Genomic DNA, 115,343 nt, shown 5'->3' with positions numbered 1-115,343 from the left:
CTGAAGTCTTTTGGTGAATGGTCTGCAACCCTAATTCGACCCACAAATAAGTGCGTTGATTTAATTCTGCTAAATACTCTACAACGTCATCAGGTAAGCAATCTGGACGTGTTCCAATTGAGAGACCTACAACACCTGGCTGTTTTAATGCCGCTTCAAATTTTTCGCGCAAGACTGCGACAGGCGCATGTGTATTCGTAAATGCTTGAAAATAAGCAATGTATTGACCTTCTTGCCATTTTTCATGCATTTTTGTTTTTATTTCTTTAAATTGTACATCGATAGAATCTGCACGATTTCCAGCAAAATCGCCGCTCCCAGCTGCCGAACAAAACGTACATCCCCCATGAGCCACAGTACCATCTCTATTTGGACAATCAAACCCGCCATCTAATGCTACTTTGAAAATTTTACGACCAAATTTATTTTTCAGATGATAATTTAACGTGTGATATCGTTTTTCTTCAAAAGCGTATGGAAAATAACACCCCATCACAATCTTCCTTTCAACATTCTTAATTTTAACTGTATTAATCATAGCGTATTATACCGTGTTCTTAAACAGTATTTGAAGATTTTAACATATTTCATCAATATCGTGTTATAGTGTGTCCTAGAGAGAAAAAGGAGAGTGACATCAATGCGTATGCCGAAAGAAATACGGTGGCTAGTCATTGGAATGGCAATCAATATTACAGGTGCAAGCTTTTTATGGCCACTTAACACGATTTATATGAATGAAGTGTTGGGGAAATCATTGAGTACGGCGGGACTCGTTTTAATGGTCAATTCATTTGGTATGATTGCCGGGAATCTATTAGGCGGTTCATTATTCGATAAGCTTGGAGGGTATCGTACCATTCTGTTAGGCACGTTGATCAGCTTATGTGCAACAGTATTATTAAATATCCTCCACGGTTGGCCTTGGTATGCCATTTGGTTAATCGTGTTAGGATTTGGCGGGGGAATGATTGTCCCTGCTATTTATGCTATGGCAGGCGCAGTGTGGCCTCAAGGCGGTAGACAAACGTTCAATGCCATATATTTAGCCCAAAATATCGGAGTTGCAGTTGGAGCCGCTTTAGGTGGTTTTGTCGCAGAACTTAGTTTTAATTATATATTTATGGCTAATTTAGCAATGTATGTCGTTTTTTTCATTATTGCTATATTTCATTTTAACATGGATTATCATGCAACGGTTAAACAACAAGAAGTGCTTGAAAACGTAGGTCGTGTCCAAAACAAAACCCATTTTAATGCATTATTATTACTTTGTGTGATGTTCGCGTTATGTTGGGTTGCGTATGTTCAGTGGCAAACGACAATTGCTTCATTTACACAAAGCATTGGGATTTCGATGAGTCAATATAGTTTGCTTTGGACGGTGAATGGCGTGTTGATTTTAGTTGGACAACCTTTGATTTCTCCAATCATACAGCGCTTTAAAGGACAGCTAAAATTACAACTATATTTTGGACTTGTTGTTTTTATTTTGTCGTTTTTTGTAACGAGTTTTGCAACGTCGTTTTCAATTTTTGTTGTAGGAATGGTCATCATGACATTTGCAGAAATGTTTGTGTGGCCAGCTGTACCTACAATCGCCAATTTGTTAGCGCCTAAAGGAAGAGAAGGTGTTTACCAGGGGATTATCAACTCCGCTTCAACTGTAGGAAAAGCATTTGGACCTTTAGTGGGCGGGATATTAGTAGATTTATATGACATGCAAGTGATGTTTTTATCGATGATAGGGTTGCTTGTTATTGCAATGCTGTTTTTAACAATATACGATAAAAAGCTCGATCCCAAAACCCTGTATCATTAAATCTAATAAATGAGGCTTGCATCTTTGAATTAAATTGCATATTATAGTAAATGATTACGTATGAAACATGAATTCAAACGAAGCTGGAGTAGTAGTTTAGGACGTATTTCTACAGAGAGTTAGTGGTGGTGGAAACTAACGAAAGACACTAAGCGAACTTACCAAATTATGACAAAAATAAATGACATCTCTTACTATTTAGAATGAAGTGCACTTTTTGAGTGAATGAGGGTGGTACCGCGGCAATCGTCGTCCCTAGCCAAATACGAATAGTTAGAGATGTTTTTTTATGAGGTAGGAGGATGAAGTTGTGAATTATAAACATCAAGAAATCGAAAAGAAGTGGCAAACGTATTGGTTAGAAAATAAAACTTTTAAAACAGAGGATCATATTGGCCAAAAGAAATTTTATGCATTAGATATGTTCCCTTATCCCTCTGGTGCAGGGTTGCACGTGGGTCATCCAGAAGGATATACTGCAACGGACATCTTATCTCGTTATAAAAGAATGCAAGGATACAATGTTTTACATCCAATGGGCTGGGATGCCTTTGGTCTTCCAGCCGAGCAATATGCATTGGATACGGGGAACGACCCTGCTGAGTTTACAAAGCGTAATATTCAAACATTTAAGCGTCAAATACAAGAATTAGGTTTTAGTTACGATTGGGATCGCGAGGTCAGTACGACAGATCCAGATTATTATAAATGGACACAATGGATTTTTATCCAACTGTACAAAAAAGGATTAGCCTATATTGACGAAATTCCTGTCAATTGGTGTGAAGCATTAGGCACAGTTTTATCTAATGAAGAAGTCATCGATGGCGTATCAGAACGCGGGGGACATCCTGTTGTGCGCCGGCCTATGAAACAATGGGTACTTAAAATTACTGAATATGCCGATCGTTTGTTGGAAGATTTAGAGACTTTAGATTGGCCTGAATCTATTAAAGATATGCAACGGAATTGGATTGGTCGCTCGGAAGGGGCAAAAGTGACGTTTAACGTTGAAGGAATGGATGCGTCGATTGAAGTTTTTACGACACGTCCAGATACGATATATGGCGCAACTTTCCTCGTCGTCAGTCCTGAGCATGCATTGGTCGATCAATTTGTATCGGCTGAGCAAGCGGATATCGTGAAACAATACCAACAAGAAGCGGCTAAAAAATCAGACTTGGAACGTACAGATTTAGCGAAAGAAAAAACAGGTGTCTTTTCAGGGGCATATGCGATACATCCGTTTTCGGGTGAACAAGTGCCGATTTGGATTGCAGACTATGTGCTTTCTTCATACGGTACAGGTGCTGTTATGGCGGTACCGGGGCATGATGAAAGAGACTATGAATTTGCGAAGACATTCGATCTCCCAGTCGTATCAGTCATCGCTCATGATGATGATACACCTTATTTCACAGGTGATGGTCCACACATTCATTCAGGCGAACTCAATGGACTTCAAAATAAAGAAGCGGTTGTTAAAGCAATCGCGTTATTGGAAGAAAAAGGATTAGGGGAGAAACAAGTCAATTACAAATTACGAGATTGGCTCTTCAGCCGCCAACGTTATTGGGGTGAACCGATTCCTATTATTCATTGGGAAGATGGTTCAATGACGACAGTTCCTGAAAATGAATTGCCGTTATTATTACCTAAAACTGATGAAATCAAACCATCTGGAACTGGAGAATCTCCATTAGCGAACATTGATTCATTTGTCAACGTCGTCGATCCAGAAACCGGGATGAAAGGGCGTAGAGAAACGAATACGATGCCACAATGGGCTGGAAGCTGTTGGTATTATTTACGTTATATTGATCCTAAAAATGATCAAATGTTAGCAGATCCTGAAAAGCTTAAGCATTGGCTGCCCGTTGATCTTTATATCGGTGGCGTTGAACACGCGGTATTACATTTATTATATGCTCGTTTTTGGCATAAGGTCCTCTTTGATTTAGGGATTGTTCCCACACCAGAGCCTTTCCAAAAATTATTTAATCAAGGTATGATTTTAGGTGAAGGTAACGAGAAAATGAGTAAATCCAAAGGTAACGTTGTCAATCCTGATGATATTATTCGTTCTCATGGTGCGGATACATTACGTTTATATGAGATGTTCATGGGACCTTTGGATGCATCAATCGCTTGGAGTGAGAATGGTTTAGATGGTTCACGTCGTTTCTTGGATCGCGTTTGGCGACTATTTGTCAATGAGAACGGTGGTCTCGTGGACAAGGTGGTGGATGTTGACACACCAGCATTACAGACGGTGTATCATCAAACTGTAAAAAAAGTGACAGAGGATTTCGAATCGCTTAATTTTAATACGGCAATTAGTCAATTAATGGTCTTCATTAATGAAAGCTATAAAGCGAATCAAATTTCCAGAGCTTACGCAGAAGGTTTCGTGAAAATGTTGGCACCCATTGCGCCACATCTTGGCGAAGAACTGTGGTCTATTTTGGGTCACGACACAACGATTACATTTGAACCTTGGCCAAGCTTTGATCCAGCGCTATTAGAAGAAGATATTGTGGAAATTGTCATTCAAGTCAATGGTAAGCTTCGTGCCAAAATTGAGATTCCAAAAGAAACGACTCCGGCAGAAATGGAAACCATTGCATTGAAAAATGACAATATAAAATCTGCAATTGAGGGTAAAGAAATTAAGAAAGTGATTGCAGTACCTCAGAAATTAGTGAATATTGTTGCGAAATAAATCATACAGATAAAGGGGAGAGGACAATTGAAAGAGATCAGTGTAGATGAATTGAAGCAACGTGTTTTAAGCTCAGAGCCAACCCATATCATTGATGTACGTGAAGATGATGAAGTGGCGATGGGAATGATTCCTGATGCAGAACATATTCCAATGAATGAAATTCCTCAACGTGTAGATGATTTCAATCCAAACACGACGTATTATATTGTATGTGCAGGTGGAGTGAGAAGCGCTAAGGTCGTGACGTTTTTGAATGAAAATGGGATTGATGCAGTCAATGTAGAAGGTGGCATGCACGCCTGGGGTGACGAAGGTTTGGAATATAAGCGAATCTAGCAATTGAATGTAACGAATGACCCATGAATTTGCGAATATCGTAAACGGTGTCATGATAAGTAAGCCGTATGAAAGATTTGAGTTGATCTTTCATACGGCTTTTTAAGTGCGCCCGGCATGGGTAACAACTTGACGGTGAAAGTCCGTTACAGGCTTGGTAGTAGGAACTGTTAGCGAATGACAAGGGTGTCCATCGTGAGGTGGAATCTGAAGGAAGTCGGACGCAAACACTCGCACTGACGAACAGAAATATCATACTAAGGCGTTATAGAATGGATGAATCTGCTTAACAAGATAAAGTCCAATACTACCCGAGTTCTATAGCGTAAATGATACGGTGGCATGAGTGGAAAGTGGTTACACCTTACCCGGGGAGGTCTCATTAGCGTTTCCATAGAAACGTAGTAACAACGAATGATGAGAAGTCAGCAGAAGTCATAGTAGGGAAAATGTACCGAAGGACCGAACAATATTCAATACAAAGTAAAGATTGGAGGTTACAGATTTACGACGTACAGAATACGGGAAACCGGCAGCTTATGGAAGGATAAGTAGTGGAACGAAAAAGAATACATAAGTGTGTATAGTAAATCTTAGGTGAAATGAAAGAAATGTATCGTAAGTCTCCATCTTTGATGGCGCTTGTTGTAAGACCACACAACATAGAAAAAGCAATCAAGAAGGTTAAGAAGAATAATGGAGCTCCTGGAATTGACGGCATGAAAGTCAGTGAACTGAATGCTCACTTTGCGCAATACTTTTCACAGATAAAACAAAAACTGCTTGATGGGTCATACAAACCCCAAGCAGTCCGAAAAGTTGAGATTCCCAAACCAAATGGGAAAATGCGTGTGCTTGGTATTCCTGTCGCTAGAGACAGAGTGATACAACAAGCGATTAAACAAGTGATTGAACCTGGCATCGACCGAACATTCTCAAATCATAGCCACGGTTTCAGACCTAATCGTAGCACAGGAACAGCACTTAAGCAATGTGCTGCCTACTATGAAGAAGGTTATAAAATAGCCGTAGATTGTGACTTGAAACAGTGCTTTGACATGTTGAATCATGATAAGCTCATGTATTTGTTCGAACGTCATGTTCAAGATAAGTCAATTTCCACATTTATCCGTAGAAGCTTACAAGTCGGTGCCATTGACCTATCTGGCGAAGTCGCAGAAAGAAAGATAGGTGCACCACAAGGGGGCGTTATCTCTCCCTTACTCTGTAACATCTATCTACATGAACTGGATAAAGAACTCGAAAAGCGTGGACATCGTTTCGTACGATATGCAGATGACTTTGTCATCTTTGTACGTACAAAACGTGCAGGTGAACGCGTAATGTCGAGTGTCACGAAATTCATTGAAAAGCAACTGAAGTTGGTTGTCAATGAAGATAAAAGTAAAGTAGGAGCAGTTTCACGTTTAAAGTTCTTGAGTTGTCTAATCACCAAGGTAAATGGGGTTTGTCGTTTCAGACCGACTACGGAAGCAAAAAGAAATTTAATACGCGCCTTAAGGAAAATAACGAAACGAAATAGACCCGGTACTTTTAAAGAAATTATCGCTGAAATTAACCAAGTGACGAGAGGTTGGATCAATGACTTTGGTAGAGGTTTTATCAGAGGATTTATTGAAACCACGCAATCTTGGCTAAACCGCCGACTTAGACAACTCATTCTTAAACGGTGGAAAAGAGTAAGAACGAAATATAAGATGTTGCGCCAATATGGTCTTGACCATAGAAGTGCAATGAAAATCGCACAGTCTCGCAAGAAATATTGGCGGTTATCAAACACGTACGAGGTTCATCGTGCACTTACAACAAAACAACTCTACAAGTGGGGGTTAATACCATTAACCCAGCTTGCAGAGTTGGCTTACGCAAGATATTGAACCGCCGAGTACGGAACCGTACGCTCGGTGGTGTGAGAGGACGAATGGCCAATTAATGGCTATTCTCCTACTCGATTCGTGAAATCAGACTACATCGGTATCTGTAAAATCATTTTCATTATTTGAGCAATAGCCCAGCGTGTGAAATGGTATTTGTTGCGTTGTGTATTTCAACGATTTATTTGATATCCGTGCATAGGCGATTTGTAGTTGCGTGTGGCATTCTACTGTCGACATTATTGTTGTGATTGTGTTGAATTGGACAGACTTGCAGAATATCCTGCAACGTAACCTGTGACGAGTGCACTTGTGATATTATAGCCCCCAGTATAACCATGAATATCTAAAACTTCACCACATAGATAGAGCCCTGGTGTAATTTTCGATGCCATCGTTGTTGGGACGATTTCTTTTATTGACACACCGCCTCCAGTGACAAATGCTTTGTCTAACGGTAGTGTCCCATTCACTTCAAAAGTAAACGTTTTAAATAGATGTGCGAGTTGTGTCAATTGTTGTGTGCTTAAATGGTGATATGTCATTTCTAGAGGTATTGCGGCTTCTTCGATAATAAAGGTTAAATAACGTTCTTCAATCAGCCCTTTTAATGCATTTCTAATGTGCTTATCGGGTTCGGCTTTTAATCGTTGTAAAATTTGATGTTTAAGTGTTTCTTCATTGATTTCAGGAAAGGCATCAATTTGCATTTGAATGTTTTGTCGTTTTTGATTTTTCTGTTCATGGTGAATAAATTGACTGCACCTCAATGCTGCAGGTCCACTAATCCCAAAATGTGTAAAGATTATGTCCATTTGATGTGTGATTCTTTTTTTACCGTTTTTCTTCAATACAGATAAGCCGACATTTTTAAGACTCAATCCTTTGAGACGCTGATTTTTAATAAAAGGCGCCTGTGATGTAATTGGAACCTCTGTCGGGAAGAGTGTCGTGATTTCATGGCCGAATGCTTTGGCAAAACGATAGCCGTCACCTGTTGATCCGGTTTGTGGCACGCTCGCACCACCCGTTGCAATAATGACCGATTTGGCTTGTTCAATATGGCCGTTTTGTAAATGAACCTCAAAATGATGGGATGAGGGTTTGGTTACAGATATCACCGTTTGTTCTTCCTTAACGATGACTTGATTTTGCTTTAATTCGCGAATAAGTACATTGAGGACATCTTGAGATTGATCAGAGACAGGGAACATCCGTCCGTGATCCTCTTCTTTCAATGGTACGCCACGAGATTCAAAAAATTCTATAATGGATTGGTTGTCAAAAATTGTGAATGGGCTATACAAAAATTTACCGTTGCCAGGGATATGTTTAATGATTTCTGCATAAGGTAGATTATTTGTGACGTTACAGCGCCCACCACCGGAAATTTTGAGCTTTCGTCCGAGCCCCTTCTTTTTTTCGAGCAGTAAGACGGATTGTCCATTTTGACTTGCGGAAATAGCGGCCATTAATCCGCTGGGTCCACCACCGATAACAATAGTTTCATACATGATATAAAAACCCCTTAAAATTGATATTTTAATTTTAACATAGGATGAATCAGTGTATAATGACCATATTGTGTTATAATTTAAACTTGAATAAATTTAGAGTAGGTAGGTTGACTATGAGTGAAAATAAGGAATTAGTCAGGGGAACATTTTTGCTAACATTGAGTATTTTAATTACGAAGGTGTTAGGTATTATTTATATTATCCCATTTTATCGGATTATTGGAGGAGCGGGTAATCTTGCACCTTTTAACTATGCGTATGGACCATACAATATTGCCATCGCTGTCGCAACAGCAGGTGTACCACTTGCTGCGTCAAAGTATGTCGCAAAATATAATGCGCTAGGTGCTTATCGAGTGAGTCAGAAGTTATACCAATCCAGTTTTATTGTTATGAGTATCACAGGGATTTTGGGCTTTATTGCACTTTATTTATTATCACCAGCAATTGCTTCGGTGACGATTGCGAATAATACGGATCAAAATGCAGGTTGGACGGTTGACCAAATCACTGCGATTATCCGAACGATTAGTTTTGTAGTCATTTTCATCCCTGTTTTAGCCACGTGGAGAGGTGTGTTTCAAGGTTATAAGTCAATGGGTCCGACTGCATTGTCAGAAGTTACTGAACAAATTGCACGTATTATATTTATTTTGCTAGGCAGCTATCTTGTATTAAATGTATTTAACGGCTCAGTATTATTGGCGAATGGTATTGCGACATTTGGTGCTGCAATTGGTGCGATTGCAGGTATTTTAACGTTATGGTGGTATTGGATAAAACGTCGCAAAGGTATCCATGAAATGGTTGCTTCTGATCACACGGGGATTGATGTGAGTTATTCTAAAATGTATTTAGAAATCATTTCATATAGTATTCCCTTTGTCATTGTAAGTTTGAACTTTCCGCTGTTTATGATTGTGGATCAATTAACACATAATAATGCGTTAGAAATGGCAGGGGTTGGCGCCAATTTACAAGGCATTTATTTTACAATGTTGAACATGACAACGAATAAAATTGTGATGATTCCAACTTCTTTAGCTGCAGGTTTTGCGATTAGCTTAATCCCATTTATTACAAAGACCTATGAAAAAGGGGATTATCAGGAAATGCACCGCCAAATCAGAACATCTTTAGGTGTATTAATGTACATTACAGTGCCTGCGAGTTTAGGGATTATGGCATTGGCAGTTCCTCTATATACCGTTTTTTATGAGTATAGTATGGATGGGAGTCGTTTACTGTTTTACTATGCACCTGTCGCGATTTTAATTTCCTTATTAAGTGTTACGGCTTCTATGCTACAAGGTATTGATAAACAAAAATTAACCGTTTTTATTATTATAGGTTCAGTTGTGCTGAAATTGATTTTGAATATGCCGCTGATTATCGCTTTTGAAACGGCAGGTGCGATTTTAAGTACAGCCATTGCTTTAACATTTGCGATTATTTGCAATCTATTAGTGTTGAAGAAATATGCGTATTTTAAATTCCATACCACTCTATTAGATGTGTGTAAAATATTGTTATATGGTCTGATTATGATGATTATCGTTGAACTCATTTACTTCGGCCTTCAGTTTGTCATTTCACCAGCAAGCCATGTTGGTGCGCTCGTGATTACAGTAATTTGCGCGCTTGTCGGCATGATAATATATGGTGTCATCACTATGAAAACGCGCTTGGCAGATCGATTTTTAGGTGAAATTCCTAATAAAATCAGACGTAAGGTTGGCTTTTTATAATGCGCATTGATAAGTATTTAGCACAAATGGGTCAAGGGACGCGTTCTGAAGTGAAAGTTTCGATAAAAAAGGGTAAAGTGCTGTGTAACGGTCAAATCATCAAATCTCCTAAAGTACAGATTGAACCGGAACATGATGTCATAGAAGTGGATGGGATACACATTCCATACGAGCCTTTTGTTTATATAATGATGAATAAACCTCAAAATGTGGTGTCCGCGACTACAGATGACATCCATACAACAGTAATCGATTTAATTGATGGGTTCGACCATTTAGAATTATTTCCTGTTGGCCGATTAGACAAAGATACTGAGGGATTATTGTTAATCACCAATGATGGTCAATTTAGCCATAATCTGATGAGTCCGCATAAGCATGTATCGAAAAAGTATTGGGTGCAAACACAATTTCATATAAAGCCAAGCGATGTGAGACGTTTTGCTGAAGGAATCACTTTAAAAGAAGGTCAATTGCAACCTGCTCAACTGGAAATATTAGACCTATTGAATACGGCTTATGTCACAATAAAAGAAGGCAAATACCATCAAGTCAAAAGGATGTTTCATGCAGTCGAAAATGAAGTGATTGCATTGAAAAGAGTGGCAATCGGTAATTTAATTTTAGATGAAACGCTGAAGCCCGGGGAATACCGGAAATTGACTGACACGGAATGGCAATTATTACAATCCTAATGATTTTTAATGAGATCTGTTTAAAACGTTTAAATGAATGAAGAAACGGGTAACAGTATATTATTAATAGAAATTAGAGGTGATGATTATGGCAAAATCAGGCAAACTATTTAAAGCGATTCTAGGTATTGGAGGCGCCGTTGCAGCAGTGGTCCTCTCAAATAAGCAAAATCGCGAAAATTTAAAACAAGAGTATCAAAAATACAAAGAAAACCCAGATGACTATAAAAAAAGAGCCCAACAAAAAGCAGCACAAGTTGGTGAAACAGCTGCACAAGAATTTAATAAGGTGAAAGAAGATCCCAAAGCCTATTTAAACGAGGCTAAAGAAGATCCCAAAGCATTTTTTAGTAATAAAAAAGAGCAATTATTGAATGGCGAGCAACGTGATGACGAATTAGAGAAAAGAGAAGCGCAATTTGATGGCGAAGGTGGCGGAAACCCGTCTAACAATTTGCATGTCGAAACGAAAGAAACATTGAAAAATAAATAGAGGATTGTTTTTAATCGAACGAGTGAAATGTATGGCTGTTTTCACTTGTTCGATTTTTAGTATTTATTGGAGTAAAATGAGTAAATAATGGTGCGTGATCGCATATGAAATTCAAGTGACCAAGTGAGCATCAACGTCACATACAGTCTGATTTTTGTCAGAAAAATTAAAAAAATAGATTGTAATATGACTGTTGTTTCTCGCATAATTCATGTAAAATAGAGATACATTTTTAAAAAAGGAAGTTGATCAGCATGTGGAGAGAAAAAGTAAAAGAATATGAAACGCAAATGGTCGAAGATTTAAAGGGACTTTTATCTATTAAATCAGTGCGTGATGATGCAGCAGCTACCGAGGATGCACCTGTCGGACCGGGACCGAAAGCAGCACTTGAATATATGTATCGACTTGCTGAACGAGATGGTTTCAACACGTTTGATACGGATCATATTGCAGGACGCATTGAAATAGGAAAAGGTGAAGCATTGTTTGGTATTCTAGGTCATGTTGATGTCGTACCAGCCGGTGATGGTTGGGATACGGATCCATTCGAACCTGTCGAAACAGATGACCGCATCATTGCACGTGGGACGCTAGATGATAAAGGTCCAACAATTGCGGCATATTATGCAGTGAAAATTCTTAGCGACATGAATGTAGATTGGAAAAAGAGAATACATATTATTATAGGAACTGATGAAGAGTCTGATTGGCAATGTACAAATCGTTATTTCAAAACCGAAGAAATGCCAACGATTGGTATTGCACCAGACGCTGAGTTTCCGTTAATTCATGGTGAAAAAGGAATTACAACATTCAATATCACGCAACAAACATTAACGCTAGATGAAGATGAACCAGAAATTGAGTTAAAACGTTTTAATTCAGGAGAAAGATACAATATGGTTCCAGACGTGGCTGAAGCAGATATTTTAGTGAAGGAAAATATGACGGACACGATTCAACGTTTTGAAGCGTTTTTAAATACGCATGAATTAAATGGGGCGCATGAAGTGGATAGCGGTATTTTAAAATTAACCGTTTATGGTAAAGCCGTACACGGTATGGACCCGTCAATCGGTGTCAACGCAGGTTTGTATTTACTACATTTCTTGAACACTTTAAATCTCAACCAATCTGCGCAATCTTGGACGGCATTTGGTGAAAAGTATTTATTTGAATCTCACTTTGGTGAAAAAATGGGTATGAAGTTTCATTCGGAGGCTATGGGAGATTTAACGACAAATATCGGTATTGTCCGTTATAATGCAGAGCAAGGTGGTCGTTTTGGAATTAACTTACGTTACCCAGAAGGCTTTGATTTTGAAGCTGCGATTGCACAATTCACTACCGAAATTCAAGATCAAGGCTTTGATATTGAGCAATTAAAAGTACAAGCACCGCATTTTGTAGACCCAGAGGATCCGTTTGTCCAAAAACTACTGACAGCTTATCGCAACCAAACGGGTGATATGAGCCCTTCATATACCATTGGTGGTGGAACCTATGCACGTAATTTAGATAAGGGTGTTGCTTTTGGGGCGATGTTTGAGGATTCAGAAGATTTAATGCATCAAAAAAATGAATATATTACGAAAAAACAATTGTTTAATGCAACAAGTATTTACTTAGAGGCGATATATTCAGTTTGTGTGGAGGAGTAAAAAATGACAAAAGTATTGATTAATGAAAGTTTTATCGAGGAGAGCGAAGCAAAAGTCGCATATAATGATCGTGGTTACAATTTTGGCGATGGTATTTATGAATATATCCGGATTTATGACAACAAATTATTTACTGCAAAGGAACATTTTGAGCGCTTACTGAGAAGTGCAAGTGAAATTGGTTTGGATTTGAATCATACAGTTGAATCTTTAACGGCATTAGTCCGTGAACTTGCTGAAATAAACAATGTGACAAATGGGGGCGTTTATATTCAAGTGACACGTGGAACAGCGCCTCGTGATCATGCATTTCCAACGCCAGCTGTTGAACCTGTGCTGACAGGATTTGTCAAATCATACGATCGTCCTTTCAAAGCACTTGAAGAGGGGGTTTCAGTTGTAACGACCGAAGACATTCGTTGGTTGCGTTGTGACATTAAAAGTTTGAACTTGTTGGGCAATGTTCTGGCGAAAGAATATGCTACGAAATATAATGCAACAGAAGCGATACAACATCGGGACGGTATTGTTACAGAGGGTGCCTCTTCAAACGTTTATGCGATAAAAGACCAAGTTGTTTATTCACATCCTGCTAACAATTTGATTTTGAATGGGATTACAAGACAAGTGATTAAATGGGTATGTGAAGATGATCAAATTACATTTAAAGATGAAGCTTTTACTGTAGACTTTTTGAAAGGTGCGGATGAAGTCTTTATTTCTAGTACTTCTGTTGAAGTAATGCCAGTTGTTAAAATTGATGGCGAACCTGTAAAAGATGGACAAGTGGGTCCATTAACGCGTCAGTTGCAAAAAGGATTTGAAAAATATATTCGTTCCCATTCTCATTAGCCTTGTTGTAAAGGGATTTGAGACACTTTTGTATCAACACTGTGGCACGTAAAGGTAAAAAGTCACATTTTGTGTCTCATTTTTGGTTGAAAAAAAACTGTAATAATTATAAAATCTTATATGAGTGAAAAACTTGTTCGTGAATGAAAGATGATTAAAATCGATGATATAAATATGGCTCTTGAATTATTTTCATGAGCCCTTTTCTATTTGAAAGTGAGGTGAACGAGTTGTGGAGCAGTTTTATCAGTTAGGATGGACGCTTGATTCTGCTGGCGGGGCATCAGGTCAAGCTTATATGGCTGAACAAGATGGGCAAAAGCTATTTTTAAAACGGAATACGAATCCTTTTATTGCTGCATTATCAGCAGAAGGTATCGTGCCTAAATTAGTGTGGACCAAACGAATTGAGACAGGTGAAGTCGTCACTGCCCAACATTGGAAAAATGGTCGTGAATTAAAAGCACTAGAAATGGCTCAAGAACGTGTCGCACATCTGCTTAAAAAGATTCACCAGTCAAAGCCGTTACTAACGATGTTGAAGCGAATGGAAATGACGCCTATTACGCCTGAAATCATGTTGCATAAAATCAACGCCTCGTTATCTCGTGAAGTGTTGACGCATCATATTGTAAGGAAAGCTTTAACGTACTTGGAAGATCACATGCCAGAATTTGATTCACGTTTTTATACGGTCGTCCACGGGGATGTGGATCATAATAATTGGTTGTTATCAGATAAAGATGAACTTTTTCTTGTGGATTGGGAAGGGGCCATGATTGCGGATCCAGCAATAGATATTGGTATGCTGCTCTATAACTACGTTCCTGAACAACAATGGTCGAATTGGTTTGAAACATACGGCGTTAAGGAAACGATGAATTTAAAAAGACGTATGAAATGGTATACGGTGATTCAATCTATTGGTATGATTCAATGGAATGAAGAACATAAGCGTTATAAAGACATGAATACATGGCTTAAGTTTTTGAATGCAGTCATGAACAGTAATGTTTTTCTTTAAGGAGTTTAAACAATTATGAGAATGCGAAATAAACCATGGGCGGAGTCTTATTTAGCCGAGCATGACCATTTAGTTGATTTAGATGGTGCCCATGCCTATCAGGTGAAAGCATGGTTTGGAAATGAGCAACCTATCCACATTGAAGTCGGTTCTGGGATGGGGAAGTTCATTACAACGTTGGCACTACAAAATCCAGATATTAATTATGTTGCAATTGAACGTGATAAAAATGTAATGATTCGTGTGTTGGATAAAGTACGAGAGTCAAACTTAACCAACATTAAATTGTTATGCAATGATGCAGTCACACTTACAGACTATTTTTGCGATGGAGAAGTGGCACGAATTTACTTAAACTTTTCTGATCCTTGGCCTAAAAAACGACATGCCAAGCGTCGTTTAACGTACCATACATTTTTGGCACTGTATCAACAAATTTTAGATCCAATGGGTGCCATCCATTTTAAAACAGATAACCGTGGTTTGTTTGCCTATAGCCTTGAGAGTATGTCGCAATATGGGATGTATTTTACAAAAATTAATCTAAATCTCCATGAGGAAGACGATGGCGATAATATTCCCACGGAGTACGAACATAAATTTGCTGAGAAAGGGTCTCGAATTTATCGTATGGAGGCCAGATTTCATTCACAGCATACAAATACAGATCCATCATCCGATTGACGATGATGTTTCAATCAAAAAAGAAGTTAAATGACGTGATGTTGTTTAACTTTTTTTGTGCAAATGTGACACGTGCAACGATACCAATCGATACCTTAAATAGGATACAATCATTTCATACATCATCAGATTGGCGCTTTTTTGTATAATATAAGGGACATGTCATACAATTGGATTTAATCTTTCTATTTCATCAACAATGGAATAGCATAAAAATGAATAGAGGTGTTGGCAATGCAATTAGGTGAATTTAAAATTGATGCCCTGGATGGAGGCTATGTGCAAATGGATGGTGGTGCTATATTTGGCGTGGTCCCTAAGCCATTATGGCAACGACAGTACCCGGTGAATGCGAATAATCAGGTTCCATTAGTGACCCATCCTCTACTTGTTCGATCAAAAGATTGCCATATTCTTATTGATACAGGGATTGGAAATGGAAGATTAACTGATAAGCAATTAAATAATTACGGTGTATATAATGAGTCCAATATTGATGACGCATTAGCACAGTTTAATTTGACACGAGAAGATATTGATTTGGTATTAATGACACATATGCACTTTGACCATGCGACGGGTTTAGTGGATCAGAACGGAGAAGCACAATTTCCTAATGCTTGGCACTATATTCAACAAGATGAGTGGCATGAATTTGTTGCACCGAATTTACGGAGTCGAGCGACGTACTGGCCAACCAATAGAGGTTCTTATGAAGAAAAGTTGATTTTATTTGAGGATGAGATTGAACCCTATCCTGGAATTAAGATGAAACATACCGGTGGGCATAGTTTTGGTCATGTCATCATTGAATTAGAAAGTCAAAATGAAAAAGCCGTACATATGGCAGATATTTTGATTACCGCGGCACATCGTAATCCATTGTGGGTTTCGGCATACGATGATTATCCAATGCAGTCTATTCGAGAAAAAGAGAGACGCCTACGCTATTATGCAGCGCAACAATACTGGTTTTTATTTTATCATGATGTTCAAAATTTAGCGGTAAAGTTAAGTCCCGATTTAAAAACGATAGAACAACAAGTGCCACGTTCTCCTGAATGACACAAATCTAACTGAAAGGGACGAAGCTGAATGCGCTTTCAGCTTCGTCCCTTTGATGAGCAACGTTATATTTCTATAATATCAATGATTTGACCGTTATAGGCATCTGCAATAAATTCATAATTAAATGTTTTTCCTTGTCGCTCAGCACTAATGCCACCTTTATACACTTCATACTCAATACCAAATTTACGGTATGTGGTCGGCTCATACAAAATATATGATCCTGTCACATGTTTGAAATAGCCTTTAACATTCTCGATGACTTTATCCGCTGCAATATATTTTTGTTTGTTCTTATACAGCACATAAAAATAACTTGTTGTTAAAACGGCACCAATTAAAATCGGTATCAATAAAGGCCAGTTTTTTTTCAATCTCATTTTCCACATCTCCTTATTGAAGACTTAATAATAGTTTACCACAATAAAGATGATATACTAAGTAAAGAGATTAAATTTTTGAAGGAGTGTGTGACATGACATCCCAAACAATAGATAAAATAAAAACATTAACAGAATTACACGGGGCTCCTAATTTCGAATACGATGTTCGAGCATATATGAAAAAAATGATGACCCCATACGTTGATGAATTCGTTTTTGATCGTATGGGTGGCATCTATGGTGTGAAAAGAAGCGGAAAACCGAATGCTAAACGTGTTATGGTAGCTGCACATATGGATGAAATTGGATTTATGATTACTGAAGTGACCCCACAAGGCTTTATTAAATTTACCGCTTTGGGGGTGTAGCAAATGATATTTGGCAAGGACACCGTTTAAAAATTTTAACGCAACAAGGTGAAGAAGTTATCGGTGTCGTTGCTAACATCCCCAAACATTTTCGTACGGGGCAGGAGCAAGCGCCACGAATTGAAGATTTATTATTAGATATTGGTGAAGTAGATCGTGATGCTGTGATGCAACGGGGGATTCAAATTGGTGATCCAATCGTCCCTGATACGGAATTATTGCAGCTATCTGAATTTCGTTATGCCTCAAAGGCGTGGGATAATCGTTACGGTTGTGTCATTGCACTTGAATTGTTGGAGCAATTGCAAAACGAAACCCTGGATTTTGATTTATATGTCGGTGCAAATGTTCAAGAAGAAGTAGGATTACGAGGTGCGGAAGCGGCATCGCGTTTAATTGATCCTGATGTTGCGTTTGTCGTTGATTGTTCACCTGCAAATGATATGAAGGGACGACAAGGCCTTTCGGGTGTGTTAGGTGAGGGCGCGTTGCTTCGCATTAAAGATGGGACGATGTTGTTGAAACCGACCTTTAAATCCTATTTAAAAGATATTGCAGAGCGTCATCACATTAAATATCAACATTATATTTCACCAGGTGGAACAGATGGGGGCATGATTCATAAGTCCAATATTGGTGTTCCGACTGCTGTTATTGGTGTATGCGCACGCTATATCCACAGTACAAATGCAGTCTTTGATATTCGTGATTATGAAGCTGCAAAAGATTGGTTATCTACTGCCATTCATGAATTAGATGAACAAATGATTGAAAAGCTACAGTATCAATAGGAGGCGTAAAGATGATTCAGTTAGAAAGTGAGCAACAATTTAATACATTGACTCAGCAACAAACCGTGTTCTTATTTAGTGCGAACTGGTGTGTGGATTGTCGGGTGATTGAACCAGGTTTGCCAGAGTTGGAAGCAAAATACTCAAAATTTAATTTTGTTAAAGTGGATCGTGATGCATTTCTTGATTTAGCCATTGAACATGATATTATGGGCATTCCGAGCTTCCTTGTTTTTCAAAATGGTGAGCAAGTCGGCGCTTATATCGGGAAAGAAAGAAAAACAATTGAACAAATCGATCAATTTTTGAGTCAATTTTAATGATATTTACCCCTTGGGATGTGATTTTCTCTAGTCCTAGGGGTATATTTATTGTAAACTAATGGAAGGTATGAAATTAGGAGTGAGAATATGAATGTCTTCGAAATGAGAGACTTAATTAAATCACGATTAACAGACTTAGATGTGGGTTACCAATTTAATCGAGATGAGGAATCTTTGAGAATTTATCGGCAGGACAATCATAAAGGCATGACGATTAAACTAGCGCCTGTTGTTGCCAAATACAACGAAGGACAGGAAAGTAGAGTCGACGAAATCATCTATTATGTAAGAGAAACCATTCACCAAATGAAAGACGAAGCTTATGAAAGTTTGGATGAAATCCGGATTATGCCTGTGATTCGTGCAACGAGTTTTAATCAAAAATCGGCTGAGGGATTTGAATTGGTTACAGAACCACATACTGCTGAAACGCGTGTATACTATGCACTTGATTTAGGAAAGTCTTATCGTTTAATAGACACATCGTTAATGGCATCGCTCAAACTGACACAACAGCAAATGAAAGAAATGGCGATGTTTAATATTAGAAAACTTGATAATTCATATACAGTTGATGAGGTTAAAGGAAATATTTTTTATTTTATCAATAAAAATGATGGCTATGATGCCAGTCGAATTATGAACGCAAAGCTGCTCAGTGAATTTGAAGCACGCTGTAAAGGTGAAATGCTTGTCGCAGTTCCTCACCAAGATGTATTGCTGATCGCTGATATTCGAAATAAAACGGGATATGATGTAATGGCACATATGACAATGTCATTTTTTGCACAAGGGCTTGTTCCGATTACATCATTGTCTTTTGCGTATGAAGACGGTCATTTTGAACCTATTTTTATTTTAGGGAAAAATAATAAAGCGAAATCACCATCAAACCCGAATGTGGTCCATCATTTAAGGGCAACTAAAGATATAAACGAAGAGAAAGAGGAGTAATGAAAATGAATTTATTTTTTAATCCAACAGGTGTCGGTAATGTTGCATTTTTACAACTTAAACAAGCAGAAGCCCCATTTGATTATGAACGTTATGGGGATGTTGTTGTGATCAAAAGCCAAGGTCAAATCATTGGCTTTAACTTATTTAACGTCACTGATTATTTTAATATTGAAGGGAACGGTCATATAAAGTTAACGGAACCTTTATTATCAAGTATTCAACAGATGATTCATCAAGCAGGTGTAGATTTCCAAATTGAAGCGGATTTATCACCAAAATTTGTAGTTGGATACGTACAATCAAAAGTGAAACATCCAAATGCAGACAAACTCAGTATTGTTCAAGTGGATGTAGGTTCAGAAATATTACAGATTGTTTGTGGTGCACCGAACATCGACCAAGGGCAAAAGGTTGTGGTGGCAAAAGTGGGTGCTGTCATGCCGAGTGGTATGATAATAAAGGATGCAGAACTAAGAGGTGTGGCTTCAAGTGGTATGGTTTGTTCTATGAAGGAGTTGAATTTACCAAATGCCCCTCAAGAGAAAGGCATCATGGTATTGGATGAGGATTATCAAGTCGGTCAACCATTTTTTGACGAATAAAGGAAGGTTGTGAAAGAAATGAACTGGTTTGATCAGTTATTTGGCGAAGATGATAAAGATCAATCGTCACAACGTTCAAAACGTAGAAAAAAGAAACGACATGATCATACAATGGACGATACGGGTTTTGTTCAACAAAGTCCGGATGTTTATCAACGACCTCGTGGGAAATTCCGTTTTCCCATTGATATGCATGATGAAGTGACGACTGAGGATCATCAAGTCAACGCTTCGCATATGGGCAGAACGCATAATAAGATGCAAGATATACGTGCTACTCATGTTGTGGAGCGCCAACAAAGAAGACATCGAGGTGTACAACAAGCACATTATCATGCGAATCAAAGTGGAGAACGTTCTGAAAGTCAGTCATACATAAGTCATGAGGGGACTTCAACGTCAAAACGCCACACACAAGGCAAGCGGCAATGGGAGACGGCGTCACAACCGAATTATCATCAAAAACCATTTAAAGCGAGTGAAGTGCCTTCTGCTATATTTGGGACGCAACCACCGAAGCAGCTCGATTCAAACCGCTTTAATTCGACTCAAGGCGCCCGCAAAACAACAGCACATTCAGTGTCAAATGAAAGTGACGTCCGTTCAAGTGAATCACAAATGGATGCTGTGCCAAAAGATGAGAAGCGAGTAAGTGGTAAATCGAAAAATCCGACACGTCGTCGTAATACCATTAATCTTGAAAACTTTTATGCCTCACAAATTGTTGAAGAAATACGTCGTGAGCGTGAAAAGAAATTAATGAAAAAGAAAAATTTCAAGGAAGCGTTGAAAAAGAAAAGAGAATCACAAGCGTATCAACAGCAACCAGATATTCAAAAAGCAATTGACGATATGTATTCAGCTCAGGCGCGTCAACTGTTGGGAGAGACGTACGCGAAAGACACAAACGATACGATAGAAGACGAGCCGACGACACATGACTCAGAAACACCAGTAGTGTCACAAAGCGATACACAAGAAACAGAGCCAAACTTTGAATACGAAGAAATAGATTTAACACAGGTGGAGATGGCGAACGACGATGATGCGCAAAATCGTACAGCGCAGTCAACGGATGAGGAAGTTACACAACCTGTAGTGCTTCACACGGACCACCCAGCTGATACAGACGACGTTGAATATACTGAACATGATTACAATTCAGAGATGCGTGAGGATCAAGTTGAATCATTGAACGACAATGACACGGCTGTTGATATGGCCCCTTCTGTTGAATCTGAGCGTTTACAAGATGATGAGGAAGTGAATCAAGCTCAACGTGTGGAAATAACGAACGACATGCGGGCAAATCAAGAGGGTAAAGATGAAGAAGCAAACGATTCAGAGGTAGTTGTTGATGCTCGAGATACCTCTGAGCCAACCACACGCCAAACATCTGAAAATGTACCACAGTTGGAGCCAGAATTAAAACCAGTATTAGATAAGAAATCAACAGATAAGCAGTCAACGCTATCAACACAGCAATCGACTCATACAAAGAGAAATGAAGGCTCAAACATCCAACAAACGCCACAACAACGTCAACAGATACCTATTCGTAAAGGGAGTAAGCCTTTCAATGTGGTGATGACACCTTCAGATAAAAAAAGAATGATGGCACGCCAACAGCAGCGTAACAGTGCGAATCAAATGAAAGAGAGAGAAGCACCGAAACATTTCGATACAGTTCAAAATTTAGCTGAGCATACGGCACAACAAGGTCAACCTATTACTGGGGTAGCGACCAAGAGCGAGCCGTTATCAACGAATAAAGAAACGACGATGATTCGTCGCGGACCGAACATCAAACTGCCGAGTATTGATTTGTTAGATGCACCGGAACAACGTGAACAAGATGAGGCTTGGATTGCGAGTAAAAAAGATGAATTGAATAAAGCGTTTTATTATTTTAACGTTCCAGCTGAAGTGGTGAACGTTGTTGAAGGACCGAGTGTAACGCGGTTTGAATTATCGGTGGAACGAGGCGTGAAAGTTTCTCGAATTACTGCATTACAAGATGATATCAAAATGGCATTAGCAGCTAAAGATATTCGTATCGAAGCGCCTATACCTGGAACGAGTTTAGTCGGTATTGAAGTGCCGAATCCAACAACGACAAAAGTGAACATTCGCTCCATCATTGATTCTGTTGCGTTTAAACAAGCTGAGTCAAAACTGACGGTGGCGATGGGTAACCGTATTAATAATGAGCCTTTGTTGATGGATATTGCTAAAACACCTCATGCACTCATCGCTGGGGCGACAGGTTCTGGTAAATCTGTCTCAATTAACAGTATTTTACTGTCATTGTTATACCGTAATCATCCGGAAGAGTTAAGACTATTATTAATCGACCCGAAAATGGTGGAACTTGCGCCTTATAATGGTTTGCCACATCTTGTTGCCCCTGTTATCACGGATGTCAAGGCCGCAACGCAAAGTTTAAAATGGGCTGTGGATGAAATGGAGCGACGATTCAAATTGTTTGCGCATCACCATGTTCGAAATATTTCAGCATTTAATAACAAAGTCAGCTATGATCAACGCATTCCTAAAATCGTTATTGTTATTGATGAGCTCGCAGATTTGATGATGATGGCACCTCAAGATGTTGAACAGTCCATTGCACGTTTAGCTCAAAAGGCACGTGCTTGTGGGATACACATGCTCGTAGCGACGCAACGTCCATCGGTGAATGTCATTACAGGTTTAATTAAAGCAAATATCCCAACACGCATTGCATTTATGGTATCATCTAGTGTGGACTCTAGAACGATATTAGATAGTGGCGGTGCGGAACGTCTTCTTGGATATGGTGACATGCTTTATTTAGGCAGTGGGATGAATAAACCGATTAGAGTACAAGGGACGTTTGTATCGGATGAAGAGATTGATCAAGTTGTTGACTTCATTCGATCTCAACGTGAACCAGAATATTTATTCCAAGAAAAAGAATTATTGGAAAAAACGGAGACACCAGCGAAAGATGAACTGTTTGATGATGTTTGTGCCTTTATGGTGAGGGAGCAAAGTATATCAACATCATTGATTCAGCGTCATTTTCAAATCGGCTATAATCGTGCTGCACGAATCATTGATCAGCTCGAACAGTTAGGGTTTATTTCAGGTGCCAATGGTTCTAAACCGAGAGATGTCTTTCTCAGTGAGTCGGATTTAGATGAGCTTTAGGGAAATAGAGAAAGGAGCGATGAAACATGACACGATACCATTTTGTTGGTATTAAAGGTGCTGGCATGAGCTCATTAGCACAAATTATTTATGATTTAGGTTATGAAGTACAAGGTTCAGATATTGAGCAATATGTTTTTACTGAAATCGCGTTAAAAAATAAAGGGATAACGATTTTGCCATTTAGTGCGAGTAATATTACAGAGGGACTCACGATTATTCAAGGGAATGCCTTTAATGATACGCATGAAGAAATTGCGCGTGCGAAAGAACTCGGTTTGAAAGTGCTGCGTTACCATGACTTTTTAAGTGAAGTCATCAATGCCTATACATCCGTTGCAGTCACTGGTGCACACGGCAAAACATCAACTACGGGTTTACTTTCACATGTTATGAATGGGGATAAAAAAACATCATTTTTAATTGGTGATGGAACAGGGATGGGGCTACCACAAAGTGAGTATTTTGCATTCGAAGCTTGTGAATATCGTCGGCACTTTTTAAGTTATGCACCAGACTATGCCATCATTACGAATATTGATTTTGACCATCCTGACTATTTTAAAGATATTGATGATGTCATTAATGCGTTTCAAGGTATGGCCAGAAACGTAAAAAAAGCGATTATTGCTTGGGGTGATGATCCGTATGTAAGAAATATTGACGTGGATATTCCAGTGTATTACTATGGATTTGACGATTCGATGGACGTCTATGCTCAAAATGTTGAAGTGACCGATAAAGGTACAGCATTTGATGTTTATATTAATGGTGAATTTTATCAACATTTTATTTCTCCCCAATATGGAGATCACAATATTTTAAATGCATTAGCAGTTTTAACTGTGAGCTATTTAGAAAAATTGGATGTTGAAAATATTAAAGAAGCATTAATCACTTTCGGTGGGGTGAAACGTCGATTTAATGAAGAATTTGTGCAAAATCAAGTATTAGTTGACGATTATGCACACCATCCAAGGGAAATTAGTGCTACAATTGAAACAGCTAGAAAAAAATATCCGAATAAAGAAGTTGTCGCGATTTTTCAACCGCATACTTTTTCAAGAACGAAAGCATTTTTACAAGAATTTGCAACGGTGTTAAACCTTGCTGATCAAACGTATCTTTGTGACATATTTGGTTCAATTCGTGAAAATCAAGGTGAACTTACTGTTAAGGATTTACTATCACTCATTGATGGTGCGCATTTGATTGATGAAACAACGGTCGCTCAATTGCAAAAACATGATGATGCTGTCTTGCTATTTATGGGTGCTGGAGATATCCAAAAAATCCTTAAAGCCTATATGGCAGACATCGGTGCAAAAGCACTTTTCTAATGTTTGAGTTCTAACAGGTTGGGTATTTAATTAAAATAAATAGCATATTATTTAAAAGTCAATTAGGAGGCGTTTAGGAATGGAATGGATTTTACCAATCGCGGGGATCATCGCAGCAATTGCTTTTCTTATTTTATGTATTGGAATTGTTGTTGTATTGGTTTCAGTTAAAAAGAACTTGGATCATGTAGCCAAAACACTGGATGGTGTAGAAGGACAGATTCAAGGAATTACGCGTGAATCAACTGACTTGCTACACAAAGCAAATCGATTAACTGAAGATGTACAAGACAAAATTAATCGTTTGAATTCAGTTGTTGATGCGGTAAAAGGCATTGGCGATTCAGTACAAACGTTAAATGGTTCTGTTGATCGAGTGACACACTCAATCACACATAACATTTCGCAAAATGAAGATAAAATCTCTCAAGTTGTTCAATGGTCAAACGTTGCAATGGAAATTGCTGACAAGTGGCAAAACAGACAAAAACGTCGCGGTAGTGCAGCGTACAAAACAAACAATGTGACTGAGGACGTAAAAAAATAATAGCTTAATAACAAGGCATTATTTACGGATAAGTTGGACATTAACATGAGCATAAAGATTTAATCATGTTGCAGTCATTTTTTCTTGAAAGTAGAATGAAATATACAACATTGAATGACATAGATTCAAATCGTCAATAAGTGTTGGTCAGTTTAAATAAGCTTTGAACGAAATGCACTTAAATGAGTATCATACTTGATTTAAGTGCATTTATTATAGGAGGCTATGAAGAACGATGGAAAAATATAATCGAGATTTGTATACAAAAGGATTAGAAAGCTATGAAGTTCCTCAATATGAACCAGGTTATAAACCTTTAGACTTTGTATTCGGATTTGTGGCAGGGGCAATCTTGGGAAGTGCATTAGGATTCATCTTAAAACCGAATATTGCACAATCCAAACGTACGAAAAATCAATTTTATGGACGAGAACACGCTCAGAAATTAAGAGAAGATGCAATTCGTAAAGCGGAAGCATTGAAATCAGAAGCGAGACGCATTAAAGATGAAACAGCTCAAGCATCACCTGTTGACGAAGGAACTGTTTCCGAGCATGCTGCCCAATTACGTGCAATTCGTAGTGAAGTGGACTCAGATCGTCTACAAGCGCCTTCTGTTCCGAATCAGGCGTCAAAAAACGACGAAATCAAGCAAGAACCGAGCGAAAAACAAAAAGAGGCAAATCATATAGATACGGAGCAACAGGGACATCGTCAGGCGGTTTTTGAAAATGGTGTTATCACACATGATATTGAATCACAACAACAGACTGCTCAAAAAAAGACTGAAACGACAACGGTAGACAAACAAAAGTCAGAAGATGTAAAAAAATTGAACAAAAAAGTAGGCAAACATACATTTAACGATTAAGATGCACTGAGAGACGTATGAGTAATGACATTGAGGACTTATGAGGTGACTTCATCTCATAAGTCCCAATTTTTTTGACACTTTTTAAGTACATTTTAATAGTGAACAAATGAGCGGTGTGAATGATAGGAATCTTATATATTTGATTTGAATGATAGACTTACTTGTAATGATTCATCATTTGCCATATATTAACACATATACAGATTCAAATTTGTATGTTGCATACGCGAATGAATCGTGATTTAAATCCACTCGCGCCATATGACTTTTGATGAATCTGTTTCGTCTCGTATCATCAAATAACATTAACTTAAACATATCAATCAAGTTCTGTGTTATTTTAACTCGAAAAGGGTTGAAATAACTAAATTTTACTGTTAGTATACTCAGTATCAACCTTTAAAATTTTATCGCTTTAAAGCGAGTCAGAAATCGCTGGGGGGAAATTAAGATGGTAAGTAATTTAGAATTATACAGAAAACAAATTGAAGATATTAATGATCAAATTTTAGATTTATTATCAAAACGGGGAGAGTTAGCTCAAAAAATCGGTGAGGAAAAACGTAAACAAAGTACGGTGATTTATGACCCTCAACGAGAAAAAGAAATGCTAAACACACTTATCGATAAAAATAAAGGTCCGTTTAATGATAATGTCATCAAACAATTGTTCAAAGAGATTTTCAAAGCATCCACAGACTTACAAAAATCAGATAACGAAAAACATTTATATGTCTCACGTAAATTAAAACCAGAAGATACCATTGTTCAATTTGATAATGGGGGGATCATTGGTGAAGGTCAAAAAACATTTGTCTTCGGCCCATGCTCAGTAGAATCATATGAACAAATCGACGCTGTTGCGCGAGATTTAAAAGCGAAAGGTGAAAAATTCATTCGTGGGGGTGCATTTAAACCACGCACATCGCCTTATGATTTCCAAGGTCTCGGTGGAGAAGGTTTAAAAATATTAAAGCAAATTAAAGATCAATATGATTTGAATGTGGTGAGTGAAATTGTTCATCCAAATGACTTCGAACTGGCTGATCAATATTTAGATGTCTTCCAGATTGGTGCACGTAATATGCAGAACTTTGAATTGCTGAAAGAGGCGGGGCGCACACGTAAACCGATTTTACTAAAACGGGGCCTTTCTGCTACAATTGAAGAATTTGTATATGCAGCAGAATACATTGCTTCTGAAGGGAATCAAAATATCATTTTATGTGAGCGCGGTATTCGGACTTATGAAAAAGCCACACGTAACACACTTGATATTTCCGCAGTCCCTATTTTAAAACAAGGGACGCACTTACCTGTGATGGTCGATGTGACACATAGTACAGGTCGCAAAGATATCATGTTACCAGCGGCGAAAGCGGCATTGGCTGTCGGTGCAGATGGTGTAATGGCAGAAGTGCATCCAGAGCCTGCTGTGGCGTTAAGTGACAGTGGTCAGCAAATGGATTTAAATGAATTTGATACGTTCTATAATGAACTTAAGCCACTTTCAGAAATGTATAACCAAAAACAATTGAAGTAGTACACCGTGACAGTATAAGGATAAATTGTCGTAGCAATACGATTGTTTATCCTTTTTTACACGTTGAATGATAGGAAAATCATGGACGCGCAAGCAGGGATGCACGTATACTCGCGATACATTTGAAGAAGTAGAACTTTGCATTTCATTGAAAAGAAAAACGTGACTCAGCTGGAAAGAAACGATAACAAGATGTCAATCATATGTGATTAACGATAACCAATACATAAAAAAGGCTTAAATGTAAAATGGTAACTTTGTCATTTAGAGTGATATAAATATGACAAATCCATGACAAGAAAGCGTTTTAGATTACTTAACATGTCGAATTATGATACACTTTGAAAATGATATGAAAACTGATAACAATCATAAATAAAGTGTTTTCAAGGAGGAAGAATTATGACTGTAACCATTTATGATGTTGCTCGAGAAGCAAGAGTCTCTATGGCAACGGTATCACGGGTAGTGAATGGGAATCAAAACGTAAAACCTGAAACAAGAGATAAGGTAAATGAGGTCATCAAACGATTGAATTATCGTCCTAATGCAGTAGCTCGTGGTTTAGCAAGTAAAAAAACGACTACAGTAGGTGTAATTATTCCGGATATTTCTAATATTTATTACTCACAATTGGCGCGAGGGTTAGAAGACATCGCAACAATGTATAAATATCAAACAATTATTTCAAATTCTGACGATGATCCTGAGAAAGAAAAAGAGATTTTCAACAATTTATTAAGCAAACAAGTGGATGGGATTATTTTTCTCGGCGGTACATTAACAGATGATATTAAGGCGCAAATCAGCCGCGCATCAGTTCCAGTTGTTGTATCAGGAACGAATGGTAAAGATGATGGTATTGCGTCGGTGAATATCGATTTTGTGCAAGCAAGTAAAGAAGTAACACAACAATTAGTTGAATCAGGCGCAACGAAAATTGCTTTTGTAGGTGGTGGATACTCTAAAAAAGCACAGGAAGATGTATATGAAGGTTTGAAATCCGTGCTCGAGGCGCATCAACTACCTGTAGATGATCATTTGTTATATCTTGGAAATGAAACATATAAAGATGGTTTGCGTTCATTTGAAAAATTAAGTCAATATCAACCGGATGCTGTCCTATCAATCAGTGATGAGCAAGCGATTGGAATCGTCCATGCTGCATTAGACCACGGTTTGAAAATACCGGAAGATATACAAGTCGTAAGTTTTAATAATACACGGTTAGTTGAGATGGTTAGACCACAGTTATCAAGTGTCATTCAACCGTTATATGATATTGGTGCGGTAGGGATGCGTTTATTAACGAAATATATGAATAATGAAGACATCGAAGAACCGAATGTCATACTTCCGTATCAAATTCAATACCGAGGTACAACAAGACCTTCATAATCGAGGCGCAACCAACATGTACGGGTAGCGGTATGATGAATCTCAATGGATGTCCCCCACGTTTGCAGAGCTTTTTGTCAGCGCAAGTGGGGGATTTTTATGTTTTAATTGATTACATTTTAATACGAGTCATATTGATTCGTTTTGCCACGCTGAATTGATTAAAACCAGTTTAATATATTTGACGCGACTTGAAGGTTTTGTTGGCTGATTTCTGATCGCCGTGGAATGACCTGATAATCTTGAAATTGTTCTTCCCAGTATTCGGGAATAGGAACCGGGCTGTACTGTTTCCATTTGTTTAGCCATTTTTCAGGTAAACGACCTGTTAATCGTGGCTGATGTATCAAACTGAAATAAATGTGACTCCATGCTCTGGGAACAACACGCCAAATATTATAGCCGCCCCCGCCTAACATGATGACTTTTCCATTACAATATGTTTCAGCGATATCGGTTATGATATAAGGAATATCGTAAAGCGTATTTAAATTGCAACTCATATGTGTTAAAGGATCTAAGTAGTGTATATCTGAGCCAATCACACTGACAATAAAGTCTGGCTTGAAAGAATCAACGACTTGATAAAGTGTTTTAGTGAATACTTCTATAAAGGAATCATGTTCTGTATAAGGCTCAAGAGGGAGATTAATACAATAGCCAAATCCTTCTTCTGCCCCGCGTTCTGTATAGTGCCCGGATCCGGGGAAAAGAAATTTACCCGTTTCATGGATGGAATAATTCATGACTTGATTAGACGTGTAGAAAGACCATTGGACACCGTCTCCATGATGTGCATCCGTATCAATATATAACACACGTTGATGATATTTTTCGTTGAGATATTTGATATAAATCGCTGCATCGTTATAAACACAAAAACCACTGGCACGTCCTTCATGTGCATGATGGAGACCACCACCTAAATGACAGCCATTGCGGAATTTTCCAGACATGATGGCATCGATTAAATTTAATCCACCTCCAATGATCGTTGCTGTACTTCTGTGTATGCGTGAAAACACGTGGGTGTCCTCATCGCCTAAACCATATTTTTGTTGTTCATCAGGGCGTAAAAGGTTTTTTTCTCCTCTTATAACTGCTTGTATATAATCATATTTATGAATCGTAGCAATCTCGTCTACTGTTGCTTGCCTAGGGACGATAATTTGGTCCTTTGAGAGAAAGCCTGTAGATAACAATAATTCAGTCGTCAATTTTACACGCATTTGATTAAACGGATGCTTATTATGGAACCGATAGCGCAACAATGAATCCGCATAGACATAGCCTGTTTCTCGTTTTAACTGATTTTTCATATGACCTCCCCCCCCTTTAGAAAAAGAAACGATTCATAAATCTTATATTATCAAACGCTTCCATTTGTTCAACTGTGATGTTTTTACCGATACGTGCCATTAAACAATTTGCAGGGTGACTCGTAATTTCTGGATCGTCAGTGGCAAATACTTCTAACCCGCCACTGGCCATCATTCGTTGCATGAGTTTTTTATATTCAAATACATCGAGTTGAGAATTTTTCAAATCCCAATGCCAATAATATTCAGTCGTCATTATAATATAATCCTCTAACTCGGGACTTCTTGTGCTGACTTTGAGCAAAATGCGTCCTAATCCGAGGCCACGGTAAGCTAAACTAATTTCAATTGCCCCTAGTTCTAATAGGTAAGGGAGCTGTCCTTCAGACCATCGCTCAAGTGGGTCAGGGTATAAATATGTGACATAACCAACTATATGCTTCTCTTTTCTAATTATATAAATACGTCCTTCATCCAATGTACTAATTTCTTGTATCGCCTCGAATTGCTCAATAGGGATACGAAATGCGTCAAGACCATCATCAAAAGTCATTTCCTGTAAGTATGTTTTAGAAACAGGTCCCTCAATAACAAATGTTTGCCCGTCCACTGTATAACGTTCCTTTTCATATGTTTTAACGTGTTTCATACCGCCATCCCCTTTCTCATATGATTTCACTATTTTTATTATAATGTATGACTCATGTATTTTCATCTGAATTCTGAATAAGTACAATTTTTTGAAAACAGCATACTGATAAGGTATAATAACATTAGTTTTGAAAGCGATGACAATACAAAGGGGGATTCGTGATGAAAGTCGAAGTTTACAAAGGGGAACAAGGAAACTTTAACCTCAAAGATTATCAAACAACATATGACCAATTCGATTGGAAAGAAGTAGAAAAAGTCTTTTCTTGGTATGAAACTGGCAAAGTCAATATGGCCTATGAATGTATTGATCGCCACGTTAAAGATGGGAAAGCAGACAAAATCGCGTTAAATTATAAAGATCAACAACGTAAAGAAAGTTATACTTTTAAAGAGATGCAGGAAAAATCAAACCAAGCAGCCAATGTACTAAAAGATAAAGCCAACGTACAAAAAGGTGACCGTGTATTTATTTTTATGCCAAGAACACCGGAGCTCTATTTTGCATTATTTGGTGTTTTAAAATTGGGAGGCATCGTTGGTCCATTATTTGAAGCATTTATGGAAAAGGCGGTGAAAGACCGTTTAGAAAATAGTGAAGCCAAAGTCATCATTACAACGAATAGTTTGCTCTCACGGATTCCTCAAGATCAGTTGCCACATTTAGAAACCATTGTCGTAGTGGATGAGACTGTTGAAGATCAGTATGTTGATTTCAATCAAGCGATGCAAACAGCCGATACTGCGTTTGATATTGAATGGCTTGGACGTGAAGACGGCTTAATTCTTCACTATACTTCTGGTTCAACTGGACAACCGAAAGGCGTGTTACATGTACAAGAAGCCATGTTATTACACTATATTTCAGGGCGGTATGTATTAGATTTTCATGAAGATGATGTCTATTGGTGTACTGCGGATCCAGGTTGGGTGACAGGAACGTCCTATGGGATTTTTGCTCCGTGGTTAAACGGGGTCACAAACTGTATCGCAGGCGGCCGATTCTCACCGGAAAACTGGTATGCGATGATCGAAGACTTTAAAGTAACGATTTGGTATACAGCACCAACTGCTTTGAGAATGTTGATGAGTGCAGGCGATGATCTCGTTGAAAAATATGATTTGACTTCATTAAGAAGCATTTTATCCGTAGGTGAACCTTTGAACCCAGAAGTGATTAAATGGGCGAAAAAGGTGTATCATAAACGTGTACTCGATACATGGTGGATGACTGAAACAGGTGGACATATGATCGTCAATTATCCATCTGAAGACATTAAATTAGGATCAATGGGGAAACCACTTCCAGGTATTGAAGCGGCAATTATAGATAATGAAGGTCATCGTTTACCACCGAATCGTATGGGTAACTTAGCGATTAAAAAAGGTTGGCCTTCGATGATGCGTGAAGTATGGAAAAACCCCGAAAAATATGCCTCTTATTTCATCGGTGATTGGTATGTATCAGGAGATTCGGCGTACCAAGATGAAGATGGTTATTTCTGGTTCCAAGGACGTGTCGATGATGTTATTATGACTGCAGGTGAACGTGTGGGTCCATTTGAAGTGGAATCTAAATTAGTAGAACATAAAGCCGTTGCAGAAGCAGGGGTTATTGGTAAGCCAGATCCGGTTCGTGGTGAAATCATTAAAGCGTTTATTGCGTTACGTCAAGGTTATGAGCCGACTGACGCACTTAAAGAAGAGATACGATTATTTGTAAAAGAAGGTCTTGCAGCACATGCGGCACCAAGAGAAATTGAATTTAAAGAGAAATTACCTAAAACACGTTCAGGTAAGATTATGCGTCGCGTGTTAAAAGCTTGGGAGCTTGATTTGCCGACAGGTGATTTAAGCACAATGGAAGATTAATACGGCTGATAGTATACGATTTTAATCTTATCTGTTATCCCGTAACGATGCATTTACGATTGTTAATATCACAAACGAAAGGCTGAGACATTTGATGATACACGACTTTCGAAATTGTTGAAAGGTGTATCGGAGGATTGTCTCGGCCTTTTTTGTTGGATGTATACGATAATTGAGAATCAATACATAGGATAAAATGAAAGGATATAATGATTGAGCATGTTTTGTTCGACAACCTTGCACGAGTTCGTTATCATTAATAATGAGCAACGTGCTTTAACTCTAAATGTATGCGTTTACATCGCATGCGTATTATAAAACGATGAAGGGGTTGAATTTTGTGGGTCATTTAACAGATTTAGAAATTGCAAATCAAGCGACACTCAAACCAATTAAAGAAATTGCAAATAAGGCCGGTATTTCCGAAGATGCTTTAGAACCTTACGGACATTACAAGGCGAAAATTGATATTTCTAAAATTAAAACAAAAAATGGTAAGGGAAAAGTCGTCCTAGTCACTGCAATGAGTCCGACACCAGCTGGAGAAGGTAAATCAACTGTGACTGTGGGATTGGCGGATGCCTTTCAACAAATTAATAAAAATGTCATGGTGGCATTACGAGAACCTGCATTAGGTCCGACATTTGGTATAAAAGGTGGGGCTACGGGTGGCGGCTATGCCCAAGTCTTACCGATGGAGGATATTAATCTCCACTTTAACGGTGATTTCCATGCCATCACGACTGCAAATAATGCATTGTCTGCGTTCATAGACAACCATATTCATCAAGGTAATGCGCTTGGAATTGATCAACGTCGTATCGAATGGAAACGGGTATTAGATATGAACGACCGTGCATTACGTCAAGTTATCGTAGGTCTAGGTGGACCGACGCAAGGCGTGCCTCGAGAAGATGGCTTCAACATCACAGTGGCTTCAGAAATTATGGCTATTTTATGTTTGAGCACAGGCATCAAAGATTTAAAAGAAAGTATTGCGAAAATTACGATTGGTTATACGCGAGAACGTCAACCCGTTACTGTTAAAGACTTAGGCGTACAAGGTGCACTCGCAATGATTTTAAAAGATGCGATTAAACCAAATCTTGTCCAAACGATTGAAGGGACACCTGCACTTGTACATGGGGGACCTTTTGCGAATATTGCACATGGTTGTAATTCAATTATTGCTACAGAAACGGCACGTGATTTAGCCGATATTGTTGTGACAGAGGCAGGCTTTGGTTCTGATTTAGGTGCCGAAAAGTTCATCAATATTAAATCACGTAAAGCAGATTTCGAACCTGATGCCGTTGTGGTTGTAGCGACTATTCGTGCGCTAAAGATGCACGGAGGCGTTTCAAAAGACCATCTTAAAGAGGAAAATGTGGAAGCTTTAAAAAATGGTATAAAAAACTTAGAGCGTCACGTAAAAAATATTCGTAAGTTTGGTGTTGAACCTGTGGTCGCATTAAATGCATTCATCCACGATACAGAGGCTGAATTTGAATTTGTAAAACAGTGGGCAGAGCGCAATAATGTACGGCTATCACTGACTGAAGTTTGGGAAAAAGGTGGAAAAGGCGGAACGGATTTAGCAAAAAAAGTCCTTGAAGTGATCGAAACACCGCATCAATTTAAACGTTTATACGATTTGGAAATGCCACTTGAAGACAAAATCGAAAAAATAGTAAAAGAGATTTATGGTGGAAGCAAAGTCACGTTCACTACGAAAGCACAAAAACAATTAGCACAGTTTAAGGCAAACGGTTGGGATCACTATCCGGTATGTATGGCTAAAACGCAATACTCATTTACAGATGACCAAACGCGTTTAGGCGCACCGTCAGATTTTGAAATTACGATTCGTGAACTTGAAGCGAAAACAGGGGCGGGCTTCATCGTTGCATTAACAGGTGCGATTATGACCATGCCAGGATTACCTAAGCAACCTGCTGCATTAAAAATGGATGTCACTGATGATGGACACGCCATAGGTCTATTCTAGTTTATGTGATATAAAAGAATGACTGATGATTAAAAGTTATCCCATATTTTAGGGGGTTATCATCAATCGGAAGGGTGGAACGAATGCGTCGATTTCACTTTTCCGATTTTTTTATGAAAATTCAAATTTTAAGTTATTTTATATCTTGTATGTTAAAGGGTGCGATCTATAACGTGGTATCATTGCAGTTTATTCCCCATTCACCACGACTATTTTATTTGGATGGATGGTATAAATGTGAATAAATATCCTCATTCAGTGCATTGACATACGCTTGTTGACTAATCTGACCTTCTACACGCATTCGTTTTAGGACATAATGTTGTCGACGAATGGAAATTTGAACATCATCCTTACTTTTAAGTGTGCCATCTTGATTGAATGGCGTATAGACATATGGGCTTTGTAATAGACCAACGAGATACGCGGCTTCTGAAATGTTTAACGATTTGGGTGGTTTCCCAAACAGTCCATAGGAAGCAGAGGCAATACCGGTGATATTTTGACCATTCGTATCTAATCCAAAGGGGACAAGATTCAAATACGTATAGATAATTTCATCTTTTGTCAAAATATGTTCAATTCGAATCGCATACATGATTTCCTTTGCTTTACGATCATATGTGCGTTCTTGTGACAGGATTTGATTCTTTACCAGTTGCTGTGTGATGGTACTGCCACCTGTTGGAAATTGGGTGTCAAAAACATCTTGAAACATAGCTCTTAAAATGGCTTTGGGTAAAACGCCGTTATGGACGTAAAAGTCAGCGTCTTCTGAAGCAACGAGGGCTTTCGTTACATAGGGTGAGACTTCTGCTGGTCCAGCAATAAGGCTCGGTTCTTGCTCATTATAGATTGCAATTAAGTCCGCTTTTTCTGGATGAGCGACTTTCAGTTCAGGGAGGTGTGTGACCTGTTGTGTCAATGTTTCATCATCCAAAGTTTCGGATTTTGAAATAATACTCGCAAAATAGCCTAATAAAAGACCGCATAAAAACATACAGCCAATGAGAACAAAAAGAACAAATGAAGTTAATATTTGTTTAATTCTACGCATATAAAAGTCATAACGTTTAAAAAATGATGTATCATTGTTTTGAGATGATTCTTTCGATTTCATTGACCATAAACCTCCATTATTTAAACACAGTATATCACATTTCAATTTACTGAGTATGTCGGGCAAAAGAATGATTGATTTGACATTAATTTTATAAATCTATATAATGAATAGCAATTACATGATTTATTGAAATTGAGGACAAGTAGTTTGGGTGCAGATTTTAAGAGAGTCAGTGGTCGCTGTGAACTGATAATCGCGTCTTTATGAATACACCTCGTTACCATTTCAACGTTGGCGGTGAACGTATCATCGTAAAAGTCCCAAGTATGGTGGTACCGTGCAAATGATTGCGCCCTTACGTCTCATGATGTAAGTGGTGTTTTTTTATTTTTAGAGGAGGTTAAGTTATGACAAATGCATTATTAGAAGAGTTGAGTTGGAGAGGCCTAATTTATCAACAAACAGATGAAGAAGGAATAGAAGCACTCCTCAATAAAGAGGAAGTGAAAATTTACTGTGGTGCAGATCCTACAGCGGATAGTTTACACATTGGTCACTTGTTACCGTATTTAACATTACGTCGTTTCCAAAATGCGGGTCACCGTCCAATTGTTTTAATCGGTGGCGGCACAGGGATGATTGGGGATCCATCAGGTAAATCGGAAGAACGCGTATTGCAAACGGAATCGCAAATTCAAAAGAACGTGCAAGGGATTCAAAAACAAATGACGCAACTGTTTGATTTTGATGTAGAAAATGGACCGATTTTAGTCAATAACTATGATTGGTTAAGTCAAATTTCATTGATTGAATTTTTACGTGATTACGGTAAGCACGTAGGTGTGAACTATATGTTAGGGAAAGATTCAATACAGTCACGTTTAGCAACAGGTATTTCATATACGGAATTTACGTACACGATTCTTCAAGCGATCGATTTTGGTCATTTAAACCGTGTCCATGACTGTAAAATTCAAATTGGCGGATCGGATCAATGGGGAAATATTACGAGTGGTATTGAGTTAATGCGACGTATGTATGGCGTGACGGATGTTTACGGATTTACGATTCCACTTGTTACGAAAGCAGATGGTAAAAAGTTTGGTAAGTCAGAAACAGGCACAGTATGGCTTGATCCAGAAAAGACGACACCATATGAATTTTATCAATTTTGGATTAATACAAGTGACGATGATGTCATTAAATTCTTGAAATACTTTACATTTTTAAGCAAAGACGAAATTGAGGCATTGGCACAATCCGTTGAAGAAGCGCCTCACTTACGTCAAGCACAACGAACGTTAGCTGAAAATGTGACGCGTTTAATTCACGGCGAAGCGGCTTTAAATGATGCACAACGAATTTCAGAAGCATTATTTAAAGGTGATTTAAAATCATTATCTGCAGATGAGATTAGCGCAAGCTTTAAAGATGTACCACAAGTGACTGTATCGAGTGATATGACAAACTTGGTAGAGCTATTGGTAGAAGCAAAAATATCTCCATCTAAACGACAAGCGAGAGAAGATATTACTAATGGCGCGATTTATATTAATGGTGAACGTCAACAAGATTTAGATTATACACTTGTTGCGGAGGATCGTTACGACAATGCATTTACGATTATTCGTCGTGGTAAGAAAAAGTATTTTATGATTCATTATCGTTAAGCATTTTTTCAGGTTGTCTATTTTACATTTAGGACATGATAGGTAAAAGATGATCTCAATTTTAATATAAATGAAACAACGTACGATAAAGTTTTTCTTGAGAACTTTGAAGTACGTTGTTTTTTTGCATATGATTCAAGCAAGTATATATCGCTGACTTGCATTAAAAAGGGTGAGACCTGAAAAGCATCTCACCTTGTAAATGTACACTGTAATTATTTTGCTGCTTTATTCGCTTCTGTTAAAGTAATTTCAACATTTTTAGTTTTACCATCACGATTAATTTTAAGCTGAATGCGATCGCCAGGTTTTTTATCTTTATAAAGATATGAGCGTAAATCTGTATCATTTTCAACTTTATGTCCGTCAATTTCAACAATAATATCACCTTTTTTGATGTCGATGCCTTGACGTTGAACTTGAGCGACATAAACACCCGAATCTAATTGGCTATTGTTTTTATATTGTGGTGGAATATCAGAAACATTAATCATCCCAATACCGATTGAAGGGCGTTTGACCTCACCGTGTTTTACAAGGGAGTCAATCACAATTTTCACTTCATTACTTGGAATGGCAAAGCCAATACCCTCAACTTGTGGTGCAGCAATCTTCATCGAGTTAATTCCTATTAAGTTACCATCAATATCCACCAATGCACCACCTGAGTTTCCAGGGTTAATCGCAGCGTCTGTTTGTAATACAGTCACCTTGTTGGCACCTGCTGATGTATCGGCTTCAATTGTCCGTTCATTCGCAGAAATAATACCCGAAGTCACCGTATTCGCAAATTCTAAACCGAGTGGATTACCCATCGCAAATACGCTATCACCTGTTTTCACTTTTGATGAGTCGCCAAATGTGATCGCTTTAATATCATCTCTATCTTTAATTTTAAGCACTGCAATGTCTGTCAGTGCATCCGTTCCAACGAGTTTTGCATCAACTTGTTTAGAATTGTGGAGCTGTACTTTAATAGATGAGGCACCTTCAATGACGTGGTTGTTCGTAACGATAAATGCGTCACCATTATTTTTTTGATAAACGACACCAGAACCAACGCCTGTCGGTTGTGCTTTTGTGGATTTACCTTGTAGTAAGTCATCTAGGCTTTGTGCTTGTTGCTCATTGATGACACCAACGATAGCGGGGGCTTGATCGTTAATCATTTCATTGACTGATTTGTATTTTGTACTCTTACCATCGAGCGTGTTACCACCTTTTTGGTTGTGAGCGACGTTGACATCCGAACCGTTGTGGTTACTCCAAGGAAAACCGTTTGAAAAGCTTCCGGCAATGCCGACGACAAGTAGGGCGCCGAGTATGCCTGCAATTAAAGCGACAAGAATGACTTTAAGCCACGGGAACCTTTCCTTTCTCGAAGTGTTCGGGGTTTCACGATAAGTTGAGGAACGTTGTGCGTATCCTCTGTGCTCGTTTGGTTGTTGTTCTGGGTGTTGCTCTTTGGATTGTGGTTCATTTTCATAATCTCGCATAAAATTCCTCCTTCATCAATATTATGATAGGTTTTTAACTTTTTTGCCAGTGGAAGGGTATCCAACTTTAGACGGATTTTAGAGAAAGGTTGTTGAAAAGTCATCGAGATGATAGAATTTAAAGGATTAATCTAACTCAAAGTAGGTGCAGAAATGTTATATCACATATTAGGGACACTGATAAAATTAATTGTGGATAAGGGATTGAAAAATTTAGTTGTGTTGGGACTTGAAAATCAACCTCGTTCCAATCGATATGTTGTGACATGTAATCATGAAAGTTATAACGAAATTCTTTTGTTAGGTGTTTCGTTACTGCCAAATCAAATTCATTACATGGCAAAACAAGAGTTGTTTAAAAATAAGTGGTTCGGAGGATTTTTATCTCGACTTAACGCTTTTCCAGTCAATCGTGAAAATCCAGGGCCGAGTACATTAAAAATTCCAGTCAAGTTGTTAAAAGAAGATAAAATCGTGGGGATTTTTCCATCTGGACACCGCACGAAAGAAGAGGCGCCATTAAAAAGAGGTGCTGCAACCATTGCAATCTTAGCGAAGCAACCGATTTTACCAGCCGCATATGTGGGGCCGACAAAAATACTCGGTTTGTTTACGACTAAAGCGTATATCAAATTCGGTACACCTATCGATACAACTGATATTCCAAGCGGTTTAAGTCGACAAGAAAAAGTTGACTATGTGACAGAACAAATCAGTTCACGTACAAAAGCATTACAAGAAGAACTCAATGCGTACGCGAAACGTCATTAATTCAAATATTGAAACGGAGCAATATAAGTGAAATCGACTTGTATTGCTTTTTCATTATTTCACAAGATGCATTGTACCCAGTGATGAACATGTGACATCTGTGATTCGGGTTTAGGTATTTAATCTGATTCATGGTATAATGATTTTGTCTGAATTTTCTGGAATGGGAGGGTCTGATATGACGAAAGCGATACTTTTTGATGTGGACGGCGTATTTTTAGATGAATCACGTTGTTTTGATGTATCTGCATTAACAGTTTATGAATTACTTTATAGTTCAAGTTATCTTAGTTTAAAAGCAAATGTCGAACTGTCTCAAATGACTGATATACAAATCTCACAAATTAGAGCAGAGTTGTTTAAAAATGATCAGATTTTAAATGAATTAAAATCTATAGGGATTAATTCCAATTGGGATATGTTATTTGTAGTTTTTTCTGTACACTTTATTGAGTGTTTAAAGCAGTTTGATGTGAAAACGCGTGAATTTTGGTTGAATGAATCAACCTTTAATGATGCGACACTGCATCAAATCGGACAGAATTTATCGATGGTTAAATTGAGTGATGAAAAGCCACTGACTTTTATTCAAAATGTAACAGAAGGGCGATCACAAATTTATCAGTCACTGCAACGCTATGCTAAGGAACAACTTGAAATCAATGATGTCGAACTTTTTAACATTAATAGTGCATTGTGGCGGCTGACACAAGAAATTTATCAAGAATGGTATTTAGGTGTGCCGTTATATGAAAAAGTAGAACAAAAGCCAGCTAAAACGGATTATAAAACGGGATACATATATGACGAAATCGCTTTGGCCCCGATTGATGCAACGAAACAATTATTAGACGATTTGAAAGCAGCGGGGTATCGACTAGCGATTGCCACGGGTCGACCGCGTACGGAAACCATTGTTCCATTTGAAACAATGGGGTTATTAGAACATTTTGATTTATCTTCCATTGTCACAGCGAGTGAAGTGCTGGAAGCGGAGTCACGATACCCAGAGTTAAAACCATTAGGTAAACCGAATCCATTTAGTTACATTGCGGCATACAATGGAAATCAAAAGGCAGATTATGATGATTATGCGACGAATCAATCTGCACGGATGAATCCAGAATCAGTCACAATCGTAGGGGATTCGCTTGCAGACTTATTTAGTGCTCAAGTTGTAAATGCACAGTTTATTGGGACTTTAACAGGTTTGAAAGGGAAGAAAGCAGCAGCAGAATTACGTGAGCATGGGGCAGAAATATTGGTTGAAAATGTCTTAGATATTAGAGAGATTTTACTATAGCTAAAATCAGGGTTGGAATCATTTTATCGTGATTCCAACCCTTTAAGTATGATTAGGATATCCGTCGTTGAGATGACGCTTAAATCCTAGGGAAAAGACCCATTGGCATGATCCATTCAAACAATACGGCTTGCTTCAGGATGAATTATTGATTTAACGTCACGGGTATGACTTGCTGGAAACCGTCAATTTCTAATAGTGCTTGACGTACAGCTTCATCAATAGGGTGATCAATTGACAAGATCATCATTGCATCGCCTCCGAGCTGAGAACGACCTAAATGCATGGAAGCGATATTGACGTCATGTTCGCCTAAAATTTGTCCTGTTTTTCCAACAATACCCGGTCGGTCAAAATGATGAATGACCAATTGATAATGTTCAGGTTTAAAATCAACTGGATAATCATTGATACGTACAATACGTGGACCAAAGCCATTCAATACAGTTGCACCAATTTTTACAACATCATTTTTATTAATGAGTTCCAACTCAATATAGTTGCTAAACCCTTTTTTCTTTTTCGTCTTTTCTATCGTGTAATTTACATTTTGTTCGTTGAGTAATACGAGCGCATTAATTAAGTTAACGTGGTCTCCCATATCTTGTTCGAGTACGCCTTTGACTAAATTACGTGTAATTAAACTGGTGTCATCTAATGCAAGATCTCCCGCATAGGTGATTTTAAGTGTACGTGGCGCTTTTGGAAGAAGTTGAATCCCTACACGGCCTGTTATTTTTGCGAGTTCTACATAAGGTTTCAATGCTTCATCAACGTTGAATACACCACTAGGCGCATTGACCGCATGTGTGACATGTTCATTTGTTAATATGTCAATAATTTGTTGTGCGACGGAAACTGCAACTTTTTCTTGCGCTTCAATGGTTGACGCACCTAAATGAGGTGTGACAATAATTTTTGGATGTTGTGTCACAGGTGAACCGATTGCAGGTTCGTTTTCAAAGACATCCAATGCAGCACCCGCAATTTTATTTTGATCTAATGCTTCTATGAGTGCTGATTCATCAATAATCCCTCCTCGAGCAACATTGACAATTTGTAAATTCGGTTTTGCCTGATTAAAAAAGTCTGCATTCACAATCCCTCTTGTCTTATCTGTTAATGGGGTATGTACAGTAACAAAATCAGCCTGTTGTGCAATTTCATCCACAGTAGCCCGAACAAATTCAAGTTCTTTTGCTTTTTCCTCACTTAAATAAGGGTCATATGCAAGGACGCGCATACCAAAGCTTTGTAAGCGCTTAGCCACGCCTGTACCAATCCGTCCAGTACCGATGACACCTAATGTTTTTTGGTAGAGTTCTGTCCCGCGAAATGTTTTACGATCCCATGTGCCATTGCTCAGTGAAGCGTGTGCTTGTGGAATATTACGGGCCATGCTTAAAATCATCGCTACAGAATGCTCCGTTGCAGAAATCGTGTTTCCGTCAGGTGCATTGATGACGATAATTCCTTCTTTTGTGGCCGTCATTGTATCAATATTATCAACGCCAACGCCTGCACGTGCAACAACTTTTAATTTTTTTGCGGCTTTAAGGATATTCGCGGTAACAGTCGTTTGACTGCGTACGATGAGTGCATCATAGTTTTCTATGATTGCAATTAAACCTTCTTCAGTTAGACCTGTTTGGTGGACCACTTCAAAATTTGGGTGGTCATTTAAACTTTTCAATCCATCGACTGAAATTGGATCAGCGACTAAAACTTTATAATGCATGATGTATAACCTCCATAAATGCTTTTGTAGCACGACCAATATAAGAATTTTGACGATGCTGTGTTAAGAGCACTTCAAGCGCTGCGACAAATGGCAATAAATCAAAAGGCGAGAGGAAGCCCATATGACCAACTCGTAAAATATGTCCTTTGAGTTTGCCTTGACCACCAGCGATTGTAATATTAAATTGATTTTTTAATTCATTTTTAATATAAGTCAGCTCGTCTTTATCATTCGGTACAAATGCGGTAACAGTCGGGGATGCATAAGTATCTTCAACTAATAATGCTAAATCTAATTCGCGCAATGCAGCACGTACAGCATCTCTGATGTGATAATGACGTTGAATGACATGATCAAACCCTTCTTCTTCAACCATTTGTGCATACTCGATGACCCCTCTGATGGCAGAAATGTTGGGTGTAAATGGTGTTGAATGGGCAACAAGGGAAGCGTGGTGCTTGACCAAACTTAAATAAAAACGGGGTGTTGTTACGGATTTAAAGCGTTCAAGGGCGCGATCATTGTAAGCAACAAATGCGATACCCGGCGGTAACATCAACGCTTTTTGACTTCCAGAAACAAGGACGTCAATGCCATCCCGCTCAAGATGAACATCGACAGCACCGATACAACTGACCCCATCGACGACGAAGTAAATCTGATTATCCCATTTTTTTAATTGTTGACCGAGTTCTGCCACAGGGTGAAGCACGGCAGTTGATGTTTCACAATACTGGCTGAATACGGCTGTAATAGAAACATCTAATCCTTTAATGAATGCCATCACATCGGATACATCAAATGCTTGTCCCCATTCCACTTCAAAAGTGTGCACATGATTAAAGTAAGTCTCAGCGATTTGTTTAAAGCGTTGACCGAATGCCCCAGACACGATGATGACAATATGATCTTCTGGATTGACGATATTGAGCATACTCGCCTCAAGCGCGCTTGTTCCACTTGAAGTTAAAATCATGACATCATTTTGACTGCCAAACATCGGCTTAAGTGAATGAAAAGCAACTGCTGCTATTTTTTCAAAATCAGATGAACGGTGTCCCATCATGGGCTGATTCATTTGGGCTTGGATACGTAAAGGAATGGGTGTTGGGCCAGGTGTTAATAGTAAAGAATGATGCGTATACATAATGAACCTCCTTCAGTAATATTTTTTCATTTTATCAAATTTTCTGAAATATTAATAGGTAAAAATTGTGAACTTTGTGTTTGCAATGCGATGAAGCAACGTGCCACACCGAATGTAAAATTGATACGGTGTGGTTTGACTTCGATTTTATTCGGCTACAATAAGAGTAGGGTGTATTTCAATATCAACATTCCCACGCAAACTATGAGACACCATACAGTTTTGGTGCGCGATTTGAATCAGCTTCGGAAGGCGTTTTTCTAATTGTGTATATTGCGATGCATTCGCGACGTAGATATGGGGTTGATGTACGATACGTGTCATTGTAAAGCGGTGTTGATCAAATTGTGCGTGACCATAGCTATGCATATGGATTTTTAAAGCGGTGAGGTGTGCACGTTCCAATGTTGCTGCCAATGAAATGGTCATACAACTTGCAGCGGCACTTACAAGTAATTCATCAGGGTTCGTTCCAGTACCACGTCCACCTAAAGAACTCGGGATCGATACTTCTTGATTGATGACATTTCCACGTAATTGGCCGACTTCATTGCGGCCTCCATGCCAGATGACATGAGCCGGGAATTGGTGTTGAAGCAAATCAAATCACTCCTTCAATATTGATGAATTTAGTGTAATCGAAAGTTGAGAGAATAGAAAGGAAGACGCATATGACAAAGTTGATGAGACCAACGAAAGCGTTTCAAATTGTCGCGCATCGTGGCTTTTCACAACAATATCCTGAAAATACAAGAGCGGCTTACATTGCTGCCTTAAGTCAACCTATTGATATGTTAGAGATTGATTTACATATGACAAAAGATCGGTTTCTAGTTGCCATTCATGATGAAACCATTGATCGCACCTCCAATCACGTAGGAGCGGTACGTGATTTTACGTTGGAAGCGTTGCGCACATTTGATTTTGGCAGTTGGAAAGGAGGCGGACAGTCAGAAGGGATAATGACGTTTGATGAAGTTTTGATGTTAGCCAAACAGTATTCAAAAACATTATTAATCGAAATCAAACAGCCACAACAATATCCCGGTATGGAGGAAGCGGTCATTGCTACAATAAAGCAGCATCATTTTCCATTTAATCGTGTCATCATCCAATCGTTTGATCAATTGAGTATTCAAAAATTGCATGAAATGGCGCCTGAAATTCGTTTAGGCGTTTTGCTTAGCCAACGCCACTATCGTTTTAAACAACCTTCTTTTGAACGATTGGCAAGTTTTTCAAATTTTGCGAACCCTAATTATAAACTTGTGAACAAAAAATGGGTGCAACGTGCGCATCAATACCATTTAAAAGTAATCCCTTATACAGTGAATCAAATCAGTGTGGCAAAGCGGTTAATTGCGATGGGGGTAGATGGAATCATTTCAGATGCCCCACAACAATTGTTTGAACTGTAGCGCACGCCCATATCGAAGGTGAGCCTGGAACAGTTGAACTGCGCATATTCCAGGCTCTGATGATAATGGGCGTACGTAATGGAGAGAATAAGTAGAAAATTTGGGTAGAATGATACGTCAATGAGAGTCTGCCATTAATCGGTCATATGCACCGAGAGCAACGGCAAGATCAAAATAGGCCGTTCCAACACATTTGAAGACCGTGATACTATCATCGTGTGAACGTTGAATGGTGCCATTCAGTGACAGATCTTTTAAATCACCGTCGACATCTTCAAATTTAAAGAGCCCTTTTTCATTCGCTTCGATGAATTCACCGGCTTCCTCTTTCACACCTTCAATGTCATCAAAAAAGACTTTATCTGCTTTTGGTAAAATACGGTTATCAAGTTCTTTCATGTCAGGTCGATACGAACCGATACCATTAATGTGAGTGCCAGGTTGAATATTTTGAGCATCAAAGACTGGGTCGGCAGATTGTGTTTGACAGTTGATGATATCTGCTTGTTTTGTGAGTGTGTCAACATCTTCTACTACGGTAATAGATAAATCTGGAAACGCATCTGCAACACGTTTTTTAAATGATTCTGCTTTAGAGGTTGTTCGATTGTATAATAAAACATTTTTAATCGGTCTCACTTCAAGATTGGCAAGCAATTGTTCAAATGCCATGCCACCTGTACCAATCATTCCTAATGTAGACGCATTTTCACGACTTAAATACTGAGTTGCGAGGCCGCTTAATGCGCCCGTACGCAATCGTGTTAAGTAGCTCCCATCTATGCTTGCCACATGTTCACCCGTTTTAAGGTCTGTAATGATAATCGTCGCTTGAGTCGTCGGTCTTTGGTGTTGAGGGTTGTCTGGCGTAATTGAAGTAATTTTAATCATGCCACGTTCCCATTCTGTATGTACGCAAGGCATGTAGAGCATTGATTTAGCACCATCTCCAGTTGGAATGACAATTCTTTGTGCTTGGCTTATCCCATCCATATTTTTAAATAATTGTTCGATATCATGCATGGCATTCGACATTTTATAAGTATTTTTTATTGTTTCTTCATTAAAGACTTTCACGGAATTCGCCTCCTCAATTTTGTGGTACACCACTAGTATAGAGGATAGCGAGAGTGAAGTAAAAACGATCGCTTTTTGTCGAAATTAAAAAAGAGGCAATGTATCGCTCGCATGTTCATCTCTGAAGCATCATTGATTAATGTCATTACATGGGTGGAGGGGACTTAAAGGGGATTGGTTCGTTTCTATGTATAAATATCTGTGCATAAAAAAGGGGCTGGGACATAGGGTTTCAGTTCCTAAGAAAAACACCACAAAAATTTTTTAAAATGATTTTGTGGTGTTTTTCAATCAAATTCTACTTGAAATTAGCACTTATCGTACTAATTTTCTTATGTTTAGTGCCATAAGGGCAATTCCAATTTCACATTCGACTTTAGATTGGGTGCGTACGGATAATCTTTTGAAACCCAAATTAGCCTTCAGATTTCCAAAAGCTGATTCGACATCTATTTTACGTTTTTTGTAGATGCCATTCATTTTAGGATCTGAAAGCAATTGTTTTGTATAGTTTTTTAGAAATTCCCATGTGAAGTTTTTCAGTACTGTTTTATTTGTATTCGGATTTTTAGCTTGTTTCATACATTTGCTTCGCAATGGACAATCGAAACAATCTTCACATCTGTATTCTTTGAAATCTCGACGATAACCGTAATAATCATGTCTAATTCTATATTTTAAGAAATGTAACTCTTTATTATTAGGACACAAGTAATAATCGTCTAATTCATTGTATCGCCAATTTGCAGAGATAAACGGATCATTTTTAAATTTCTTTTTCCCTTCTTTAATGTACATCCCATAAGTGATTAGTGGCGTTTTTTCAAAATCATCCAGTATCATTTTATAATTACTTTCACTACCATAGCCCGCATCAGCTACAATATACTCCGGAATGTCACCATATAATTCTTTCATTTCATTCAAAAACGGCTCCAGCGTTCTCGTATCTCCTGGTTTATTATACACGCCGTAGGCTAGTATAAATTGATTATTTGTTGCTATTTGTAAGTTATAACCTGGTTTTAATTGTCCATTTTTCATGTGGTCATCTTTCATTCTCATAAATGTCGCATCATGATCAGTCTTAGAATAACTTTTTCTGTCGCCATAAATTTCCATTTGTTTGTCATATTTTAATTTACGGTCTTTAAAATCTTGGACGGCTTTCTTACTTTGTCTCACCTTACTTCTTTCTTTTCTAAGGCTTTTTCTTGTTTTTACATCTTGAGTCGTTTCAATTTCAGACGTGAGCGCATCATCTTTAAAACCTAAATGCATCTCTATTTGACTCAGTTCTTCACTTGTTAATTCATGCCCAGATTCACGCTTGATTTCAGGAATAATCTCTTCAGAAACGAGTTGCTCATATAATGCCGTAGATTTTTCAATGACAGACTGACTAAAACGCTTCGTATTAGCTAGCCATTGGAATGTGTACTTATTCGCATTTGCTTCTATTTTTGTGCCATCAATATAAATGACATCCTCTGTAATGAGTTTATCTTCTAATAATTGTGCTCTTAAACCGACAAATAAAATATGTAGAAATTTCATCATATGGGGGTTCACTCTAAAACGATTGATTGTTCTATAAGTTGGCGTTTGGCCTTGCGCAAGCCACATCATTCGGCAACTATCTTTTAAAAGGTGTTCGATTCTTCGGCCTGAAAAAACAGAATGGGTATAACCATACAGTATGATTTTTAACATCATTTTGGGATGGTATGATGAAGGACCTCTTTGGCTATAATATGGATTAAAAGCTTCTTGGGGAATAGATTCTACCAGCTTGTTGATAATGAATACGACATCATTTTCTGGAAAAGACATCTCAGTTTCTATTGGAAGTGTAAGTTGAAACATGTTATAATTTTTGTACATATAAAGCACCCCTGTCTATTATTTTTGTCGTTATTAATAATTATACGGGAAGTGCTTTATTTTTTTAAGTCATATCTAAAAAGAGCTCTGATTAAATGTTTTTTGACATCTAATCAGAGCTTTTTTAACAAACTAGGGGGGATTATGTCCCACCCCCTTTTAACATACGACGATTAACGTGAGTAGTACTCAACGATTAATTGTTCGTTAATTTCAGCTGGTAATTCGCTACGTTCTGGAAGACGAACGAAAGTTCCTGTTAAGTTGTCCGCATCGAATTCTAAGTAATCAGGAACGAAATTGTTGATTTCAACTGATTCTTCGATAATTGCTAATTTTTTCGATTTTTCACGAACAGTGATTACTTGGCCTGGTTTTAATGTATATGATGGAATATCAACACGTTTACCATCAACTTCAATATGACCATGACCTACTAATTGACGTGCTTGACGACGTGTACGAGCTAAACCTAAAGCGTATACGACAGCGTCTAAACGACTTGCAAGTAAAATCATGAAGTTTTCACCATGAATACCACCTTGTTTACCTGCAGCTTGGAACGTGTTACGGAATTGACGTTCAGTCATCCCATATAAGTAACGTAATTTTTGTTTTTCGCGTAATTGTAATCCATACTCAGATAATTTTTTACGTTGAGTTGGACCATGTTGTCCTGGTGCATAAGGACGTTTTTCTAATTCTTTACCTGTACCTGATAATGAAATACCTAAACGACGAGATTTTTTCCAGCTTGAACCTCTGAATCGAGCCATAATGTGACTCCTCCTTTTTCTTTTTTGTTGTTATGAAAAAACAAAAAAGAGTGTTGAATGCTCGATAGGATATAATGTTTTATGTGTCCTCGCCTCATAGCTCCGGTTACACGGCACGTCCGCTTTGGGAACATTATAGCGCCTATCAATATTCAACTGCTATTTTCGTTAATTCACACAAAGATTATTGTAACATTTTATATATAAAAGTCAATCACCATTTTAAAGATGTGATTCTAATACTTTAACCACTTGCTGCAATCCGACTTCATCCGCTTCAGAAAAACGTGACGGGATTGGGGCATCTATATCTAATACACCGATAATCTGATCTTTTTGATATATCGGAATGACGATTTCAGACTGGCTGGCAGCATCACATGCAATATGACCAGGAAAAGCATGAACATCAGCAACACGTTGAATCCGTTTTTCTGACACTGCAGTTCCGCAAACGCCTTTGCCTACTGCAATATGAACACATGCAGGTTTTCCTTGGAATGGTCCGAGGATGAGGGCGCCTTCTTTCATAAGATAAAACCCAACCCAATTGATTTGGTCTAGACTGTCATTCAATAAGGCCGATGTATTGCTTAAATTTGCGATTAAATCCGTCTCGCCATCTAATAAAGCATCTAATTGACGAGACAAGAGTTTATAGTCAATCGTTTCTGGCATATTTTCCACTCACTTTCTAGTCATTTTATTCAATATTATAGCTATCTCTTGAATCCGACGCAATTTTCTGAGATATTTTTTGTAAAATTAAAGAAAACTCCATTTTATTTTAAGATTTTATTTTAATGCACCTTTAAATTACGTTATAATAGTTTTATGTATTTAGGAGGAGACGAGTGGACATGGCATTATATATTATTCTAGCAATTATCATTATTATTTTGATTGCAATCGGTGTTTTATTCTATATGCGATCAAGCAAAAGGTCGATTATTCAAACAGCTGAGGAAAGAAGAGAAAAATTAAATGTATTGTCATATGATGAAAGTTTAGAAAAATTGAAAACGTTACACTTATTAGGTGAAACTAAAAATGAATATGAGGCGTTAAACCAATCGTGGTTGAATGCCGCAAATGATTTTTTACAGCCAGTGGATGAAAAAATTCATGAAGCTGAAATGAATTTGGATAAGTTCAAGTTTTCAATCGCGCAAACAGAAATCGATGATGCACATGCGTTAATGGATCAATATGAAGCTAAACATCAAGAATTAATTGATAAAGCCGATAAAGTGTATCAAACACACGAAGAAAGCGATGAAATTTTTGAAAGATGTAAGGATGAACATCGTAAGTTGAAGCGTGATGTCCTAGCTAACCGTCATCAATATGGAGAAGCGGCGAGTTTATTAGAAAAAGAGATTGAAGATTTTGAGCCCGAATTTGATGTCTATGAAACACTCAAAGAGAATGGGAATTATCAAGAAGCCCATCAGCATGTCCAAGCACTTGATCAAGATATTCGTTATTTGAAAGAAGACATGGGGGAAATTCCTGATTTGATTCGTGAAGCTCAAAAAGAATTGCCCGGACAATTTCAAGATTTGAAATATGGTGTACGTGACTTAAAAGTAGAAGGATATGATTTGGACCACGTCAAACTTGATGGCACTTTACAAGATTTGAAAACGGAGTTAAGTTTTGTTGAGCCGATGATTAGTCGCCTTGAATTGGACGAAGCAAATGATAAACTTGCACAAATCAATGATCGACTTGACGAGATGTATGATTTAATTGAACATGAGGTCAAATCGAAAAATGCAGTAGAAGAATCCAAAGAGCGTATCACTAGTGATTTATTCCATGCAAAAGATATGAATTATACATTGCAAACGGAAATTGAATATGTTCGTGAAAATTATTATATTAATGAAAGTGATGTGCAAAGCGTACGTCAATTCGAAAATGAAATTCAAAATTTAATTTCAGTGTATGATGAGATCTTATCTGAAATGGCTAAGTCTGCTGTAAGATACAGTGAAGTACAAGATAACCTCAAATATATTGAAGACCATGTGAAAGTCATCAATGACAAACAAGAAAAACTACAAAATCATCTTGTATCATTACGTGAAGATGAGGCTGAAGCGGAAGAGCATATTTTACGCGTTCAAAGCAAAAAAGAAGAAATTTACCGACGCTTGCTCGCTTCAAACTTAACAAGTGTCCCAGAACGTTTTATTATTTTAAAAAACGAAATTGATTATGAAGTGCGAGATGTGAACAAGCGTTTTAGTGAACGACCAATTAACGTTCAACAGTTAAAGGACAAAGTCAATAAAGTCGTGCTACAAATGAATAAATTTGAAGATGAAGCGAACGATGTCCTTATTAATGCAGTGTATGCAGAACGACTTATCCAATATGGAAACCGTTACCGAAAAGATAATCATGATTTAGATAAGAGTCTAAATGAAGCAGAACGTTTATTTAAAAACAATCGTTATAAGCGTTCGAGTGAAATTTCAGAGCAAGCACTTGAACAGCTTGAGCCGGGTATTGCACAACATATAGAACGTGAAGTGCTCGAAGAACAAGCATAATTACAACCGGTACGCTAAACGAGATGCGTTGAACCAACCTATTATCATACTTTTAAGTCAATGCTTAAATGTGATGATAATAGGTTTTTTACATTTCTTTTTAAAATGATATATACGATAAGTTAAAAAGTTGACGGATCACATAAAATTTAACAAAATATCGAAATGAAGATACATGAATGTGATGAGTTATAGTACAATGTAAAATGATATTTAAAGAGAGGGAGTCTGCAAATGTTATATTTTGATAACGCAGCAACGACAAAACCCGATGCTTCTGTGTTGTCCAGCTTTATGAAAGTAAATGAAGCATTTTATTATAATCCCAACAGTCCACACGATAAAGGTCAAGAAGTTGCACGATTATTACAAAATGCAAGAACTCAAATTAAAAAGACATTGAAACTCAATGACGAAACGTTGGTTTTTACAAGTGGTGCTACGGAGTCAAACAATCTAGCAATTAAAGGGGCAGCATATCAGAAAAAGCCATTTGGTCGTACCATTATTACTTCTGTCATCGAACACCCTTCTGTATTAGAAGTGATGCGTGAATTAGAACGTGAAGGTTTTATTTTAAAATATGTGCGTGTTACCGATGAGGGACAAGTCGATGTGGCGCACTTAAAAACACTCTTGACGAGCGACGTCATTTTAGTCGCTTGCATGCAAGTCAATAATATTATGGGACAAATACAGCCGATTGAACAAATTGTCGCATGCTTAAAGGATTATCCTAAAATTCATTTGCATGTGGATGCCGTCCAAGCATTAGGGAAATATCCAATCCGAATGCAAGGGATTGATAGCCTGTCATTGAGTGGTCACAAATTTAATGGGCTGAAAGGTCAAGGTTTACTTATTTTGAAAAACGCCCATAGCATTTATCCGACAATTCATGGTGGGGGTCAAGAATTTGGTTTGCGTAGTGGAACAGTCAATGTTGCCAGTGATGTCGCATTAGCGAAAGCCATTCGTCTAGCTGAAGCACACCGTGAAAAATTGATGGTAGAATTAACAGCGTTCACCGATGCATTACGTGAATGGGTGACCCGTTTTCCAGGAGTTGCAGTGAATTCTCCATTGAATGCCTCGCCACACATTATAAACATCGCTTTTCCTGGGGTGCGTGGTGAGGTCCTCGTCAATGCATTTTCAAAACAAGGGGTAATGGTCTCCACAACGAGTGCATGTTCGTCAAAACATGCACATATCAACGAAGTTCTACAAGCGATGAACATCTCAGTCCCTCGAATTTTAGGGAGTATTCGTTTGTCATTTGATTGCAATACAACGATGCAAGAGTTAGAAGATTTTAAAGAAGCATTTCAGCATGTCTATAGAGAAATTGAGGAGTTGTTACAAACATGAAATATGATCATATTTTAGTACGATACGGGGAACTCACTTTAAAAGGCGGGAACCGTAAAACATTTGTGAGTCAATTACGTTCTAATGTGAAACGTGCACTCATGCCATTAAAAGGATATGAAGTTAAAGCAAATCGAGATCGTATGTACATTCAATTAGAGCCTGAAGCTGATATTGAAACAATGATGTCGAGAATTTCAAAGGTGTTTGGTGTGCATTCAATTAGTCCTGTGCTCAAATTAGAAAAGACGATGGATGCGGTCTATGCACATGCGATTCAGTTTGCGAACCAATACGCATCTGGGGATAGCTTTAAAATTGAAGTGAAACGTTCAGATAAAAGCTTTGAATATGAAACTTTTGAAATTCAGCGCATGGTCGGTGGCGCGGTATTAAAAAATAACGACAAGATACATGTCGATGTGCGTCAACCCGACCATGAAATTAAAATCGAAGTCAGACGAGATGCCATTTATATGTATGATCGTGTGATATCAGCAATTGGGGGATTGCCGGTAGGGACAGGAGGAAAGACGCTCTTGATGTTATCGGGGGGAATCGATTCTCCTGTTGCAGGTATGGAAGTCATGCGTCGAGGTGTCACGATTGAGGCGATACACTTTCATAGCCCGCCCTTTACAAGCGAAAAAGCGAAAGAAAAAGTCATTGAACTCACGCGTATCATGGCAGAACGTGTTGGCACAATTCGATTGCACATTGTACCGTTTACCGAAGTTCAAAAACAAGTTCATAAAGTGGTGCATGAACGTTATACAATGACCTCTACACGTCGAATGATGCTGAAAATTGCAGACAAAGTGGTACATCAAATCGGTGCGGATGCGATTGTCAATGGTGAAAATCTTGGGCAAGTCGCAAGTCAAACGTTGAAAAGTATGTATGCGATTAATGCAGTAACGGCAACACCAGTGTTACGTCCATTATTATCACTAGACAAGGAAGAAATTGTTAAGAAAGCAAAAGAAATTGGGACGTTTGAAACATCCATTCAACCGTATGAAGATTGTTGTACGATTTTCACACCTAAAAACCCGGTTACAGAGCCTCAGTTCGACAAAGTCATCCAGTATGAATCCGGATTTGACTTTGAGCCATTGATTGAGGAAGCAGTATCCAATATTGAAACACTTGTTGTCGATAAAAACTATCAGCACCATCGAGATGAAAAAGATCAGTGGGATGATGATCTGTTTTAAGTTGGGGGGAATTATATGTATTTAGAGTGGGATGTGACACTTGTATTCATTGTGATTGGTTTAGGTTTTTTAGCAGCATTTATTGATGCGGTTGTGGGTGGCGGTGGACTTATTTCTATTCCGACTTTATTAGCCATTGGCATGCCTCCGACCATCGCATTGGGGACGAATAAACTGGCGAGTGCATTCGGTTCATTAACGAGTGCACTGCGTTTTATACGTTCACGTAAAGTGAATCTCCCCATCGTTTTGAAGCTTTTTCCACTCTCTTTTATTGCGTCGATTTGTGGCGCGAGTTTGGCCGTGTTTTTACCATCTGAATTTTTAAAGCCGCTGATGATTATCATTTTAACGATGGTCCTTATTTACACATTGTTAAAAAAGGATTGGTCGAGTATTCAAGGAGACTTAAAATTAACCATAATGAAGCTCATAACGTTGATGTGCTTCATTGGTGCAATCGGTTTCTATGATGGTTTTCTTGGCGGTGGGACAGGTTCATTTTTACTTTTTGCGTTTGTGTTGTTTGGGTTTGATTTTTTGAGCGCAGCAGGCAATGCAAAAGTATTGAACTTTGCTTCAAATATAGGCGCGCTCATCTTTTTCATTTATTTCGATCATATTGATTACTTTTATGGTTTAATCATGGCAGCCAGTATGATCGCCGGTTCTTATGCGGGAGCGATGTTTGCGATTAAAAAAGGCGTTGGGTATGTCAAAGCTTTATTTGTCATTGTCACGCTCATCCTCATTTTAAAAAACTGTTGGGATATCATTGCAAAATATATAATCTATTAATACATTGAGGCAATGCATCAAAGTCCAAAAAATGTTGTTTATATTTTCAAAAAACAAGGCATTACATACTAATTTTTTGTTATGATGGTTATGACAAAATTTTGAAAGGAAGTTGATTATGTCCAAAAGAATCGTTGCAATAATAATAGCAGTGGTTATCGTTTTGAGTGGCGTGCTGATGAGTGCGATGACTTCATTGTTTTCCTCGTTCGTGAGTGGTGATGTTCAAGTATCAAAAGAAATCCCTACTGTCGTTGTTGAAGAAGGGGATAAAACAACAAAAATTGCCGAAATTAATGTGAACGGGACAATTGTAGACAGTGGTGAATCAGGGGGTTTATTTGGTGGAAGTGATGGCTATCAACACCGTGAAGCATTGAAACAGCTAGATAATATTAAAAATGATAATGATATCAAAGGGGTATTGCTAACTGTCAACAGCCCGGGCGGCGGTACATATGAAAGTGATGAATTTTATCAAAAAGTCAAAGAAATTAAAAAGTCTGGCAAAGTGATTTATGTTCAAATGGAAAATTTAGCCGCATCGGGTGGATATTATATTTCTGCACCAGCAGATAAAATCTACGCGGGCCCACAATCATTGACAGGTTCTATCGGTGTGATTTCAGAGTCGAAAGATTTTTCGGAGTTATTAAACAAATTAGGAATTAAAACAAATACGATAAAATCTGGTGCGCATAAAGATATTTTGAGCAGTTCTAGACAGATGACAGATGAAGAAAGAGAAATATTACAGTCCATTAATAAAGACAGTTTCGATCAATTTGTGAATGTGGTTAAAGAAGGGCGACATATGTCAGAAGCTAAAGTTAGAGAATTAGCAGATGGTCGTATATATAGTGCACAGCAAGCGAAGAAAAATGGTTTGATTGATGAAATCGGCTATAAAGATAAAACGTTAAAAGATTTGAAAAAAGCGATTAAATCAGAACATCCTCAAATCATTACTTTTGATTCAGAAGGATATGGATGGTCGAATTTGTTCGGAATGACTTCATTTTTTAATGAATTGCGTGCCAATGTGCATAGTGTTAAATCGATTTTGAATAACGAATCACAAACACGACCGATGTACAAATATGAAGGGTAGGTGATGAGCGTGCATAACACAAGTGATTTTAGCAACAATCCTTCTCAACCCCATGTGTCATCGTATCAACACACGACAATGAATCAAACTGAGCAACGTGCTACGCAAACTTTGACTCGTCACCAATATGAATTGGATGCATTTTTTTACGCCGGTTTTGGAAGACGTTTCTTCAGTTATCTCATTGATTTGTTCATACTATGGGGAATCACACAAATCATTTTAAACCCGATCTACGCACTGACAGGCATAAATGAATGGAAGTTATGGATCGAAGCATTTAGCGTCGGTCATGTTGTAGATGCCGTGCTCTACTTTGCTTATTTTGTTTTAATGACACGATACTTTCAACAAACGGTTGGTAAAATGATTTTGGGCATAAAAGTATATACACATACGATACAGAAATTAAATTGGTCAGATGTACTCTATAGAGAATGGATTGGTCGAATTATTTCTAATGTCATTTTTGGTTTACCTTATTTGGCAGTTATTTTCACGCCAAAACATATTGGGGTGCATGATTACTTTGCAAATACTGTCGTTGTAAAAATGAAATATTTGCCATATATTAAAGAAAATGAAGGTGTCTCACGTGAATACAAACCTACAACACGATATAATAGTGGGGAATTATAATTAAGGGAGGCACGAAAGATGGCACAAGTTACATTTAAACAAAAGCCAATTGAATTGTTAGGACAAGAGGTTCACGTCGGTGATCAAGCGCCTGACTTTTCAGTTGTTAATAACCAATTACAGCCCGTATCACTTGCAAACTTTGAAGGTAAGAAAAAATTAATCAATGTCGTACCCTCGCTTGACACAGGGGTTTGTGATCAACAAACACGTAAGTTTAACGAAGAAGCTAATGCAGAAGAAGGTTATGTGTTAACGATTTCAGTAGACTTACCATTTGCGCAACAAAGATGGTGTGCGGCAAGTGGTTTGGATCAAGTCATCACATTGAGCGATTATCAACAGCGTTCATTTGGTGAAAAATATGGCGTTGTGATGGAAGGTTTACAACTTTTAGCACGCTCTGTATTCGTATTAGATGAAAATAACAAAATCGTTTATAAAGAAATTGTACCTGAGGGAACAGATTTCCCTAACTTTGAAGCGGCACTTGAAGCTTATCGTAGCATTTAATCGAAAAATTTCACAGTCATTTGAGTGTGCAAAGGTGTGTGAAGCAAAATGCGCGCTACATTTAAAAATGAAATATCTGACTGTAAAATATTTGCACACTAAAAAGGGAGATTCAGAAGTGATACAATAATGATACACTTCTGGGTGGCTCCCTTATTTTTATGAAAGGACGATGAATCATGACAGAGACCATCTCGATTATGGAGAGATTATTTTATCAATTAGATGAAAGAACGCAAAAGTTAAACGAAGAAAATGGACAAAGCTTTATTGAAAATTTAGGATTAGCCATGGAGCAAATTTATACATCAGAGCGGGATTTCATTGAACAGGCGACATTACAGGATCGAAGAAAAGCATTTCAATTCGCTTATCTGAGTCAGTTACAAAAAGAAGAAGTTCAAGCCAATCACCAAATCACACCAGACTCAATTGGATTAATTTTAGGGTTCCTAGTTTCTCAATTTAAAGCAGGTGATAAGGCGCTTCATATTGCTGATTTAGGGAGTGGAACGGGTCATTTAAGTGCAACTGTTCATGAAATGATGCCTGAATTCACACTTATGCATCATTTAGTAGAGGTGGATCCCGTCCTTTCAAGAGTGAGTGTACATCTTGCTAATTTTTTAGAAATTCCTTTTGATGTGTATCCTCAAGATGCCATTATGCCATTACCATTTGATGGTGCCGATGTCGTTATCGGTGATTTGCCAATTGGTTATTATCCTAACGATGAACGAAGTGAACAGTTACAGTTAGGTTTTGAAGAAGGACACAGTTTTGCGCATTACCTGTTTATCGAGCAAGCTGTCGAGGCGGTTAAGCCATCAGGGTACATTTTCTTAGTTGTGCCAAACCGACTTTTCGAAGGTGAACATGTAAAACAGTTGGAAAATTTTATTGCAACAGAAACAGAAATGCAAGCTTTTCTCAATTTGCCCGATCATTTATTTAAGCGTGCCCATGCACAAAAATCCATTTTGATATTGCAGCGTAAAGAACAGCGTGTCACAAAGCCTAAAGAAGTATTGTTGGCGAATATACCGGATTTTAAAAATACACAAAACTTTCAAAAGTTTTTAGCCGAATTAAAGGCATGGTTGTCACAAAATCAACCTAAAAATTAAGCTGTTGTACTCTTGAAATAGAACTGTATTAATGGTTAAATAGATGTGAATAAAAATTCATATACTGGAGGCCATTGACATGTCAAAGTTAGTTTTGGCGATTAACGCTGGGAGTTCATCATTAAAGTTTCAATTAATTGAAATGCCAGAAGAAAACCTAATCACTAAAGGGTTAATTGAACGTATTGGTTTGAAGAATTCTATATTTACGATTGAAGTGAATGATGAAAAAATTAAGGAAAATGGAGATATAAAAGATCACGAGCAAGCAGTCAATATGATGCTAGAAAGTTTACAAAAACACGGTATCATTAAAGATATTCATGATATTGATGGGACAGGACACCGTGTTGTCCATGGGGGAGAACGCTTTCCAGAATCTGCACTTGTGACTGATGAAGTGATTCAAGATATTGAAAAATTGACAGATTTAGCGCCACTTCATAATCCTGCAAACTTAATGGGGATTCGAGCATTTAGAAAACTACTTCCTGGAATTCCACATGTAGCTGTATTTGATACGTCATTCCACCAATCAATGCCAGAATCAGCATTTTTATATAGTTTACCGTATGAATATTACAAAGAATACGGTATCCGAAAATATGGTTTCCATGGGACAAGTCATAAATACGTATCACAACGTGCGGCTGAAATATTAAATAAACCGATTGAGGAATTGCGTATTATTTCTTGTCATATTGGTAATGGGGCATCCATTGCTGCTATCGATGGTGGGAAATCTATTGATACGTCCATGGGCTTTACACCATTAGCGGGTGTGACGATGGGGACACGTTCAGGTAATATCGACCCTGCTTTAATTCCTTTTATTATGGAAAAAACAGGTAAAACTGCGGATGAAGTGCTGAATATTTTAAATAAAGAATCTGGTTTACTAGGGATTACAGGAACATCTTCAGATTTACGTGATATTGAAAGTGATGCAAATGAAGGTGACGAACGTGCAGAATTGGCATTAGAAGTATTTGCTTCACGTATTCATAAATATATGGGATCATATGCAACACGTATGCATGGTGTCGATGTGATTATTTTCACTGCGGGTGTGGGTGAGAATTCTGACACTGTTCGTGCGCGCGTGTTGGAAGGTTTAGAATTTATGGGCGTTTACTGGGATCCACGTAAAAACGAAGGCTTACGTGGTAAAGAGAAGGAATTAAACTATCCACATTCTCCGGTTAAAGTTTTAGTTATCCCGACAAATGAAGAAGTTATGATAGCGAGAGATGTCATGAATTTTGGTGGATTATAAAAGGGTTGCGATAGGATTGATGTCCAGTTCATTGATTAATGATTGGAATGTATCTTGAGAAGATGAAGCAAGATTTAAAATAAGTGATCCCGCCATTAAACGTCTTGGATAAGAGGATAAGTTTAAAGTTGTACTTGCTATTGACGATTGAGTCGACAGTGAAGTGTATAGTCTTAAAGCAGTATGAGGTCGGTTTATCCGGTTCTCATGCTGCTTTTGTTCTGTATAACAGTAGTGAGAATTGTGTGTAAAAATCCATCAATGACATATACAATTCTGGCTGAATCACATTCGGTTTAAACATGACTGATAGCAAAAGGGCACGGATTGAAAGCCATCCATGCCCTTTGTTGAAATGTAGGGTTTTACTAAATACTAAAATCTTTTAAAAGTTCCTCAGTGGCTACTTTAGGTTCAAAGTTTTCAGGGATTTGTTCAGTACGTACAACAAGCACATCACACGTTGCATGGCGTACAATCGCTTCAGATACAGAACCTACAATAAAGCGCTCTACTGCATTGAGACCAGAAGTACCGCACATGACGAGATCAACAGCTGTATCCGGTTCATTTGATAATTTGGGGAGAACAGATTTAGGAGAACCAAATTCTAGCCGTGTTTCGACATTGTGAACGCCTTCGTCTTCAGCTACTTTACGATAGCCATCCAACAATTTCTCAGCAAATGATTTTGATTTTTCAGTAAAATGTGAATCATAAACTTCAAATGATGTGTAAGTTCTAGAATCAATGACATTAACAATAATCAGTTTTGCATCGTTACGTTTAGCAACAGCAACAGCTTTGTTGAACGCCCATTCTGCTTCGTGAGAGCCATCGACAGCAATTAAAATATTTTTGTACATAAACATAGCTAAAAACCCCTTTCTTTTTATCTTAATTATATCATATTTTCTAAAAATAAAAGGATTATTTAAATGTGTTAAATTTTTGAACTTCTAATGATTGCGCTTACATATGGGGTACGTTATGATAGTCCTTGGAGGTGCTTGTCGTATGAGAATTGGAATACCAAAAGAAATAAAAAACAATGAAAATCGGGTAGGTTTGTCACCAAGTGGCGTACATGCGCTTGTGGAAGCAGGACACGAGGTATGGGTTGAAACAGCAGCCGGTCTAGGATCCTATTTTGAGGATGCCGATTACGTTAAAGCAGGTGCTAAAATTTCACAACATCAACATGAAGTTTGGGATGTGGATATGGTCATCAAAGTGAAAGAGCCATTAAAAGAAGAGTTTGGCTACTTTAGAGAGAACCTGATTTTATTCACCTACCTTCACTTAGCAAATGAACTAGAACTTACAAAAGCATTAATTGAACATAAAGTCATCGCGATTGCATATGAGACCGTGCAATTAGGCGATTTATCGTTGCCATTATTGACGCCAATGAGTGAGGTTGCAGGGAGAATGTCCACACAAATCGGTGCGCAATTTTTACAACGTTTTAATGGAGGAATGGGAATTTTACTTGGCGGCATCCCTGGCGTTCCAAAAGGCAAGGTGACCATTATTGGAGGCGGTCAAGCAGGAACAAATGCGGCGCGTATCGCTTTAGGGTTAGGGGCAGATGTGACCATTCTTGATGTGAACCCGAAACGTTTACAAGAACTTGAAAATCTTTTCGATGGTCGTGTGCATACGATTATGTCGAATCCTTTGAATATTGAGTCTGCAGTCATTCAAAGTGACTTGGTCATCGGTGCGGTATTAATTCCAGGCGCAAAAGCACCGAAGTTAGTGACTGAAGAAATGATTAAAAACATGCAGCCTGGTTCTGTCGTTGTTGATATTGCCATTGACCAAGGTGGAATATTTGAAACAACGGATAAAATCACGACGCATGATGATCCGACTTATATTAAACATGGTGTCGTACATTATGCCGTTGCGAATATGCCAGGTGCCGTACCACGCACTTCAACATTAGGTTTAAATAACGCGACTTTGCCTTATGCACTGCAAATTGCAAATAAAGGCTATCACCGTGCATTAACAGAAAATGTGCCACTTTCACATGGTTTAAATGTGTTTAACGGGGAAGTGACAAATAAAGCTGTTGCAGAAGCTTTCAATTATCACTACGTACCAGTGACTCAAGCGCTCGATTTAGCATCAGCGCGATAGATAAAAAAGGGCTCTTTGTCAACGTCGGTTGGTGAAGAAATATTGTACTAAGTGGCAATTTTTTGTTGCTTAGTACGTTTTTTATATTCACTTACGTATAACCTTGAAATAATTAAAATCCTATTTCTAAAGTTATAAAAATTTCTATAACCATAAGAGACACGCTTAATAAGCTTTATTTTATTGTTAATACCTTCAATTGGACCATTGGTCAAATGAGGATTTTGAATCGTATTTGAAATATAAGGTATATATTTTATGAGTGTGTTAATAACACGTTTGAGTCCATTTGAAATATTTAAACTCTTCGAACGTTGTAATGCTTCCTCTAATTGTTCAATGTTATTTGATCTTAGAGTTTCTAGAATATGATGTCCTGCTTCATACGTTAATTGGAATTCTTCATCAAAAGTTAACAAGAATTGTACTAAACTATACTGACTATGCCATGTATTAAAAAGTCTGAACGAGTGATAGTGGACTCTGTCTAATTCAATTGGAGATTTTAATAAAAGCTTCCAATACCGTTTTAATTTATTGTACTTGGGTTTTTCTCTAGTCTTAAAACTATTCATTGTTTTAACGCGACTGTGATTGATTTCACGGTTAACCGCTTGAACAATATGAAAACGGTCTAAGATAATATCTGCATTGGGAAATAATGATTGAATTAGCGACATGTATGGTGGATACATATCAATAGAAACACTTTTAACTCCTTCACGCTGCTTTCTTGAGAATCTTAAAAAGTATTCTTCCAACTTGAACTTACGTCGATCTGGCAAGATATCAATAATATCATGCGTGATACTATCACAGTATATAAAGCTCATAGAGCTGTCGACATCATTAGTTGACTTAAATTCATCAAAGGATAAATGTTGGGGCAATATATCACTAGGTTGTGTTTTTACTGCTTCCCCTAGGTCTTTCAAATACCGATGAACAGTTGAAGGTGAAACTAAAACACTATTCGCTATATCTTTTTCAGATATGACAGTGGCGAGCTTTCTCGTCACCATTAGTTTTACGTCATTAGAAATTGTACAACGCGGTTCTATATATGGTGTTTTAGCCGTAAAAGTTTGACCACAAGCTTTACAATAGAAGCGTTGCTTTTTTAACACAAGATAACTAGGCCTTTCAAGAATAAGCCCCATATACACTCTTGTACTGCGAAAGCCATTTTTAATAACTGTGTGTTGCTCATTCTTGATACCACAACACTCACAACCTTTAGGTTGATAAGTTAAAACCCCTTTATAAAACAATGATTGAACGTTCTTGAAGGTTTGAATACCTAAACATTCAGTGATTTTTAAATTTGATACTTTTATTCCAATCATTTCTGATATATCATTATACATAGGCACGAATATCTCTCCTTAATTTGTTGGTTTTGTCACTTACAATTATAGAGATATTTGTGCTATTTTTGAATTTAAAACAAAAATAACGGCCAGTGAAAAACTCACCAACCGTTAAAAGTATAGAACCTAAAAAAGGTGTCGTGCGAATGGTTTGTAACTATTCGCTCGGCACCTTTGATGTTTAAAGTGAATATGCGGTAGGATAAATGCAATGGACGTTATTTAACAATGTGCGTCCCATGCACTTCTTGAAATGGAAATAATGCTAATAAATCCTCTAAATTGTCGGCATTCAAGCCGCCCCCAGGCATAATTTCAATCCGACCTTGTGATTGACGCACCCATTTCGCTAATTGCGTGACATTGTCAAACAAATCCGTATCTGCTGGTCCGCCGTGGGTTAATAATCGTTTTACGCCAAGATCAATCAGTTGTTGTAATGCTTTTGACTGGCCTGCGGGATGAATCGAATCAAAAGCCATATGACACACGACGGGTACAGGGGCTGCAGTCTGAATTAATGTTTTCATTTGAAATAGATTTAACGTCTGTTCAGTCGTCAAACAACCAAAAACAAAATAATCTACGCCTAACGTTTTGAGTTGTTCGATATCAATGCGCATACATTCAAGTTCGTACCAATGATAGACAAATGATCCGCCACGTGGGCGAATCATCACAGCAAGTTCTGCATGATACAAGGTACACAGTTCACGTGCGATTTTTACCATGCCGAAACTTGGAGTGGTTCCTTTTTCAATCATATTATCACAAAGCTCAATGCGATGTGCTCCAGCTTTAAGTTTTTCTTCGACTTCTAGCAAGGTTGATGCAACAGCTTCTTTAATCATTTCTCATAACCTGATAATACTTCGAAACCTTGCTCAGTCACTAAAATATCATCTTCAATACGAACACCTGCAACACCAGGCACATAAATACCCGGTTCTATTGTGAGTACCATCCCTGGTTCTAACGGATTTTGATTGGTACTAGAGATATCTTGATATTCATGTGCTTCAAGTCCTAAACCATGACCTAGGCGATGTGGGAAGTAGTCACCATATCCAGCATCAGTAATAATGCCTCGTGCGATGTCATCTAATTCTCGTATCGTAACACCGGGTTGGATATGTTTTATTGCGGCTTGTTCTGCTTCTAACACAATATTATAAATCTTTTCCGCTTCAGAATGAGGTTGACCAAATGCAACGGTACGCGTGATGTCACTACAATAATGGTTATAAACAACGCCTAAATCAAACAGGACAAATTCATCCTTTTTCAGGCGACGCTCACCTGGTGTACCATGAGGTGCGGCAGCGTGATCACCAAATAAAACCATCGTATCAAAACTCATTTGATCGACACCGAAAGCTTTGATTTCATTTTCGATATGATTGACAACTTCTCTTTCTGTCACGCCTTCTTTTAAAAATGCAACACCAATTTCTAAACATTTATCAGCGAGTTTTGCCGCTTCTCTTAATGTGTCTATCTCTTGTGATGTCTTAATATTACGCAATTGACGAATGACTGGATCCGCAGCACCAAACGTTTCGACTGAAAAGGCTTGTTGCAATGCGTGGTATCGTTGAACAGTTAAATGATTCTCTTCGATAAGGAGTGTTGGGTACACTTCTCGATGTTGTTCGAATGGGTCTTCAGTATCCAAATAACCAATAATTTGTCCTTCAAAAGGGGATGCTTTGACTTCTTCTACTTCCAATTGTGGGCAGAATAAAATCTGTTGCCCATCCGCTTTAACTAATAATGCAAATAAACGTTCATGAGGTTCTGATTTATAACCTGTGAAATAGAAGATGTTAATGGGATTGGAGACCCAAACGGCATCGGCCTGTTCCTTTTTTAATGTTTGAACGAGTTGTTCTATTTTTGACATAAAAACGCCTCCTTTATGATTCATTATTATTTTAAGACAGCATATTTAAGAATGTAAAGCGAAGGGAAAAATGTTTGAAGGTAAGGAGAGCTAACAAAAACAAAAATGATGCTCAATTGAGAGTTAAATGGAGTCGTTTTAAAGCTTTTTTCGAATTTATCGCTCAGCCATCGTTTGTTTGTGCGCATGCGTAAAATTTTAATTTTTAGATTTATGAAGATGATACTGTTAATATAAAAATGGAATAAGCATCAAACATGATGAAGGAGGATACACGATGAAATTATCATTTCACGGTCAAGCCACAGTATATTTTGAAGCCAATGGAAAAACGGGAATTATTGACCCGTTTATCACAGGAAATGAACTATCAGATTTAGATGTTGACAACTTAAAGGTAGACTATATTATTTTGACGCATGGGCATGAGGATCATTTTGGTGACACGATTGAGATTGCTAAACGTAATCAGGCTACAGTGATCGGTACTGCAGAAGTTGCGAACTATTTATCAACGCATGAAGGCATCCAAAATGTCCACCCGATGAATATTGGTGGGAAATGGCAATTTGATTTTGGTGTATTAAAATTTGTTCAAGCGTTTCATAGTTCAAGTTTAATGAATAAAGAAGGGATTCCGATTTATTTAGGAATGCCGATGGGCGTACTACTCGAATTAGAGGGGACAACAGTGTATCATACGGGAGACACAGCGCTATTTAGTGATATGAAACTGATTGCGGACCGCCATCCTGTTGATGTATGTTTCGTTCCAATCGGTGATAACTTTACAATGGGAATTGAGGATGCAAGTTATGCGATTAATACGTTGATTCAGCCTAAAATTACTGTGCCTATTCATTATGATACCTTCCCTTTGATTAAACAAGATCCGAACGCGTTTAAAGCATTGGTGAATGTCGGGGAAGTTCAAATATTAAAGCCTGGTGAATCAGTCGAGTTATAATTTTCATTTTAAGTAAAAGCGTCAGAAAGCCAAATTTTGAAATGATGGATGCGTTCAATGATGAGCTTGTTCAAATGAGCAAGGTCGTTAATCCATGTTTTTGTAATGAACGCATTTAACCTTTATCCATGAAGGATGTGTCTCTAAAGTTAAACGTTTTTGTTTTACTTTTAGAGATGACAACAGGATAAAGGTTTTTTTATGTAAAAAATCGAGTTATCAAAATTTGATCATGATTCCTCATGTCCTTGTTTTCTAAGTCTATTAAACATCCCTATAACATGCGTTCATTGCGGGGGATGAAGGGTTTCGAATTCATTCTTACCAATTGTTCATCATCGTTAAGTTCACTCAGATATGAGAATCTTTCACTGTGATCCTTTTTATTATTCATTTCACATGCATAAGATTGGTTGGTATGACGAGTTATCATTTCGCATTACGATTTGAAACACGTTATAATAAAAGAATAAACATAAAATCAACATCAATTGTTATGAAGTGACAAATTAGGGGATTTTAAAGCAAACATCGTTCAATTAAAAGGGGGCTTTTACAAACACACACGTATAAGACTGCGATAGCACGTGTTGTGTTGATTACGACATAATAATAGAGGGAGACACATGACAAAGCACGAACAAATCATTAAACATATAGAATCATTATCAGTAGGTCAAAAAATATCAGTACGTAAAATTGCGAAAGATTTAGATGTTTCTGAAGGGACAGCCTATAGAGCAATAAAAGATGCGAGTCAACGCGGATTAGTTGCGACCATAGACCGTGTAGGGACGGTGCGAATTGAAAAAAAAGCACGAACGCATGTTGAACATCTCACATTTGGTGAGATTGCCAAAATTGTGGATGGCCATTTAATTGGCGGTAAAGGGGGACAATTCAATTCGCTGACAAAGTTTGCGATTGGTGCCATGGAAGTGGATAATGTCGTCAATTACGTTTCTAAAAATACATTACTTATTGTTGGAAATCGTTTGGATGTACAAAAGGCAGCGCTTGAAAGGGGCAGCGCTGTATTGATCACGGGCGGATTTGATACAACCGATGAAATTAAAAAAATGGCAGATGAACAAAATCTGCCTATCATATCATCTAATTATGATACATTTATGGTTGCAAACATTATTAATAGAGCGATGTACAATCAAATGATAAAGAAAGAGATTTTAGTTGTAGAAGACATCGTCATTCCTATTGCGCAAACGTCATATTTGAATGAAGAAATGACTGTTGCGGATGTCGGTAAAAAAGCACGTGAAACGTCACATTCACGATTTCCAATTGTCGACGATGATAACAAGTTATCCGGATTGATTACGAGTAAGGATATCATTGGCAAAGATTTAAATGAAAAGCTTTACAAAGTCATGACGAAACCTGCAATTAGTGTTCAATTGAATACCACAGTGGCCAGTTGTGCACATTTGATGATATGGGAGGGCATCGAATTATTGCCTGTGACAGATCATCAAAAACGATTAGTCGGTGTGATTACAAGAGAAGACGTGTTGAAGGCGATGCAAATTGTAGGCCGACAACCTCAAGTGGGCGAAACCATTAACGATCAAGTCGCCAAACATATTGAAATTAGAAATCAACAAATCATGGTTGAAATTACCCCGCAATTAACAAATCAATTTGGTACGTTGAGTAAATCTGTATCAGTGGCTATCATTGAAGAGACGATTAAGACTGTTATGCGTAAGTATAAAAAATTAGAAGTCATGATAGAGAGTTTAAACATATTTTATATTCGAACAGTACAAATTGAGAGCGAAGTGGAAGTACATTATACGATTTTAGATATGGGACGAAACTTTGCGAAATTAGAAGTGACAATGATCAGTGCCAATCAGCCTGTTGCTAAGGCACTCATTATGTGTCAATTATTAGATCATTAAGGAGTGAGTCAATGACTTTATTTCAAGAGATACAGCAACAAATTCAACAATACGATCATATTATTATTCATAGACATGTACGACCTGATCCGGATGCTTTAGGATCACAATTTGGCTTGAAAGCATACCTTACTGCCAAATATCCTGAAAAGCACGTTTATGCAGTTGGAACGGAAGAACCTTCACTCGCATTTATGGGCACATTCGATACGATTGATGCTGATCAGTATGAAAATGCATTAGTGATTGTGTGTGATACGGCAAATGCTGCGAGAATTGATGATTCGCGATACGCGTTAGGAAACGGACTGATTAAAATAGATCATCATCCCCCGGTTGATCAATATGCACAAATCAACTATGTAGATGAGACAGCTTCGTCAACGAGTGAAATTATATTTGATATGATTCAAGATGCAGGTGACATCGCACTGATGAATAAAACGATAGCGACGAGTTTATATCTAGGGATTGTTGGTGATACAGGACGTTTTTTATTTAGTAATACAACTTCCAAAACAATGGCAATTGCGAGCCAATTATTAAATTATGATATACAACATCACCAACTGCTTAACCAACTGGGTGAGAAAGAGCCACGTTTAATGCCGTTTCAAGGTTATGTTTTACAAAATTTTGAGCTGTTTGATGACGGTTTTTGCCAAGTTAAAATTACTGCGGATGTGCTTGAACAATATCAACTTCGCGCGAATGAAGCTTCATTGTTCGTCAACACGATTGCGGATTTAAAAGGTTTAAAAATATGGGTTTTTGCAGTTGATGAAGGTGAAGAAATCCGTTGTCGCATCCGCTCTAAAAACAAGACGATTAATGATGTGGCAGCAGACTTTGGTGGGGGTGGACACCCGAATGCATCTGGGGTATCGGTTCGAACTTGGAAAGACTTTGATCAGCTCGTCCAAACGTTACGCCAAAAATTATAAAAATTTAAAGAAGGTGAGAGACGATGGTTGCACATTTAAATATTCATACGGCCTATGATCTTTTAAATTCAAGCGTAACGATTAAAGGTGCAGTCCAACGTGCAAAAGATTTAGGATATTCAGCCATCGCCATCACCGACTTGAATGTGATGTATGGCGTGCCTCAATTTTATGATGAATGTGTTCAAAAAGGGATAAAGCCATTACTTGGTATAACGGTTTACCTTACAGATCAGCTCAATGTGTTAGAAACGGTCGTTATTGCTAAAAACAATGATGGATTACAAAATTTATTTAAATTGTCCTCTGAGATTAAGGTGAAAGGGTTAAAACATGTGTCTATTTATGAAATGAAAGCCATGTTAAAAAACACTGTTGTTATTTTTAAAAAGATGACGATGCAAGAGAAACACTGGATAGAAGAAATGCCTGAAGAGACATCTTGTTTTGTCGACCACCGATCTGACGCAGATGGCCCGCTTCCACATGTTTTTATGGAGGCGGCGTATTATGAGGAACCAGCGGATAGGGACGCGTTAAAAGTGCTTCACGCGATTCGTGATAACACAAAAGTTAATTTAGTTGAAACCAATGAACCCCCGTCGCAACATATTAAGGAAATAGATACGACATACAATCAAGCGTGGCTTCATCGCACAGAGGACATTGCGGCGATGTGTGATGCACACTTGATTTATCATCAGGCTTTATTGCCTGAATTTAAGACACCGGATGATCGCTCGGCAAATGATTATTTATGGTCTGAATTGCAACGTGCGTTAGTCGATTTTGGATTGACGACGACGCGCTATCGTGAACGACTTCAATATGAGTATGAGGTAATCACACAAATGGGCTACGCTGATTATTTCCTCATAGTTAGTGATTTAATTCGTTACGCAAAATCGAACGGTGTCATGGTGGGGCCAGGACGGGGATCATCTGCGGGTTCATTAGTGAGCTATTTATTAAATATTACGACGATTGATCCTTTGCAATACGATTTGCTATTTGAACGTTTTTTAAATCCTGAACGTGTGACGATGCCTGATATTGACATCGACTTCGAAGATACACAACGAGAAAAAGTGATTCAATACGTTCAAGAAAAGTATGGGGATTATCGTGTCGCAGGTATAGTGACATTTGGCCATTTACTGGCTAAAGCAGTGGCTCGTGATGTTGGAAGGGTGATGGGTTTTGACGAAACAACCTTAAGTGAAGCGTCAAAATTAATACCGAGTAAATTAGGGGTCACTTTGGATGAGGCCTACTCGAATGAACGCTTTAAAGCTTTTGTACACCGCAATTATCGCCATGAAAAATGGTTTGAATTCTGTAAAAAATTAGAAGGACTACCACGGAACACTTCGACACATGCTGCGGGTGTGATTGTGAATGACCAACCTTTATTTGAATCAATTCCACTGACAGAAGGTGAAACGGGTTTATTGACGCAATGGACGATGACGGAAGCCGAACGCATTGGTTTGTTAAAAATCGACTTTCTTGGATTGCGAAATTTAACCATTATTCACCAGATTATTAAACAAGTGAAGCGTGACTTGCATGTGGACATTGATATGGAAGCAATCCCATTTAATGATAAAGCTGTATTTGATCTGTTGTCACGCGGGGACACGACAGGCATATTTCAACTGGAATCAGAAGGGGTTCGTCGCGTCTTACAAAAGTTAAAGCCCGAGCATTTTGAAGATATTGTTGCGGTGACATCATTATATCGTCCTGGACCTATGGAAGAAATCCCTACATATATTCGACGGCGCCATGATCCTGGACAAGTGCGTTACCTTCATCCTGATCTAGCACCCATTTTGCAACGAACTTATGGCGTAATCATCTATCAAGAACAAATTATGCAAATTGCGAGCCGTTTTGCGGGCTTTACATATGGGGAAGCCGACATTTTAAGACGTGCGATGAGTAAAAAGAATAGAGAAGTGTTATTGAGTGAACGTCAACATTTTATCGATGGTGCTAAAGAAAAGGGATATATGGAATCAATCAGCGGACAAATATTTGATTTAATTTTAAAATTTGCCGACTATGGCTTTCCTCGCGCGCATGCAGTGAGTTATTCAAAAATTGCTTATACCATGGCGTATTTAAAAGTACACTATCCTACATATTTTTATGCGAATATCTTAAGTAATGTGATCGGTAACGAAACGAAAACGCGTCAAATGATTCATGAGTCAAAACAGCAGCGTATAAAAATTCATGGCCCCCACATCAATAAAAGTCAGTGGCGCTATGTCGCAACGAAAGAGGGCGTATACATTTCATTAGGTGCGATTAAAGGTGTGGGTTATCAAAGTGTTCAAACCATTGTACGAGAACGACATGAAAATGGTGAGTATAAAGACTTTTTTGATTTTTGTAAACGTATTCCGGGACGCGTTCGTACAAGACGTTTTCTGCAAGCTTTGATTTTTACTGGTGCGATGGATTGTTTCGGTCGAAATCGTGCGACATTATTACAATCCATTGATAAGGTTTCGGATAGTGAAATGAATATCGACATTCATTTTGTTGAAGCTTTTTCAACACCTAAACAGGAGTACAAAGAGGTTAAAGAAATTCCGGATCAACAATTAAGTGATTATGAAAAGCAGTACCTCGGTTTTTATGTGTCCACACACCCTGTTGAGAAGCTGTTTTTAAGCAAGCAATACTTAGGGATTTTTTCATTAAATTCACAGGCAGAACGACAACCTATTTTAATCACGTTAGATCAAGTTCGTGTCATACGTACAAAACAAGGTCAACAGATGGCATTTGTAGAATTGAATGACGGTCTACAAACGATGGATGGCGTCATTTTCCCAAAAGTTTATCAACAGCTTTCCGAGAAGTTGGAGGCCGGTCAAATTTATATTGTGTGGGGAAAATTTGAAGAAAGAAAGGCACAGCAACAACTTATAATAGATCAGCTGAGTACATTAGCGGTTTTTGAAGCGAAGAAGCGGGAAGCAACTCAAAAAATTGTCATTAGAGAAGGCCTCACGGATGACCTTCAAGCACGTTTTTTAACTCAAACCCAACAGAGTGGCATCGCTGTATACCAATACATTCAAGCGAGCAATCAATTTCTGTTTAAAGGGTATCTCGCGTCGCCAGAGCAGCAACTGGACCTGTTATTAAAATCGATTGAACCCGCGCATATCCGTTTGTTATAATGATATGGAATTTTAGCGCCAAAGATAGAATGAAAGCGTTAAACGTTATTTTGATATGCCATGATTATGTGCTATAGTATAATGGCGATTAATAGAGGACACTTTTAAAAGTTGGAATTTGGAAACGGGAGATGATCATGAATGTCCTTAAGAGATGATGCGCTACAAATGCATAAAGAAAATCAAGGTAAGTTAGCAGTTTGTCCTAAAGTTAAAGTGACAAACAAGGAGGAATTAAGTTTAGCTTATTCTCCTGGTGTGGCTGAACCTTGTAAAGATATCCATGAAAGACCAAGTCGAGTTTATGACTATACTATGAAAAGCAATACGGTTGCAGTCATATCTGATGGAACAGCCGTTCTTGGATTAGGCAATATTGGTGCCGAGGCAAGTATTCCAGTAATGGAAGGAAAAGCCGTGCTGTTCAAAAGTTTTGCGGGTGTCGATGCGATCCCTCTCTCGCTTGCGACAACGGATACAGAAGAAATTATTCGGACAGTTAAGTTACTTGAACCCAATTTTGGTGGGGTGAACTTAGAAGATATTTCAGCACCCCGTTGTTTTGAAATTGAAAAACGCTTGAAGAAAGAAGCAAAAATTCCAGTTTTTCATGATGATCAACACGGAACAGCCATTGTGACTGTGGCAGGCTTGATTAATGCACTACGCATTGTTAATAAAGATTTAGCCAATATTAAGGTCGTCCTTAACGGGGCAGGGGCTGCAGGTATAGCAATCGTAAAATTACTCTATTCATACGGTGTCCGCCATATGATTATGTGTGACTCAAAAGGTGCGATTTATGAAGGTCGTCCACATGGCATGAATGATACGAAAGCGACAGTTGCGAAATGGACGAATCGAGATAAAATAGAAGGTAAACTGACTGACGTCGTTAAAGGTGCAGATGTATTTATTGGGGTTTCTGTTGCAGATGCATTGACTGAAGAAATGGTACAGTCAATGAACGACGATGCAATTATTTTTGCCATGGCTAATCCAAATCCTGAAATCACTCCTGATAAAGCAAAACGTGCAGGTGCACGCGTGATTGGTACAGGTCGCTCTGACTTTCCAAACCAAATCAACAATGTGTTAGCATTTCCGGGGATCTTCCGTGGTGCTTTAGATGTCCGTGCGACACATATTAATGAAGATATGAAACGTGCTGCTGTGGAAGCGATTGCTAATTTAATCACGGAAGAAGAACGCGATGCGGATTACGTGATTCCTGGTCCATTTGATTATCGTGTTGCACCTTCAGTAGCGAGAGAAGTGGCTCGCGCTGCGATGGAATCGGGTGTTGCACGTATTGAAGTCGACCCGGATAAAGTGTATGATAAGACTTTATCACTCACGGATTTAAAGAAATCAAATTAACTTGATTGCCGATGGTTAAGTGGAGGTAATAGAGATGTTTAAAGACTTTTTTAATCGTAATTCGAAAAAGAAAAAGTATGTTACGGTTCAAGATTCGAAGCAAAATGAAGTTCCTGAAGGCATTATGACGAAATGCCCTAACTGTAAAAAAATCATGTATACAAAAGAATTAACTGAAAATTTAAATGTATGTTTTAATTGCGATCATCATATTCAACTCTCAGCATACGGTCGTATAGAGGCAATTGCCGATAAAGGAACTTTTGAAGAATTCGATAAAGGGATGACCTCTGCGAATCCATTAAACTTTCCTAGTTATGAAGAAAAGATAGAAAAAGACCAAGAAAAAACCGGGTTAAATGAAGCAATTGTAACGGGTACGGCTGAATTAAACGGCATTAAATTCGGTGTCGGTGTTATGGATGCACGTTTTAGAATGGGGAGTATGGGATCTGTTGTAGGTGAAAAGATTTGCCGGATTGTGGATTATTGTACGGAGCAACGTCTACCGTTTGTATTGTTCACTGCGTCAGGGGGGCACGGATGCAAGAAGGGATAATTTCATTGATGCAAATGGCCAAAACAAGCGTCTCCCTCGAACGCCATTCTGAGGCAGGTTTGTTGTTCATTTCTTATATGACTCATCCGACAACGGGCGGTGTTTCTGCGAGTTTTGCATCAGTAGGTGATATCAACTTGGCAGAACCTAAGGCGCTGATTGGTTTTGCAGGACGACGCGTCATAGAACAAACCATTAATGAAAAATTACCCGATGATTTCCAAACGGCTGAATTTTTATTAGAACATGGTCAACTGGATAAAGTTGTACATCGTAGTGAAATGAAACAAACATTGGCGACGTTATTTGATATGCATCGTGAGGTGGAAAAATAATGCTTGATTTTGAAAAACCGATTCAGGATATTCAAACGAAAATTGATTCACTTAAAGAAACCCAAGCTAAAAATGATGTGGATTTATCAGATGAAATTGAGATGCTTGAAGCGGCGTTGCAAACTGAAAAAGAAAAAATATATACATCCCTAAAGCCATGGGATCGTGTACAAATTGCGCGCTTGCCAGAAAGACCGACTGTTTTGGATTACATTCCTTATATTTTTGATCACTTCATTGAATTACATGGAGATCGAAACTTTAGAGATGACCCTGCAATTGTTGGTGGCCTCGCTTATTTTAATGGTCAGCCTGTCACAGTCATTGGTCAACAGCGGGGGAAAGATACAAAGGATAATATTTATCGCAATTTTGGTATGGCACATCCGGAAGGTTATCGTAAAGCATTGAGACTAATGAAAGAAGCTGAAAAATTCAACCGTCCTATCTTTACTTTTATCGATACGAAAGGAGCCTACCCTGGTAAAGCTGCCGAAGAACGTGGGCAGAGTGAATCCATCGCCCGTAATTTAATATCAATGGCGTCACTAACGGTGCCTATCATCTCTATTGTGATTGGTGAAGGCGGCAGTGGGGGTGCGCTCGGTTTAGGTGTGAGCAATCGTCTACTGATGTTAGAAAATAGTACATACTCTGTGATTTCGCCTGAAGGGGCAGCGGGTATTTTATGGAAAGATAGCGCATTAGCTAAAATCGCTGCTGAAACAATGAAAATCACATCATATGACTTGTTAGAATTGAACGTCATCGATGAGGTCGTTAAAGAACCTTTGGGCGGTGCACATCATGATGTCGAAAGACTTGCTAAACGAATTAAGCAAAAATTCGAGAAGCATTTGGAAGCATTTCAACATATGACGCCTGCTGATATCAAAGCCGATCGTTTTGAAAAGTTTCGAAACATTGGTTCATATGTAGAATAGCACATTTAATAAAATTGAAAATTGACAGGGAGGGCACAAAACCTACCCTTTCTTTAAACGAGGCTTGTTCAAGTGTTGATACATTTGACCAAGTCTTTTTTAGATTTGTCTTAAACTAAAGGCGCATCTTTGAAAATATGAGATAGTGTGTAGGACAAAGGATAGGGTGGATTTAACAATTGAAGGGAGATTCAAAAGGGGAATTGTGCAAAAATCACAACATACGATGCGTAATAAACCTGAGTAAAATAGCCGGATACGCAATGAGAGGGATTTACATTTGAGGAGGATAAGCTGTATGAAAGTGCTATGAAAACTTGGAATATGGCGGATTGATGAATATATGAGAATAAACCGTTTTCATTTACTTTTGTCTCTTTTTTTGATGGAATGCATGATGAAATTGTGGTATTTTTAACATAACAACTATGCAAGAAAGGGTATGTCTACATGAAAAAAATTGCAGTTTTAACAAGTGGCGGAGATTCTCCAGGGATGAATGCGGCAATTCGAGCGGTTGTGCGAAAAGCGATTTATCACAATATTGAGGTTTATGGTGTTTATCAAGGATATTTAGGGCTCATTAACGATGATATTCACAAATTAGAGTTGGGTTCTGTTGGTGACACGATTCAACGTGGCGGAACATTTTTATACTCAGCGCGTTGCCCAGAGTTTAAAGAAAAAGAAGTGCGTGAAAAAGGCATTAAAAACCTTAGAAAACGGGGCATTGAAGGTCTCGTTGTTATCGGTGGTGACGGAAGTTATCGTGGTGCACAACGTATTAGTGAAGAGTGTAAAGAGATTCAAACGATTGGAATCCCTGGTACAATAGATAATGATATTAATGGGACAGATTTTACGATTGGTTTCGATACAGCATTAAATACGATTATAGAATCCGTTGACAAAATTCGTGATACGGCTTCTAGTCATGCACGTACTTTTATTATTGAGGTAATGGGACGTGATTGTGGTGATTTAGCACTATGGTCAGGGTTGGCAGTGGGTGCTGAAACAATTATTTTGCCTGAGACAGAAACGGACATCAAAGATATTGCTGAAAAAATCCAACACGGTATTGACCGAGGTAAAAAACATTCTATTATTATCGTTGCTGAAGGTTGTATGACAGGAGATATGTGTGCATCAGAATTGACGAAATATATTAACGTTGACGCTCGAGTATCTGTACTCGGACACATTCAGCGTGGTGGTAGCCCAACTGGAATGGATCGTGTATTGGCATCACGTTTAGGGGGCTACGCTGTGGAGTTATTGCTTGAAGGTGAAACAGCAAAAGGTGTTGGCATTCAAAACAATCAATTAACTGCGACGCGTTTTGATGACATTTTCAGCGCATCGGAACGTCCGATTAATCAACGTATGTTGAGTTTAACGAAAGAATTATCCATATAATTTAGGGGGCATTTTCAATGAAAAAAACTAAAATCGTTTGTACGATTGGACCAGCATCAGAGTCAGAAGTGATGTTAGAAAAGTTAATGAAAGCAGGGATGAATGTTGCACGATTAAACTTTTCTCATGGCTCTCACGATGAACATGCGGCACGTATACGTTCAATTCGTAAAATAGCGAAAAAGTTAGAAAAGAATATCGGTATCTTACTCGATACGAAAGGGCCTGAAATTCGGACACACAACATGAAAGATGGTGTGATTACGCTAGAAAAAGGGACACACGTCACGATTAGCATGCATGAAGTGGAAGGGACACCAGAAAAATTCTCAGTTACTTATGATCAGTTAATCAATGATATCGAAGTCGGTTCATTTATTCTTTTAGACGATGGTCTCATCGAATTAAAAGTCGCGTCCATCGATTATGATGCCGGTGAAGTCTATTGTGATGTATTAAATACTGGAGAATTAAAAAATAAAAAAGGGGTCAACTTACCGGGCGTACGTGTTAATTTACCTGGTATTACAGAAAAAGATGCGGAAGACATTCGCTTTGGTATTCAACAAGATGTGGACTTCATTGCGGCGAGTTTTGTTCGACGTGCTAGCGATGTGTTAGAAATCCGGAAAATTTTAGAAGAAGAAGGCAATAACACCATCAGCATCATTCCTAAAATCGAAAACCAAGAAGGTATTGAAAACATCGATGAAATCTTGGAAGTTTCTGATGGATTAATGGTTGCAAGGGGAGATATGGGGGTAGAAATCCCACCTGAAGCAGTACCTATCGTACAAAAAGATTTAATCCGTAAATGTAACAAATTAGGTAAACCGGTCATTACGGCAACACAAATGCTAGATTCAATGCAACGTAATCCACGTGCAACACGCGCAGAAGCATCAGATGTGGCAAATGCGATTTATGATGGTACGGATGCAGTTATGCTCTCAGGAGAGACCGCTGCCGGCGCTTATCCTGAAGAAGCAGTTAAAGCGATGCATGATATTGCAGTTGCAGCAGAACAAGCACAAGACTATAAAAAATTATTATCAGATCGGACTAAGCTTGTAGAAACTTCTCTTGTCAATGCGATTGGTGTATCCGCTGCACATACGGCATTGAATTTAAAAGTAAAAGCGATTGTGGCAGCAACAGAAAGTGGTATTACTGCACGTACTATTGCAAAATATCGTCCAAAATCGGATATTATTGCCGTCACGCCACGCGAAACGACTGCACGTCAATGTACACTCGTATGGGGGGTGTATCCTGTCGTTCGTCAAGGTAATTATTCTACTGATGAATTACTTAACAACGCAGTCGCTACAACGATTGAGAGTGAACGTGTTGAAAATGGTGATTTAATCATTATCATTGCAGGTGTGCCGACTGGAGAATCTGGTACGACAAACCTTATGAAGTTACATCTTGTGGGCGAGGATTTAGCAAGTGGTCAAGGTATTGGTCGCACTTCTGCATTTGGTCGTACAGTTGTTGTGAAAAATGCGGAAGAATTAAAAGGTCGCCAGCTTGAACAAGCAGTGATTGTGACACCTTCAATAGACGAAGCGATTATTCCTTATTTAGATCAAGCGGTCGCATTGGTGACTGAAGAAGCAGGTCTCACTTCTTCAAGTGCCATTATTGGTTTAGAAAAAGGAATACCTACTGTTGTCGGTGTCGAAAATGTCATTGAAACAATTCCAGATGACATCCTTGTTACTGTTGATGCAGCACAAGGTAAAGTCTATGAAGGATACGCCAACGTTTTATAAAAGAAGCGTTGAACGATACATGTGATAAGCAAGCGATTCATACATTGAACTTAAATTGAGTCAATGATGAACGCCATAATGTGTGCATAGATCAAAAAAGCAGTCGAAATCATCTCGGCTGCTTTTTTGTACAATCATAGGGGGATGGAATGAATGTCGTCATTTCGCGTGCCCGTTTTCTGTACCAGTACATTTAAAAGTGTCGGAACACTGCTGTTAAAACGGATTTTAAGTTGAATCAAAGTACATCGATAGCCTTGCGAAACAATCATAAGACAAGCCCTTCATATCAATGTTAAAAACATTCGTTCTTATTATTATTTATGATAATGAATGCGAATGACTGCTGTATTATCGCAAAATTTTTCTTTTAAACATTCTAGAAAGCGCTTTACAACAGTGTTTGTGAAATTTATTAAAATAGATTTAGTTAAATATTATAAGATTATTCTGACATATGAAGGTTCTTAAAATGTTCACAAAACGTACGATATTGGCTATAATAGTATTTGAAAGCCATTACAAAGAATGAATACAATGTAAAGGGGAAATTCATATGGCAGAATTAGTGAGAGGCCTAGAAGGCATCATTGCAGCTGAAACGAAAATCAGTTCAATTATAGATAGCCAATTAACTTATGCAGGTTATGATATTGATGATTTAACTGAAAATGCAGAATTTGAAGAAATCATCTTTTTATTGTGGAATTACCGTTTACCAACAGAGCAAGAATTATCTGAATTAAAAGAAAAACTTTTTAAATATATGACTTTAAATCCAAAAATGTACAGTCATTTTGAGGCGTATACGACTGATCAAGTACACCCTATGACAGCCTTGCGAACATCAGTCTCTTTCCTCGCACATTTTGATGAAAATGCTGAAGATAATGGTGAAGCGGCATTACAAGAACGTGCGATTCGCATTCAAGCCAAAATCGCTTCACTTGTAACGTCTTTTGCAAGAGTGAGAGCAGGAAAAGAACCTGTTAAACCAGATCCTTCGCTTAGTTATGCGGCGAACTTCTTGTATATGCTGAGAGGTGAAAAACCATCAGATGTAGAAGTTGAAGGTTTTAATAAAGCCCTTATTCTTCATGCTGATCATGAATTGAATGCTTCAGCGTTTACTGCGCGATGCGCGGTTTCATCGTTATCAGACATGTATTCGGGTGTCACTGCAGCGGTCGCTTCACTAAAAGGGCCTTTACATGGTGGTGCAAATGAACGTGTGATGCGCATGTTGACTGAAATTGGTTCAGTTGAAAATGTTGATGCATATTTGAAAAAAGCATTTGAAAATAAAGATAAAGTGATGGGCTTTGGTCATCGCGTATATAAAAATGGTGATCCACGAGCTAAATATTTAAAAGAAATGAGTCAAAAAATAACGAATGAAACAGGACAAAGTGAACTGTTTGACGTCTCTGTTAAAATTGCTGAAGTCATGAAAAATGAGAAAGGTCTACTGCCAAATGTTGATTTTTACAGCGCGACAGTGTATCACAGCATGGGTATTGAACATGATCTGTTTACACCTATTTTCGCTGTAAGTCGGACAGCAGGTTGGACTGCGCATATTTTAGAGCAATTGAGAGACAACAGAATTATGCGTCCGCGTGCCACATACATTGGTGATGTGAATCGTAAATATGTTCCTATTGCGCAACGTTAATTATAGAAATCAATAATCAAATTTTTAATTTCGGAGGTATTTAACATGAGTGAAAAGATCGTAAAAACGGAGAGTGGCTTACAAGTCCCGAATCAACCTATAGTTCCATTTATTATTGGTGATGGTATCGGGCCAGATATTTGGAAAGCAGCAAGTCGTGTGATTGATGCGGCAGTTGAAAAAGCCTATAACGGTGACAAAAAAATTGCTTGGAAAGAAGTATTAGCAGGACAAAAAGCCTACGATCAAACAGGCGAATGGTTGCCTCAAGAAACTTTGGATACGATTAAAGAATATTTAATTGCAATCAAAGGTCCATTAACAACGCCAATTGGTGGCGGTATTCGCTCATTGAATGTGGCCTTACGTCAAGAATTAGACCTATTCAATTGTTTAAGACCTGTACGTTGGTTCAAAGGTGTGCCATCTCCGGTTAAGCATCCTGAAGAGACTGATATGGTCATTTTCCGTGAAAATACTGAAGATATTTATGCAGGAATTGAATTTAAAGAAGGCAGTGAAGAAGTTAAAAAAGTAATTGACTTCTTACAAAATGAAATGGGTGCGAAAAATATCCGCTTCCCTGAAACGTCTGGAATCGGTATTAAACCGGTATCGAAAGAAGGAACAGAGCGTCTTGTGCGTGCAGCGATTCAATATGCATTGGATAATAACCGTAAATCTGTAACGTTAGTACACAAAGGAAATATTATGAAATTTACAGAAGGTGCATTCAAACAATGGGGCTATGATTTAGCTGAAAATGAATTCGGTGATCAAGTATTCACATGGCAACAGTACGATCGTCTCGTAGAGGAAAAAGGTAAAGAAGCTGCTGATGCGATTCAAGAACAAGCTGAAAAAGACGGTAAAATTATTATTAAAGATTCTATCGCTGATATTTTCTTACAACAAATTTTAACACGTCCGGCTGAGCACGATGTCGTTGCGACAATGAACCTTAATGGTGACTATATTTCAGATGCATTGGCTGCTCAGGTAGGCGGTATCGGTATTGCACCAGGTGCAAACATTAACTCTGAAACAGGGCATGCTATTTTTGAAGCAACGCATGGTACAGCACCTAAATATGCAAACTTAGATAAAGTAAATCCATGTTCGGTATTATTATCTGGTGTGTTACTGTTAGAACATATCGGTTGGCAAGAAGCCGCAGATTTGATTACACATTCTGTTGAAAAAACAATCGAATCAAAAGTGGTGACATACGATTTTGCACGTTTGATGGAAGGTGCAACAGAAGTGAAAACGTCAGAGTTTGCGGATGCACTGATTAAAAATCTATAAGTCGTCAATATGAGGTAGGGTTGCGTGCCATACCGCATAAATCGATAAAAAGCTGATGATCCACTGAGGATGAATCAGCTTTTTATTTTGCTACGGGATTTCACTTTGTGACGTTTCAAATTGACGTGGATAGCTAGGTCGATGCGGTTTTAATCATGGGATTTACAGATAGAATGAAAGTCGAAATGATAGTTGTTGATTTTGTTAAGCGAACATGAAGTTATTGTAAAGATGCTAAATGATATATTATTTTTAACCTTATTTTAAGGTATAATGAAAATAATCATAATAAGGAGGTAGATTTATGGCTCAAAGAGTGCTAGTCGTTGATGACGAACAATCCATCGTGACATTATTAAAATACAACCTTGAACAATCCGGATATGTTGTTGAGGTGGCTCAAGATGGGGAGGAAGCGTTACAAAAAGAGAAAGAGACGAAACCGGACTTGATTGTTTTAGATGTGATGTTGCCTAAAAAAGATGGTATTGAAGTATGCAAAACGATTCGCTCAGATAAAAACCAAGTGCCAATTCTCATGTTGACAGCCAAAGATGATGAATTTGATCGTGTACTTGGACTAGAGCTAGGGGCAGATGATTATATGACAAAACCGTTTTCGCCGAGAGAGGTTGTTGCGCGTGTGAAAGCGATTTTAAGACGTGCTTCTTTAGTCGATTCTTCTCGACATGAAGAAGAGGACGAGGATATTGTGATTGGTCATATTCGTATTCGCCCCGATTTTTTTGAAGTCTATAAAAATGATACGTTGTTGGAATTGACACCTAAAGAATTTGAACTCCTTTTATATTTGGTGGAGAGACAAGGTCGTGTAATTACGCGTGAACATATGTTGAACTCTGTTTGGAATTATGAGTTCGCAGGCGATTCACGTATCGTTGATGTACACATTAGTCATTTGCGTGAAAAGTTGGAGGAAAATCCGAAGCAACCGCAATTGATTAAAACAGTGCGGGGCTTAGGTTACAAATTGGAGAGGCCTAAATAGATGATTAAATTTTATCATAAACTTTTAATCATACTTACAACAATTACTGTTGTAAGTTTTCTCTTATTAGGATTTATTGTACATAATAGTATATATACTAAAACCGAAGCATACGAAAAGAAATTGCTGTTAAAAGATGCTGAACAAATTTTATCATTACATCAAGATGGGGCCGATGCACGCATTCAGAAATTAGCTGAAATTTACAATGTAAACATTACGTTGATTGATCATCAACACAAGGCAGAATATAAAGGGGATCGTAGCCTGCCCGTTGTAGGGGAGCAAGATCATATTTTTCGGCAACTCGAAAATACGCAACCTGTTTATGAATTAGATGGTAAAAAGCGACGCTATCAATTTGGATACCAACAAGGTCAGACGATTTTGATGATTGCGGGACACTATGAGATGGTATATGAACTCCAATTACAGTTTTGGAAGTATCTTATATTAGTGGGTATGATTATATTAGCATTAATCTTTTTTACTGTACGGTATATCAATCGAACTTATATCCAACCGATTAATGAAGTATCCTATGCAGCCTCATTATTAACAGAAGGTAATTTTCGTGTCCGTGTCCCTGAAAGTAGCGTTAAAGAAATGCGTGAATTGTATGTCACAATTAATGTGCTTGCACGACGTTTAGAGCAATTGAACAGTGAACAAAAAATGCAACGAAATCGACTTGTGACGACGTTAGAAAATATACCGAGTGCAATTTTAATGATAGATAAAAACGGTAAAATCGTGATTGCGAACCAAACCTATTATGAAATTTTTAATCAATCGACGAATGTAGAAAATCAAGATTACGAGCAATATTTACATCCTACGATTAAGCGACTTGTCGTGGAAGGCTTTCGGACTGAAAAATCGGTTTATCATCAAATAGAGATACACGTCAACCATATACACCAGAAGTTTTTTGATACGTCCTGTGTTCCGATATTGTCTCGGTCTAAAAAGTACTTACAAGGCATGGTCATCGTGTTACATGACATTACAAAATTGAAAAAATTGGAAAACTTGCGGAGTGAATTTGTCGCCAACGTTTCCCATGAGCTTAAGACACCGATTACATCAATGAAAGGCTTTACAGAGACATTGATTGATGGTGCGAAAAATGATGAAGCGTCATTAGATATGTTTTTAAATATTATTTTGAAAGAATCGAATCGGATTCAGTCCTTAGTAGAAGATTTGTTAGATTTATCTAAAATAGAACAAAACTCAACATTGGAAAAGCATTCTATTCATTTATCAGAAGTGGCGCAATCCGCTCTTTCAGTCATTCAACCTTTAGCCAGTGAAAAATCTATTCAACTGATTAATCAAATTAAACCGCACGTCATGACAATGGCGGATGAAGATAAAATTTTACAAGTGATAGTCAATCTATTATCAAACGCGGTCAATTATTCACCTAAAAATCGAACGGTCACTTTAGCCGTATATCAAGAACAACATCAATCCATAATTGAAGTGATTGATCAAGGGATTGGTATTGAAGAAGAGGAGAAGTATCGTATTTTTGAACGATTTTACCGCGTCGATAAAGCGAGAAGTCGTGACTCTGGTGGTACAGGTTTAGGTTTGTCTATAACAAAACATATTGTTGAAGCGTATCAAGGACGGATTGAAGTTGAATCCGAACTGAATAAAGGTTCAAAATTTAAAGTGATTTTGCCAGAATAATAAGGACGATAGTCAATCGGAAAAGTGGAATGAAAGATGTGATTTCACTTTTCCGATTTTTTCATGTCAAACATTATGCTGTATCGCTGAGCTTGTCCGTGTTTCTCGTGTAGAGTCGAATGATAAAGTGATGCGATGAGATTGAAGGCGATAATATCGACATGTGATGACGGGATTGTGATAAAATAAAAGCAAAGCGCGATGGAGGGAAAAATGTGGATAAACTTATATTAATTGATGGTAATAGTTTAAGTTTCCGAGCTTTTTATGCTTTACCACTATTGAAAAATAAAGCTGGAATTCATACAAATGCAATTTATGGTTTTGCGCGTTTGTTAGAAAAGATATTAAAGGAAGAACAACCAACACATTTTTTGGTCGCTTTTGATGCAGGAAAAACAACGTTTCGCCATGCGACCTACCAAGACTATAAAGGGGGACGTCAAAAAACACCACCAGAATTAAGTGAACAATTTCCATACATTCGTCAGCTCTTAGAGGCCTATCAAATTCAATGGTATGAATTGGAAAATTATGAAGCGGACGATATTATTGGTACGTTAAGTCAAGAAGCAAATCGCTTAGGTATGGAGACTGTGATTATTACAGGAGATCGAGATTTGACGCAATTGGCGACGGATAAAGTGACAATCTATTATACGAAAAAAGGTGTTACAGAGGTGGATCACTATACACCGGCATTTATTGCTGAAAAGTATAATGGATTGACACCTTCACAAATTATTGACTTAAAAGGTTTGATGGGAGATAGTTCTGATAATATTCCGGGTGTTGCAGGCGTTGGCGAAAAAACAGCATTAAAACTGCTCAATTCATTTGGAACAGTTGAAGGTGTTTATGACCATTTGGAACAAGTTTCCGGTCAAAAATTAAAAGAAAAACTTGAAAACAGTCGTGATGACGCACTGATGAGTAAGACGTTAGCAACAATCAACTGCGAGAGTCCAATTGAGATTTCATTAAACGACATTCGATTGCCTGATCAAGTGGATGAGACTGATAAAATAGAATTATTTAAGATTTTAGAATTTCGTCAATTACTCGAAGGTATCGAAGTGGATACTGAAAAGCAGACATCAAAAACGTACACCGTGGGTCACGATATGACTCAAATAGATTTTAAGCAGCTTAAAGAAGCGGCCATCCATGTTGAAATTGCTGGTCCACACTATTTAAAAGATGAATTACTTAAGTTTGGTTTATTTGATGGACAACAATTTTGGATTATTCCTTTCAATCAAATTCATGAATTTCCAAGTTTACTCGAGTGGCTTGCTGATGAAGAGACGCTTAAATATGTCCATGACGCTAAAAAGACGTATATTGCTATGAAACGTGCAGATATCGTGATTAACAATGTTGCATTTGATACGATGCTTGCGAGTTATATTATTGATCCTTCACGAACGATTGACGATGTCCACTCAGTGATGAGTCATTTCGATAATACGCATGTTCAAGCTGACGTATCAGTTTATGGTAAAGGGAAATCCTACCATATTCCTGAAGATGAACAGCTGAATCAACATGTTGCTTCTATTTTAGAGAGCATCAATGTTGTACAGCCTCAAATGATGGAAATTTTAAATGCTCATGAACAAACACAGCTATTGTCAGACATTGAGTTACCGCTCGCATTGATTTTAAGTGAAATGGAATATACCGGCATTCACACGGATATTGAGACACTTAAGGACATGGAAGGGACACTACAAACGCAAATTGATCAATTAATAGCGGAAATTCATGAGCAAGCGGGAGAAACGTTTAATATTAATTCACCGAAGCAACTCGGTGTCATTTTATTTGAGAAGTTAAAACTTCCTGTCATTAAAAAGACGAAAACGGGATATTCTACTGCTGTAGACGTGCTCGAGAAATTACAAGGTGAACATCCGATAATTGACAATATTTTAACGTATCGTACGTTATCAAAATTACAATCGACATACGTGGAAGGTTTGCAAAAGGTGATATGGGATGATCAACGTATTCATACGCGTTTCAATCAAACTTTAGCTCAAACGGGACGTCTCTCATCTCTAGATCCGAATCTTCAAAATATACCTATTCGTTTAGAAGAAGGACGCAAAATACGTAAAGCTTTTAAATCAACTCATGATGATTATGTGATTTTAGCAGCGGATTATTCACAAATCGAGTTACGTGTTTTGGCGCATATTACTGGCGATCCGACATTACAACAAGCATTCATTGAAAATGAGGATGTTCATACGACGACAGCAATGAAAGTATTTAATGTCGATGCGGAAAATGTCACGTCTTTAATGAGAAGGCAAGCGAAAGCAGTTAACTTTGGCATTGTTTACGGCATTAGTGACTATGGTTTAAGCCAAAATTTAGGTATTACACGTAAAGAAGCGCAACAATTTATTGATGACTATTTGAATCATTTCCCTGGGGTGAAAGATTATATGGTCCGCATTGTTCAAGATGCGAAACAAAACGGTTATGTTGAAACATTACTGAAGCGTCGTCGTTACATTCCTGACATTACAAGTCGAAATTTCAATAAACGTGGGTTTGCTGAACGAACAGCGATGAATTCACCTATACAAGGAAGTGCGGCAGATATCATCAAACTGGCGATGGTAAATTTTCATCAAGAAGTACAACAAACGTCGTTTCATGCCAAGTTATTATTACAAGTTCATGATGAATTAATCTTTGAAGTACCGAAAAATGAAGTCGAGGCATTTAGCAAATTTGTTGAAGATATTATGGCAAATGCTGTAAAATTAGACGTTCCATTAAGTGTCGAATCAGACTATGGTCAAACATGGTATGATGCAAAATAGAAAGTAGGGTAGACATTCAATGCCAGAATTACCAGAAGTAGAACATGTGAAAAGAGGTATCACACCGCATATTTTACACCAGAAAATTATAGACGTTACATTTTCTAAACCGGTACAAGCGGGAAAAACGCAAGGTAAAGCAACGATTATCAAAGGAATGGGTCTTTCGGAATTTGAACAACAGACGTGTGGCTATGTCATTACGGATGTCCAACGCCGTAGTAAATATATTTTATTCCAATTGCAAAATGGTGTGCATCAACGTATATTGATTTCCCATTTAGGAATGGCTGGTGCATTTTTCGTTGTTCACTCACTCGAGGAGATTAAGATTCCAAATTTCAGAAAGCATTGGCAAGTGATTTTTCAACTCGACAACGGCGTGAAGTTGGTCTACGCTGATATTCGTCGTTTTGGTGAAATCCGTAATGTTGCCAATTTAAGTGAATACCCTTCTATATTAGAAATCGCGCCAGAACCATTTGCGCCGGATGCTTTAGCGCATTTTCTTACTAAAAGTAGTGAGAAAAAATATCGTCATAAAGCAATCAAAGCGTTAATACTTGATCATCGCGTGATCTCTGGATGTGGCAACATTTATGCATGTGAAGCACTGTTTGATGCACGTATACACCCAGAGAAGAAAGTAAGCACGTTAAACATTGAACAAAAGACAAAAGTATTTAATAGTGTTGTAAAAGTGTTAGAAATGGGAATTTTAAACGGCGGGACAAGTGTGTCAGATTATGTCCATGCGGATGGGCAACGCGGAACGATGCAAAATCATTTAAAAGTGTATCAACAAAAACAATGTTCTGATTGTCAATCTATCGTTCATACCGTTACGATTGCAGGGCGCAATACACATTTTTGTCCAAATTGCCAAAGTTAAGGTAGGTGGAAGTATGCCAAAAGTCATTGGATTAACAGGTGGCATTGCTACTGGAAAATCGACAGTAGCAGAATTATTAGCGATACATGGGTTTAAAATTGTGGATGCCGATGTCGCAGCGAGAAAAGCAGTGGCAAAAGGTTCGGAAGGCTTAAAAAAAGTTCACGCATTATTTGGGGATGAAGCCATTACTGAAGACGGAGAGATGAATCGTGTTTACGTAGGAAGCCAAGTTTTTTATGATGATGAAAAAAGAAACCAATTGAATGCGATCGTCCATCCTTATGTCAAAGAAATGATGTCACAAGAACGTGATCAATATTTATCAGAAGGTTACGATGTCATCATGGATATTCCATTATTGTTTGAAAATGGTCTGGAAGAAACTGTTGATGAAGTATGGTTGGTTTACGCGTCTGAACCCATTCAAATCGATCGACTAATGGCACGGAATCAATTGACAATTGAAGATGCTAAGGCAAGGATTTATAGTCAAATTTCGATTGATAAAAAAAGCCGTATGGCCGATGTTGTGATTGATAATTTAGGTACAAAGTTAGAGTTAAAACAAAATTTAGAACGTGTCTTAGCAGATAAAGGTTATTTAACGCCACATCATCAAGAAGAAATTTAATCAATGCAGATGTTTTGAGGATATCTTGAATGTAGTGATCATATCGCAATTTTAAATCATATAGCAATCAAGGGTGAGACTTTGTGTGTCTCACCCTTGATTTATGGGTTCTATAACATATTGTATGTCATAATCATCTGTAATAAGATAAAATTATCATAAAAATCACTGTTAATATCGCGTTATTATGTTATACTATTAATCATAAGTATAACATAATATTTAAGGAGTGCTTTTAACATGACGACAAAGATTGCGATAAACGGTCTAGGGCGAATTGGCCGTATGGTTTTAAGAGTGGCATTAAATCGAGAAGATATAGAGGTCGTTGCAATTAATGCGAGCTATCCACCTGAAACGATTGCACATCTCATTAAGTACGATACGACACACGGACGTTTTAACCAGACTGTTGAGGCGACTGAAGCGGGAATTGTCGTAAATGGTAAAAAAATCCAACTCGTCTCAGATCGTAATCCTGAAAATCTTCCGTGGAAGGACTTAAATATTGATGTCGTGGTGGAAGCGACTGGCAAATTTAATCATGGTGATCAAGCGCAAGCACATATCCGTGCAGGGGCTAAAAAGGTTATATTAACAGGACCTTCAAAAGGCGGCGACGTCCAAACGATCGTTAAAGGTGTGAACGATCAAGCGTTGGATGCGATGCGATATGATATTTTTAGCAACGCTTCATGTACGACAAATTGTCTTGCACCTGTTGCCAAATTGCTAAATGATCATTTCGGTATTGAAAATGGTCTGATGACAACGGTTCATGCGGTGACAAATGATCAAAATAATTTGGACAATCCACATAAAGATTTACGTCGTGCACGTGCCGCTTTCGAAAGTATTATTCCGACTTCAACAGGTGCGGCGAAAGCACTCGCCCTTGTATTACCTGAACTTGAAGGAAAACTCCATGGAATGGCGTTAAGAGTACCTACAAAAAATGTATCCCTTGTGGATTTAGTCGTAGATTTGAAACAACCTGTCACGAAAGAACAAGTCAATGAAATTTTTCAAAGCAATGATTTAGGTGGCGTTGTTGCTGTTTCTGATGAACCATTAGTCTCTGATGATTTTACTACGGATGCACACTCTGCCATTGTGGATACGCCGTCAACAATCGTCATGGGATCGCATAAAGTTAAAGTACTTGCTTGGTATGATAATGAATGGGGTTACTCTAATCGTGTTATTGATGTGTTACAAATGATTGCGGCACAGATTTCTACAAAAGTCGCACAATAATAGATGACAAAGCTAAAACGTCGGTGAGGTCAGACATCGGCGTTTTAGCTTTGTGTCTTTTGTTGTTGACCACACAAATCGCTCATTTAAAGCACTGTGATTGAATGAAACGTGAAACAAATTTCTAAATACACTTATCGTGAACGAGAACGTCATAACTTTTGAAATGGCATCTTTTATAGTATAATAAAACAAAATTTAAAACTAAGAAGGTGAGAAAGTCGTGAAATGTCCGAAATGCAATCATACCCAGTCTCGTGTTGTGGATTCGAGACATGCCGATGATATGAATGCAATTAGAAGAAGACGTGAATGTGACAATTGTGGTACACGTTTCACTACTTTTGAACATATAGAAATGAGTCCGCTTATCGTTGTAAAAAAAGATGGTACGCGAGAACAATTTAATAGAGAAAAAATTTTAAATGGTTTAGTTCGGTCATGTGAAAAGCGACCCGTTCGCTTTGAACAGCTGGAATCCATTACAAATCAAGTGGAATGGCAGCTTCGAGAAGCAGGGATAGCTGAAGTTTCCTCAAGGGATATTGGCGAGTATGTGATGGATTTGCTCATGCACGTTGACCAAGTTTCATATGTGCGCTTTGCTTCGGTTTATCGTGAGTTTAAAGATGTGGATCAGTTGTTGCGTTCAATGCAAGGGATTTTGAAAGAAAATAAGCGGAGTGAATAACGCATGAATCAATTTAACTACCCCAATCAGTTACATCCACATGACGGTTTTATAGTGATGCGTCAATTTCAATATCACGCTGTCCACTATGATATTTTAAGTCGATTATTTACGCCATTAATAGGTCCGGAAGCAATCGGTGTCTATCAGTTTTTAAATCAATTTGAATCCACGTCATTTGACCAAGGTTATACACATTATACGATTATGTCAGAGATGAAGATGAGCCTCAGCCATTTTAGAGAATTTATAGATTTATTAGAAGGAATCGGGCTGTTAAAAACGTATGTACGCCAAAATGAAAATACGACGCAGTTTGTTTATGAGTTGCTACCACCACCGACTCCGGAACGTTTTTTCAATGACCCGATGCTATCGATTTATTTTTATCAGGCTGTTGGACAAGAACGTTATCATACGATTAAAAAAAGATTTTTACCCACAAAGTGTGATTTGTCAGGTTTTACTGATGTAACAAAAAAATTCACAGATGTTTTTAAAGTACCTAAGCAACAAGCATTTGCTGCAGATCATCAATTAAAGGAAGCGCAATATCATGGTATTGATTTAACGGATGTGACTTTTGATTTTGAACTGTTAGCAGACATGTTGCAAACACACTATGTCAGTCAAGCCATTTTATCAGAACCAACGAAGTCGTTAATCATCCAGTTAGCGACATTGTATCGCTTGTCTCCAGATGTGATGAAATCAATTATTTTAAAGGCGCTGAATGCGGATCAATCGCTGTCTGTGGCCAATTTGAGAAAACAAGCACAAAGTTATTATTTAATGGAACATCAACAGTCATTGCCGGTCCTTCAACCTCAAGCAACGCACCTTAACCCCTCTGAATCCAACGAAGATGAACATCAAATCAATGTGACTAATTGGGAGGAGTGGTTTTCACTCATGGACCAAACGAGCCCCGTTGTGATGTTGACAGATTACGGCGGGTCAGAACCGCCCCGTTATCAGAAAGAAATGATTGAAGAGCTCATGCGACGAGAAGGATTTAATTTCGGGGTCATCAACATTCTATTACAATTTGTTATGCAAAAAACGGATAATCAACTACCGGAAAAGTATGTTTATTCAGTTGCTTCAACTTGGAAAAAAAGCGGTGTGCATGATGCGCGTTCAGCATATAAAAAAGCAATGGAAGTTCAAAAAAATCAAGAAAAATCGAAAGAGCGGCATTATGATCAATACAAATTAAAACAAAGCAGTACACGCCGTCAAACATTGGACAAGCAACCCCGTTGGATTACGCATCCTGAAGAATATGCGCAAAAAGAAGAAGATCAAGAAGCATTGGAAAAAGATCGTGCAGCATTTCTAAAAAAATTGGAGAGAAAGAAGAGGGCAGGTGAAGATAAATGAAGCATTTTAACAATATTATAGGGCGAAACTCAGATATCGAAAAAAGAATCCAGAAAATAAAAAAACAAGTCCTATCTGATCCTAATATTAAAGCATTTTTGACAGAACATCAGGCTGAAGTCACGCAACGTATGATTGATGAAGATTTAAACATTTTACAAGAATATAAGGATCAACAAACGTGTTATGATGGTTCACATACGTATGAAAACTGCCCGAATTTTGTTAAAGGTCATATTCCAGAGCTTTATATTGATCAACAACGGATTAAAATTCGTTACAAGCCATGTCCATGTAAAATCAGGTATGAGGAAGAACAAAATGATAAAAGTATGATTACATCATTTCATATGCATCCAGATACATTAAATGCAAAAATTAAAGACATCTATATGACGCGACGCAATCGTTTAGATTTAGCGATGCAACTGGATGATTTAATTGATGCGATTATAGAAAAAAGACCGGTTAAAGGTTTTTATTTATACGGCGAATTTGGAACGGGTAAATCGTTTATCCTAGGTGCTATCGCGAACGAGTTAAAAAATAATCGTATTCCTTCTATGATTATCTATGTACCTGAATTTATTCGGACGTTAAAAAACGGTTTTAAAGATGGTTCAACATCAAAGCGTATCGTACAAGTGCGAGAAGCACGCGTGCTATTTTTGGATGATTTAGGTGCGGAAGATATGACACCATGGGTGCGCGATGAAGTATTAGGACCCATATTGCACTATAGAATGATACAAGGATTACCGACATTTTTCAGTTCTAATATGAATTTAGACGAACTTGAGGCGCATTTAGCCGATACGAAAAATGGTGTGGATCTGATGAAAGCCAAGCGGATTATGGAACGAATCAAAACATTGAGTGTGCCTTATTTATTAAAGGGAGAAAATTATCGTAAACATTGAATTTTTCAGAAATAGCGTTATAATAGGGATATAAATCAATAGTAATGCTAAAATTTGAGGATATGATTTCGATAAAACTATGGTACAGGGAACTGCTGTGATTGAGAAAGTAGTGCATAGTTGTCGTAGTTACTCCCTCTCACGATGAATGGTGTTTGTAATGAACGCTCGGCTCAAGACCGTTATCTTATGTAGAGATATCACAGGATAAGACTGTGATAAATTAGGGTGGTAACACGAAAACTCGTCCCTTTACTGGGGTGGGTTTTTTTATTTTCTTCAATTTTTGAAAATGAATCACAATGAAATGGAGGATTATTATGGCAGACATTCATGTACGCTTTCCAGATGGAAACGAAAAAACATTTGAAAAAGGAATTACAACTGAAGCAATCGCACAGTCGATTAGCCCAGGACTGCGTAAAAAAGCAGTGGCTGGAAAATATAATCAACATTTGGTCGATTTAACACAACCATTAGAGGTGGATGGGGCGTTAGAAATTATTACGCCAGGAAGTGATGAAGCACTAGAAGTACTTAGACATTCAACAGCGCACCTTATGGCACAAGCACTAAAACGTTTATATGGAGATGTTAAGTTTGGCGTCGGTCCAGTGATAGAGGGCGGTTTTTACTATGACTTTGACATGGACGAAAAAATTTCAAGTGATGACTTTGAAAAAATCGAAAAAACGATGAAACAAATCGTTGAAGAAAATCATAAAATTGAACGTCGCGTTGTTTCAAGAGATGAAGCAAAGGCATTTTTTGCGGACGATCCATATAAATTAGAATTAATTGAAGCCATTCCAGAGGATGAACATGTAACATTGTACACACAAGGCGAATTCACTGATTTATGTCGTGGCGTCCATGTACCAAGTACTTCGAAAATTAAAGTGTTTAAATTATTGTCAACAGCTGGTGCATATTGGCGCGGTGATAGTAATAATAAAATGTTACAACGTATTTATGGAACTGCATTTTTTGATAAAAAAGACTTAAAAGCGCATTTAGAAATGTTAGAGGAACGTAAAGCCCGTGATCATCGACGTATCGGTAAAGAAATGGAATTGTTTACAAATAATCCGCTTGTCGGTGCAGGATTGCCGCTATGGTTACCAAATGGCGCAACGATTCGTCGTGAAATTGAACGATACATTGTCGATAAGGAAGTCAGTCTCGGTTATGATCATGTTTACACACCAGTAATGGGGAACGTTGAACTTTATAAGACATCTGGTCATTGGGATCATTATCAAGAGGACATGTTCCCAGTAATGCAATTAGATGCTGACGAAGCAATGGTATTAAGACCGATGAACTGTCCACATCATATGATGATTTATGCGAATAAACCGCATTCATACCGTGAACTTCCTATTCGTATTGCAGAATTAGGTACAATGCATCGTTACGAAGCGAGTGGCGCAGTTTCTGGTTTACAACGTGTGCGTGGCATGACTCTGAATGATGCACATATTTTTGTAAGACCTGATCAAATAAAAGAAGAATTTAAACGTGTTGTTCAAATGATTTTAGATGTTTATGAAGATTTTGGTTTTAAAGATTATAAATTCCGTTTGAGCTATAGAGATAAAGCGGATAAAGAAAAATATTTTGACGACGATGAGATGTGGAATAGAGCCGAAGCGATGTTAAAAGAAGCGGTCGATGAGTTGAATTTACCATATGATGAAGCGATTGGTGAAGCCGCATTTTACGGTCCGAAATTGGATGTTCAAGTTAAGACGGCGATGGGTAAGGAAGAAACGTTATCAACAGCACAACTAGACTTCTTATTGCCGAAAAAGTTTGATTTAACTTATATAGGGCAAGATGGTGCGCACCACCAACCCGTTGTGATTCACCGTGGTGTCGTATCAACGATGGAGCGTTTTGTGGCCTTTTTAACAGAAGAAACGAAAGGGGCATTCCCAACTTGGTTAGCGCCACAACAAGTTGAAATTATTCCGGTAAATAATGCGTTACATTATAATTATGCACGTCAAATATATGATGAATTAAAGTCACAAGGGGTACGTGTGAATATTGATGATCGCAACGAAAAAATGGGCTATAAAATTCGTGAAGCACAAATGAAAAAAATCCCTTATCAACTTGTCGTAGGAGATAAAGAGCTTGAGAACAACGAAGTCAATGTTCGTCAATATGGTTCTAAAGATCAAAAAACAGTTGAAAAAGAAACGTTTATTTGGGATTTAATTGATGAAATTCGTTTGAAAAAACAAAGATTATCTTGATTGCAGAAAAGTAATCCTGTATAGTAAAGAATGAAATTAATAAATAGTTTGATTGCGTTAGAGGCGCAGCTTTGATAAGTAGCAGTTGGGGTGTATTGATGGTACTCGGTTCCAATTGTGAAAGGTAAAGTTGCCGAAATAAGGGGTGGCCATCACCATTCCTTGTTGGGTTAGTGTTCGAAAGACACTAAACTGTCACAACAGTGATGTGCTACCAATTCATAAATGATGAGCAGAGGTGGCATCCGTATAGATGTCAGCTCTGCTTTTCATTTCACTTGGTTGTTTAACATAGAGACAAGGTGAGCCGTACAGATTTGTCTCAACCTCTAAACAATCGGGAAAGGAAAATCTATATGAGTAACGAAAAAATTGAAAATCGGTCTGTGCAACGGCACTTAAAAGATCGTCACATTTCGATGATTGCGATCGGCGGTGCGATTGGAACAGGTTTATTTATGACTTCAGGAGGCGCGATTCATGATGCGGGTCCTTTAGGTGCACTTTTAGGATATGCTATTATCGGTGTCATGGTATTTTTCTTAATGACCTCACTTGGAGAGATGGCGACTTATCTCCCGGTGACAGGATCTTTTAGTACGTATGCGACTCGCTTTGTTGATCCTTCTTTAGGATTCGCTTTAGGATGGAATTATTGGTTTAACTGGGTGATTACTGTTGCAGCAGATGTAACGATTGCGGCACAGGTGATTCAATATTGGGAACCGCTACAGTTTTTACCTTCCTGGGCATGGAGTTGCCTATTTATGTTGATCATCTTTAGTTTGAATGCACTCTCTGTTCAAGTCTATGGTGAAAGTGAATATTGGTTTGCGTTTATTAAAGTGGCAACAGTGATCATCTTTATTATTGTCGGATTGTTGACAATTCTTGGGATTATGGGAGGAAAAGCAGTTGGTTTTGACACATTCACAACTGGCGATGGACCGATCCTAGGCGATGGTTTTGGTGGAAGTCTGTTAGTCGTGTTTGGTGTATTCTTAGTCGCTGGTTTCTCATTCCAAGGCACGGAACTTGTCGGAATAACGGCTGGGGAGTCTGAAAACCCACAACGTGCCGTACCAAAAGCAATAAAACAAGTGTTTTGGAGAATCTTGTTGTTCTATATTTTAGCGATTTTTATTATTGGTATGTTAATTCCTTATAACTCATCTGCATTGATGGGGGAGGGGACGACATTGCGACCTCTCCATTTACACTCGTATTTAAAAATGCCGGTCTTGCATTCGCTGCTTCTTTCATGAATGCCGTTATTTTAACGTCGGTGTTGTCAGCTGGGAATTCGGGAATGTATGCAAGTACACGTATGCTTTATTCAATGGGGAAAGATGGACTAGCCTCTAAAGTGTTTAGTCGTACGAATAAAAACGGGACACCATTGATTTCTATGATATCGACAGCAGTGATCGTTGTGCTCATCTTTGTGTTGCAACATGTGAGTGGTGATGCATATGAATACATTGTTGCTGCGAGTGGTTTAACCGGATTTATTGCATGGGTCGGTATCGCTGTGAGTCATTACCGTTTCCGTAAAGCGTTCAACGCACAAAACTATGATCTTCAGCAATTGAAATACAAAGCAAAATGGTTTCCTTTTGGACCGATTTTAGCCGCAGTCCTTTGTATTATCGTCATTATCGGTCAAGATGTGGATTTAGTACAAAATGGTGACTTTGATCCTAATCGTTTTTTAATTACTTATATGGGAATTCCAGTGTTTTTAGTATTCTTCCTATACCATAAAATACGATACAGAACGAAAATGATACCACTTAAAGCGGTCAACTTAGATCCTCATATTGAAACAGAAGAAAAAAACTTTCAAAAAACAATTGACTAATCGTTTTTAAATTGGTATGATATTACATGTTGAATACGAAACGGACCAAGTAGAAGCTACCCGCTTCTCACCTGTAGCGACGCGAAAGCTGTTGGCAGGTTAACGATTAAACATGTAATGATTGTTCATGTTAACGTGAGAAGCGGGGGTTAAACACCCTCGCTTTTTTTCGTACTTGGACCATTCGTAAAACTTTTGGAGGTGTCAACCATAGCTAAGGATCAAACGCAAGTCAATGATAAGATTCGTGCAAAAGAGTTACGTGTTATCGGTCAAAATGGTGACCAAATCGGTTTGAAATCGAAAAATGAAGCATTAGAAATGGCAGATCGTCTAGGTTTAGATGTCGTTGTTGTCGCACCTAATGCGAAACCCCCTGTTGCGCGTATTATGGATTACGGTAAATTCAAATTCGAGCAACAGAAAAAAGAAAAAGAAATGAAGAAGAAACAAAAAATCATCAACGTTAAAGAAATTCGTTTAAGTCCAACTATTGAAGAACATGACTTCAACACAAAACTTAAAAACGGACATAAGTTTTTAACTAAAGGTGACAAAGTAAAAGTTTCAATTCGTTTTAGAGGGCGTGCGATTACACATAAAGAAATTGGTCAACGTGTGTTAGAGCGTTACGCTGAAGCGTGTAAAGATCTTGCGACTGTCGAGCAAAAGCCTAAGATGGAAGGTCGTCAAATGTTTCTTATGTTAGCCCCAATTAATGAAAAATAAAAAGTGATAATAGGAGGACATCATCATGCCTAAAATGAAAACCCACCGCGGAGCTGCGAAACGTGTAAAAAGAACTGGATCTGGTCAACTTAAACGTTCTAGAGCCTATACATCACACTTATTTGCAAACAAATCAACAAAACAAAAGCGTCAATTGCGTAAAGCAGCATTAGTATCTAAAAGTGATATGAAACGCGTAAAACAATTATTAACATACGTAAAATAATCATATAAAGTGTACGAAATTTTGTAAAAGTATGGTAACACATGCTGTAGAGATAAAAGGAGGAATTTATTATGCCACGTGTTAAAGGTGGAACAGTAACAAGAGCGCGTCGTAAAAAGACTATCAAATTAGCTAAAGGTTACTTCGGTGCGAAGAGTACGTTATATAAAGTTGCAAAACAACAAGTTATGAAATCAGGTCAGTATGCATTCCGTGACCGTCGTCAAAGAAAGCGTGACTTCCGTAAATTATGGATTACACGTATCAATGCAGCTGCACGTCAACATGACATGAGCTATTCACGTTTAATGAACGGTTTGAAAAAAGCTGAAATCGATATTAACCGTAAAATGTTATCTGAAATTGCAATCTCTGATGAGAAAGCATTTGCTGAACTAGTGAATCAAGCAAAAGCAGCTTTAAAATAATTAAAAAGAGTTGGGGGTCAATTGTGCCGCGCCAACTCTTTTTTTAATATCATGCCTCCGCAATATTGACTATGTGATAGAGAGCAATACACTTTAGTTACGAAGCGATGATCAAATGAGAAAATGCAATGGCCACATTTTGTCAGTTGTCGATTTAACTTTTTAATCGTTTATGGTACGCTCTTGGGGGTTACAATGTTATAAGTGATGCGTTGTTTTTGCAAGTCCGTATGACAGCGCCGAATATTTGAGAATTTCAAGTACAGATATGCTAATGAATTGCAGATTGTATCAAAATGAATAAAAGGAGATAAACATGTCTAAATTTGATGAACAAATTACGGTTGTACCACGTCAATTACTATTTGAAGATGAGACGCTCGCGTTTAACGGTTTTTTAGCACAAACTTCACCACAAAGTCAAAACATATATGATAAGCTTGCACATTATGAAGTGAAGCGTCGAGGTGATATGGAAGAAGATCCGCGATTCAAGCAATTGATTAGCTATTGCTTAATTGAAAATGAACATGGTGAAATCCTAGTTTATGAACGCCTTGCTGGAGGTGGCGAAGAAAGATTGCACGGCAATGCTTCAATTGGTGTGGGTGGACATATGAATGATGTACCTCATGCAACTTCTGTGGATGAAGTAATTAAAATCAATGCAAGTCGTGAACTTCAAGAAGAAGTCGGTATTGAAATAAACGATCCAGCTGCACTTCAATTTTTAGGTTTTATTAACGATGATCATAACGAGGTCGGTCAAGTTCATATCGGTGTCGTATTTAAAGTGAAGGTTCAACAAGAAGAGGTTGAAGTTCGTGAAACAGACACATTAAAAATCCAATGGCAATCGCTGAGCCAAATCAAAGATGTTTCGGCATTTGAATCATGGAGTGCACGCATTTTAGAACAAATGAAATAGGTGAATACGATGTCTGAAATCATCCCATTTCCTAAATTGAAAGAAAAGTTAGTGCGAGATATAATGAAAGCAATGGAACATGCGCATTATGAGAATGCTTACGATGCCTTTAATGCTTATGAGCGTCATTTCGAATTAACCTCTCAATTGGCTATACTTAAATGTGAGGTTTTGTGGGAACTTGATGCGTATTTCGAATTAAAAGAAGAAACGCATATTCTAATGCGCCAAGGCTTTACACCATACGATACGTTGATGATTTATTATATTAAAAGTTTGTATGCGTTGGGACAATATCGCGCCACAGTGGATATGGTTGAACAGGTGATTGATGAGGTCAACGCACATGAAACAAGGTTGGCATTGCTACCGTTAAAGGATCAAGCCCAAGCGCAGCTAGACGCACGGCAGGACTTAATGGTCAATCAACTGCAACGGTTTGGTCAACTGAGTCATTACGAACAGACGCAGTTATTGTTAACATTAATAGATGACAATGCGTTTCAGTTCAGCGGGACAGTGGCCTTTTTGTTGGAAAATGAGGCACTCGTTTCGAATATACAAAGCTTGATGCTAGAATATTTACGCTTTGCGCAATATCCCCGTTCCGTAACTGTTGATAAATCGTTTTGTCGTGTTGACGTTGTTCCAGCACAATTAAAAGGTATCGAAAAAACGGACTTTAAAATACAATTAATGCCACAGATTGTCAAAAGTCTAGAAACACAGTGGCCATCACTTGTACAAGAAGCGCACATGCTGCTTAACACACATAATATTGCACTCTATCCGATTGATTTATTAGACTACGGTTCGATTGAAATGTGGCAATGTGCGTATGCGTCTTATTTTCAACAACTCATGGGTGTTGAGGGCGATAACAGTCAAGGAATTGAAACAATATTAAAACTTATAAATTCATTAAATACGTAGGTCTCATTATTTCAAACAGCTAGAACCTATGTTATAATGAAGAAGTTGAAAAATTTTAAAAATGATAAATCATGGAGGTTTTTATACATGACAGCAACTTGGGAAAAAAAAGAAGGTAATCAAGGGTTACTACAAGTAAACGTACCTGCAGAAGAAGTAAATAAAGCGTTAGACCAAGCTTTTAAAAAAGTCGTTAAACAAATCAATGTACCAGGATTCCGTAAAGGGAAAGTACCACGTCAAATCTTTGAACAACGTTTTGGTGTAGAAGCGTTATATCAAGATGCAGTGGATATCTTATTACCAAAAGCATATAGTGATGCTGTAGTTGAAACGGGTATTACGCCAGTGGATCAACCTGAAATTGAAGTCACTCAAATCGAAAAAGGTCAACCATTTACATTCGATGCAACTGTAACAGTAGAACCTGAAGTAAAATTAGGTGAATATAAAGGTCTTGAACTTGAAAAACAAGACACAGAAGTGACAGATGAGGAGTTCAATGAAGCACTTGATCAACGCCTTGAAGCGATGACAGACATGGTCGTTAAAGAAGATGGCGCGGTTGAAGAAGGAAACACAGTGAACTTAGACTTTGATGGTTATGTAGATGGCGAACAATTTGAAGGTGGCCAAGCAGAAGGATACGATTTAGAAATCGGTTCAGGTATGTTTATCCCAGGTTTCGAATCACAACTTGTAGGATTAAAAGTTGGCGAAGAGAAAGATGTAGAAGTGACATTCCCTGAAGAATACCATGCAGAAGAATTAGCAGGAAAGCCCGCAGTATTTAAAACAAAAATCAATGAAATCAAAGTCAAAGAAGTTCCAGAATTAGACGATGAACTTGCAAGCGAACTTGATTCAGAAGCAAACAATGTTGAAGAATTCAAATCGAACTTGCGCAAACGCCTTGCAGAACAAAAAGCTGAAGAAGCTGAAAATAATCAAAAAGAAGAAGCAATCACAAGAGCAACTGAGAATGCTGAAATTGATATTCCAGATGCAATGGTGCGCACTGAATTGAATCAAATGATGAGTGAGTTTGCACAACGTATTCAACAACAAGGCCTAGACTTAAATACGTATTTCCAAATTTCTGGTCAATCAGAAGAAGATTTACGTGAACAAATGAAAGGCGATGCGCAATTACGTGTTAAAACGAATTTAACATTAGCTGCGATTGCAGATGCTGAAAATATTGAAGTAACAGATGCTGATGTTGATAAAGAACTTGAAACAATGAGTCAACAATTCAATATTTCAGTCGAAGACATTAAGAAAACACTTGGTAATACTGATATCGTTAAAAATGATGTCCGTGTGAAAAAAGTAATCGACTTATTAGTGAAAGAAGCAAAATGGGTTGAAAGCACTTCAGAAGAAGCATCAGAAGAAGCATCAGAAGAAGCATAAAAATTCATATTAAATGAAACTAAAGGTGTGGGACCATACATCGCTTTCAATGATGTATGGTCCCACACCACAACTGTTGTATCACATCATCAAAAATGATAGGTTTAAATTGTAATGGGACGTCAATCGGGGTGTGGAGCTAGAATCAAATGATAGACATTTGAAGCCATCACACTCCGCTTGCTATTTCTAATTTAAAAGATATCAATCAGACACTTCAAAGATTTAAAACGCATATATTTTGCAAATGATTTGATTTTTTAAAGTGAAGCACTTAGTATATTAACGGCAAGCTTGTCATATGGATGATACGATTTGATTTGTTTCAATATTTTTGATGAAAATCGTATAAAAATATCATGATAAGTAGATATGATTTAACGACGGAGATTGATATGATGAGATACCATAGCGTCATATATAATAAGAAAAAAGTATCCTGTGCAAATCGCTTGTAATGGTCTATATTTGCGTAATAGAATGCTTTCTAGTATAGTCGTAAAAGAACAGGGGTGTAATAAAGTATGTTTAAATTCAATGATGATGAAGAAAATTTAAAATGTTCTTTCTGCGGGAAAGATCAAGACCAAGTCAAGAAATTGGTTGCAGGTAGCGGGGTATATATTTGTAATGAGTGTATCGAGCTATGCTCTGAAATTGTTGAAGAAGAATTAAGTCAACAAGAAGCAGAAGAATTTACTGTATTACCGACACCGAAAGAAATTATGGAGCAATTGAATAGCTATGTGATTGGGCAAGAAAAAGCTAAAAAATCACTTGCTGTCGCAGTTTATAATCATTACAAACGTGTTCAACAATTAGGACCGAAAGATGATGACGTTGAATTACAGAAAAGTAATGTGGCCTTAATTGGTCCTACTGGTAGCGGTAAAACCTTACTCGCTCAAACTTTAGCGCGTACTTTAAACGTACCGTTTGCAATTGCAGATGCAACAAGTCTTACTGAAGCAGGTTATGTTGGTGAAGACGTTGAAAATATTTTGTTACGATTAATTCAAGCGGCAGATTTTGATATCGATAAAGCAGAAAAAGGTATCATATATGTTGATGAAATCGATAAAATTGCACGTAAATCTGAAAATACATCGATTACTCGAGACGTTTCAGGTGAAGGTGTGCAACAAGCATTGCTTAAAATATTAGAAGGAACAACTGCAAGTGTACCGCCTCAAGGTGGACGTAAACATCCAAACCAAGAATTCATTCAAATTGATACAACAAATATCTTATTTATTCTCGGTGGTGCCTTTGACGGTATTAATGAAGTGATTAAACGTCGCTTAGGTGAAAAGGTGATTGGTTTTGCAAGCAGTGAAGCTTCAAATTATGACGAAGCGAGCTTATTGGAGCAAATTCGTCCAGAAGATTTACAAACATACGGTTTAATTCCTGAGTTTATTGGACGTGTACCGATTGTTGCCAACCTTGAAACACTTGATGTTGAAGCATTGAAGAATATTTTAACGCAACCGAAAAACGCATTGGTTAAACAATATACAAAAATGCTTGAACTTGATAACGTGACGCTAGAATTCACTGATGAAGCATTAACCGCTATTAGTGAAAAGGCTATTGAACGAAAAACAGGTGCGCGTGGCCTGCGTTCAATTATCGAAGAAGCACTTATCGATATCATGTATGATGTTCCTTCTGAGGATAATGTCGTCAAAGTCGTGATTACGGAAGAGACGATTATCAACGAATCAGAGCCAGAACTTTACGATGCTGAAGGGCATCTGATAAACATCAAAAAAACATCTGCATAAATTAAATATGTTTATGATAAAAACATCATGACACTATTAACTTTAAATGGGCTGAGTTTCATAATCAGGTGGATTATGTCTCGGCCCGTTTGCATGTGAAAAAGAATTGAAGAGCACGTGGCATATAGCGGTAATGAAATGAGGAATTGAGATGCACAATTCATTTGTGTTGTCTCTTGAAAATACAGAATAAACTAAGGTAACCTTAAATTATATTCGAAATACATACAACAGGAGGACGAGCAATGAACATCAATCCAAATCACGTGGATATTCTGATCAGCGCGGTAAAGCCTGAGCAATATCCTGAACTTGACTTACCAGAAGTTGCGTTGAGTGGGCGCTCTAATGTAGGTAAATCAACGTTTATTAATAGCATGATTGGTCGGAAAAATATGGCAAGAACGTCACAACAACCAGGAAAAACACAAACATTAAATTTTTATAATATTGACAATCAGTTGATCTTTGTCGATGTGCCCGGGTACGGATATGCAAAAGTGAGTAAGAAGCAACGAGAAGCGTTTGGTAAAATGATTGAAACCTACATCACTACGAGAGAGGCATTGAAATTAGTGATACAATTAGTGGATTTACGTCATCCACCGACTGAAGATGATGTATTAATGTATGACTTTTTAAAATACTATCAAATTCCAACATTAATCATTGCGACAAAAGAGGATAAAATTCCTAAGGGCAAAGTACAACAGCACATTAATGTTATCAAAAAGAAGCTGAAACTTGAAGAGGGAGATCCAATTATCAGTTATTCTTCAATTGAGAAAAAAAAGCAACATGAAATTTGGTCAACGATAAATCAGTTTTTAGATTAAGTCTATCAACGCTAGTCATATCAATACTTTAGTGTGAATTAAATGTGACGAAAATTTGTAAGCAAATGAAAAATATTGAACATGCTGGTTTTTTTTAATTAGAATAACTCTAATCTATGATATAATGTAGTCATTGTAGAATATATGGGGGCATAATCATGTACTTAATAGTAGTGAGTGTGAATCATCGGACAGCGGATGTCTCATGTCGTGAACAATTATCGTTTCAGGATGAGAACATGATACATGCGCATGAAACATTGTTCGAAACAAAATCAATTTTAGAAAACGTGATTTTATCAACGTGTAACCGTACAGAAGTGTATGCAGTTGTCGATCAAATTCATACGGGGCGATATTATATTCAAAGATTTTTTGCAAGACAATTTAATATTGATTTGGACAAAATTAAAGCAATCACTGAAGTGAAAACAGAAGATGCAGCAGTCGAACATTTGTTTAGTGTTGTTTCAGGATTAGATTCCATCGTGTTAGGTGAAACACAAATATTGGGTCAAATGAGAGAGGCATTTTTTACTGCACAAGAAGCTGGAACGACAGGTACGATTTTTAATGAATTATTTAAACATGCGATCACATTCAGTAAAAAAGCCCACCATCAAACGGATATTGCTGATAATACAATCAGTGTGTCATACGGTGCGGTTGAACTCGCTAAAAAAATGTTTGGAAAAATCAACAAAAAAAGGGCATTGGTTATCGGTGCAGGAGAAATGGCTGAACTATCTGTTTTAAACCTTAAAGGCGCAGGAGTTACTCAAATTATCGTTATCAATCGAACGTACAGTCGTGCTCAAAAACTGGCGGCTAAACATCATGTTAAAGCTGTTGAGTGGTCACATCTCGCTGACGTATTACTCACGTCAGATATTGTCATTAGTTCAACGAGTGCGGAACAATTTATCATCACCAAAGACATGTTGGAAATGTGTCACAGTCTGACTAAAACGTCACAAAAAGTGATGGTAGATATTGCGGTACCGAGAGATATTGAACCTGCAGAAATGTCACACACAGAATTGTTTATTTATGATGTCGATGATTTAAAAGGACTTGTCGATGCAAATTTACGTGAGCGTCAAAACGCTGCTAAAGAAATTGCGGCACGAATTCCTGCAGAAATTGAGAAGCACAATGAATGGGTACGCATGTTAGGTGTTGTTCCTGTTATTCGTGCATTGCGTGAAAAAGCAATGCTGATTCAACAAGAGACAATGGAGAGCCTTAACCGAAAATTACCGAACATTTCTGACCGTGAGCGTAAAGTGATTTCTAAACATACGAAAAGTATTATCAATCAAATGTTGAAAGATCCAATTAAACAAGCAAAAGAAATAAGTAATGACAAACATGCAGAAACTAAATTGTCACTTTTTGAAGAAATCTTTGACTTAGATGTTGCAGATAGTTATCAATCTCAAGCGATTGAAAAGAAAAAGCATATGTTACAAGATAAAATAATGAGTTTAGAAACATAAAGAGCGGTGATGCTATGGAAGAAGCGTTTTTTATACGTTTTCATGAAATAATTTTATTAGGCTATTTACTCAGTATGGGCTGCCTTGTTATCGATGTTTTTCAAAAGAATTATCGGATACAAAATATTGGGTTTTATGCTTTAGGGATTGTTTGGTTCTGTCAAACAATCTCTTTAACTATGTTTGTGATTTGGCAAAAGCGGCTCCCTTTGACATCTTTAATTGAAAGTTTTTATGTGTTAACTTGGTTGATTTTAACCATTACATTCGTCATGTCTGTGTTACGTCATTCCGAATTTATGGTTGCTTTACTCAATGTCATCGGCTTTATCTTCATGACCATTCACACCTTTCATCCACGTCAGTTTAAAGAGGATGGTGCCCGATTAACTGCGATGAATGAATTGTTATTCATCCATGTTTCATTGGCATTATTAAGTTATGTCGTTTTTGCCGTTGCGTTTGTAAATGCTATTATATATTTAATACAATATCGCAATTTAAAAGAAAAACGATTTACACAAAATTACTTTAGAATGAGTAGTATTAGCACGTTAGAGAAGATGGTGTTTTACAGTTCACTCATTGGTGTGATGATCATGTTTATTAGTCTTGTATTAGGCATTCAATGGGGGATGATTTCAATCGGTTATATGATCTTTTTAGATTTGAAAGTCATCTCTTCTATAGTCATTTTGATTGCATATTCGTTATTTATTACATTAAGGTTAACACGTAAATTTAAGCAACCTTTTTTAATGAATTTTAATATTATGTTATTTTTATGTTGTATGATTAATTTAATTGTTATCACGCAATTATCTTCGTTTCATCAATGGACAGGACTTTAATGAATTACTTAAATGGAGGACAACGCTATGCGTAAACTTATTGTCGGCTCGAGAAGAAGTCAGCTTGCATTGACTCAAAGCCAGCAGTTTATTGATCGTTTAAAAGAAATTGAGCCCGATTTGGATATTGAAATTAAAGAAATTGTCACAAAAGGTGATCAAATCGTAGACCGTCAATTATCCAAAGTGGGTGGTAAAGGTTTGTTTGTTAAAGAAATTCAAAACGAATTATTTAGTGGAGAGATTGATATGGCTATTCACTCATTAAAAGATGTTCCGAGTGAATTACCCGAAGGCTTGACTTTGGGATGCATTCCTGATCGTGAGCTCCCTTATGATGCACTGATTTCAAAAAATCATGTCCCGCTAGAATCACTTCCAGACGGGAGTGTTATTGGCACGAGCTCGTTACGTCGTGGTGCACAAATTTTAGCGCAATATCCGAATCTTAAGATTAAATGGATTAGAGGTAACATTGATACGCGTTTGAAAAAATTACAAACAGAAGATTATGATGCGATTATATTGGCCGCAGCGGGATTAAAACGAATGGGTTGGTCAGATGGAATTGTGACAACTTATTTAGATGAGAAATTATTAGTGCCAGCGATTGGGCAAGGTGCATTAGGCATTGAATGTCGAGCGGATGATGCCCCGTTGTTAGCATTGTTATCAAGAGTGCATAATGAAGATGTCGCGGCTTGTGTGACGGCTGAGCGAACGTTTCTGAAAGAAATGAACGGGAGTTGTCAAGTTCCGATTGGGGGCTATGCACAATATACAAAGGATCATCAAATTCAGTTTACGGGTTTGATTATGTCGCCAGATGGTCAGCAACGATTTGAACATACGGCATTTGGAACACATCCGGTTTTATTAGGGAAAGAAGTGAGTCAAGTCCTTAAAGCACAAGGGGCTGATCGTGTGATTGAAGCTTTAAATCAAGAAGAGGTGTAGCCTATGAAGCCTACTGTAGTGATGAGCCAAACGCATCACTTTAATGATGAACGAGCAAAAATTGTTCATTTGCCATTTAAGTCGATTCAGCCTTTAACTTTCGATCAATCGATATTGGATAATCACTATCATTGGCTCGTCTTCACTTCGAAAAATGCAGTCGCGATTTTCCTACCTTATTTGAAATACACCCGTTATGAACGGTTGGCAGTGATTGGTGAGAAGACTAAAGAATATTGTGAAAAACAAGGGTTGCAAGTTGATTTTTATCCTAATGATTATTCACAAGAAGGGTTTTTAGAAATGTTTTCTGCACAACAAGGAGAACGTATACTGATACCATCAAGCATTGAAGCACGTCCGTTACTTTATGAAGCACTGGGAGCGTCTGGTTTGCAAGTGACCAAAATTGATTTGTATGAAGCTAAGACAGTCGTGCGACATATTGAAAAAACAATCGCATTGATTGCACGTGGAGAAATAGATGCGGTGACTTTTGCGAGTGCATCTGCAGTTCGTGCATTTTTTGAACGCTATCATGCACACACATTCACCCGTTTTTACGCCATCGGGCAACAAACGGCACACGTCATTCAATCTTATGGTTATCCTTGTTCAATCGCTGACATTCAAACTTTGGAAGCAATGATTACTAAAATAATAGAAGAGAGGGTTCATTAATGCAATTTGATCGACATAGACGTTTAAGATCATCGAAATCCATGCGTGATATGGTAAGAGAGACACATGTAAGAAAGGAAGACTTAATTTATCCTATTTTCGTAGTAGAAAAAGAGAACGTAAAAACTGAAATTCAATCCCTTCCTGGTGTGTATCAAATCAGCTTAAATCTCCTTCATGATGAAATAAAAGAAGCATATGATTTAGGGATTCGTGCCATCATGTTTTTCGGTATTCCTAACGAAAAAGATGCATGTGGTACAGGCGCATTTATCGATGATGGTGTCATCCAGCAAGCAACACGTATCGCAAAATCTATGTATGAGGATTTATTGGTTCTAGCAGATACATGTTTATGTGAGTATACAGATCATGGACACTGTGGTTTAATCGATCCACATACGCATGATGTTGATAATGATGAGACATTACCTTTGCTCGTTCAGACGGCAATTTCTCAAGTCAAGGCAGGTGCGGATATTATTGCACCGAGTAATATGATGGATGGATTTGTTGCAGCGATTCGAAAAGGATTAGACGAAGCAGGGTATTATCATATTCCAATAATGAGTTATGGTATCAAATATGCATCCAGCTTTTACGGACCATTTCGTGATGCAGCAGAGTCCACGCCTTCGTTTGGGGATCGAAAAACGTATCAAATGGATCCAGCCAATCGTCTTGAAGCGATGCGAGAGCTTGAGTCAGATTTAAAAGAGGGCGCGGATATGATGATTGTGAAGCCAGCGTTGAGCTATTTAGATATCATTCGAGACGTGCGTAATCATAGTCAAATCCCTATTGTGGCATATAATGTGAGCGGTGAATATAGTATGACTAAAGCGGCAGCATTGAATGGTTGGATTGATGAAGAAAAAGTTGTAATGGAACAAATGGTTTCAATGAAGCGTGCGGGTGCAGATATGATTATTACTTATTTTGCCAAAGATATTTGTCATTACTTAGATCAACAATAAAGGAGGCGTCAGTCGTGCGATATAATAAATCAATCAAAGCTTTTGAAACAGCAGAAAAATTAATGCCAGGTGGTGTCAATAGTCCTGTTCGTGCTTTCCAATCTGTAGATACACCAGCCATTTTTATGGAACGTGGTGAAGGGGCTAGAATTTATGATATTGACGGTAATGAATACATTGATTACGTTCTCAGTTGGGGACCACTGATTTTGGGGCATCGTCACCCTAAAGTGATTGAAGGGATTCAAGAGGTACTACAACGTGGCACTAGTTTTGGTGCATCGACGTTAGATGAAAATCGGCTTGCTGAATTAGTCATTGAACGTGTCCCATCCATTGAAAAAGTTAGAATGGTGTCCTCTGGTACGGAAGCAACATTAGATACTTTACGATTAGCGCGTGGTTTTACTGGGAAAAATAAAATCATTAAATTCGAAGGGAATTATCATGGGCATAGCGACTCACTACTGATCAAAGCTGGATCAGGTGTCGCGACGCTAGGGTTACCCGACTCACCAGGTGTTCCTGAAGGGACTGCAAAAAATACCATTACCGTGCCATATAATGATTTAACTGCTGTTCAAGCTGCATTTGATAAATACGGCGATGATATTGCAGCTGTGATTGTTGAACCTGTAGCGGGAAATATGGGCGTTGTGCCACCGATTAATCAATTTTTACAAGGCTTGCGTGAGATAACGAAGGCGAATGATGCATTGTTGATTTTTGATGAAGTCATGACAGGCTTTCGAGTAGGGTATCACTGTGCCCAAGGTTATTACAATGTTACGCCAGATTTAACGTGTCTTGGTAAAGTCATTGGTGGTGGACTTCCTGTTGGTGCATTTGGTGGTCGTCAAGACATTATGGATTGTATTGCACCAAGTGGTGACATTTATCAAGCGGGAACACTTTCCGGGAATCCTTTAGCCATGACAAGTGGTTATATGACGTTAAGTCAATTGACGCCAGAAAGCTATGATTATTTTAATGCGTTGGGTGATCTTTTAGAAAAAGGGCTTAAAGACGTATTTAGTCAACATCAAGTTCCGTTAACGGTGAATAGAGCGGGTTCTATGATCGGATTTTTCTTAAATGAGGGGCCTGTTACGAATTTTAAAGAAGCGAATCGTTCTGATTTAGCATTGTTTAGCAAATTATATCGAGAATTGGCGCTACAAGGTATCTTTTTACCTCCTTCGCAATTTGAAGGCATGTTTTTATCGACAGCGCATACAAAAGAAGATATTGCGTTAACAGTAAAAGCGTTCGATGAGGCGTTAAGTCGAGTTAAGCAATCCTATTGAGTTGACTAGAGCCTCGAACAAAATAAAAAGTTTATTCTGATTCTATATTCGTTTTCCTTATAAAAAGCCGAGAGTCTCTCGGCTTTTTGTACGGAGAAGGACAATGTCTCAACAGTGGATTAAATCAAAAACTGTGATATTCCTGTCTTTTAATCAATTGGTGTGAGGGAGGTGTATGGACTTTGGCGCAAAACAAAATTTTGAATCAATTGATTGTGCTTGGTTTTACTTTGCTTTTTAGTGGGATATTATTTCGATTTCATGTGATGTTACCGTGGATGTTCGGCCCGATATTTGCTAGCATTTTTGTTGTTAAAGGACTAAAGCGAGACGTTCAATGGCCTAATTGGTTGAGTAGTCTCGGTTTAATTTTATTAGGCGTCCAAATTGGGACCTCATTTACAAAAAATGTCATTGATGATATAAAAAATGGTTGGTTTTCAATTATTCTTATCAGTGTATTACTTCTATTCATGTCGTTAGTCGTATCAATAGGGTTTAGAAAAATTGCACGCGTCAATAGAGAGACAGCTTTATTAAGTGTCATACCTGGTGCACTCAGTCAAATGATTGTCATGGCAGAAGAGAATAAAAAGGCGGATATTTTAGTTGTGAGTTTGGCACAAACATCTCGGGTGATTTTTGTTGTGCTACTCGTTCCACTCATTACTTTCTTTTTTAAAGATACACATACACAAATTTGGACGGGAAAAAAAGTAACTTATCTCACGGAAGTGTTAAATCTTGGGGATATCATCATCATCGCAATGGGGATATTTGTGATGTATTATGTGATGAAATGGCTTCATTTCCCGACTCAAATGTTGATGGCTCCGATAGTGGTCTTAATTATTTGGAATTTCGTTACTGAAATGAACTTCACACTTGACGCGCCAATCATAGCGGGTGCACAAGTGATTTATATGATACGTATCGGGATTCAAATCGCTCATTTAACGCATCGCTTAAAAGGGAGAATTGCTATTGCAATCGCCTATCAAAATGTTTTGCTTATTTTTGGCGCACTCGTTATGGTGTATTTTGTTCAATTCATCAATCATGCACCGTTAGACGAACTCTTTTTAGGTGCAGCGCCTGGAGGAATGAGTCAAATTGTTTTAGTGGCTTTAGATATCGGAACGGATGTGGCCAAGGTATCGAGTTATCATATATTCCGTATATTCTTTATCCTATTTTTAATTGCACCGCTCATCAGCTATTACTTGAAACATTTAACAAGAAAAAATTAAAAAGCATGTCAGTTTTCAAGGCATGGTCCTCGTTTAATATGAAGAGCGGCCGTATGCGTGGCCGCGAACAATCATGCTTTTATTTATTGGGCTTGCTTTTGATGGACAGAACAGCAATGAAATTAACGATGGGGACAGGACATGAGATGACTGTTATAAAGTCCAGCAGCTTCCATAAATGAAAAAGCCGTTACGGGTCCAATAAATTTAAAATTGTAGTCTTTTAATTTTTGTGAGAGTCGTGTTGCAGTAGCGTTAACAGTGATCCGTTGATCGACAGAAGTATAACGAAAGTCAATAGGTTGTCCGTCTACAAAAGACCAAATCCAATCACTGAAATGGCCATGTTCTTTTTCGATTTGAAGATAGCCTTGCGCTTGTGCAACGATGGCTTCCAATTTTGGACGATGATGAATGATATTTGGAAAAGTCATTAAAGCTTGAATGTCCTCTGGCGTCATTTGCGCGATTTGAAAAGGATCAAAGTGATAAAACGCTTGTTGGTAGGCTGCTTTCTTTTTAAGAATTGTTAACCAGGACAAGCCGGCATGTTGTGATTCAAGTGCCAATAGTTGAAATAATTGTTGAGAATCATAGATGGGCTTTCCCCATTCATCATCATGATATGCTAAATAAAGTGGATCTGTCGTACCGAATGCGCAGGGGTTCATGTTTTCGTTCCTCCTTGTATTGACTTCATAGTTCATTCAGTATACTATATTAGTGAAATTAAAAATAGTGTTTGGGAAGAGTATGTTATTTTGTTTTTATAGAGAGTGCATGGTTGGTGGAAATGCATAAAAGGAATAACTGAAGGTAGCCCGATTTGAACTTTAATTGAACTTAGAGTAGGTTAAAGCGTGTCATGAGCGTTAATCATTAGAGTGCAATAGTTGCATATTGACTATTGAATGTAGGTGGTACCGCGGAACATCCGTCCTATTCAGGACAGGTGTTTTTTATTTTAATGGAGGTAATTTTAATGGAAATGAAACCGAAGTATAATCCGCAAGAAGTTGAGGCGGGAAGATATCAAAAATGGCTAGACCAAGAGCTTTTTAAACCGAGTGAAGATTCAGAAAAACCAACATATACAATTGTCATTCCACCCCCAAACGTAACGGGTAAGTTACATTTAGGACATGCATGGGATACGACGCTTCAAGATATTTTAACGCGTATGAAACGGATGCAAGGATATAATACGCTTTATTTACCAGGAATGGATCATGCAGGAATAGCGACACAAGCAAAAGTTGAAGCGAAGATGCGGGAGGAAGGTATTTCTCGTCACGATATCGGTCGCGAAAAATTTCTTGAAAAAGCCTGGGAATGGAAAGCGTCATATGCATCATTTATTCGTCAACAATGGGCCAAATTAGGACTGGGTTTAGATTATTCAAGAGAACGTTTTACGCTAGATTCAGGATTGAGTCAAGCTGTGCGCAAAGTTTTTGTCGATATGTATAACAAAGGTTTAATTTACCGTGGAGAACGTATCATTAATTGGGACCCTGTTGCTCGTACAGCCCTCTCGGATATCGAAGTGGTTCATGAAGACGTGAATGGGAAATTCTATCACTTTAAATATCCTTTTGCAGATGGGGAAGGTTACATTGAAATCGCAACGACACGTCCAGAAACGATGCTTGGAGATACAGCCATTGTCGTTAATCCAGATGATCCTCGTTATCAAGATGTGATTGGAAAAACAGTCATTTTACCGATTGTTGGTCGAGAAATTCCTATTTTAGCTGATGCTTATGTTGATCAAGACTTTGGTAGCGGTGCAATGAAAGTGACACCCGCGCATGATCCGAATGACTTTGAAATCGGTAACCGTCATGAATTAGCGCGCATTGTAGTCATGGATGAAGCAGGCAAAATGAATGCTGAGGCAGGTAAATATGAAGGCATGGATCGTTTTGAATGTCGAAAACAACTTGTCAAAGATTTGTTAGAAGAAGGCTTAGTGATTAAAATTGAAGACCATGTGCATTCGGTAGGACATTCTGAGCGAACAGGCGCCGTGGTAGAGCCTTATTTATCTACACAATGGTTCGTGAAAATGGCACCTCTAGCACAACAAGCACTTGATAATCAAGAAACGGCAGGACGTATTGATTTTGTTCCACCACGTTTTGAAAAAACATTTAATCGTTGGATGGAAGAAATTCGTGATTGGACCATTTCAAGACAATTATGGTGGGGACATCAAATTCCAGCTTGGTATCATAATGAAACAGGTGAAATATATGTGGGTGAAGATGCACCTTCAGATATTGAAAATTGGACACAAGATGAAGATGTCCTGGATACATGGTTCTCAAGTGCATTATGGCCATTCTCAACATTAGGTTGGCCAGATGAAAACGCGGCAGACTACAAACGTTTCTATCCAACACAAGTACTTGTAACGGGGTATGACATCATTTTCTTCTGGGTTGCACGAATGATTTTCCAAGGTTTAGAATTCACAGGTCAAAAACCATTTAGTGATGTTTTATTACATGGCTTAGTACGGGCCGAAGATGGACGTAAAATGAGTAAATCTCTAGGAAATGGTGTAGACCCTATGGACGTCATCGACCAATATGGCGCGGACAGTTTACGTTATTTCTTGGCAACAGGTTCTTCGCCAGGTCATGATTTGCGTTATTCAACTGAAAAAGTTGAATCCGTATGGAATTTCATTAATAAAATTTGGAATGCAGCACGTTTTAGTTTGATGAATATCGGAGAATCATTTAGATTTGAAGACATTTCGCTAACAGGTTCGCTGTCTGTTGCGGATCAATGGATTCTTACACGTCTGAATGAAACAATAGAAACCGTTACGCAATTAAGCGATAAGTATGAATTTGGCGAAGTGGGTCGCGTATTGTATAATTTTATATGGGATGAATTTTGTGATTGGTACATTGAGATGAGTAAAATTCCAATGAATGGTACCGATGAAGGACAGAAAAATGTGACACGCTCGGTTTTAAGTTACACACTTGACCGAATGATGCGCCTCTTACATCCATTTATGCCATTTGTCACTGAACATATATGGCAAGCCTTGCCACATGAGGGCGAGTCTATTGTGACGAGTGCATGGCCGACAGTAGATGAGTCACTTGTATTTGCAGAAAGTAAAGATGTAATGGAGCAGTTGGTAGAAATCATTAAATCTGTTCGTCAGTCACGTATGGAAGTGAATACACCGCTATCTAAAGAAATTCCGATTAAAATTCAGGCCAAAAACGAAACGATTGAACAATTATTGATAGCAAATCAACATTACTTAGAGCGTTTCTGTAATCCAAGTACGCTCGAAATCTCAACGCAAATTGATGTACCAGATAAAGCAATGACGTCTATTGTGACTGCTGGTGAAGTGATTTTACCGATTGAAGGGCTCATTGACATGGATAAAGAGTTAGAACGGCTTGAAAAAGATTTGCAAAAATGGCAAAAAGAACTGGATCGAGTAAATAAAAAGTTAGCAAATGACAATTTTGTAAGCAAAGCACCTGAACACATCATTAATGAAGAAAAAGAAAAACAAATCAAATATCAAGAAAAATATGATGGTGTAAAGG

General features: G+C 37.9%; 92 protein-coding genes, 3 pseudogenes, 1 riboswitch and 3 other annotated features (2 of these 99 cut by a window edge). Of the genes and pseudogenes, 76 read left to right on the top strand and 19 right to left on the bottom strand.

From position 1 onward, the window contains the following. Nucleotides 1-493, bottom strand: partial view of a tRNA modification radical SAM protein MnmL/YtqA gene (gene mnmL / locus B5P37_RS01085; protein WP_085236282.1) — the 5' portion only. 461 nt of this gene lie to the left of the window's left edge; the window shows 493 of its 954 coding nt (coding positions 1-493); it begins with the start codon at nucleotides 491-493; its stop codon lies beyond the left edge, outside the window. A 147-nt stretch (nucleotides 494-640) separates the two neighbouring features. Here mnmL and B5P37_RS01080 point away from each other — a divergent pair, with 147 nt between their 5' ends. The 4 genes from B5P37_RS01080 to ltrA all read left to right on the top strand — a co-directional run bounded on the left by B5P37_RS01080 (nucleotide 641) and on the right by ltrA (nucleotide 6,781). Next, the gene (locus B5P37_RS01080; RefSeq protein ID WP_085236280.1) at nucleotides 641-1,822 is read left to right on the top strand and encodes an MDR family MFS transporter; all 1,182 of its coding nucleotides are present in this window, start codon (nucleotides 641-643) and stop codon (nucleotides 1,820-1,822) included. 77 nt (nucleotides 1,823-1,899) lie between these two features. After that, nucleotides 1,900-2,082: a binding site (T-box leader), on the top strand. A gap of 50 nt (nucleotides 2,083-2,132) precedes the next feature. After that, nucleotides 2,133-4,544, top strand: coding sequence for a leucine--tRNA ligase (leuS, locus tag B5P37_RS01075; RefSeq protein ID WP_085236278.1), 2,412 nt, complete (start codon nucleotides 2,133-2,135; stop codon nucleotides 4,542-4,544). Nucleotides 4,545-4,571: 27 nt separating this feature from the next. Continuing rightward, nucleotides 4,572-4,883, top strand: coding sequence for a rhodanese-like domain-containing protein (locus B5P37_RS01070; protein ID WP_085236276.1), 312 nt, complete (start codon nucleotides 4,572-4,574; stop codon nucleotides 4,881-4,883). Between the two features lie 611 nt (nucleotides 4,884-5,494). Then, nucleotides 5,495-6,781 (top strand): group II intron reverse transcriptase/maturase, encoded by a 1,287-nt coding sequence (ltrA, locus tag B5P37_RS01065; protein WP_085236273.1) that lies wholly within the window; start codon nucleotides 5,495-5,497, stop codon nucleotides 6,779-6,781. A 236-nt stretch (nucleotides 6,782-7,017) separates the two neighbouring features. Here ltrA and B5P37_RS01060 read toward each other — a convergent pair whose 3' ends face one another. Beyond that, nucleotides 7,018-8,292 carry a BaiN/RdsA family NAD(P)/FAD-dependent oxidoreductase gene (locus B5P37_RS01060; protein WP_085236271.1) on the bottom strand — a complete coding sequence of 425 codons (1,275 nt, stop codon included), beginning with the start codon at nucleotides 8,290-8,292 and terminating at the stop codon, nucleotides 7,018-7,020. A 116-nt stretch (nucleotides 8,293-8,408) separates the two neighbouring features. On the opposite strand from B5P37_RS01060, the gene B5P37_RS01055 reads away from it, so the two are divergent. The 8 genes from B5P37_RS01055 (at nucleotide 8,409) to B5P37_RS01020 (ending at nucleotide 16,520) form a co-directional block, all read left to right on the top strand. Then, entirely contained in the window at nucleotides 8,409-10,043 is a 1,635-nt protein-coding gene (locus B5P37_RS01055; RefSeq protein WP_085236269.1) for a putative polysaccharide biosynthesis protein, read from the top strand. Continuing rightward, nucleotides 10,043-10,738: a pseudouridine synthase gene (locus B5P37_RS01050; RefSeq protein WP_085236267.1), complete on the top strand. Its 696-nt coding sequence runs from the start codon at nucleotides 10,043-10,045 to the stop codon at nucleotides 10,736-10,738. Before B5P37_RS01055 ends, B5P37_RS01050 begins: the two co-directional genes overlap by 1 nt. Nucleotides 10,739-10,826: 88 nt before the next feature. Further along, nucleotides 10,827-11,231, top strand: coding sequence for a YtxH domain-containing protein (locus B5P37_RS01045; RefSeq protein WP_085236266.1), 405 nt, complete (start codon nucleotides 10,827-10,829; stop codon nucleotides 11,229-11,231). 254 nt (nucleotides 11,232-11,485) lie between these two features. Next, nucleotides 11,486-12,895 carry a dipeptidase PepV gene (gene pepV, locus B5P37_RS01040; protein WP_085236264.1) on the top strand — a complete coding sequence of 470 codons (1,410 nt, stop codon included), beginning with the start codon at nucleotides 11,486-11,488 and terminating at the stop codon, nucleotides 12,893-12,895. 3 nt (nucleotides 12,896-12,898) lie between these two features. Continuing rightward, nucleotides 12,899-13,747: a D-amino-acid transaminase gene (gene dat, locus B5P37_RS01035; protein ID WP_085236262.1), complete on the top strand. Its 849-nt coding sequence runs from the start codon at nucleotides 12,899-12,901 to the stop codon at nucleotides 13,745-13,747. Between the two features lie 232 nt (nucleotides 13,748-13,979). Next, nucleotides 13,980-14,771 (top strand): phosphotransferase family protein, encoded by a 792-nt coding sequence (locus B5P37_RS01030; protein ID WP_085236260.1) that lies wholly within the window; start codon nucleotides 13,980-13,982, stop codon nucleotides 14,769-14,771. A gap of 15 nt (nucleotides 14,772-14,786) precedes the next feature. Beyond that, nucleotides 14,787-15,455 carry a tRNA (guanosine(46)-N7)-methyltransferase TrmB gene (gene trmB / locus B5P37_RS01025; RefSeq protein WP_085236259.1) on the top strand — a complete coding sequence of 223 codons (669 nt, stop codon included), beginning with the start codon at nucleotides 14,787-14,789 and terminating at the stop codon, nucleotides 15,453-15,455. Nucleotides 15,456-15,689: 234 nt separating this feature from the next. Then, on the top strand, nucleotides 15,690-16,520 hold the full coding sequence (locus B5P37_RS01020; RefSeq protein ID WP_085236257.1) for an MBL fold metallo-hydrolase: 831 nt from the start codon (nucleotides 15,690-15,692) through the stop codon (nucleotides 16,518-16,520). 65 nt (nucleotides 16,521-16,585) lie between these two features. On the opposite strand, the gene B5P37_RS01015 is transcribed toward B5P37_RS01020, so the two are convergent. Then, nucleotides 16,586-16,903, bottom strand: a complete 318-nt coding sequence (locus B5P37_RS01015) for a hypothetical protein (protein WP_085236255.1) — start codon at nucleotides 16,901-16,903, stop codon at nucleotides 16,586-16,588. A 95-nt stretch (nucleotides 16,904-16,998) separates the two neighbouring features. Between B5P37_RS01015 and B5P37_RS01010 the strand changes: the two are divergent. The 10 genes and pseudogenes from B5P37_RS01010 (at nucleotide 16,999) to ccpA (ending at nucleotide 28,838) form a co-directional block, all read left to right on the top strand. Further along, nucleotides 16,999-18,065, top strand: a pseudogene (locus B5P37_RS01010) (M42 family metallopeptidase). Between the two features lie 11 nt (nucleotides 18,066-18,076). Beyond that, the gene (locus B5P37_RS01005) at nucleotides 18,077-18,385 is read left to right on the top strand and encodes a thioredoxin family protein (protein ID WP_085236253.1); all 309 of its coding nucleotides are present in this window, start codon (nucleotides 18,077-18,079) and stop codon (nucleotides 18,383-18,385) included. A 90-nt stretch (nucleotides 18,386-18,475) separates the two neighbouring features. Further along, nucleotides 18,476-19,342, top strand: coding sequence for a DUF1444 domain-containing protein (locus tag B5P37_RS01000; RefSeq protein ID WP_085236251.1), 867 nt, complete (start codon nucleotides 18,476-18,478; stop codon nucleotides 19,340-19,342). A gap of 5 nt (nucleotides 19,343-19,347) precedes the next feature. Continuing rightward, a complete protein-coding gene (ytpR, locus tag B5P37_RS00995; protein WP_085236249.1) occupies nucleotides 19,348-19,947 on the top strand; it encodes a YtpR family tRNA-binding protein in 600 nt (199 codons plus the stop codon). A gap of 18 nt (nucleotides 19,948-19,965) precedes the next feature. Next, nucleotides 19,966-23,136 (top strand): DNA translocase FtsK, encoded by a 3,171-nt coding sequence (locus B5P37_RS00990; protein WP_085236247.1) that lies wholly within the window; start codon nucleotides 19,966-19,968, stop codon nucleotides 23,134-23,136. Nucleotides 23,137-23,162: 26 nt separating this feature from the next. Then, on the top strand, nucleotides 23,163-24,476 hold the full coding sequence (gene murC / locus B5P37_RS00985) for a UDP-N-acetylmuramate--L-alanine ligase (protein WP_085236245.1): 1,314 nt from the start codon (nucleotides 23,163-23,165) through the stop codon (nucleotides 24,474-24,476). Nucleotides 24,477-24,555: 79 nt separating this feature from the next. Next, a complete protein-coding gene (locus B5P37_RS00980) occupies nucleotides 24,556-25,023 on the top strand; it encodes a DUF948 domain-containing protein (protein ID WP_085236243.1) in 468 nt (155 codons plus the stop codon). Nucleotides 25,024-25,258: 235 nt separating this feature from the next. Then, a complete protein-coding gene (locus tag B5P37_RS00975; RefSeq protein WP_085236241.1) occupies nucleotides 25,259-25,894 on the top strand; it encodes a hypothetical protein in 636 nt (211 codons plus the stop codon). A gap of 454 nt (nucleotides 25,895-26,348) precedes the next feature. Then, the gene (locus B5P37_RS00970) at nucleotides 26,349-27,440 is read left to right on the top strand and encodes a bifunctional 3-deoxy-7-phosphoheptulonate synthase/chorismate mutase (RefSeq protein WP_085236239.1); all 1,092 of its coding nucleotides are present in this window, start codon (nucleotides 26,349-26,351) and stop codon (nucleotides 27,438-27,440) included. Between the two features lie 402 nt (nucleotides 27,441-27,842). Beyond that, entirely contained in the window at nucleotides 27,843-28,838 is a 996-nt protein-coding gene (gene ccpA / locus B5P37_RS00965; RefSeq protein ID WP_085236237.1) for a catabolite control protein A, read from the top strand. Nucleotides 28,839-28,999: 161 nt separating this feature from the next. On the opposite strand, the gene B5P37_RS00960 is transcribed toward ccpA, so the two are convergent. Together B5P37_RS00960 and B5P37_RS00955 are read right to left on the bottom strand one after the other, a co-directional pair. Further along, nucleotides 29,000-30,157, bottom strand: coding sequence for an acetoin utilization protein AcuC (locus B5P37_RS00960; protein ID WP_085236235.1), 1,158 nt, complete (start codon nucleotides 30,155-30,157; stop codon nucleotides 29,000-29,002). Nucleotides 30,158-30,173: 16 nt separating this feature from the next. Beyond that, nucleotides 30,174-30,806: a GNAT family N-acetyltransferase gene (locus tag B5P37_RS00955; protein ID WP_085236232.1), complete on the bottom strand. Its 633-nt coding sequence runs from the start codon at nucleotides 30,804-30,806 to the stop codon at nucleotides 30,174-30,176. Between the two features lie 164 nt (nucleotides 30,807-30,970). Between B5P37_RS00955 and acsA the strand changes: the two genes are divergently transcribed. Both acsA and B5P37_RS00945 read left to right on the top strand, forming a co-directional pair. Next, entirely contained in the window at nucleotides 30,971-32,680 is a 1,710-nt protein-coding gene (gene acsA, locus B5P37_RS00950) for an acetate--CoA ligase (protein ID WP_085236230.1), read from the top strand. Nucleotides 32,681-33,020: 340 nt separating this feature from the next. Further along, the gene (locus B5P37_RS00945) at nucleotides 33,021-34,688 is read left to right on the top strand and encodes a formate--tetrahydrofolate ligase (protein ID WP_085236228.1); all 1,668 of its coding nucleotides are present in this window, start codon (nucleotides 33,021-33,023) and stop codon (nucleotides 34,686-34,688) included. A 214-nt stretch (nucleotides 34,689-34,902) separates the two neighbouring features. Here the strand turns inward: B5P37_RS00945 and B5P37_RS00940 are convergent, their stop codons facing one another. Continuing rightward, on the bottom strand, nucleotides 34,903-35,808 hold the full coding sequence (locus tag B5P37_RS00940; protein ID WP_085236226.1) for a transglycosylase domain-containing protein: 906 nt from the start codon (nucleotides 35,806-35,808) through the stop codon (nucleotides 34,903-34,905). Nucleotides 35,809-36,158: 350 nt separating this feature from the next. Here B5P37_RS00940 and tyrS point away from each other — a divergent pair, with 350 nt between their 5' ends. Continuing rightward, nucleotides 36,159-37,421: a tyrosine--tRNA ligase gene (gene tyrS, locus B5P37_RS00935; RefSeq protein ID WP_085236224.1), complete on the top strand. Its 1,263-nt coding sequence runs from the start codon at nucleotides 36,159-36,161 to the stop codon at nucleotides 37,419-37,421. Between the two features lie 215 nt (nucleotides 37,422-37,636). Here tyrS and B5P37_RS00930 read toward each other — a convergent pair whose 3' ends face one another. Beyond that, nucleotides 37,637-38,917: a S1C family serine protease gene (locus B5P37_RS00930; protein ID WP_085236222.1), complete on the bottom strand. Its 1,281-nt coding sequence runs from the start codon at nucleotides 38,915-38,917 to the stop codon at nucleotides 37,637-37,639. 153 nt (nucleotides 38,918-39,070) lie between these two features. On the opposite strand from B5P37_RS00930, the gene B5P37_RS00925 reads away from it, so the two are divergent. After that, a complete protein-coding gene (locus B5P37_RS00925; RefSeq protein ID WP_085236220.1) occupies nucleotides 39,071-39,688 on the top strand; it encodes a lysophospholipid acyltransferase family protein in 618 nt (205 codons plus the stop codon). A gap of 178 nt (nucleotides 39,689-39,866) precedes the next feature. Next, nucleotides 39,867-40,991, top strand: coding sequence for an HAD family hydrolase (locus B5P37_RS00920; protein ID WP_085236218.1), 1,125 nt, complete (start codon nucleotides 39,867-39,869; stop codon nucleotides 40,989-40,991). Between the two features lie 145 nt (nucleotides 40,992-41,136). On the opposite strand, the gene serA is transcribed toward B5P37_RS00920, so the two are convergent. The 3 genes from serA to B5P37_RS00905 all read right to left on the bottom strand — a co-directional run bounded on the left by serA (nucleotide 41,137) and on the right by B5P37_RS00905 (nucleotide 44,479). Beyond that, a complete protein-coding gene (serA, locus tag B5P37_RS00915; RefSeq protein ID WP_085236215.1) occupies nucleotides 41,137-42,729 on the bottom strand; it encodes a phosphoglycerate dehydrogenase in 1,593 nt (530 codons plus the stop codon). Next, complete coding sequence (locus tag B5P37_RS00910; protein ID WP_085236213.1) at nucleotides 42,719-43,879, bottom strand: pyridoxal-phosphate-dependent aminotransferase family protein; 1,161 nt, start codon at nucleotides 43,877-43,879, stop codon at nucleotides 42,719-42,721. Before B5P37_RS00910 ends, serA begins: the two co-directional genes overlap by 11 nt. A 147-nt stretch (nucleotides 43,880-44,026) precedes the next feature. Further along, on the bottom strand, nucleotides 44,027-44,479 hold the full coding sequence (locus B5P37_RS00905) for an SACOL1771 family peroxiredoxin (protein WP_085236211.1): 453 nt from the start codon (nucleotides 44,477-44,479) through the stop codon (nucleotides 44,027-44,029). A 71-nt stretch (nucleotides 44,480-44,550) separates the two neighbouring features. Between B5P37_RS00905 and B5P37_RS00900 the strand changes: the two genes are divergently transcribed. After that, nucleotides 44,551-45,297: a glycerophosphodiester phosphodiesterase gene (locus B5P37_RS00900; RefSeq protein ID WP_085236209.1), complete on the top strand. Its 747-nt coding sequence runs from the start codon at nucleotides 44,551-44,553 to the stop codon at nucleotides 45,295-45,297. Between the two features lie 117 nt (nucleotides 45,298-45,414). On the opposite strand, the gene B5P37_RS00895 is transcribed toward B5P37_RS00900, so the two are convergent. The 4 genes from B5P37_RS00895 to B5P37_RS00880 form a co-directional block, all read right to left on the bottom strand. Beyond that, on the bottom strand, nucleotides 45,415-46,374 hold the full coding sequence (locus B5P37_RS00895) for an ornithine cyclodeaminase family protein (protein ID WP_085236207.1): 960 nt from the start codon (nucleotides 46,372-46,374) through the stop codon (nucleotides 45,415-45,417). 315 nt (nucleotides 46,375-46,689) lie between these two features. Beyond that, nucleotides 46,690-48,258, bottom strand: a complete 1,569-nt coding sequence (locus B5P37_RS00890) for an IS1182 family transposase (RefSeq protein ID WP_145951842.1) — start codon at nucleotides 48,256-48,258, stop codon at nucleotides 46,690-46,692. Nucleotides 48,259-48,431: 173 nt separating this feature from the next. After that, a complete protein-coding gene (rpsD, locus tag B5P37_RS00885; RefSeq protein ID WP_085236205.1) occupies nucleotides 48,432-49,034 on the bottom strand; it encodes a 30S ribosomal protein S4 in 603 nt (200 codons plus the stop codon). Between the two features lie 222 nt (nucleotides 49,035-49,256). Continuing rightward, on the bottom strand, nucleotides 49,257-49,712 hold the full coding sequence (locus B5P37_RS00880) for a GAF domain-containing protein (RefSeq protein WP_085236203.1): 456 nt from the start codon (nucleotides 49,710-49,712) through the stop codon (nucleotides 49,257-49,259). A 182-nt stretch (nucleotides 49,713-49,894) separates the two neighbouring features. Here B5P37_RS00880 and ezrA point away from each other — a divergent pair, with 182 nt between their 5' ends. The 9 genes from ezrA to B5P37_RS00835 all read left to right on the top strand — a co-directional run bounded on the left by ezrA (nucleotide 49,895) and on the right by B5P37_RS00835 (nucleotide 59,647). Further along, nucleotides 49,895-51,595, top strand: coding sequence for a septation ring formation regulator EzrA (gene ezrA, locus B5P37_RS00875; RefSeq protein ID WP_085238390.1), 1,701 nt, complete (start codon nucleotides 49,895-49,897; stop codon nucleotides 51,593-51,595). A gap of 234 nt (nucleotides 51,596-51,829) precedes the next feature. Then, nucleotides 51,830-52,966, top strand: coding sequence for a cysteine desulfurase family protein (locus B5P37_RS00870; RefSeq protein ID WP_085236201.1), 1,137 nt, complete (start codon nucleotides 51,830-51,832; stop codon nucleotides 52,964-52,966). Continuing rightward, nucleotides 52,963-54,183 carry a tRNA uracil 4-sulfurtransferase ThiI gene (gene thiI / locus B5P37_RS00865; protein WP_085236199.1) on the top strand — a complete coding sequence of 407 codons (1,221 nt, stop codon included), beginning with the start codon at nucleotides 52,963-52,965 and terminating at the stop codon, nucleotides 54,181-54,183. Before B5P37_RS00870 ends, thiI begins: the two co-directional genes overlap by 4 nt. Nucleotides 54,184-54,198: 15 nt before the next feature. Further along, on the top strand, nucleotides 54,199-54,981 hold the full coding sequence (locus B5P37_RS00860) for a TSUP family transporter (RefSeq protein WP_085236197.1): 783 nt from the start codon (nucleotides 54,199-54,201) through the stop codon (nucleotides 54,979-54,981). Nucleotides 54,982-55,099: 118 nt separating this feature from the next. After that, nucleotides 55,100-56,092, top strand: coding sequence for a signal peptide peptidase SppA (gene sppA / locus B5P37_RS00855; protein WP_085236195.1), 993 nt, complete (start codon nucleotides 55,100-55,102; stop codon nucleotides 56,090-56,092). 3 nt (nucleotides 56,093-56,095) lie between these two features. Further along, complete coding sequence (locus B5P37_RS00850; protein ID WP_169710754.1) at nucleotides 56,096-56,731, top strand: RDD family protein; 636 nt, start codon at nucleotides 56,096-56,098, stop codon at nucleotides 56,729-56,731. 18 nt (nucleotides 56,732-56,749) lie between these two features. Further along, on the top strand, nucleotides 56,750-57,244 hold the full coding sequence (gene tpx / locus B5P37_RS00845; protein WP_085236193.1) for a thiol peroxidase: 495 nt from the start codon (nucleotides 56,750-56,752) through the stop codon (nucleotides 57,242-57,244). A gap of 179 nt (nucleotides 57,245-57,423) precedes the next feature. Further along, nucleotides 57,424-58,371, top strand: a complete 948-nt coding sequence (locus tag B5P37_RS00840) for a class I SAM-dependent methyltransferase (protein WP_085236191.1) — start codon at nucleotides 57,424-57,426, stop codon at nucleotides 58,369-58,371. A gap of 79 nt (nucleotides 58,372-58,450) precedes the next feature. Further along, nucleotides 58,451-59,647, top strand: a complete 1,197-nt coding sequence (locus B5P37_RS00835) for an acetate kinase (protein ID WP_085236189.1) — start codon at nucleotides 58,451-58,453, stop codon at nucleotides 59,645-59,647. A 368-nt stretch (nucleotides 59,648-60,015) separates the two neighbouring features. On the opposite strand, the gene B5P37_RS00830 is transcribed toward B5P37_RS00835, so the two are convergent. Continuing rightward, nucleotides 60,016-60,519 carry a universal stress protein gene (locus B5P37_RS00830; protein ID WP_085236186.1) on the bottom strand — a complete coding sequence of 168 codons (504 nt, stop codon included), beginning with the start codon at nucleotides 60,517-60,519 and terminating at the stop codon, nucleotides 60,016-60,018. Nucleotides 60,520-60,664: 145 nt separating this feature from the next. Here B5P37_RS00830 and ald point away from each other — a divergent pair, with 145 nt between their 5' ends. Next, entirely contained in the window at nucleotides 60,665-61,795 is a 1,131-nt protein-coding gene (gene ald / locus B5P37_RS00825; protein ID WP_085236184.1) for an alanine dehydrogenase, read from the top strand. 47 nt (nucleotides 61,796-61,842) lie between these two features. On the opposite strand, the gene B5P37_RS00820 is transcribed toward ald, so the two are convergent. The 3 genes from B5P37_RS00820 to B5P37_RS00810 form a co-directional block, all read right to left on the bottom strand. Continuing rightward, nucleotides 61,843-63,162, bottom strand: coding sequence for an ISL3 family transposase (locus B5P37_RS00820; RefSeq protein ID WP_085238388.1), 1,320 nt, complete (start codon nucleotides 63,160-63,162; stop codon nucleotides 61,843-61,845). Between the two features lie 221 nt (nucleotides 63,163-63,383). Then, nucleotides 63,384-64,016 carry a copper homeostasis protein CutC gene (locus B5P37_RS00815; protein ID WP_085236182.1) on the bottom strand — a complete coding sequence of 211 codons (633 nt, stop codon included), beginning with the start codon at nucleotides 64,014-64,016 and terminating at the stop codon, nucleotides 63,384-63,386. Further along, on the bottom strand, nucleotides 64,013-65,068 hold the full coding sequence (locus B5P37_RS00810; RefSeq protein ID WP_085236180.1) for a M24 family metallopeptidase: 1,056 nt from the start codon (nucleotides 65,066-65,068) through the stop codon (nucleotides 64,013-64,015). Before B5P37_RS00810 ends, B5P37_RS00815 begins: the two co-directional genes overlap by 4 nt. 277 nt (nucleotides 65,069-65,345) lie before the next feature. Between B5P37_RS00810 and B5P37_RS00805 the strand changes: the two genes are divergently transcribed. From B5P37_RS00805 to B5P37_RS00625, 37 genes and pseudogenes are all read left to right on the top strand, one after another. Continuing rightward, nucleotides 65,346-66,035 carry a metal-dependent hydrolase gene (locus tag B5P37_RS00805; RefSeq protein ID WP_085236178.1) on the top strand — a complete coding sequence of 230 codons (690 nt, stop codon included), beginning with the start codon at nucleotides 65,346-65,348 and terminating at the stop codon, nucleotides 66,033-66,035. A 626-nt stretch (nucleotides 66,036-66,661) separates the two neighbouring features. Continuing rightward, nucleotides 66,662-67,957: a DRTGG domain-containing protein gene (locus tag B5P37_RS00800; RefSeq protein WP_085236176.1), complete on the top strand. Its 1,296-nt coding sequence runs from the start codon at nucleotides 66,662-66,664 to the stop codon at nucleotides 67,955-67,957. An 11-nt stretch (nucleotides 67,958-67,968) separates the two neighbouring features. Then, complete coding sequence (locus B5P37_RS00795) at nucleotides 67,969-68,901, top strand: DHH family phosphoesterase (RefSeq protein ID WP_085236174.1); 933 nt, start codon at nucleotides 67,969-67,971, stop codon at nucleotides 68,899-68,901. A 23-nt stretch (nucleotides 68,902-68,924) separates the two neighbouring features. After that, nucleotides 68,925-72,101, top strand: a complete 3,177-nt coding sequence (locus B5P37_RS00790) for a DNA polymerase III subunit alpha (protein WP_085236172.1) — start codon at nucleotides 68,925-68,927, stop codon at nucleotides 72,099-72,101. Nucleotides 72,102-72,242: 141 nt separating this feature from the next. Beyond that, nucleotides 72,243-73,481 carry an NADP-dependent malic enzyme gene (gene ystJ / locus B5P37_RS00785; protein ID WP_085236170.1) on the top strand — a complete coding sequence of 413 codons (1,239 nt, stop codon included), beginning with the start codon at nucleotides 72,243-72,245 and terminating at the stop codon, nucleotides 73,479-73,481. A 34-nt stretch (nucleotides 73,482-73,515) separates the two neighbouring features. After that, a pseudogene (gene accD, locus B5P37_RS00780) lies at nucleotides 73,516-74,375 on the top strand (acetyl-CoA carboxylase, carboxyltransferase subunit beta). Continuing rightward, nucleotides 74,375-75,319 carry an acetyl-CoA carboxylase carboxyltransferase subunit alpha gene (locus B5P37_RS00775; protein ID WP_085236168.1) on the top strand — a complete coding sequence of 315 codons (945 nt, stop codon included), beginning with the start codon at nucleotides 74,375-74,377 and terminating at the stop codon, nucleotides 75,317-75,319. The pseudogene accD and the gene B5P37_RS00775 overlap by 1 nt, the downstream one beginning before the upstream one ends. Nucleotides 75,320-75,769: 450 nt before the next feature. Further along, entirely contained in the window at nucleotides 75,770-76,738 is a 969-nt protein-coding gene (gene pfkA, locus B5P37_RS00770; protein WP_085236166.1) for a 6-phosphofructokinase, read from the top strand. Between the two features lie 17 nt (nucleotides 76,739-76,755). After that, nucleotides 76,756-78,516, top strand: coding sequence for a pyruvate kinase (pyk, locus tag B5P37_RS00765; protein WP_085236164.1), 1,761 nt, complete (start codon nucleotides 76,756-76,758; stop codon nucleotides 78,514-78,516). A 556-nt stretch (nucleotides 78,517-79,072) separates the two neighbouring features. Further along, nucleotides 79,073-80,191: a citrate synthase gene (locus B5P37_RS00760; protein WP_085236162.1), complete on the top strand. Its 1,119-nt coding sequence runs from the start codon at nucleotides 79,073-79,075 to the stop codon at nucleotides 80,189-80,191. Nucleotides 80,192-80,236: 45 nt separating this feature from the next. Then, nucleotides 80,237-81,499 carry an NADP-dependent isocitrate dehydrogenase gene (gene icd / locus B5P37_RS00755; RefSeq protein WP_085236160.1) on the top strand — a complete coding sequence of 421 codons (1,263 nt, stop codon included), beginning with the start codon at nucleotides 80,237-80,239 and terminating at the stop codon, nucleotides 81,497-81,499. A gap of 304 nt (nucleotides 81,500-81,803) precedes the next feature. After that, entirely contained in the window at nucleotides 81,804-82,508 is a 705-nt protein-coding gene (locus B5P37_RS00750; protein WP_085236158.1) for a response regulator transcription factor, read from the top strand. Beyond that, nucleotides 82,509-84,209 (top strand): two-component system histidine kinase PnpS, encoded by a 1,701-nt coding sequence (gene pnpS, locus B5P37_RS00745; protein WP_085236156.1) that lies wholly within the window; start codon nucleotides 82,509-82,511, stop codon nucleotides 84,207-84,209. A gap of 215 nt (nucleotides 84,210-84,424) precedes the next feature. Further along, nucleotides 84,425-87,049 carry a DNA polymerase I gene (polA, locus tag B5P37_RS00740; protein WP_085236154.1) on the top strand — a complete coding sequence of 875 codons (2,625 nt, stop codon included), beginning with the start codon at nucleotides 84,425-84,427 and terminating at the stop codon, nucleotides 87,047-87,049. A gap of 19 nt (nucleotides 87,050-87,068) precedes the next feature. Further along, on the top strand, nucleotides 87,069-87,941 hold the full coding sequence (gene mutM / locus B5P37_RS00735; protein ID WP_085236152.1) for a bifunctional DNA-formamidopyrimidine glycosylase/DNA-(apurinic or apyrimidinic site) lyase: 873 nt from the start codon (nucleotides 87,069-87,071) through the stop codon (nucleotides 87,939-87,941). 13 nt (nucleotides 87,942-87,954) lie between these two features. Further along, nucleotides 87,955-88,575, top strand: coding sequence for a dephospho-CoA kinase (gene coaE, locus B5P37_RS00730; protein WP_085236151.1), 621 nt, complete (start codon nucleotides 87,955-87,957; stop codon nucleotides 88,573-88,575). 240 nt (nucleotides 88,576-88,815) lie between these two features. Further along, the gene (locus B5P37_RS00725) at nucleotides 88,816-89,832 is read left to right on the top strand and encodes a glyceraldehyde-3-phosphate dehydrogenase (protein ID WP_085236150.1); all 1,017 of its coding nucleotides are present in this window, start codon (nucleotides 88,816-88,818) and stop codon (nucleotides 89,830-89,832) included. 223 nt (nucleotides 89,833-90,055) lie between these two features. Continuing rightward, the gene (gene nrdR, locus B5P37_RS00720) at nucleotides 90,056-90,523 is read left to right on the top strand and encodes a transcriptional regulator NrdR (protein ID WP_085236149.1); all 468 of its coding nucleotides are present in this window, start codon (nucleotides 90,056-90,058) and stop codon (nucleotides 90,521-90,523) included. A gap of 3 nt (nucleotides 90,524-90,526) precedes the next feature. Further along, nucleotides 90,527-91,906 carry a replicative helicase loading/DNA remodeling protein DnaB gene (locus B5P37_RS00715; protein ID WP_085236148.1) on the top strand — a complete coding sequence of 460 codons (1,380 nt, stop codon included), beginning with the start codon at nucleotides 90,527-90,529 and terminating at the stop codon, nucleotides 91,904-91,906. Beyond that, nucleotides 91,903-92,826, top strand: a complete 924-nt coding sequence (dnaI, locus tag B5P37_RS00710; protein ID WP_085236147.1) for a primosomal protein DnaI — start codon at nucleotides 91,903-91,905, stop codon at nucleotides 92,824-92,826. Before B5P37_RS00715 ends, dnaI begins: the two co-directional genes overlap by 4 nt. A gap of 320 nt (nucleotides 92,827-93,146) precedes the next feature. Further along, the gene (thrS, locus tag B5P37_RS00705) at nucleotides 93,147-95,090 is read left to right on the top strand and encodes a threonine--tRNA ligase (protein WP_085236146.1); all 1,944 of its coding nucleotides are present in this window, start codon (nucleotides 93,147-93,149) and stop codon (nucleotides 95,088-95,090) included. 50 nt (nucleotides 95,091-95,140) lie between these two features. Beyond that, nucleotides 95,141-95,312: riboswitch (Lysine riboswitch) on the top strand. 134 nt (nucleotides 95,313-95,446) lie between these two features. Beyond that, nucleotides 95,447-96,951: pseudogene (locus B5P37_RS00700) on the top strand (amino acid permease). A gap of 41 nt (nucleotides 96,952-96,992) precedes the next feature. Then, nucleotides 96,993-97,128, top strand: a sequence feature (ribosomal protein L20 leader region). A 24-nt stretch (nucleotides 97,129-97,152) separates the two neighbouring features. Next, nucleotides 97,153-97,680: a translation initiation factor IF-3 gene (infC, locus tag B5P37_RS00695; protein WP_169710753.1), complete on the top strand. Its 528-nt coding sequence runs from the start codon at nucleotides 97,153-97,155 to the stop codon at nucleotides 97,678-97,680. A 25-nt stretch (nucleotides 97,681-97,705) separates the two neighbouring features. Next, nucleotides 97,706-97,906 (top strand): 50S ribosomal protein L35, encoded by a 201-nt coding sequence (gene rpmI / locus B5P37_RS00690; protein WP_085236144.1) that lies wholly within the window; start codon nucleotides 97,706-97,708, stop codon nucleotides 97,904-97,906. Nucleotides 97,907-97,977: 71 nt separating this feature from the next. Then, entirely contained in the window at nucleotides 97,978-98,334 is a 357-nt protein-coding gene (gene rplT, locus B5P37_RS00685; protein WP_085236143.1) for a 50S ribosomal protein L20, read from the top strand. 316 nt (nucleotides 98,335-98,650) lie between these two features. Next, nucleotides 98,651-99,262 carry an NUDIX domain-containing protein gene (locus tag B5P37_RS00680; protein WP_085236141.1) on the top strand — a complete coding sequence of 204 codons (612 nt, stop codon included), beginning with the start codon at nucleotides 98,651-98,653 and terminating at the stop codon, nucleotides 99,260-99,262. A 9-nt stretch (nucleotides 99,263-99,271) separates the two neighbouring features. Then, the gene (locus B5P37_RS00675; protein ID WP_085236139.1) at nucleotides 99,272-100,195 is read left to right on the top strand and encodes a hypothetical protein; all 924 of its coding nucleotides are present in this window, start codon (nucleotides 99,272-99,274) and stop codon (nucleotides 100,193-100,195) included. An 87-nt stretch (nucleotides 100,196-100,282) separates the two neighbouring features. Further along, nucleotides 100,283-101,611, top strand: a complete 1,329-nt coding sequence (gene tig, locus B5P37_RS00670) for a trigger factor (protein ID WP_085236137.1) — start codon at nucleotides 100,283-100,285, stop codon at nucleotides 101,609-101,611. A gap of 524 nt (nucleotides 101,612-102,135) precedes the next feature. After that, nucleotides 102,136-103,398 carry an ATP-dependent Clp protease ATP-binding subunit ClpX gene (gene clpX, locus B5P37_RS00665; protein ID WP_085236135.1) on the top strand — a complete coding sequence of 421 codons (1,263 nt, stop codon included), beginning with the start codon at nucleotides 102,136-102,138 and terminating at the stop codon, nucleotides 103,396-103,398. Between the two features lie 245 nt (nucleotides 103,399-103,643). Continuing rightward, nucleotides 103,644-104,234, top strand: coding sequence for a ribosome biogenesis GTP-binding protein YihA/YsxC (gene yihA / locus B5P37_RS00660; RefSeq protein ID WP_085236133.1), 591 nt, complete (start codon nucleotides 103,644-103,646; stop codon nucleotides 104,232-104,234). Nucleotides 104,235-104,392: 158 nt separating this feature from the next. Further along, nucleotides 104,393-105,733, top strand: a complete 1,341-nt coding sequence (gene hemA / locus B5P37_RS00655; protein WP_085236130.1) for a glutamyl-tRNA reductase — start codon at nucleotides 104,393-104,395, stop codon at nucleotides 105,731-105,733. A gap of 14 nt (nucleotides 105,734-105,747) precedes the next feature. Beyond that, nucleotides 105,748-106,584: a cytochrome c biogenesis protein CcsA gene (gene ccsA, locus B5P37_RS00650; RefSeq protein WP_085236128.1), complete on the top strand. Its 837-nt coding sequence runs from the start codon at nucleotides 105,748-105,750 to the stop codon at nucleotides 106,582-106,584. A 27-nt stretch (nucleotides 106,585-106,611) separates the two neighbouring features. After that, nucleotides 106,612-107,541 carry a hydroxymethylbilane synthase gene (gene hemC / locus B5P37_RS00645; protein WP_085236126.1) on the top strand — a complete coding sequence of 310 codons (930 nt, stop codon included), beginning with the start codon at nucleotides 106,612-106,614 and terminating at the stop codon, nucleotides 107,539-107,541. A gap of 3 nt (nucleotides 107,542-107,544) precedes the next feature. Beyond that, the gene (locus B5P37_RS00640) at nucleotides 107,545-108,222 is read left to right on the top strand and encodes a uroporphyrinogen-III synthase (RefSeq protein WP_085236124.1); all 678 of its coding nucleotides are present in this window, start codon (nucleotides 107,545-107,547) and stop codon (nucleotides 108,220-108,222) included. Next, nucleotides 108,222-109,199, top strand: coding sequence for a porphobilinogen synthase (hemB, locus tag B5P37_RS00635; protein WP_085236122.1), 978 nt, complete (start codon nucleotides 108,222-108,224; stop codon nucleotides 109,197-109,199). Before B5P37_RS00640 ends, hemB begins: the two co-directional genes overlap by 1 nt. A gap of 14 nt (nucleotides 109,200-109,213) precedes the next feature. After that, nucleotides 109,214-110,506: a glutamate-1-semialdehyde 2,1-aminomutase gene (gene hemL, locus B5P37_RS00630; protein ID WP_085236120.1), complete on the top strand. Its 1,293-nt coding sequence runs from the start codon at nucleotides 109,214-109,216 to the stop codon at nucleotides 110,504-110,506. A 182-nt stretch (nucleotides 110,507-110,688) separates the two neighbouring features. Continuing rightward, entirely contained in the window at nucleotides 110,689-111,756 is a 1,068-nt protein-coding gene (locus B5P37_RS00625; RefSeq protein ID WP_085236118.1) for an AbrB family transcriptional regulator, read from the top strand. Nucleotides 111,757-111,878: 122 nt separating this feature from the next. On the opposite strand, the gene B5P37_RS00620 is transcribed toward B5P37_RS00625, so the two are convergent. Continuing rightward, entirely contained in the window at nucleotides 111,879-112,427 is a 549-nt protein-coding gene (locus B5P37_RS00620; protein ID WP_085236116.1) for a DNA-3-methyladenine glycosylase I, read from the bottom strand. Nucleotides 112,428-112,485: 58 nt separating this feature from the next. After that, nucleotides 112,486-112,701 (top strand) — a binding site (T-box leader). A 37-nt stretch (nucleotides 112,702-112,738) separates the two neighbouring features. On the opposite strand from B5P37_RS00620, the gene B5P37_RS00615 reads away from it, so the two are divergent. Further along, nucleotides 112,739-115,343 carry the 5' portion of a valine--tRNA ligase gene (locus B5P37_RS00615; RefSeq protein ID WP_085236114.1) on the top strand. The gene runs 26 nt beyond the window's last position, so only the first 2,605 of its 2,631 coding nucleotides appear in the window; the start codon lies at nucleotides 112,739-112,741; the stop codon falls past the right edge of the window.

Origin of the sequence: Staphylococcus lutrae, from assembly GCF_002101335.1 — a bacterium.
In the GTDB taxonomy this organism is placed as follows: Bacteria; Bacillota; Bacilli; order Staphylococcales; family Staphylococcaceae; genus Staphylococcus; species Staphylococcus lutrae.
The sequence above is the reverse complement of the archived record's forward strand: the minus strand, read 5'-3'. Positions and strand labels throughout refer to the sequence as shown.

Bases quoted from the DNA above. Each gene is read 5' to 3' on its own strand.
- B5P37_RS00810 (WP_085236180.1), bottom strand. From the start codon at position 65,068: ATGTCAAAAATAGAACAACTCGTTCAAACATTAAAAAAGGAACAGGCC.
- B5P37_RS00960 (WP_085236235.1), bottom strand. From the start codon at position 30,157: ATGAAAAATCAGTTAAAACGAGAAACAGGCTATGTCTATGCGGATTCA.
- mutM (WP_085236152.1), top strand. From the start codon at position 87,069: ATGCCAGAATTACCAGAAGTAGAACATGTGAAAAGAGGTATCACACCG.
- murC (WP_085236245.1), top strand. From the start codon at position 23,163: ATGACACGATACCATTTTGTTGGTATTAAAGGTGCTGGCATGAGCTCA.
- B5P37_RS01020 (WP_085236257.1), top strand. From the start codon at position 15,690: ATGCAATTAGGTGAATTTAAAATTGATGCCCTGGATGGAGGCTATGTG.
- B5P37_RS00920 (WP_085236218.1), top strand. From the start codon at position 39,867: ATGACGAAAGCGATACTTTTTGATGTGGACGGCGTATTTTTAGATGAA.
- B5P37_RS00715 (WP_085236148.1), top strand. From the start codon at position 90,527: ATGAATCAATTTAACTACCCCAATCAGTTACATCCACATGACGGTTTT.
- B5P37_RS01045 (WP_085236266.1), top strand. From the start codon at position 10,827: ATGGCAAAATCAGGCAAACTATTTAAAGCGATTCTAGGTATTGGAGGC.
- B5P37_RS00980 (WP_085236243.1), top strand. From the start codon at position 24,556: ATGGAATGGATTTTACCAATCGCGGGGATCATCGCAGCAATTGCTTTT.
- pfkA (WP_085236166.1), top strand. From the start codon at position 75,770: ATGAAAAAAATTGCAGTTTTAACAAGTGGCGGAGATTCTCCAGGGATG.
- B5P37_RS00880 (WP_085236203.1), bottom strand. From the start codon at position 49,712: ATGCCAGAAACGATTGACTATAAACTCTTGTCTCGTCAATTAGATGCT.
- B5P37_RS01060 (WP_085236271.1), bottom strand. From the start codon at position 8,292: ATGTATGAAACTATTGTTATCGGTGGTGGACCCAGCGGATTAATGGCC.
- B5P37_RS00930 (WP_085236222.1), bottom strand. From the start codon at position 38,917: ATGCGAGATTATGAAAATGAACCACAATCCAAAGAGCAACACCCAGAA.
- B5P37_RS00760 (WP_085236162.1), top strand. From the start codon at position 79,073: ATGGCAGAATTAGTGAGAGGCCTAGAAGGCATCATTGCAGCTGAAACG.
- B5P37_RS00775 (WP_085236168.1), top strand. From the start codon at position 74,375: ATGCTTGATTTTGAAAAACCGATTCAGGATATTCAAACGAAAATTGAT.
- rpsD (WP_085236205.1), bottom strand. From the start codon at position 49,034: ATGGCTCGATTCAGAGGTTCAAGCTGGAAAAAATCTCGTCGTTTAGGT.
- trmB (WP_085236259.1), top strand. From the start codon at position 14,787: ATGAGAATGCGAAATAAACCATGGGCGGAGTCTTATTTAGCCGAGCAT.
- ezrA (WP_085238390.1), top strand. From the start codon at position 49,895: ATGGCATTATATATTATTCTAGCAATTATCATTATTATTTTGATTGCA.
- rplT (WP_085236143.1), top strand. From the start codon at position 97,978: ATGCCACGTGTTAAAGGTGGAACAGTAACAAGAGCGCGTCGTAAAAAG.
- B5P37_RS00835 (WP_085236189.1), top strand. From the start codon at position 58,451: ATGTCAAAGTTAGTTTTGGCGATTAACGCTGGGAGTTCATCATTAAAG.
- B5P37_RS00900 (WP_085236209.1), top strand. From the start codon at position 44,551: ATGACAAAGTTGATGAGACCAACGAAAGCGTTTCAAATTGTCGCGCAT.
- B5P37_RS00820 (WP_085238388.1), bottom strand. From the start codon at position 63,162: ATGTATAATGATATATCAGAAATGATTGGAATAAAAGTATCAAATTTA.
- B5P37_RS00840 (WP_085236191.1), top strand. From the start codon at position 57,424: ATGACAGAGACCATCTCGATTATGGAGAGATTATTTTATCAATTAGAT.
- ald (WP_085236184.1), top strand. From the start codon at position 60,665: ATGAGAATTGGAATACCAAAAGAAATAAAAAACAATGAAAATCGGGTA.
- B5P37_RS00890 (WP_145951842.1), bottom strand. From the start codon at position 48,258: ATGTACAAAAATTATAACATGTTTCAACTTACACTTCCAATAGAAACT.
- ystJ (WP_085236170.1), top strand. From the start codon at position 72,243: ATGTCCTTAAGAGATGATGCGCTACAAATGCATAAAGAAAATCAAGGT.
- B5P37_RS00620 (WP_085236116.1), bottom strand. From the start codon at position 112,427: ATGAACCCCTGCGCATTCGGTACGACAGATCCACTTTATTTAGCATAT.
- B5P37_RS00805 (WP_085236178.1), top strand. From the start codon at position 65,346: ATGAAATTATCATTTCACGGTCAAGCCACAGTATATTTTGAAGCCAAT.
- B5P37_RS01015 (WP_085236255.1), bottom strand. From the start codon at position 16,903: ATGAGATTGAAAAAAAACTGGCCTTTATTGATACCGATTTTAATTGGT.
- yihA (WP_085236133.1), top strand. From the start codon at position 103,644: ATGAACATCAATCCAAATCACGTGGATATTCTGATCAGCGCGGTAAAG.
- pyk (WP_085236164.1), top strand. From the start codon at position 76,756: ATGAAAAAAACTAAAATCGTTTGTACGATTGGACCAGCATCAGAGTCA.
- B5P37_RS00955 (WP_085236232.1), bottom strand. From the start codon at position 30,806: ATGAAACACGTTAAAACATATGAAAAGGAACGTTATACAGTGGACGGG.
- pepV (WP_085236264.1), top strand. From the start codon at position 11,486: ATGTGGAGAGAAAAAGTAAAAGAATATGAAACGCAAATGGTCGAAGAT.
- B5P37_RS00815 (WP_085236182.1), bottom strand. From the start codon at position 64,016: ATGATTAAAGAAGCTGTTGCATCAACCTTGCTAGAAGTCGAAGAAAAA.
- B5P37_RS00925 (WP_085236220.1), top strand. From the start codon at position 39,071: ATGTTATATCACATATTAGGGACACTGATAAAATTAATTGTGGATAAG.
- B5P37_RS00680 (WP_085236141.1), top strand. From the start codon at position 98,651: ATGTCTAAATTTGATGAACAAATTACGGTTGTACCACGTCAATTACTA.
- thiI (WP_085236199.1), top strand. From the start codon at position 52,963: ATGAAATATGATCATATTTTAGTACGATACGGGGAACTCACTTTAAAA.
- dat (WP_085236262.1), top strand. From the start codon at position 12,899: ATGACAAAAGTATTGATTAATGAAAGTTTTATCGAGGAGAGCGAAGCA.
- hemC (WP_085236126.1), top strand. From the start codon at position 106,612: ATGCGTAAACTTATTGTCGGCTCGAGAAGAAGTCAGCTTGCATTGACT.
- hemB (WP_085236122.1), top strand. From the start codon at position 108,222: ATGCAATTTGATCGACATAGACGTTTAAGATCATCGAAATCCATGCGT.
- ytpR (WP_085236249.1), top strand. From the start codon at position 19,348: ATGAATTTATTTTTTAATCCAACAGGTGTCGGTAATGTTGCATTTTTA.
- B5P37_RS01050 (WP_085236267.1), top strand. From the start codon at position 10,043: ATGCGCATTGATAAGTATTTAGCACAAATGGGTCAAGGGACGCGTTCT.
- clpX (WP_085236135.1), top strand. From the start codon at position 102,136: ATGTTTAAATTCAATGATGATGAAGAAAATTTAAAATGTTCTTTCTGC.
- B5P37_RS00860 (WP_085236197.1), top strand. From the start codon at position 54,199: ATGTATTTAGAGTGGGATGTGACACTTGTATTCATTGTGATTGGTTTA.
- ccpA (WP_085236237.1), top strand. From the start codon at position 27,843: ATGACTGTAACCATTTATGATGTTGCTCGAGAAGCAAGAGTCTCTATG.
- sppA (WP_085236195.1), top strand. From the start codon at position 55,100: ATGTCCAAAAGAATCGTTGCAATAATAATAGCAGTGGTTATCGTTTTG.
- B5P37_RS00725 (WP_085236150.1), top strand. From the start codon at position 88,816: ATGACGACAAAGATTGCGATAAACGGTCTAGGGCGAATTGGCCGTATG.
- dnaI (WP_085236147.1), top strand. From the start codon at position 91,903: ATGAAGCATTTTAACAATATTATAGGGCGAAACTCAGATATCGAAAAA.
- pnpS (WP_085236156.1), top strand. From the start codon at position 82,509: ATGATTAAATTTTATCATAAACTTTTAATCATACTTACAACAATTACT.
- coaE (WP_085236151.1), top strand. From the start codon at position 87,955: ATGCCAAAAGTCATTGGATTAACAGGTGGCATTGCTACTGGAAAATCG.
- ccsA (WP_085236128.1), top strand. From the start codon at position 105,748: ATGGAAGAAGCGTTTTTTATACGTTTTCATGAAATAATTTTATTAGGC.
- tig (WP_085236137.1), top strand. From the start codon at position 100,283: ATGACAGCAACTTGGGAAAAAAAAGAAGGTAATCAAGGGTTACTACAA.
- B5P37_RS00795 (WP_085236174.1), top strand. From the start codon at position 67,969: ATGACTTTATTTCAAGAGATACAGCAACAAATTCAACAATACGATCAT.
- B5P37_RS00940 (WP_085236226.1), bottom strand. From the start codon at position 35,808: ATGAAATCGAAAGAATCATCTCAAAACAATGATACATCATTTTTTAAA.
- acsA (WP_085236230.1), top strand. From the start codon at position 30,971: ATGAAAGTCGAAGTTTACAAAGGGGAACAAGGAAACTTTAACCTCAAA.
- B5P37_RS00800 (WP_085236176.1), top strand. From the start codon at position 66,662: ATGACAAAGCACGAACAAATCATTAAACATATAGAATCATTATCAGTA.
- B5P37_RS01000 (WP_085236251.1), top strand. From the start codon at position 18,476: ATGAATGTCTTCGAAATGAGAGACTTAATTAAATCACGATTAACAGAC.
- hemA (WP_085236130.1), top strand. From the start codon at position 104,393: ATGTACTTAATAGTAGTGAGTGTGAATCATCGGACAGCGGATGTCTCA.
- B5P37_RS00970 (WP_085236239.1), top strand. From the start codon at position 26,349: ATGGTAAGTAATTTAGAATTATACAGAAAACAAATTGAAGATATTAAT.
- B5P37_RS00910 (WP_085236213.1), bottom strand. From the start codon at position 43,879: ATGTATACGCATCATTCTTTACTATTAACACCTGGCCCAACACCCATT.
- serA (WP_085236215.1), bottom strand. From the start codon at position 42,729: ATGCATTATAAAGTTTTAGTCGCTGATCCAATTTCAGTCGATGGATTG.
- tyrS (WP_085236224.1), top strand. From the start codon at position 36,159: ATGACAAATGCATTATTAGAAGAGTTGAGTTGGAGAGGCCTAATTTAT.
- icd (WP_085236160.1), top strand. From the start codon at position 80,237: ATGAGTGAAAAGATCGTAAAAACGGAGAGTGGCTTACAAGTCCCGAAT.
- B5P37_RS00790 (WP_085236172.1), top strand. From the start codon at position 68,925: ATGGTTGCACATTTAAATATTCATACGGCCTATGATCTTTTAAATTCA.
- B5P37_RS00870 (WP_085236201.1), top strand. From the start codon at position 51,830: ATGTTATATTTTGATAACGCAGCAACGACAAAACCCGATGCTTCTGTG.
- B5P37_RS00675 (WP_085236139.1), top strand. From the start codon at position 99,272: ATGTCTGAAATCATCCCATTTCCTAAATTGAAAGAAAAGTTAGTGCGA.
- ltrA (WP_085236273.1), top strand. From the start codon at position 5,495: ATGTATCGTAAGTCTCCATCTTTGATGGCGCTTGTTGTAAGACCACAC.
- rpmI (WP_085236144.1), top strand. From the start codon at position 97,706: ATGCCTAAAATGAAAACCCACCGCGGAGCTGCGAAACGTGTAAAAAGA.
- B5P37_RS00850 (WP_169710754.1), top strand. From the start codon at position 56,096: ATGAGCGTGCATAACACAAGTGATTTTAGCAACAATCCTTCTCAACCC.
- B5P37_RS01055 (WP_085236269.1), top strand. From the start codon at position 8,409: ATGAGTGAAAATAAGGAATTAGTCAGGGGAACATTTTTGCTAACATTG.
- B5P37_RS00975 (WP_085236241.1), top strand. From the start codon at position 25,259: ATGGAAAAATATAATCGAGATTTGTATACAAAAGGATTAGAAAGCTAT.
- B5P37_RS00750 (WP_085236158.1), top strand. From the start codon at position 81,804: ATGGCTCAAAGAGTGCTAGTCGTTGATGACGAACAATCCATCGTGACA.
- B5P37_RS00830 (WP_085236186.1), bottom strand. From the start codon at position 60,519: ATGTTTATGTACAAAAATATTTTAATTGCTGTCGATGGCTCTCACGAA.
- B5P37_RS00990 (WP_085236247.1), top strand. From the start codon at position 19,966: ATGAACTGGTTTGATCAGTTATTTGGCGAAGATGATAAAGATCAATCG.
- B5P37_RS01080 (WP_085236280.1), top strand. From the start codon at position 641: ATGCGTATGCCGAAAGAAATACGGTGGCTAGTCATTGGAATGGCAATC.
- thrS (WP_085236146.1), top strand. From the start codon at position 93,147: ATGGCAGACATTCATGTACGCTTTCCAGATGGAAACGAAAAAACATTT.
- tpx (WP_085236193.1), top strand. From the start codon at position 56,750: ATGGCACAAGTTACATTTAAACAAAAGCCAATTGAATTGTTAGGACAA.
- B5P37_RS01005 (WP_085236253.1), top strand. From the start codon at position 18,077: ATGATTCAGTTAGAAAGTGAGCAACAATTTAATACATTGACTCAGCAA.
- B5P37_RS00640 (WP_085236124.1), top strand. From the start codon at position 107,545: ATGAAGCCTACTGTAGTGATGAGCCAAACGCATCACTTTAATGATGAA.